This window comes from Escherichia sp. MOD1-EC5495 (assembly GCF_002965965.1).
Lineage (GTDB): Bacteria > Pseudomonadota > Gammaproteobacteria > Enterobacterales > Enterobacteriaceae > Escherichia > Escherichia ruysiae.
On the sequence record NZ_PTRI01000010.1, the window covers coordinates 57,029 to 154,811 of the forward strand.

The following is a 97,783-nucleotide window of genomic DNA, read 5'->3' on the forward strand; positions in this document are numbered from 1 at the left end:
CACGGTTATCTGCCGGATGCGCGCCCGGGTTTGCGTTATGGTTACCGCGTTCATGGCCCATGGCAACCCGCCATGGGGCATCGCTTTAACCCGGCGAAGTTGTTGATTGATCCTTGCGCGCGGCAAATTGTCGGGGAATTTAAAGATAACCCGCTGCTGCACGCCGGGCATAGTGATCCTGACTATCGCGACAACGCTGCTATTGCGCCGAAATGCGTAGTGGTCGTGGATCACTATGACTGGGAAGATGATGCCCCGCCGCGTACGTCGTGGGGCAGTACCATCATTTATGAAGCCCATGTCAAAGGCTTAACCTACTTGCACCCGGAGATCCCGGTCGAGATCCGTGGAACCTATAAAGCCCTGGGGCATCCGGTGATGATCAACTATTTAAAACAGTTGGGCATTACCGCACTGGAACTGCTGCCGATCGCGCAATTTGCCAGTGAGCCGCGCTTGCAACGAATGGGGTTGAGTAACTACTGGGGTTACAACCCGGTGGCGCTGTTTGCACTGCATCCGGCGTATGCATGCTCGCCCGACACGGCGTTGGATGAGTTCCGCGATGCAGTCAAAGCCCTGCACAAAGCGGGCATTGAGGTCATTCTCGACATCGTTCTCAACCACAGTGCGGAACTGGATCTCGACGGCCCGTTATTCTCCCTGCGCGGGATCGATAACCGTAGCTATTATTGGATAAGAGAAGACGGCGATTATCACAACTGGACCGGTTGCGGCAATACGCTCAATTTGAGCCATCCAGCTGTGGTGGAGTACGCCAGCGCCTGTCTACGCTATTGGGTGGAAACTTGTCATGTTGATGGCTTCCGCTTCGATCTCGCTACAGTCATGGGGCGAACGCCGGAGTTTCGTCAGGATGCGCCTCTGTTTACGGCTATTCAGAATTGCCCGGTACTTTCGCAAGTGAAGCTGATTGCCGAACCGTGGGATATCGCGCCCGGTGGCTATCAGGTGGGGAATTTCCCGCCGCTGTTTGCCGAGTGGAACGATCATTTCCGCGATGCTGCCCGGCGCTTCTGGCTGCACTATAACCTGTCGCTGGGGGAGTTTGCCGGACGCTTTGCCGCTTCCAGTGATGTTTTTAAACGTAATGGCCGTCTGCCGAGTGCTGCGATTAATCTGGTCACGGCGCATGACGGTTTTACGCTTCGCGACTGCGTTTGTTTTAACCATAAACACAATGAAGCAAACGGAGAAGAAAATCGCGACGGAACCAACAACAATTACAGTAACAATCATGGTAAAGAAGGGTTAGGCGGTACTCTTGATCTGGTTGAACGGCGGCGCGACAGCATTCACGCCCTGTTAACAACGTTGTTGCTCTCCCAGGGTACGCCGATGTTACTGGCCGGTGACGAACACGGTCACAGCCAGCATGGCAATAACAATGCTTACTGTCAGGATAACCAACTAACGTGGTTGGACTGGTCGCAAGCAAGCAGTGGCTTAACCGCGTTTACCGCCGCGTTAATCCATCTGCGCAAGCGCATTCCTGCTTTGGCAGAGGATCGCTGGTGGGAAGAAGGCGACGGCAATGTCCGTTGGCTGAATCGATATGCTCAATCTTTAAGCTCGGATGAGTGGCAGAACGGGCCAAAGCAGCTGCAAATTTTGCTTTCGGATCGTTTCTTGATCGCAATAAACGCCACGCTTGAGGTAACAGAGATTGTTTTACCTGCTGGGGAGTGGCGTGCCATTCCCCCATTCGCTGGAGAGGATAACCCAGTGATTACGGCTGTCTGGCCGGGACCTGCACACGGACTGTGTGTGTTCCAGAGATGATAAAAAAGGAGTTAGTCATGATTAGTTTAGAGAAGAACGATCACTTAATGTTGGCGCGCCAGCTGCCATTGAAGTCTGTTGCCCTGATTCTGGCGGGGGGACGCGGTACTCGCCTGAAGGATTTAACCAATAAACGAGCAAAGCCTGCCGTACACTTCGGCGGCAAGTTCCGTATTATCGACTTTGCACTGTCCAACTGTATCAACTCCGGGATCCGTCGTATGGGCGTGATCACCCAGTACCAGTCTCACACTCTGGTACAGCATATTCAGCGCGGCTGGTCGTTCTTCAATGAAGAAATGAACGAGTTTGTCGATCTGCTGCCAGCGCAGCAGAGAATGAAAGGGGAGAACTGGTATCGCGGTACGGCAGATGCCGTTACCCAAAACCTCGACATTATTCGCCGTTATAAAGCGGAGTACGTAGTGATCCTGGCGGGTGACCATATCTACAAGCAAGACTACTCGCGTATGCTTATCGACCACGTCGAAAAAGGCGCACGTTGCACCGTTGCTTGTATGCCTGTACCGATTGAAGAAGCCTCTGCATTTGGCGTTATGGCGGTTGATGGAAACGATAAAATTATCGAATTTGTTGAAAAACCGGCTAACCCGCCGTCAATGCCAAACGATCCGAGCAAATCTTTAGCGAGTATGGGGATCTACGTCTTTGATGCAGAGTACCTGTATGAATTGCTGGAAGAAGACGATCGTGATGAAAACTCCAGCCACGACTTTGGTAAGGATTTGATTCCAAAAATTACCGAAGCAGGCCTCGCCTATGCGCATCCATTCCCGCTCTCTTGTGTACAGTCCGACCCGGACGCCGAGCCGTACTGGCGTGATGTTGGGACACTGGAGGCTTACTGGAAAGCGAACCTGGATCTGGCTTCTGTCGTGCCGGAACTGGATATGTACGATCGCAACTGGCCGATTCGCACCTACAATGAATCATTGCCGCCAGCGAAATTCGTTCAGGATCGCTCCGGTAGCCATGGGATGACCCTTAACTCACTGGTTTCCGGCGGTTGTGTGATCTCTGGTTCGGTGGTGGTGCAGTCCGTTCTGTTCTCACGCGTTCGCGTGAATTCATTCTGCAACATTGATTCCGCCGTATTGCTGCCGGAAGTATGGGTAGGTCGCTCGTGCCGTCTGCGTCGCTGCGTCATTGACCGCGCTTGTGTCATTCCGGAAGGAATGGTGATTGGTGAGGATGCAGAAGAGGATGCACGTCGTTTCTATCGTTCAGAAGAAGGCATTGTGCTGGTTACGCGCGAAATGCTACGGAAGTTAGGGTATAAACAGGAGCGATAATGCAGGTTTTACATGTATGTTCAGAGATGTTCCCGCTGCTTAAAACCGGCGGTCTGGCTGATGTTATTGGGGCATTACCCGCAGCACAAATCGCAGACGGCGTTGACGCTCGCGTACTGTTGCCTGCATTTCCCGATATTCGCCGTGGCGTGACCGATGCGAAGGTGGTATCTCGCCGCGATACCTTCGCCGGACATTTCACGCTGCTGTTTGGGCATTACAACGGGGTTGGCATTTACCTGATTGATGCACCGCATCTCTACGATCGTCCCGGAAGCCCGTATCACGATACCAACTTATTTGCTTACACCGACAACGTATTGCGTTTTGCACTGCTCGGGTGGGTTGGAGCGGAGATGGCAAGCGGCCTTGACCCATTCTGGCGCCCCGATGTTGTGCACGCGCACGACTGGCATGCGGGTCTTGCGCCTGCGTATCTGGCGGCACACGGGCGTCCGGCGAAGTCGGTGTTTACTGTGCACAACCTGGCCTATCAAGGCATGTTTTATGCACATCACATGAATGACATCCAATTGCCATGGTCATTCTTTAATGTTCACGGGCTGGAATTCAACGGGCAAATCTCTTTCCTGAAGGCCGGATTGTATTACGCCGATCACATTACAGCGGTTAGTCCGACCTACGCTCGTGAGATTACTGAACCACAGTTTGCCTACGGTATGGAAGGTTTACTCCAGCAGCGTCATCGTGAAGGGCGACTTTCCGGCGTACTGAACGGCGTGGACGAGAAAATATGGAGTCCAGAGACGGACTTACTTTTAGCCTCGCGTTACACCCGCGATTCATTGGAGGATAAAGCGGAGAATAAGCGCCAGTTGCAAATCGCAATGGGGCTTAAGGTTGACGATAAAGTGCCGCTTTTTGCAGTGGTGAGCCGTCTGACCAGCCAGAAAGGACTGGATTTGGTGCTGGAAGCCTTACCGGGTCTTCTGGAACAGGGCGGACAACTGGCACTGCTCGGTGCGGGCGATCCGGTATTGCAGGAAGGTTTTCTTGCTGCAGCGGCGGAGCATCCCGGCAAGGTTGGTGTACAGATTGGTTATCACGAAGCATTTTCGCATCGCATTATGGGCGGCGCGGACGTCATTCTGGTTCCCAGTCGTTTTGAACCGTGCGGCTTAACGCAACTTTATGGATTGAAGTACGGCACGCTGCCGCTGGTGCGGCGTACCGGTGGGCTTGCTGATACGGTTTCTGACTGTTCTCTTGAGAACCTTGCAGATGGCGTCGCCAGTGGGTTTGTCTTTGAAGATAGTAATGCCTGGTCGCTGTTACGGGCTATTCGACGCGCTTTTGTTCTGTGGTCTCGCCCTTCACTGTGGCGGTTTGTGCAACGTCAGGCTATGGCAATGGATTTTAGCTGGCAGGTCGCGGCGAAGTCGTACCGTGAGCTTTACTATCGCTTGAAATAGTTTTCAGGAAACGCCTATATGAATGCTCCGTTTACATATTCATCGCCCACGCTAAGCGTAGAAGCTCTTAAGCACTCTATCGCTTACAAGCTGATGTTTACGATTGGAAAGGATCCGGTCGTCGCCAATAAACATGAATGGCTGAACGCAACGTTATTTGCTGTGCGCGATCGTCTCGTGGAGCGCTGGTTACGCTCGAATCGTGCTCAGCTGTCGCAAGAAACTCGCCAGGTTTACTACCTGTCGATGGAATTTTTGATTGGCCGTACTCTCTCCAACGCCATGCTGTCGTTAGGTATTTATGACGATGTCCAGGGTGCGCTGGAGTCGATGGGATTAAATCTCGAAGAGTTGATTGATGAAGAAAATGACCCAGGTCTCGGTAATGGTGGCCTGGGGCGTCTGGCGGCCTGCTTCCTGGATTCGCTGGCGACTTTAGGATTGCCAGGGCGTGGTTACGGCATCCGTTATGACTACGGTATGTTCAAACAGAACATCGTTAACGGCAGTCAGAAAGAGTCTCCGGACTACTGGCTGGAGTACGGCAATCCGTGGGAATTTAAACGCCACAATACGCGCTACAAAGTGCGTTTTGGCGGACGTATTCAGCAAGAAGGTAAGAAAACGCGCTGGATTGAAACCGAAGAAATTCTGGCCGTGGCTTACGACCAAATCATCCCAGGTTATGATACTGACGCGACCAACACTTTGCGTCTGTGGAGTGCACAAGCCAGTAGCGAAATTAATCTTGGTAAATTTAACCAGGGTGACTACTTCGCGGCAGTGGAAGATAAAAACCACTCTGAGAACGTATCCCGCGTGCTGTACCCGGATGACTCCACCTATTCCGGACGTGAACTGCGTTTGCGTCAGGAATACTTCCTGGTATCTTCGACCATTCAGGACATTTTAAGTCGCCATTATCAGTTGCATAAAACCTACGATAATCTGGCGGATAAAATCGCGATTCACCTCAACGACACCCATCCGGTGCTGTCGATTCCTGAGCTGATGCGTCTGCTGATCGATGAGCACAAATTTAGCTGGGACGACGCTTTTGAAGTGTGCTGCGAGGTCTTCTCCTACACCAACCACACGCTGATGAGCGAGGCGCTGGAAACCTGGCCGGTCGATATGCTGGGTAAAATTCTGCCGCGCCATTTGCAGATTATCTTTGAAATCAACGACTATTTCCTGAAAACCTTGCAGGAGCAGTATCCGAACGATACCGACCTGCTGGGACGGGCGTCGATCATTGATGAATCGAATGGGCGTCGTGTGCGCATGGCCTGGCTGGCTGTTGTGGTCAGCCACAAAGTTAACGGCGTATCGGAGTTGCACTCTAATCTGATGGTGCAATCGCTGTTTGCTGACTTTGCGAAGATCTTCCCTGGACGTTTCACCAACGTTACCAACGGTGTGACCCCGCGTCGCTGGCTGGCGGTGGCGAATCCGTCGCTTTCAGGCGTGCTGGATCAACACCTCGGTCGTAACTGGCGTACCGATCTGAGTCAATTAAACGAGTTGCAACAGCATTGTGATTTTCCGATGGTCAATCATGCTGTTCATCAGGCGAAACTGGAGAACAAAAAGCGTCTGGCGGAGTACATCGCCCAACAATTGAATGTGGTGGTGAATCCGAAGGCGCTGTTTGATGTGCAAATCAAACGTATTCACGAATACAAACGTCAATTGATGAATGTGTTGCACGTGATCACCCGCTATAACCGCATCAAGGCCGATCCAGATGCGAAGTGGGTTCCACGAGTGAATATCTTTGGCGGTAAGGCGGCTTCGGCCTATTACATGGCGAAGCACATTATCCATTTGATCAATGACGTAGCGAAAGTGATCAACAACGATCCACAGATTGGCGATAAGCTGAAAGTGGTGTTTATCCCGAACTACAGCGTCAGCCTGGCGCAGCTGATCATTCCGGCAGCCGATCTTTCCGAACAAATATCGCTGGCGGGTACGGAAGCCTCCGGCACCAGCAACATGAAGTTTGCACTTAACGGCGCACTGACTATCGGTACGCTGGACGGTGCGAATGTCGAGATGCTGGATCATGTCGGTGCGGACAATATCTTTATCTTTGGTAACACTGCGGAAGAAGTGGAAGAGCTGCGTCGTCAGGGCTACAAACCGCGTGAATACTACGAGAAAGATGAAGAGCTGCATCAGGTGCTGACGCAAATCGGCAGCGGTGTGTTTAGTCCGGAAGAGCCGGGTCGCTACCGCGATCTGGTTGATTCGCTGATCAACTTTGGCGATCACTACCAGGTGCTGGCGGATTATCGCAGCTATGTCGATTGTCAGGATAAAGTTGACGAACTGTACGAGCGTCCAGAAGAGTGGACAGCCAAAGCGATGCTGAACATCGCAAATATGGGCTATTTCTCTTCTGACCGGACTATCAAAGAGTACGCCGATCTTATCTGGCATATTGATCCGGTGAGATTGTAATTTCGCCAAAAATAGAACGGGGCCAAAAGGTCCCGTTTTTTTTCGCCTTTATTTCGGAAAAGTGTCCAGCGGGGGCGAGGATACTGGAGGAGTATAATTTCGCCATTCAGAAAGAATGGACAGAATGATGCAAAACAGAAAATGGATTTTGACCTCGCTGGTAATGACTTTTTTCGGTATTCCCATACTGGCGCAATTTTTGGCAGCGGTTATTGCCATGCTGGGTGCCGGGCGTCACTTTGATATACGCCCCCTTTGCCCGCGAAGCATTTGTTTTTATCGTCAATGCTGATAATCCAGTCAATTCCCTGACAGAGCAACAAGTGCGTGACATCTTTAGTGGCGCTATTACCAACTGGCTTACTGTTGGCGGTAACGATCAGGAGATCCAGACCTGGCAACGCCCGGAAGACTCAGGCAGTCAGACGGTGATGCAATTACAGGTCATGAAAAATGTCCGTATGATCTCGCCGCAGGAAACCGAAGTGGCAAGTGTGATGGAGGGAATGATTAAAGTCGTTGCCGAATACCGTAATACAAACAACGCAATAGGTTATACCTTCCGCTATTACGCAACACAAATGAATGCCGATACGAATATCAAATTGTTAGCGATTAACGGTATTGCACCGACTGCGGAAAACATTCGCAATGGCAAATATCCCTATATCGTCGATGCCTTTATGGTAACGCGGGAAAATATGACGTCAGAAACACAAAAACTGGTTGAATGGTTTTTAACGCCGCAGGGGCAGAGTTTGGTAGAAGACGTGGGTTATGTGCCGATGTATAAAACGTTGCATTAAGGCGGGTAATAAAAATGGAATTAGTTAATACATTATTTGCAAGCCTCGCTGGTACTGATCCTTTCACAGGCGTGGATATTACGATTGCCAACTGCAAATCGGCATACTGGGATGAAGGCATTGTCCAGCAACTCATTAATCAGGTCCTGGATGAAGGGGAAAAATTCGTCGGTGCTGACGGTCTTGAGGGATTGCTTCGATATAATGTCACATTAAATATTGGCTTAACCTCCAGCAATGTATGGCCGGGATTTTCCCTCGATACCGCCACGATCGGTCGTCTTTGTGCCTGTGGTGCTGATTTTGGATTTGACCCCTATATCAGTGATGTACCAGATGTTCAATGTGACCTGAATACGACAAATGACTTCACCGTTCATTTTACGGCAATGCTCAACCCGGATGAGCGGGTGATCATAGCAAAGCGCCCGCTTAAAAAATGTGACTACTGGATTGAGGATGTTTATATCTTTCAGGTGTTTAAAGAAGCATGGAAATTCCATACCGATAACAGCTTACGCGGTTTTCGGGATAAGCAGGCTGAACTGAAACTCTACGCGCGTCATTACTCAGTGGAAAATTGCACAGAGGAAAGCTGTCGGGATTGTAATTATTGCATTCGGCCCAGCTTTTCCCTCTCTCGTAGTTCCATTATTCGCCTGAATGCGGCGAATGCTCGTTTTGTTTATCAACCGTTTACACGCGACCAGCGGAAGAGGGGGTAATTATGCAACCCAGCCCCGCCATGCAGGCATTAATTGAGCAGGTTTATCATATTTTTCGTCGTTATCCGGTGCCGCAGCAATTTGTGGTTTGTTGTGAATATTGCCTGAGTCAGCAGGAACAAAAGGCATTACGGAATACATCGTTACGAGCGATCCCGTATTCCTTAATCAATGCCTGGAATAGTAGTCCAGGACCCGATCCGCAAAACAGCGATGAGGTTCGTTATTTTCTTCCTCGTTTACTGGAGTTTGTTGCGCAGAGGCAATTTGACAATATTCACGAAGTATTTTCTCTACGGCGTATCAACCTTGCCAGTAAAGAAAACTGGCGTGAGGATGAACGGGCAATATTGCAGCGATTTGCCTGCCAGTATATGGCTGATTGGGTATCTGGCGATGAGGCTGTCGAATTACAGTATATGCTGGAAATGTTTTCCCGTGCCGATATCGCTCTTTCGTCATTGCTTGATGCCGTCATCTCTGTACCCGGTTACCAACCCACAGTATCGATGGCATGTTTGCTGTGGCATAACAGGGAAGAGAATATTCAGAATAGTCGTTTTGAGCAGGATGATGACGATAAAGCCATTACTGCCCAAATCAATGCCTGGGCCTTCAACAATCAATCCATCCTGAAAGAACGCGCGCGGCAGGCGATTGAGAACCCGCTTAAGCAGCCCGAACAGGGCACACAGTATCAGATCTGGGAAGACGACTGGATGATTGATGAGTGTTTATGCGCGATGTATGACGCATCATCCGAATCACCAGGAAAATAAAAATGATTAAATTCCGGCTTTATATTCCCCCTGTAATTCTCGGTTTTGTTATCGTGCCAGTATTGGTATGGCCGACGGTTATTGTCTTAGCCGTACTTATATTCACGTTAACTTTTCTGGCAGGAATAACATTCTCCTTTCCGCTCCTGGTTGTGCGTATTTCTCTTCAGGAATTACAACTTGAGTTAATGGTTGAATATGCATTTTTTTTCAGTGTAATGTGGGGCATCGGTTGGCAATTCTCCCGCAGAACGCCTCCTGAATTAAAAAACAGACTGCATTGCTGGCTGGTCTTTTCTCCGGTCTATTTCTGGTTAATTCTCTCGAATTTCATTCTTTATATTTCTCCAGAGAAATCAGCGTTGCTGGAAAATATCCGAAATTTCTTTCTGACGTTTGTCTGGCTTCCCCTGAATTTTTCCCCTTTTTGGCCGCAGCCGTGGACTGATTTTGTCGGCCCGATTAGTGCACAGGTTGGTTTTGCATTGGGATATTATTGCCATTGGCGTAGCAAAAATAGAAGCCAGAGGCAGAAATGGGGTGAGTGGGTAACGTGCTTAAGTTTGGCGATTTTAGCTCAGGGGCCGTTATTCAATTATTTACAATAAATAGTCTAAGGAATCCAAATAGCCCGGTTGCACTTCAACCGGGCATCATCCTTACGACGCCAGCGACAACTTCTGCTGCGTATACTCCACCAGCCACTGACTCACACGAGATTGTTGATCCGCATTCAGCCACATTCCTTGTTTTGTGCGACGCCACAGGGCATCGTCGGCGCGGCGGACCCATTCGTGATCCACCAGGTATTTCAGCTCCGCTTCGTAGAACTCATGACCGAAATCTTCCCCGAGATCGCTTACCGTCCCCGCATTGCCGAGCAGCAGCTCGCTGTTGCTGCCGTAAGTGCGTGCGTAATGACGCGCCAGCGATTCGGTCAGGAACGGGTAACGGCGGCGCAGGCGGGCGGCATAATCGTCGCGGTCGCCTTCAATGGCACCACCCGGCAGCACGCTCTCTTTCGTCCACGCCGGGCCAATACCCTGATAATACGGCGTCAGTTTTTCCAGCGCATGTTCCGCCAGTTTGCGGTAGGTGGTCAGCTTACCGCCGAATACCGACAGCAGCGGTGCTTTGCCGTTTTCGTCATGGATATCAAGGGTGTAATCACGGGTAATAGCCTGCGGCGAGTCGGACTCATCATCACAAAGCGGGCGCACACCGGAGTAGGTCCAGACGATATCGTCACGGCTTAACTGCTTTTTAAAGTGCGTGTTATACACTTTCAGCAGGTAATTGATTTCACTCTCTTCAATCTTCACTGCTTTTGGATCGCCTTTGTATTCCACATCGGTGGTGCCGATGATGGAAAACTCATCCATCCACGGGATCACAAAGACAATACGTTTATCTTCGTTTTGCAGAATGTAGGCTTGCTTCTGGGTATGCACGCGCGGCACGACAATATGGCTGCCTTTGATCAGGCGAATGCCATAAGGCGAAGGCAGATGCATCCCGTTGTCGAAGAACTGTTTCACCCACGGGCCGGTAGCATTAACCAGGCCGCGCGTCTGCCAGGTATATTTTTTGCCGGTATCGATATCTTCCGCTTCCACAATCCACAGGCCGTTTTCGCGGCGAGCAGAAGTAGCACGAGTACGAGTAAGCACTTCGCCGCCTTTACGCACCACCATCTGGGCGTTGGCGAGTACCAGACGGGCGTCGTCTACCCAACAGTCGGAATATTCGAATCCGCGCTTAATTTCCGGTTTTAACACTGAGTTTGCGCCAAAACGCAAACCGGTAGATCCCGGCAGGCTGGTGCGTTTACCCAGATGATCGTACATAAACAGACCAATCCGAATCATCCACGCCGGGCGCAGATGCGGACGATGCGGCAGGCGAAAACGCATCGGGAAGGCGATATGCGGGGCCATTTTCAGTAGCACTTCACGTTCAGCCAGCGCCTCGCTGACCAGGCGGAATTCATAGTGCTCAAGGTAGCGCAGGCCACCGTGAATGAGTTTTGAACTGGCGGAAGAGGTCGCACAAGCGAGATCCTGCGCCTCCAGCATCAGCACGGATAAACCGCGTCCAGCGGCGTCTGCCGCGATACCAGCACCATTGATGCCGCCACCTATCACAATCAGATCTTTGGTTTCCATGCTGCCCTCATTCACTTTCGTTAAAGCTCATAAATGTTCGTTATCGAACATATTAGCAAAGAATCGCGCTTTGGGTAACATTGAAAAAACATTTTAGAGTGATATGTATAACATTATGGCGTTTATCTGCCGCTTCGACGTAAACTGTGCGGTAAATTTGCCCACTTGTTTGTAAAGAAAGAGAGACGCATGGATCAGTTCGAATGTATTAACGTTGCCGACGCGCACCAGAAGTTGCAGGAAAAAGAGGCGGTGCTGGTCGATATTCGCGATCCACAGAGTTTCGCAATGGGGCATGCGGTGCAGGCTTTCCATTTAACTAACGACACGCTTGGCGCGTTTATGCGTGATAACGACTTTGACACTCCGGTGATGGTGATGTGTTATCACGGCAATAGCAGCAAAGGCGCGGCGCAGTATCTGCTGCAACAGGGCTACGATGTGGTCTATAGCATTGACGGCGGCTTTGAAGCCTGGCAGCGTCAGTTTCCCGCAGAGGTGGCGTACGGCGCGTAACGCTTTATACTGTCCCCTTTTGTGTGGAATAAGCGACAGCAACGATGTTGATGATTACCTCTTTTGCTAACCCCCGCGTGGCGCAGGCGTTTGTTGATTACATGGCGACGCAGGGTGTTATCCTCACGATTCAACAACATAACCAAAGCGATGTCTGGCTGGCGGATGAGTCCCAGGCCGAGCGCGTGCGGGCGGAGCTGGCGCGTTTTCTCGAAAACCCGGCAGATCCGCGTTATCTGGCGGCCAGCTGGCAGGCGGGCCATACCGGCAGTGGCCTGCATTATCGCCGTTATCCTTTCTTTGCCGCCTTGCGTGAACGCGCAGGTCCGGTCACCTGGGTGATGATGATCGCCTGCGTGGTGGTGTTTATTGCCATGCAAATTCTCGGCGATCAGGAAGTGATGTTATGGCTGGCCTGGCCATTCGATCCAACACTGAAATTTGAGTTCTGGCGTTACTTCACCCACGCGTTAATGCACTTCTCGCTGATGCATATCCTCTTTAACCTGCTCTGGTGGTGGTATCTCGGCGGTGCGGTGGAAAAACGCCTCGGTAGCGGTAAGCTAATTGTCATTACTCTCATTAGCGCCCTGTTAAGCGGCTATGTGCAGCAAAAATTCAGCGGGCCGTGGTTTGGCGGGCTTTCTGGCGTGGTGTATGCGCTGATGGGCTACGTCTGGCTACGTGGCGAACGCGATCCGCAAAGTGGCATTTACCTGCAACGTGGGTTAATTATCTTTGCGCTGATCTGGATTGTCGCCGGATGGTTTGATTTGTTTGGGATGTCGATGGCGAACGGAGCACACATCGCCGGGTTAGCCGTGGGTTTAGCGATGGCTTTTGTTGATTCGCTCAATGCGCGAAAACGAAAATAATTCCAGGGATTTATAAATGAAACAAACACAACGTCACAACGGTATTATCGAACTGGTTAAACAGCAGGGTTATGTCAGTACCGAAGAGCTGGTAGAGCATTTCTCCGTCAGCCCGCAGACTATTCGCCGCGACCTCAATGAGCTGGCGGAGCAAAACCTGATCCTGCGCCATCACGGCGGCGCGGCGCTGCCTTCCAGTTCGGTTAACACGCCGTGGCACGATCGTAAAGCCACCCAGACCGAAGAAAAAGAGCGCATCGCCCGCAAAGTGGCGGAGCAAATCCCCAATGGCTCGACGCTGTTTATCGATATCGGCACCACGCCGGAAGCGGTGGCGCACGCGCTGCTTAATCACAGCAATTTGCGCATTGTCACCAACAATCTCAACGTTGCTAACACGCTGATGGTAAAAGAAGATTTTCGCATCATTCTCGCCGGTGGCGAATTACGCAGCCGCGATGGCGGGATCATTGGCGAAGCGACGCTCGATTTTATCTCCCAGTTCCGCCTCGACTTCGGCATTCTGGGGATCAGCGGCATTGACAGCGACGGCTCGCTGCTGGAGTTCGATTACCACGAAGTTCGCACTAAGCGCGCTATTATCGACAACTCTCGCTATGTCATGCTGGTGGTTGATCACTCGAAATTTGGCCGTAACGCGATGGTCAATATGGGCAGCATCAGCATGGTAGATGCCGTCTACACCGACGCCCCGCCGCCAGTAAGCGTGATGCAGGTGCTGACGGACCACCATATTCAACTGGAGCTGTGCTGATCCTGCACGGCTTCCCACGTCAGACCAAAACGCGCCAGGTATTTGCGTAGCCGATCCGCGTCATTGACGCTGGCTTTGCCCTGGCGCGAAACGTCAAAAAGCTGGCGTCCGGCTGCGGAAAGCGACTTTGCCTGGCGGCAGATAGCGATAACGTGTTCCAGTTGCATACGGTCGAAGAGATCGATGTTTTCTGCCTCTGCGCCCAGCAAAGTCGTAAGCGCGGAGGGGCGGCTCTCCTGCCAGTTATAGCGCAGACGGTTTATCTCATCTTCAACCACGTCCAGAGTGATGCGTCCGCTAGTGGCAAAGGTGGCCATCCGCGTGACGCTGGCAGAAAGTTCGCGAAAGTTACCGCGCCATGTCGCCTGGGGAGAGGTCGCAAAAGCCAACCAGGCACGCCGCGCTTCGGTGTTAAAACGCACGCTGTCACCAGTGAGTGTGGCGTGGCGCTCCACTTCATAATCCAGGTTCGGTTCAATATCTTCCTGGCGCTGGCGTAGACCCGGCAGGGTGAAGGTCCAGAGATTGATCCGCGCGTACAGATCTTCGCGAAATTTGCCTTCGGCAACCAGCTGGCGCAAATCGCGCACCGTTCCGGCGATAAGCTGAAAATCACTGTTCACCTGGCGATCGCTGCCAAATGGGTAAAAGGTTTTCTCTTCAATGGCTTTTAGCAGCATTGCCTGTTCGTCTGCGCCCAGTTCGCCAATCTCATCAAGAAACAACATTCCGCCGTTGGCGCTACGTAATAAACCTTCACGAGATTCCCGCGCCCCGGTAAACGCGCCTTTTACATGACCAAACAGCGTCGACATGGCGGTATCGCCACGCAAGGTGGCGCAGTTCACTTCCACAAACGCGCCGCTAAACTGATGCCGCGCCTGTTTTAATTCGAAAATGCGTCGTGCCAGAAACGACTTACCCGCGCCGGTCGGGCCGTTAAGCAGGATCGGTGCGCGGGATTTAATCGCCACTTTTTCAATCTGCTCAATCATGCGGTTGAAGTGGGGGTTACGCGTGGCAATGCCGGACTTAAGAAAATCAAGCGTTTGCTGGCGTTCCTCGGCAAAGCGGCTGGCGATGGCGTTATAACGGCTTAAATCGAGATCGATAATCGTCACTTCACCTGCGCCGCGCGGCTTTTCTTTTTTGCGCGGAGGTGAAGATTGTATTAACCGGGCGGGCAGGTAACGCGCTTCCGCCAGCAGAAACCAGCAAATCTGCGCGACGTGGGTGCCGGTGGTGATGTGAATTAAATAGTCTTCTTTTTCTGGCTGAAACTCGTAACCACGGGCGAAATCATGCAGGCAGGCGTAGACCTCTTCGAAATCCCACGGGTTATGCAGTTCAATCTCAACGCCCACGACTTCTGTTTCTGGCGAAACGCTGGCGATATCGCGTTTAAGCGTTTCAAACAGCGAGCGTGAGCGGGCGTCGTGCAACAATTCCAGGCGGTCGATGACCAACGATTCTTGCTGACATAAACAGAGCGTCGGGCGCCATTTTGACCAGCGTTGGCTGCCGCGTCCGGCATAATCCAGTACGGTTCCGACAAAGCCAAAAGCCACTGTTTTACGCATCTTAGATATCCTTATAAAAGACGATATTTCATTATCGGGTAAGTGACTTTATAGAAAATCTCCGTTTACGGACTTTGTGCCTTTAATTAAATAAAAACAATTAATTATAAGTTTAATTTGCTGATTTAATTTTTTGGCACGACGGTTGCAATTATCAGGACAGCAAACAACGAAAAGAGAAAAACAAAATGAATTACGAATTACTGACCACTGAAAATGCCCCGGTAAAAATGTGGACCAAAGGCGTGCCGGTAGAAGCCGATGCGCGTCAGCAACTTATTAATACGGCGAAGATGCCGTTTATTTTCAAACATATTGCGGTAATGCCTGACGTGCACCTGGGTAAAGGTTCCACCATTGGTAGCGTGATCCCGACCAAAGGGGCGATTATTCCTGCAGCGGTGGGCGTGGATATCGGTTGTGGAATGAACGCGCTGCGTACCGCGTTAACGGCGGCAGACCTGCCTGAAAACCTGGCGGAGCTGCGTCAGGCGATTGAAACTGCCGTACCGCACGGGCGTACCACAGGCCGTTGTAAACGTGATAAAGGCGCGTGGGAAAATCCGCCGACTAACGTCGATGATAAATGGGCCGAGCTTGAAGCAGGTTATCAGTGGTTAACGCAAAAATATCCGCGTTTCCTGAACACCAATAATTACAAACACCTGGGAACGCTGGGAACGCTGGGAACGCTGGGAACGGGTAACCACTTTATTGAAATCTGCCTTGATGAGTCGGATCAGGTGTGGATTATGTTGCACTCCGGTTCACGCGGAATCGGTAACGCCATCGGAACTTACTTTATCGATTTGGCGCAAAAAGAGATGCAGGAACAGCTTGAGATGTTGCCGTCGCGTGATCTGGCGTACTTTATGGAAGGTACGGAATACTTTGATGATTACCTGAAAGCCGTGGCCTGGGCGCAGCTTTTTGCCAGCCTTAACCGCGATGCGATGATGGAAAACGTGGTAACGGCGTTGCAGAGTATTACGCAGAAAACGGTAAGACTGCCGCAAACGCTGGCGATGGAAGAGATCAACTGCCACCACAACTATGTGCAAAAAGAACAGCACTTTGGCGAAGAGATCTATGTGACGCGTAAAGGCGCGGTGTCTGCGCGCGCTGGTCAATATGGAATTATTCCCGGGTCGATGGGGGCGAAAAGCTTTATCGTCCGTGGGCTGGGAAATGAAGAATCTTTCTGTTCATGCAGCCACGGTGCCGGGCGGGTAATGAGCCGTACAAAAGCAAAAAAACTGTTTAGCGTGGAAGATCAGATTCGTGCCACCGCGCATGTGGAATGCCGTAAAGATGCCGAAGTCATCGACGAAATCCCGATGGCGTATAAAGATATTGATGCGGTGATGGCGGCACAAAGCGATCTGGTGGAAGTGGTTTATACCCTGCGTCAGGTAGTGTGCGTAAAAGGATAAATAATGAAAAGGATGATTGCGCTGGATGGCGCACAGGGTGAAGGCGGCGGGCAGATCCTGCGTTCGGCGCTGAGCCTGTCGATGATAACCGGCCAGCCATTTACCATCATCGGCATTCGTGCCGGGCGTGCGAAACCTGGGCTGTTGCGCCAGCATTTGACGGCGGTAAAGGCAGCGACGGAAATTTGCGGAGCGACGGTGGAGGGCGCGGAGTTGGGGTCGCAGCGCCTGGTCTTCCGGCCTGGTATCGTGCGCGGCGGCGATTACCGCTTCGCCATCGGTAGCGCAGGTAGCTGCATGTTGGTGCTGCAAACGGTATTGCCCGCGCTGTGGTTTGCTGACGGGTCTTCGCGTGTTGAAGTCAGCGGTGGCACCGATAACCCGTCTGCACCGCCCGCTGATTTTATCTGCCGTGTGCTGGAACCGTTGCTGGCGCGGATGGGGATTCAGCAGCAAACAACGCTGTTGCGCCATGGTTTTTACCCTGCTGGCGGCGGTGTGGTGACAACAGAAGTCTCGCCTGTGGCATCACTTAACGCATTAGCGTTGAATGAGCGGGGCAACATTGTGCGACTGTGCGGTGAAGTGTTACTGGCTGGAGTGCCTCATCATGTTGGCGAAAGAGAGATGTCCGTACTGGCTGCCAGCTTTTCCCTGAATGAGCGGAATATTCAAAGTCTGCCGCGCGAGCAGGGGCCAGGAAATACCGCTTCGCTTGAAGTCGTCAGCGAACACATCACCGAGCGTTTTTTTGCTGTTGGTGAAAAGCGTGTCAGTGCCGAAGTGGTTGCTGCCCAACTGGTGAAAGAGGTTAAACGCTACCTGGCAAGTTCGGCTGCGGTAGGGGAATATCTCGCAGACCAGTTAGTGTTGCCGATGGCGCTGGCAGGCGCGGGGGAGTTTACGGTTGCTCATCCCTCATGCCATCTGCTGACCAATATCGCGGTGGTGGAGCGTTTCTTGCCAGTGCGGTTTATTCTGGCTGAAACAGATGGCGTAACGTGGGTTAGCGTTGAATGATGCAGAGAAGCAAGTCGGATCAGGTGTGTTACCCGACCAGACTCACACCCCATATCCCATCATTTTCAGCAGTTTCTGCGCGTGCTGTACCGCAGCCTGACGGTGGGCAACGCCGAGTTTTTGATACAGATTGCGGATATGCGTTTTGATGGTGGTCGCTGCTACTTCCAGTTCGCCCGCAATTTGTTCGTTACTGTAACCGGAGTAAATCAGCCCCAGCACCTGCCATTCGCGTTGGGTCAATGGGCTGGTGCGGATCAGTTCCGGCACTTCCGGGTGATTTAGCAGACGTTCGACAAAGCTCTCGTCAAAGTGAGCGAACTTGTGTCGGTGATGTTGATTGATTTCCCGCAGGATACGCTGCGCGCGGTGCTGTTCCAGTTCCGGCAGCGTATTGAGCTGAATCAGCTGGCGTAACTGCTGCGCCATCGCTTCGCCTTCGATGACAAAATGACTGATAAATCCGGTGCGATTCGCCAGTTTTAATGCGTCCAGCAGCACGCGCTGAGCGTCGCTTTTACGTCCGGCCTGCCAGTACAACTGATTGAGCAACAGCAGGTTGCGGTTCAGGTCGCTCATTAACCGCAGACTGCGGGCATTTTCGTTGAGTTCTTCGAGGACAATTTCCGCAGGTTCAAACTCGCCGAGTAAAATTTGTGCACGGGCAATGTTGCGCCATTGGCCTTGCAGGAAGTGGTTGTTCGCAAACTCCGGTTTGGCCGTGTGACGCAACCAGTTGGCAGCGGCGGCTTTGTCGCCGGTCATTTGCCAGTAAATCACCCGTACTTTGTTGGCGTTAGAGATCCAGTCGCTGTGATATTTGCCATTCCCCAGCAGGTTTTCCAGGCGGTTAAGTTGGCTGCGGGCGTTATCCAGATCGCCACGAGCCAGCGAGCATTGAATTAACATTGCCAGGCACTGAAGCTGTTGCTGAGGCTGATAAGAAGATAAAACTTCGATCCCGCTACGCGCCGAGGCTTCGGCTTCATCCAGCCGTGCCCATGCCCATAACAGTTGCGCACGGATGCGTACCAGAAACTCATGCATCGGCAACTGTTCCAGATGCTGTTCGTTAATCAACTGGAACGCTTTTTCCTGCGTTTCCCACGCAGTTTGCAGGAACCCCTGGGCAAACAGAATTTCGCTTTGCTGGATTAAACTCCACAAGGCGTAGTGCCAGACATCATGCTGGCGCGCCATTTGCTCGGTTTGCTGCATAAGTGCCAGCGAGCGGGTAAGTTCACCTTTACAGTGCAACACTTCGCCAAGTACAGAGGTCGCGACAATGCGACTGTAGAACCAGCCCAGAGGCAGTTCTTCCAGTGCCTGTTTTGCCAGTCGTTCGGCTTCTTCCGGATTACCGTCGTTAATGGCTACCTGGGCGCGCAGAGCGTTAAACTCTGCGTGCATGGTGCCTTCCCTGATACCCTGGATCTCGTGTTCGGCTCGTGCCAGCAGGGTATTTACTTCGCCGTAGCGATGCTGACTTTGCATCAACCAGGCCTGCAACAATACCAGTTGTGGATTTTCCAGCAGGCTGTCCCACGGCAGGGCTTTAAGCGACTCTTCCAGCAGCGACAGTTCGCTGTGGTTGAACAAACTCCAGGCGTGATTCAGCAGAATATCGCGCAGCATCAAAGCGTCGCCTGCCGCCAGCGCATGATGGATGGCTTCGCTGGGAAAACCTTGTTCCATCCAGCTTTCTGCGGCGGCACGGTGGATTTCCGGCAGTTCCGCCGCCAGTTCCCACTGGCAGCGTTGGCGCAGGAAGTTGCCAAACAGCGGGTGATAGCAGAACCACTCGCCAGTATCATCCATCCGTTGCAAAAACAGCCCCTGACGCTCAATCTCCTCAAGACGCATTTGCCCGTTTTCTTCGCCGGTCACGCGGGTGATTAGCGCATCATTCATCGAGCGCAAAATGGCGCTTTTTAGCAGGAAATGACGAGTGGTCAGATCAACGTTATCTAACACTTCATCGACCAGATAATCAGAAAGATGACTGGCATTGATGCCCGCCAGACGACGCGCTGATTTATGCGCCGAGTGGGTATTTTGCCTTGCTGAAAGCGCGATTAGCTGCAACGCCGTCGCCCAGCCGGACACGTCATCGCAAATCCGACTGCTTTCTGCGGCTTCAATCGGCGATGACAGACGGCAATCAAAAAACTGCTTCGCTTCCTGATGGGTAAATGTCAGTTGCTGGCTGCCAATTTCCAATAGTTGGTCACGCACGCGCAGATTGGCAATGCCCAACTGCGGAAGGTTGCGTGACAGCACCACCAGAGTGAGATTTTCTGGTTGATGGCGAATGAAGAAGCGCATTGATTCGTGGATCACCGGATTGGTGATCAAATGGTAATCGTCGATCACCAGGTAAAGTGGGCTATGCCATTCCGCCAGTTCGATGAAAAGCTGGGCAAACAGTGACGTCAGACTGGCATATTGCCGTTTTTGCGTCATTGTTTCACTGATGGCGCAGTGCCCGCTGGTTGCCTGTTGCACGGCGGCGATCAGATAGCTGGCGAAACGTTCTTGCTGGTTATCGCCTTCATCAAGCGAGTACCAGCCCAAATCGTTTTTTCCTGCCGCCCATTGGGATATGAGCGTTGTCTTCCCGTAACCCGCAGGACTTGTGATTAGCACCAGCCTGAAGTTGTTCGCGCCGGAAAGTTTAGCCAACAGGCGCTCACGAACCACAGTATGGTCGAGTCGAACCGGACGACTTAATTTTGACGGAATCAGCATAGTTAATCACTTCACTGTGGAAATTGAGGAAATATTATTTTTTTTGCGCTTCGTAATTAATAGTTATAAGTTCGGTCAGAAACCTGTGCAATGCAAGCGATGACGATTTTTTATGTGTCTGAATTTGCACTCTGTCACAATTCCAAATCTTTATTAATACTTCATCTTAAAACAAGGCAAATGCAGCGTGGATACTGGATTTTAGGGTGTTTTCTTTCAGTTCAAAAGCCTTATTAAAGCAACGATACCGCCTTAATTCCTGATGAAAGGTCTATCTAAAAAGTTGATCTTAATAAATCTATTAACAGTGAGATGACCCTCAATAGATATTTCATTACTGAAACTATTTCGCCGCTTTACTTAATTTATAGAGTTGCTTTCCGCTTTTTGATAATACGCAACGACCATTTCTTACTGTTAATAGCAGGTTTTCTGCGCTCTCTGGCATTGAGCTGATGCTTTTGCAGTTGATTGCACTACCTTTAAGTGGTCGTGATCACATTTTCTTGCTCATCCCCGTCACTCCTCCCCGCCTAATCCCCCGTAGGATGAGGAAGGTCAACATGGAGCCTGGCAAACTAACGATAACGTTGTGTTTAATATCTAAGAAAACTGGAACTCCTATGTCACAACCCATTTTTAATGAAAAGCAATTTCAGGAAGCCCTGTCACGCCAGTGGCAGCGTTATGGTTTAACTTCTGCGGCTGAGATGACTCCTCGCCAGTGGTGGTTGGCAGTAAGTGAAGCCCTGGCGGAAATGCTGCGAGCCCAGCCTTTCGTTAAACCGGCGGCGAATCAGCGCCATGTTAACTACATCTCAATGGAGTTTTTGATTGGGCGTCTGACGGGCAACAACCTGTTAAATCTCGGCTGGTATCAGGCTGTTCAGGATTCACTGAAGTCTTATGACATCAACCTGACTGACCTGTTGGAAGAAGAGATTGATCCGGCGCTGGGTAACGGTGGCCTGGGGCGTCTGGCTGCGTGTTTCCTCGACTCAATGGCGACTGTCGGGCAGTCTGCCACTGGCTATGGTCTTAACTATCAGTATGGTTTGTTCCGTCAATCCTTTGTCGATGGTAAACAGTCTGAAGCGCCAGACGACTGGCATCGCGGCAACTACCCGTGGTTTAGCCATAACGAAGCTCTGGATGTGCAGGTGGGCATCGGCGGCAAAGTGACGAAAGAGGGGCGCTGGGAACCGGAATTTACCATTACCGGGCAAGCGTGGGATCTTCCAGTGTTGGGTTACCACAACGGTGTGGCACAACCGCTGCGTTTATGGCAGGCGACTCATGCTCATCCGTTCAATCTCACCAAATTTAATGACGGTGACTTCCTGCGTGCCGAACAACAAGGCATCAATGCTGAAAAACTGACCAAAGTTCTCTATCCAAACGACAACCACACTGCGGGTAAAAAGCTGCGCCTGATGCAGCAATACTTCCAGTGTGCCTGTTCGGTGGCGGATATTCTGCGTCGCCATCATCTGGCGGGGCGTAAACTGCACGAACTGGCAGATTACGAAGTCATTCAACTGAACGATACCCACCCGACTATCGCTATTCCAGAACTGCTGCGCGTGCTGATCGATGAGCACCAGATGAGCTGGGATGACGCCTGGGCAATCACCAGCAAAACTTTCGCTTACACCAACCATACTTTGATGCCAGAAGCTCTGGAGTGCTGGGATGAGAAACTGGTAAAAGCCCTGCTGCCGCGCCATATGCAGATAATCAATGAAATCAACAACCGTTTTAAGAAACTGGTGGAAAAAACCTGGCCGGGTGATAAAGCGGTGTGGGCAAAGCTGGCGGTTGTGCATGACAAACAGGTTCGCATGGCCAATATGTGTGTGGTAAGCGGCTTTGCGGTGAACGGTGTGGCGGCGTTGCACTCGGATCTGGTGGTGAAAGACTTGTTCCCGGAATATCACCAGCTGTGGCCGAACAAATTCCATAACGTCACTAACGGCATTACCCCACGTCGCTGGATCAAACAGTGCAACCCGGCACTGGCGGCGCTGCTGGATAAATCACTGAAGAAAGAGTGGGTTAACGATCTGGATCAACTGATCCATCTGGAAAAATTTGCCGATGACGCGAAATTCCGTCAGCAATATCGCGAGATCAAACAGGCGAATAAAGTCCGTCTGGCAGAGTTTGTGAAAGCCCGTACCGGTATTGAGATCAATCCGCAGGCGATTTTCGATATTCAGATCAAACGTCTGCATGAGTACAAACGCCAGCACCTGAATCTGCTGCATATTCTGGCGCTGTATAAAGAAATTCGCGAGAACCCGCAGGCCGACCGAGTACCGCGCGTCTTCCTCTTCGGCGCGAAAGCGGCGCCTGGCTACTACCTGGCGAAGAATATTATCTTTGCGATCAATAAAGTGGCTGACGTGATCAACAACGATCCGCAAGTTGGCGACAAACTGAAGGTGGTGTTCCTGCCGGATTATTGCGTTTCGGCGGCGGAAAAACTGATCCCGGCGGCGGATATCTCCGAGCAGATCTCCACTGCAGGGAAAGAGGCTTCTGGTACTGGCAACATGAAACTGGCGCTCAACGGCGCGTTAACCGTGGGTACGCTGGATGGCGCGAACGTTGAAATTGCCGAAAAAGTCGGTGAAGAAAACATCTTTATTTTTGGTCATACCGTGGAACAAGTGAAGGCAATTCTGGCCAAAGGCTACGACCCGGTGAAATGGCGGAAGAAAGATAAGGTTCTGGACGCCGTGTTGAAAGAGCTGGAAAGCGGTAAATACAGCGATGGTGATAAACATGCCTTCGACCAGATGCTGCACAGTATAGGCAAACAAGGCGGCGATCCGTATCTGGTGATGGCGGATTTCGCAGCCTATGTAGAGGCACAAAAGCAGGTGGATGTGCTGTACCGCGACCAGGAGGCCTGGACTCGCGCGGCGATCCTCAATACCGCCCGCTGCGGTATGTTTAGCTCGGATCGCTCTATTCGCGATTATCAGGCTCGTATCTGGCAGGCAAAACGCTAAGGAAGCTCGATGGAAAGCAAACGTCTGGATAATGCCGCGCTGGCGGCGGGGATCAGCCCCAATTACATCAATGCCCACGGTAAACCGCAGTCGATTAGCGCCGAAACCAAACGGCGTTTGCTTGACGCGATGCATCAACGTACCGCCACGAAAGTGGCGGTAACGCCAGTCCCGAATGTCATGGTTTATACCAGCGGCAAAAAAATGCCGATGGCGGTAGAAGGCAGCGGCGAATATAGCTGGCTGCTGACCACCGAAGAAGGTACTCAGTACAAAGGGCACGTGAGCGGTGGTAAAGCGTTCAATCTACCGACGAAGCTGCCGGAAGGTTATCACACGCTGACGCTTACCCAGGACGAACAGCGCGTGCATTGCCGGGTGATTGTCGCCCCGAAACGTTGTTACGAACCGCAGGCGTTGCTGAATAAACAAAAGCTGTGGGGGGCCTGCGTTCAGCTTTATACGCTGCGCTCGGAAAAAAACTGGGGCATTGGTGATTTTGGCGATCTCAAAGCGATGCTGGTGGATGTGGCAAAACGAGGCGGGTCGTTCATCGGTTTGAACCCGATTCATGCGCTCTATCCGGCAAACCCGGAAAGCGCCAGCCCGTATAGCCCGTCTTCTCGCCGCTGGCTGAATGTGGTTTATATCGACGTTAACGCCGTCGAAGATTTCCATCTTAGCGAAGAGGCACAGGTCTGGTGGCAGATGCCGACCACACAACAGACGCTGCAACAGGCGCGGGATGCCGACTGGGTCGATTACTCCACGGTTACCGCCCTAAAAATGACAGCATTGCGGATGGCGTGGAAAGGTTTCGCGCAACGTGATGATGAACAGATGGCAGCGTTTCGCCAGTTTGTTGCAGAGCAGGGCGATAGCTTGTTCTGGCAGGCAGCGTTTGACGCGCTACATGCACAACAAGTGAAAGAGGACGAAATGCGCTGGGGTTGGCCAGCATGGCCGCAGGCGTACCAGAATGTGGATTCACCAGAAGTGCGTCAGTTCTGCGAAGAACATCGTGATGACGTCGATTTTTATCTCTGGTTGCAGTGGCTGGCTTACAGCCAGTTTGCCGCCTGCTGGGAGATAAGCCAGGGCTATGAAATGCCGATTGGTTTGTACCGTGACCTGGCAGTTGGCGTAGCGGAAGGCGGAGCGGAAACCTGGTGCGACCGCGAGTTATATTGCCTGAAAGCATCGGTTGGCGCGCCGCCGGATATCCTCGGCCCGTTAGGGCAGAACTGGGGATTGCCACCGATGGATCCGCATATCATCACTGCGCGCGCTTATGAACCGTTTATCGAGCTGTTGCGTGCCAATATGCAAAACTGCGGCGCGTTGCGAATTGACCATGTAATGTCGATGCTGCGTTTGTGGTGGATACCGTATGGCGAAACGGCGGATCAGGGGGCATATGTTCACTATCCGGTGGATGATCTGCTCGCTATTCTGGCGCTGGAAAGTAAACGCCATCGCTGCATGGTGATTGGCGAAGATCTTGGCACGGTGCCAGTAGAGATTGTCGGTAAGCTGCGCAGTAGTGGGGTTTACTCCTACAAAGTGCTCTATTTCGAAAGCGATCACGACAAGACGTTCCGCGCACCAAAAGCGTATCCGGAGCAGTCAATGGCGGTCGCGGCAACACACGATCTGCCTACGCTGCGTGGTTACTGGGAGAGCGGGGATTTAACGCTGGGCAAAACGCTGGGGCTGTACCCGGATGAAGTGGTGCTGCGCGGTTTGTATCAGGATCGCGAACTGGCGAAGCAAGGGCTGCTGGATGCGCTGCATAAATATGGCTGTCTGCCAAAACGTGCCGGGCATAAGGCATCACTGATGTCGATGACACCGACGCTTAATCGTGGCTTGCAACGCTATATTGCCGACAGTAATAGTGCCCTGTTAGGGCTACAGCCAGAAGACTGGCTGGATATGGCGGAACCTGTAAATATTCCTGGCACCAGTTACCAGTATAAAAACTGGCGACGTAAGCTTTCCGCAACACTTGAGTCGATGTTTGCTGATGATGAGGTGAACAAGTTGATTAAGGATCTGGACAGGCGGCGCAGAGCGGCAGCGAAGAAATAATTTAGGAAGTGCCTGGTACACGTTACCAGGCTTTTTTTCAAGGAAAAATGATATGGACATGTCAGTCAAGGCAGACCTTGAAGATAAGATAAAAGAAAAATATACGATTGGTGACTATGAATTTGATGAAGTAAATAAATGCTTTTGGGGTGATACAGAAATCGAATTGTATCTCTATGAAGTAGATACAGATATCTGGCGAAGCTGCGATGTATGGTACTTTGATGGCTATGAAAATGGATTATCCGATCATGAGACTGAAGACCTTGTTTTCTTTGGTGATAAGGCTTCTGTAAAGAGTAAAGCCATTAAAAAATTTAATGAAAATCCCCCGGAGTTTATGGGATACAAGATATTTTATAGAAATATAGCCATTGTCTTCGAAACGCGAAGGCATCTGTTATAAGCGGCACAGAGCGGCAGCGAAGAAGAAGTAGAGTGCGGTTGATGCCGGATGCGATGCATCCGGCCATCAGTATTATCAAATCACCATATTCAGCAGCAGGCAGCCTACCAGACCACACACTGAGATAATGGTTTCCAGCATCGACCAGGATTTGATGGTCTCGCCGATAGTCAGGTTAAAGTACTCTTTGAACAGCCAGAAGCCCGGATCGTTCACGTGAGAGAAAATCACACTACCGGAACCAACCGCAATAACCATCAGCTCCGGGCTAACACCTGTCGTTGCAATCAGCGGCGCAGCGATACCACCCGCAGTGATTGCCGCAACGGTTGCAGAACCCAGCGCGATACGCAGCACAGCGGCAATAGACCACGCCATCAGCAGCGGAGAAATGTTGGTTTCATGCATCATGGAAGCAATGTATTTGTCCACGCCGCTGTCTACCAGCACCTGCTTGAACGCACCGCCACCACCGATGATCAACAGCATCATCGCGATGATTTTGATGGAAGAAACCAGCGTGTCGTTAATCTGATCCATTGAACGACCACGGTTCAGACCAAAGGTGAACATCGCAATCAGCACGGCAATCAATGTCGCCATCACCGGGTCACCGAGGAACTCTGCTACCGGCAGGAAAGCGTGACCTTTCGGCAGGATCATTTCAGCGATGGCACGCATCGCCATCAGTACAACCGGCACCAGAGAAGTCCAGACGCTGACGCCAAAGCTCGGCATCTCTTCTTCGCTAAAGGTTTTCGCACTGTACAGACCTTCCGGGATCGGCTTATCAATGCCTTTCAGCACGCGAGCGTAAACCGGACCCGCGAGAATCACGGTCGGGATCGCCAGAATAGTACCGTACAGCAGGGTTTTACCCATATCGGCATTGAAAATGGTGGCAATCGCAGTCGGGCCCGGATGTGGCGGCAGGAAGCCGTGGGTCACAGACAGTGCAGCCGCCATTGGTACACCAACATACAGCAGCGGGATATTGGCAGCAGCAGCGATGGTGAATACCAGCGGCAGCATCAGTACGAAGCCTACTTCATAGAACAGGGCAAAACCGACGGTAAAACCGGTCAATACCACTGCCCACTGGATGTGTTTTTTACCAAATTTGGCAATCAGCGTGGTGGCGATACGTTGCGCGCCGCCACAGTCTGCCAGCATTTTGCCCAGCATTGCGCCAAAGCCCATGATCAGGGCAAGGCTACCGAGCGTCCCGCCGACACCGGCTTTGATAGAGCCAATAACTTTATCCAGCGGCATCCCTTGCATTAATCCAACAGCAAGCGCCACCAGGACGAGAGCGATGAAGCCGTTCATTTTGAAGCGGATCATCAGGAGTAATAACAAGATAACACCGATAGCAACAATGACTAATGGCATGATTTACCTGGCCTTTAATTTGTTATGGGTAACGTCAGGTTTCTGACGACAAATCCTGGTTGTCCCAACTGGGAACAGAGATATAACGGCACCACGGCTGATGACCCCTAAAACGTATTAGTGTAGTCAGATGTTATGAGTGTGTTTGGTGCCCATGAGAATGATACGGGTAACATAATGCGCTTGAGAATCACCAGAGCGGGGTAAATTTAAATTATGAGAGGTTGGTCATATTATCGTGGGGAAACGAAGGGGGACGGAGTAAAGCAGCGCCATAAGAACAACGAAAGCCCGATAAGACGCTTTAGCGTCGCATCGGGCAATCTACAAAAGAGGGGATAACTTAGTAGTAAGAGTGTTCGCCGCGCTGATGTTCGGTGAGATCGCGCACACCTTTCAGCTCCGGGAATTCGTTCAGCAGCTGCTTTTCGATCCCTTCTTTCAGCGTTACGTCGACCATGGAACAACCGTTACAGCCGCCACCAAATTGCAGAATGGCGTACCCGTCTTCGGTGATTTCCATCAGCGAAACGCGACCACCGTGACCGGCAAGCTGCGGGTTAATCTGCGATTGCAGCATATACTCGACGCGCTCCATTAGCGGCGCATCGTCAGCCACTTTACGCATTTTGGCGTTCGGTGCTTTCAGCGTTAGCTGGGAACCCAGCTGGTCGGTAACAAAGTCGATCTCTGCATCTTCCAGGTATGGTGCGCTTAACTCATCAACATACGCGGTCAGCAGGTCAAATTTCAGGGCGGTGTCGGTGGCTTCCACAGCGTCCGGCGGACAATAAGAAACGCCGCATTCAGCGTTAGGTGTACCAGGGTTAATCACAAATACGCGGATTTGTGTCCCTTCTTCCTGGTTTGCCAGCAGTTTGGCAAAGTGCGCTTGTGCAGCATCGGAAATACGGATCATAGTAATGGCCTAATAGTTGACTATTTTAGTTGGTTATAATACGCCCATCATCGAGGCTCTACAAGGTTCGACAAAGGCACCAGACCTGGACAGTCGCCGCACCATTGCGTAAAAGCAACTGCGCAATCTCTGCGACGGTACTTCCGGTGGTAACGACATCATCCACAATCACCATATGGAGACCTTGCACGGGCAATTCAAGGCGAAAGGCATTTTTCAGGTTGCGCTTGCGCAGACGGGCGTTGAGAAAATGCTGGGTTGCAGTGGCTCTTGTTCGTGTGACGGCTTCGCTATCCCATTGGCAGTGCAACCAGCGTGATAACGGCTGACACAGCAAATCGCTCTGATTAAATCCCCGACGCCAGTGGCGATGCCGCCATAACGGGACACTGACGATACGATCCGGCAGATGTAATTCGCTGGTGCGACGGGCGTGTAAGACTTCCAATAGTAACAAACGTGCTAGCGCACTGGCGATTTCACTGCGCCGGGAAAACTTAAGCTGGTGGATGAGCGGACTTAAGGGCGGCGCATAGTTGGCAACAGTGAGCAGTCTTTGCCACGGCGGCGGTTTTTGCAGACAGCGACCACAGGGAAGATGTGAGTGTGTAGAGGGTAATCCACATTGCGGGCATAGCATTTTATCTGTACGTGCGGCGCGGGAGCAGACCGAGCAAATCCCCCAATGACCTAGCGCCAGCGGCATTCGGCATAGCCAGCATAATCCCGGTACTGTTAGCATATGTTCATCCTTGTAAGTCAAAAGAGAACAATAGCGGATGAATAACATCTGGTGGCAGACCAAAGGTCAGGGGAATGTTCATCTTGTGCTGCTGCACGGATGGGGACTGAATGCCGAAGTGTGGCGTTGCATTGACGAGGAACTTAGCTCGCATTTTACGTTACATCTTGTTGATCTGCCTGGCTTCGGGCGCAGTCAGGGATTTGGTGCGATGTCGCTTGCTGACATGGCTGAAGTTGTGCTGCAACAGGCACCGGATAAAGCCATTTGGTTAGGCTGGAGCCTGGGCGGGTTGGTGGCAAGCCAGATTGCATTAGCCTATCCCGAGCGTGTTCAGGCGCTGGTCACCGTGGCGTCGTCACCTTGTTTTAGTGCTCGAGACGAGTGGCCGGGGATAAAACCGGACGTGCTGGCGGGATTTCAGCAGCAACTCAGTGATGATTTTCAGCGTACAGTGGAGCGGTTCCTTGCGTTACAAACCATGGGTACTGAAACGGCGCGCCAGGATGCGCGGGCGCTGAAAAAAACCGTTCTGGCATTACCGATGCCGGAGGTTGAGGTGCTCAATGGTGGGCTGGAAATCCTGAAAACGGTCGATCTTCGTCAGCCGCTGCAGAACGTACCAATGCCGTTTTTGCGATTGTATGGTTATCTCGACGGTCTGGTGCCGCGCAAAGTAGTGCCGATGCTGGATGAACTCTGGCCGCACAGCGAATCATATATCTTCGCCAAAGCGGCCCATGCGCCGTTTATTTCACATCCAGACGAGTTTTGTCAGCAGCTGGTAGCGTTGAAGCAGAGGGTGTAGCAGTATTTGAAATGGCGAGGCAGGTATTTACTGACTCGCCCCAACCAACTCTTCTTCTGAAAGCCCGGTAAAGAGCATGATGTCTGCAAGAGGGACTCCGGATTGCAGCATTCTTTTGGCGGTATCCAGGGCTTCCAGGCGTCGACCCAATAAACAACCAATCAGGTAACTAATAAGATATTCTCTTTCTGCATCTGTCATTAAAACCATCCTTTACGTTATTGATGATTTATTTCAGCAAGGTCTTCAACCGTCAGGCTGGTAAATCGCAGAACGTCCTCAAGAGAGACTCCGGCATCCAGCATGGTTTTGGCAATATTTAGGGCGTTGGTACGTATACCTTTCTGAAACCCTTCCTGCCGTAATCTTTCCGCAATAGTCATTAAACTCTCCTTGTGTTTCGGTGAACGTTCGGCAACGCCGTCGATAAAATCGTTAAAACGTACCGCGTCGCCTGTTTGCAGTATGTAATTAAACAGTCCTTTGATTTGTCTGTCATTAGCGTATCCACTACTTAATAAGCAGGCCATTTGCTCCACCAGCCCCATCAGGTCGCGTTGACGAATATGTTTTTGAATTAACTCCAGCAGCGCCATGCGTCGGTGCTGCATGATTTCATCATCAGGCATGACGGTGACATCAATCAGCGGAAATGCAGAGGCATAAAGCTGCCTTGCCAGTTTGGGATCGGCGAAACAATCCAGCCAACACAGCGAATAGGGATAGGGGCTTTCAATGCCGTGGTAAAACAACAACGGTACGACCATCGGCAACGTTTTGTATCCTGCATCAAGGTGGTTTTGCATTGCGGCAATGGCATAACGCATCATGCGAAATGCGATCAATTTGTTTGAGGTGCTTTGATGTTCAATCAGGCAATAGATGTATCCTGGCCCTTGCTCCGTTTTCACCGACCACAGCACGTCGGAATAGCTTTCACGCAGATCGTCATCGATAAAGCTGCTCGACTCCAGCTGGAGGGTTTTCATATCACAGAGCGCGTGGATTGGCGCCGGTAAATGGAACGCAAGGAAATCACGTGCCGTGTCCGGTTGGCGTAAAAAGAGTTTGAACAGCGCATCGTGTAGGGTGGAACTCTGCTTTTTGCTCATGGCGTTCCTTCACCTGTTTTTTTGAATGCCGTGACTTTACGCGCCACTCCACGGCTATGCATTAGCGAGTTTTCATCCCTGCGAGACACTTTCAGAGGAACTTACGCCACTCTGCAAGAGTTGCATTTTTATGGAAAGCCGCACGCAAAAAAGCCCGGTAGCTAATGCATACCGGGCTTTTCAAAACGAACAATGGAACAAGGTTAACGCAACATCCACCACTCACGCAGACAGGCTTTTCCTTCCGGGCAGCTTTTACAACTGCCAGAGAGGCAGCCATCAGGTTCTTCCTGAATCCGTACCGCTTTGCCCATATTTTCCAGCTGTTGCAGCATAGCGTTAATCATCGGCTGCGGGGTGTTCAGCGTCTGGCTGATCTGGGTCGCTTCCATACGACCCCGTAACGCCAGCAAATCACGCACCTGAATGAGCGAAGCCATTGCCGTGTCCTTAGTGGCAATCGCCAGTGGTGCTGGCTGCGCAGCAACTGCTTACCGTTTTGCGGCTTGCCAGTAGTTCGATATCGACCCGACTACGCGCGCGGCGCAGCAGACCGATAACCACGATGTTAAACAGGACAACCGCCAGAATGCACACCAGGCTGTAAGTTGGGTGCTGGCTGTAGCTGGCGACCTGATAGAACAATGTTGCCAGCGAGTAAGCGATATTTAGCCCCCACAGGATGGAGAAGCCCATCCAGCCACGGCTTGATTCACGGGCAATGGCACCCATCACCGAAATACACGGTACATACAGCAGGACGAATATCAGATAGCTGTAAGCTGCCGCCGCGCTACCGAATTTCTCATCCATCACGCCCATTGCCCCGGTACCCATTTCGCCGTCGCCTTTGCTGGCTTCAATGGGGTTCATCAGTACGCTAAGACTGAAGGTGTCTTTCAGGCTCTGCCAGGTTTCATCTACTGCGCTGAACAGCTCTTCACCAAGGTTAAATTCCGCCGGATTGAACTCTTCGTCCTGAATGTTTTCTGCGGTATAGAGAGTGTTGAGCGTACCGACCACCACTTCTTTCGCCATTGCGCCAGTAAACAGTCCAACCGTTGCCTGCCAGTTATCTTCATGCACGCCAATCGGCTTGAAGACTGGAGTGATCACACGGCTGACAGAGGCCAGCGCCGAGTCGTTGATGTTATCGACGATTTTCCCACTCAGCGAGAAGCTGTTGAAGGCACTCAGGAAAATGCTAACGATGATAATCACTTTACCGGCGCGCAGGACGAAGCCTTTCAAACGCTGCCAGGTCTGGATAATCAGGCTCTTAATGTGTGGTACGTGATAGACCGGCAGCTCCATGACAAACGGCGTCGCTTCACCGCGCATAATGGTGTATTTGAGCATCAGTCCCGTCAGTACCGCCATCACAATACCGATGACATACAGCGAGAACACAGCCAGTGCGCCATTCTGCCCGAAGAACGCGGCAGCAAATACTGCGAAGATTGCCAGACGAGCACCGCAGGACATAAACGGTGCCATCATGATGGTCATCAGGCGTTCACGTGGTGCATCAAGGGTTCGTGCGCCCATTACCGACGGTACGTTACAACCAAAACCGACGATCAACGGCACAAAGGATTTACCCGGCAAGCCTAACGCCTGCATCAGACGATCCATCACAAATGCCGCACGCGCCATATACCCGGAGTCCTCGAGGAAGGAGAGGAACAGGTACATCATGCCGATCTGCGGCACCAGTGGCAGAACGGTGTTAATACCGCCACCCAGGCCCTGGGCGAGGAAGATAGTTAGCCAGTCCGGGAAGTGGAGCGTGTAGCCAATCCACTGAATACCATGCACAAAGAGTGCCACGGAACCGACGTCAAACAGCGGCTGTAGCGCCCCGCCGATGTTGATAGCCAGCAGGAACATCAGATACATCACAAAGAGGAAAATCGGCAGACCAAGGAATCGGTTGAGCACGATTTTATCCACTGCCGTGGTGAAACGGCTGGGTTCTGCCGTCAGAGTATTGCTTACCACATCACAGATGGCAGCAATACACTGGTAACGTGCATCGGCAATGTGCAGCGCCGGATCGTCCATCTCATTACGCAGACGGGCGAGGGCAGCATCCAGATGCTGCGACGCTTCACCGGCGTAGGCGCGGCTGTAGATATCGCCTTCCAGCATTTGCAGACCCAGCCAGCGGCGATGTTTCAGCGGGATGTCCGACGGCATCACTTTCGCCAGTGCATCGGCTTCATTGATTAGCGGCTGCGCGTAATGCACTAGTTCTACATTCTCGTTGGCTTTATAGCGGTCAATCGCCAGTTTCAGAGCTTCAATACCGCGACCACGCGTGGAAACCAGCGGGATCACCGGGCAGCCAAGACGCGCCGACAGCGCATCAATTTCAATGCGAATATTTTGCTTCTCGGCAATGTCGAGCATGTTCAGCGCCACGATGCAGGGAATGCCGAGTTCCAGCAGTTGCAGCGTCAGGTACAGGTTACGCTCAAGGTTAGACGCATCCACCACGTTAATCAGCAGATCGGCGTCGCCACTCAGAATGTAGTGACAAGCGATTTGCTCATCCAGAGAAGTTTGCGATGAGATGGTCGTCAGAGAATAAGTACCAGGCAGGTCAACCAGAGTGACCTGATGATCGGTGGTGGAGAACTGACCCTCTTTACGTTCGACGGTAACGCCAGCCCAGTTCCCTACACGCTGGCGTGCACCGGTGAGCTGGTTAAATAAAGTTGTCTTGCCAGAATTTGGATTACCAATTAAGCCAATGGTTAATTTTTTCATTGTTATTCTCACCGTATTAACAGGAAACCGCTTCCACTTCTAATAAGGCCAGATCTTTTTTGCGTAATACCAGGCTCACACGACGGGTTTCGATATGAATGGGATCGCCGAGTGGAGCGACGCGCACCACATTAAAAGAGGAGCCAGGTAACATGCCTAGAGAAAGCAGTTTTTGGCGATATGCCGGGCTGATTTCACGGGAAAAGCCAGTGATTTTCCACGCAGTATCTGGAGTGTATTGCATAAGGGCCTACTTGTTTCTCATTAACTGGATAACTACCTCATGGGGCGTTTGACAGCGACATGAGACCAGATGATTTGCCAACGAAGGAGAGATTAAATAATCAACAATACAATGATAATGAGAATGGTTTCTATCAGCAATACTTAAAATGTGTGCGAATGTTGGTTTAGATAATAATCTGACTCAATGTTGATGTGGCTCAAGGTTATATCGGAGCAAAAATATAACTCGAATGGCGAATTATTAGGGCTGGTTAATGTTTAATTAAGGTTTTAATTGTTAATGCAGTGATAAATATTAGCAAAAATATATTGTGGATTTAGCTGTGGAATAAAAATGCCGGAGATAATTTCCGGCATTTTTATGTCAGGCAAGGCGCTCGTTGTGAGTTGCCAGATGCAGCGTGAACGCCTTATCTGGCCTACGATTTCGTGCAAATTCGAACCGTAGGCCAGTCGGGGGATTAACGTTTTTTCCCCATTGCCGCTGCCAGCGCATCCATCATCGCGCTATTACCGGCAGGCTGCGCTTCACGACCGCGCGGTTTGGCTGCCGGGCGGTTGTTTTGCGGGCGATCGTTACCGCCGCTGCGACGGGCGTTGGTTTCACCTGGCTGCTCATCCAGACGCATGGTCAGGGCGATACGTTTACGCTGAAGATCCACTTCCAGCACTTTCACCTTCACAATGTCACCCGCTTTCACCACGGTGTGCGGATCTTCCACAAACTTGTTCGACAAAGAAGAGATGTGAACCAGACCGTCCTGATGTACGCCGATATCGACAAACGCGCCAAAGTTGGTGACGTTGGTGACAGCACCTTCGAGGATCATACCCGGTTGCAGGTCGTTCATTGTCTCGACGCCATCGGCAAACTGAGCGGTTTTAAATTCCGGGCGCGGGTCGCGGCCTGGTTTTTCCAGCTCTTTGATAATGTCGGTTACCGTCGGCACACCGAATTTCTCATCGGTAAAGTCAGAGGCTTTCAGGTTACGCAGCTCGCTGCTGTTACCCATCAGATCTTTCAGCGCCTGCTGCGTTGCCGCCAGAATGCGTTCCACCACCGGATAGGCTTCCGGGTGGACGGTAGAAGCATCCAGCGGGTTATCACCATGGTTAATGCGCAAGAAGCCCGCGCACTGCTCGAAGGCTTTCGGCCCCAGACGGCTCACTTTCAGCAGTTGCTGACGGTTCTGGAACTGACCGTTCTCATCGCGCCAGGCCACGATGTTTTGCGCCATCATGCGCGTCAGGCCCGCCACGCGGGTTAACAGCGGAACAGAAGCAGTGTTGAGATCGACGCCAACGGCGTTTACGCAGTCTTCTACTACTGCGTCCAGTTTGCGGGCCAGTTGCGTCTGGCTGACGTCATGCTGATACTGACCCACGCCGATAGATTTCGGATCGATTTTCACCAGCTCTGCCAGCGGATCCTGCAAACGACGGGCAATAGATACCGCGCCACGCAGAGAAACATCCAGATCCGGGAATTCCTGCGCTGCCAGTTCGGAAGCGGAGTAAACGGATGCGCCTGCTTCGCTGACGATCACTTTCTGCGCAGTCACTTGCGGGAACTGCTTTTGCACGTCGAGATAGAAACGCTCGGTTTCGCGGGAAGCCGTGCCGTTACCAATTGCCACCAGCTCAACGTTATGTTTTTCACACAAAGCGGCAACGGTCATCGCCGCTTTTGCGGCTTGTCCGGTGTGCGGATAAATGGTGTCGGTCGCTACCAGTTTGCCGGTTGCATCGACCACCGCAACTTTTACCCCGGTACGCAGACCCGGATCGAGACCCATCGTCGCACGCAATCCGGCTGGGGCTGCCATCAACAGATCGTGCAGGTTACGGGCAAATACGTTGATTGCTTCATCTTCCGCACGTTCGCGCACGGTGCCCATCAGTTCTGTTTCCAGGTGCATCAGTACCTTGATGCGCCACGTCCAGCTCACCACGCCTTTGCGCCAGCTATCCGCCGGGGCATTGTTCAGGCGCAGATTGAGGTGATCCATAATGATTTGTTCGCAATAACTCTCTTTCGGCGGCTCATCGAACTGTGGATCGGCATTCAGCGAAAGCTGAAGTACGCCTTCGTTACGCCCACGGAACATCGCCAGCGCGCGGTGAGAAGGCACCGTGGACAGCGGTTCGTGATGATCGAAATAGTCGCGGAATTTTGCCCCTTCCTCTTCTTTACCGCTCACCACCGTAGAAACCAAATGCGCGTTCTTCCACAGATAATCACGCACTTTTGCCAACAGGGCGGCATCTTCGGCAAAACGTTCCATCAGGATATAGCGCGCGCCGTCCAGCGCGGCTTTGATATCTGCCACGCCTTTATCGGCATCAACATATTGTGCGGCGGCGACTTCCGGCGTATGTGACGGATCGTTCCACAGCAGGTCAGCCAACGGCTCAAGCCCTGCTTCAATGGCGATTTGCCCACGGGTGCGGCGTTTAGGTTTGTAGGGCAGGTAGAGGTCTTCGAGTTCGGTTTTGCTTAAGGTGGCGTTGATGGCATTCGCCAGCTCATCGGTGAGTTTACCTTGCTCAGAAATAGACTTGAGGATCGCCTGACGTCTCTCTTCCAGTTCACGCAGGTAGCTCAGACGCGTTTCCAGATTACGCAACTGCGTGTCATCCAGACCGCCGGTGATTTCCTTACGATAACGTGCGATAAACGGCACGGTATTCCCTTCGTCAAGCAGGCGAACGGCGGCTTCAACCTGTTCCGGGCGCGCCTGAATTTCACCCGCAATAATGCGGCAGAACGAATCATTCATCATGGTTTGAGTTCATCTTTTCGGATCAAAAATCAGGGGATAGTTATACGGACTGGCTGGCAAAAATGCCAGCCAAAGGCTGGAGGTTAAGACTCTTCCTTACGGTTTCACGTACTCGATGGCATTAACATACCAGCTCGCTTCCCCGGCAGGCGTATTCACTACTGCCAAATCGCCCACCTCTTTTTTCAGCAATGCGCGAGCCATCGGGGAATCGATAGAGATGTAATCTTTACGACCAAAAATTTCATCATAGCCGACAATTCGAAAACGGTGAGTCACGCCATCGTCGTTTTCAATCTCTACCCATGCGCCAAAGAAGACCTTGCCTTCCTGCTGCGGGGAATAATCGACGATTTTGAGATTTTCCATGCATTTAGTGAGATAGCGCACGCGACGGTCGATTTCACGCAGGCGCTTTTTATTATACTGATAGTCAGCATTTTCACTGCGGTCGCCCAGACTTGCGGCCCAGGTCACCTTTTTTGTGACCTCCGGGCGTTCTTCACGCCAGAGATAATTTAGCTCTTGTTTGAGTTTTTCATACCCTTCCCGGGTAACCAGGGGCGTTTTCATCTCGTTGATTCCCTTTGTCTGTTTGATAATGCGCACATTGGGTATAACGTGATCATATCAACAGAATCAATAATGTTTCGCCGAATAAATTGTATACTTAAGCTGCTGTTTAATATGCTTTGTAACAATTTAGGCTGAAATTCATACCAGATTTTGCTGGTGACGAACGTAAGCTTTTTTAAGAATACACGCTTACAAATTGTTGCGAACCTTTGGGAGTACAAAGAATGCAAGAGAACTACAAGATTCTGGTGGTCGATGACGACATGCGCCTGCGCGCGCTGCTGGAGCGTTATCTCACCGAACAAGGCTTCCAGGTTCGAAGCGTCGCTAATGCAGAACAGATGGATCGCCTGCTGACTCGTGAATCTTTCCATCTTATGGTACTGGATTTGATGTTACCTGGTGAAGATGGCTTGTCGATTTGCCGACGTCTTCGTAGCCAGAGTAACCCGATGCCGATCATTATGGTGACGGCGAAAGGGGAAGAAGTAGACCGTATCGTTGGCCTGGAGATTGGCGCTGACGACTATATTCCAAAACCGTTTAACCCGCGTGAACTGCTGGCTCGTATTCGTGCAGTGTTGCGCCGTCAGGCGAACGAACTGCCGGGCGCGCCGTCACAGGAAGAAGCAGTAATTGCTTTTGGTAAGTTCAAACTAAACCTCGGTACGCGCGAAATGTTCCGTGAAGATGAGCCGATGCCGCTCACCAGCGGTGAATTTGCGGTACTGAAGGCGCTGGTCAGCCATCCGCGTGAGCCGCTCTCTCGCGATAAGCTGATGAACCTTGCCCGTGGTCGTGAATATTCCGCAATGGAACGCTCCATCGACGTGCAGATCTCACGTCTGCGCCGCATGGTGGAAGAAGATCCGGCGCATCCGCGTTACATTCAGACCGTCTGGGGTCTGGGCTACGTTTTCGTGCCGGACGGTTCTAAAGCATGAGGCGATTGCGCTTCTCGCCACGAAGTTCATTTGCCCGCACGTTATTGCTCATCGTCACCTTGCTGTTCGTCAGCCTGGTGACGACTTATCTGGTGGTGCTGAACTTCGCGATTTTGCCGAGCCTCCAGCAGTTTAATAAAGTCCTCGCGTACGAAGTGCGTATGTTGATGACTGACAAACTGCAACTGGAGGACGGTACGCAGTTGGTTGTGCCTCCCGCTTTTCGTCGGGAGATCTACCGTGAGCTGGGGATCTCTCTCTACTCCAATGAAGCCGCCGAAGAGGCCGGGCTGCGTTGGGCGCAACACTATGAATTCTTAAGCCATCAGATGGCGCAGCAGCTCGGCGGCCCGACGGAAGTTCGCGTCGAGGTCAACAAAAGCTCGCCTGTCGTCTGGCTAAAAACCTGGCTGTCGCCCAATATTTGGGTGCGTGTGCCGCTAACCGAAATTCATCAGGGCGATTTTTCCCCGCTGTTCCGCTATACGCTGGCGATAATGCTGTTAGCGATAGGCGGTGCGTGGCTGTTTATTCGTATTCAGAACCGACCGTTGGTCGATCTCGAACATGCTGCTTTGCAGGTCGGTAAAGGGATTATTCCGCCGCCGCTGCGTGAATATGGCGCTTCGGAGGTGCGTTCGGTTACCCGCGCCTTTAACCACATGGCGGCAGGCGTTAAGCAACTGGCGGATGACCGCACATTACTGATGGCAGGGGTAAGCCATGACCTGCGCACGCCGCTGACGCGTATTCGCCTGGCGACCGAGATGATGAGCGAGCAGGATAGCTATCTGGCAGAATCGATCAATAAAGATATCGAAGAGTGCAACGCCATCATTGAGCAGTTTATCGACTACCTGCGCACCGGGCAGGAGATGCCGATGGAGTTGGCGGATCTTAACGCTGTGCTTGGTGAGGTGATTGCCGCCGAAAGTGGCTATGAGCGGGAAATTGATACCGCGCTTGAGCCGGGCAGCATTGAAGTGAAAATGCACCCGCTGTCAATCAAACGCGCGGTGGCGAATATGGTGGTCAACGCCGCCCGTTACGGCAATGGCTGGATCAAAGTCAGCAGCGGCACGGAGCCGAATCGCGCCTGGTTCCAGGTGGAAGATGACGGCCCAGGTATTGAACCGGAGCAGCGTAAGCACCTATTCCAGCCGTTTGTCCGTGGTGACAGCGCGCGCACTATCAGTGGCACTGGCTTAGGGCTGGCGATTGTGCAGCGGATTATCGATAACCATAACGGGATGCTGGAACTTGGCACCAGCGAGCGGGGCGGGCTTTCCATTCGCGCCTGGCTGCCATTGCCGGTAACGCGGGCGCAGGGTGCGACAAAAGAAGGGTAAATAAAACGGGAGGCGAAGGTGCCTCCCGTTTTGCTTTCTATAAGATACTGGATAGATATTCTCCAGCTTCAAACCATTACAGCTTCGGACCAGCCGCTACCAGCGCAGCACCCGCAGGGGTGTCGGTATATTTATCGAAGTTGTCGATAAACAGTTTCGCCAGCGTTTCAGCTTTTTCCTGCCACTGTTCCGGAGAAGCGTAGGTATTACGCGGATCGAGGATTTTCGTGTCAACGCCTGGCAGTTCGGTCGGGATCGCCAGGTTAAACATTGGCAGAGTGAAGGTTTCTGCGTTATCCAGCGAACCATTCAGAATAGCGTCGATAATGGCGCGGGTATCTTTAATCGAGATACGTTTGCCAGTGCCGTTCCAGCCGGTGTTAACCAGATACGCCTGCGCGCCCGCTGCCTGCATACGTTTCACCAGCACTTCTGCGTACTGCGTCGGGTGCAGCGACAGGAACGCCGCGCCGAAGCAGGCGGAGAAGGTTGGCGTCGGTTCGGTGATGCCGCGTTCAGTACCGGCCAGTTTGGCGGTGAAGCCAGAGAGGAAGTGGTACTGGGTTTGATCGGCAGTCAGACGAGAAACCGGCGGCAGCACACCAAAGGCGTCTGCGGTCAGGAAGATAACTTTAGTTGCGTGGCCTGCTTTGGAGACCGGCTTAACGATATTTTCGATGTGATAGATCGGATAAGAAACGCGAGTGTTCTCGGTTTTTGAACCATCATCAAAGTCGATAGTACCATCTTCACGCACGGTGACGTTTTCCAGCAGCGCATCGCGACGGATGGCGTTGTAGATTTCAGGTTCTGCTTCTTTTGACAGCTTGATGGTTTTCGCGTAGCAGCCGCCTTCGAAGTTAAACACGCCGTCATCATCCCAGCCGTGCTCGTCATCGCCAATCAGGCGACGTTTCGGGTCGGTGGAAAGGGTGGTTTTACCCGTGCCGGAAAGGCCGAAGAACACCGCAACATCACCTTTCTCGCCAACGTTGGCGGAGCAGTGCATGGAGGCAATGCCTTTCAGCGGCAGCAGGTAGTTCATCATCGAGAACATCCCTTTCTTCATTTCGCCGCCGTACCAGGTGCCGCCAATCAGCTGCATACGTTCAGTCAGGTTAAACGCGACGAAGTTTTCAGAGTTCAGGCCCTGTTCTTTCCACTGCGGGTTGGTGCACTTCGCGCCGTTCATGACGATAAAGTCTGGTTTGAAACCTGCCAGCTCTTCATCGCTTGGGCGAATAAACATGTTTTTGACGAAATGCGCCTGCCAGGCCACTTCGGTGATGAACCGGACGGAAAGACGCGTGTCCGGGTTAGCACCACAGAAAGCGTCAACGACAAACAGACGTTTGCCGGAAAGCTGTTTGGTCACCAGGCCTTTCAGATGCTGCCAGGTTTCAGGGGAGAGAGGTTTGTTGTCGTTCTTACCTTTGCCTTTGTCTGCCCACCAGAAGGTATCGCGAGTGGTATCGTCACGGACGATATACTTATCTTTTGGTGAACGACCGGTGAAGATTCCGGTATCGACGGCAACGGCGCCCAGATTAGTTAACACCCCGCGCTCATAACCAGTCAGGCTCGGATCGAGCTCTTCCTGATACAGCAGGTCGTAGCTTGGGTTGTAAACGATATCATGTACGTCACTGATACCATAAGCCTCGAGTTCTTGCGGGGTCAAACCATTGTTAACGCGCATTTCACTGCTCCTTAGCCAATATGTATTGCCTGAATAGTAAAGTCTTTTTGGGGGTGTTAACCGCGACAAGGCTCATAGATTTACGTATCTGGAGAAATTCATATTTGACAAAACTCCGTGATTCCTGTCACGAAACGGTTGGTATTATCGCAGAAATAGCATTTTAGGTGTGGAAAATGTTCCTAAAAGGTTAAAACTTAGTTTATATGGCGAGAATGTTGTGAGTGTAATCGCATTCCTGAGTGAAATTGATGCAAATTCAATGAGTAAAGTATCGATTCACCACGCTAACTTTTTTTGATTACTTTCTGAAAAAAGCAAATTAGTCCTGCCTGGATGCGATAATTACCTCTCCTTTTGATTCTGGATAACCAACATGGAAAACGTTGAGCTTTCACCCGCGACACGCAGGGGAATGGTTGCTACCGGATTACTCCAGGGATTAGTTTGCTACCTGCTGGTCTCCTGGCTTGCCAGTAAAAATAACAGTTGGATAGTTTATGGCGTACCTGCGACCGTGGCGCTTTCATCCGTTTTGTTATTTTCTGTAGTGTCCTTCAAACAGAAGCGACTTTGGGGATGGCTGGCGATAGTGTTGATTGCCACTCTCGGGATGAGCGGCTGGCTGAAGTGGCAAATTGATGGCATGAGTCCCTGGAGAGCGGAAAAGGCGCTTTGGGATTTTGGGTGTTATCTGCTGCTGATGGGAATGATGTTGCTGCCGTGGATACAACAGAGTCTGCGTGAGCGTAATGACAATACCCGCTATAGCTATTTTTACCAGTCGGTATGGCATAATGTACTTATATTATTGGTGATTTTTATCGCCAATGGCCTGACGTGGCTGGTGCTTTTACTGTGGAGTGAGTTATTTAAACTCGTTGGCATCACGTTTTTTAAAACGCTCTTTTTTACAACCGACTGGTTTATTTATCTTACGTCAGGTCTGGTTACCGCACTGGCGGTGATCCTTGCGCGGACACAGTCTCGTTTAATCGACTCCATTCAAAAGTTGTTCACGTTAATCGCCACGGGGTTGCTGCCGTTAGTATCATTGCTAACCCTGATGTTTATTATCACCCTGCCGTTTACGGGCCTGAGCGCGATTTCTCGCCACATCTCCGCTGCCGGGTTGCTTTTGACGCTGGCCTTTTTGCAATTGATCTTAATGGCTATTGTCCGTGATCCGCAAAAAGCGTCACTTCCCTGGACTGGTCCGTTGCGTTGCCTGATTAAAACCGCTCTGCTGGTCGCCCCATTGTATGTGTTAGTCGCCGCCTGGGCGTTATGGCTGCGGGTCGCTCAGTACGGCTGGACTACGGAACGCTTGCATGGTGTGTTGGTTGTGGTGGTGTTACTGGTTTGGTCGCTGGGATATTTTGTCAGTATTGTCTGGCGTAAAGGGCAAAATCCCCTTGTTCTTCAGGGCAAGGTGAATCTTGCGGTTTCGTTGCTGGTGCTGGCGATTCTGGTGCTTCTTAATTCGCCGATGCTGGACAGTATGCGTATTAGCGTGAACAGTCATATGGCGCGTTATCAGAGCGGCAAAAACACGCCAGACCAAGTAAGTATCTACATGCTCGAGCAGAGCGGTCGTTATGGACGTGCGGCGCTTGAGTCACTGAAAAGCGATGCCGAGTATATGAAAGACCCGAAACGCGCATGGAATCTGCTAATGGCGTTTGATGGGGAGCAACATCTTCAGCAGGTATCGGAAAAAGCATTAGCCGATAATGTGTTAATTGCCCCAGGTTCAGGTAAACCGGATGCGACATTCTGGTCGGCCTTAATCAAAGAACGCTATAACGTGATGACCTGTATTGAAAAAGACGCCTGCGTACTGGTCGAGCAAGATCTGAATAGTGATGGCAGGGCAGAGAGGATCCTTTTCGCTTTTAATGATGAAAGATATGTTGTTTATGGCTTTGATCCTGACAAGAAAGAATGGCAAGAGCTTGCGATGAGTTTACTTCCGCGTGAAATAACGAAAGAGAAATTACTCACTGCCGCGAAGGAAGGAAAACTGGGGACGAAGCCTAAAACGTGGCGCAATCTTACGGTGGATGGTGAAACGCTGGATTTGAATCTGAATGAATGACAACGCGTATCTGATTTTTGCCGGATGCGGCGCTTTAGCTGACCTACAATAACTTGCGATTTATACCGTCGGCCTGATAAGCGCAACGCATCAGGCAATTGCGTCATGAAATCCGGCAGAGTTATCTCCGCCGGAAAAACTAATTAATGAACCTGCGGATCTGCCGGCGATGCATTGTTGCGGATCTCGGCAATATCCATCGCATTGAACAGATAGTGGTTACCGCAGTAATCACAATGCATGTCAATTTCGCCATCTTCCGCCAGGATGCTATCCACTTCTTCATCCGGCAGCGTTTTCAGCGCATCGGCGCAACGTTCACGCGAGCAGGTGCATTTGAACTCAACATCCTGCGGATCGTAAACCGTCACCTCTTCTTCGTGATACAAACGCCACAACACTTCGTTTGCCGGTAAGGTCAGCAGTTCTTCGGTTTTGATGGTTTCGGTTAGCGTCGCCAGATGGTCGAAGTCGTCCTGCTGGGCATTTTGCGCAGGCATTACCTGCAACAACATACCGCCCGCAGCCGGTTTGCCATCTACGTCGCCGGTGCGAATAAACAGGCGCGTCGGCAGCTGTTCAGAACGCATAAAGTAATCTTCCAGGCAGGCCGCCAGGGTATCACCTTCCAGACCAACCACGCCCTGATAGCGTTCACCTTCGCTCGGGGTAATGGTGATCACCACGTAACCATTGCCAACCAGCGTTTTCAGGTCAGCATTTTCCGGAATTTCGCCCTGTACGCGCGCCACGCCACGCATCTGCTGGTTGTTGTTACCGTTAATAACCGCCAGATTCATCGGGCCGTCGCCTTGCAGCTGTACGGTGATATCACCATCAAACTTCAGCGTAGCGGTTAACAGGCTGGTCGCAACCAGCAGTTCTGCCAGCACGTTTTTAACGGGCTGCGGGTAATCGTGATTCTCAAGGATCTGTTGCAGGGTTTCCGAAACGGTTACCAGTTCGCCGCGAACGGCAAAGTTTTCAAACAGATAACGATGTAATTGGTCATGTTGCGGCATAATCATCTCTCTTGCAGGTGACAGTTATTCACTGTCGCCGTGTTTAAATCGTAACAGGTCGCGGCGCTCTTTTTTGTCCGGGCGTCGGTCCGGGTGCGGCATGGTTAAGGCATTAAGTTTACGTGCCAGCGCCATTTTTTCGCGTTTCTCTACACTTTGTGCAGTCTCTTCATACAGCAAGGCTGCCTCGCTGGCGGGGCGACGCTGTTCAGTAATCGCCTTCACGATTACCGTTCGCTCGTCATTTCCCTGGCGCAGAGTGAGCGTGGCATTCAGTTCGACGACTTTACTCGGCTTGCTGCGCTGCCCGTTGTAATGCACCTTACCGCCTTCGATCATTTCACGAGCCAGCGCGCGGGTTTTGTAAAAACGGGCGGCCCATAGCCATTTATCCAGTCGAACCTCAACAGCAGGTTTTTCTTTCATGGCGTCTCCTTCACATTAGCGAGGGGATCAGGCGGCGGTAGTCATTCAGTGACGGATGGCGCTGATACTGTTTTTCAGCAATCCCTGAGTCGGGATTAGTGACGCCGAGGCAGTAACGAATACCAAATTGCGCGGCAGCATCGAGAATCGCTTCGCTGTCATCGATAAACAGCGTTCTTTCAGCTTTCAGACCCGTAGCTTCGGCCACCGCATTCCATAACCGCTGATCCTCTTTCGGATAACCAAATGTGTGGGTGGAAAGTAATAAATCAAGGTGCGCGTCGAGACCGGTATGCTCAAGTTTTACCGCCAGGTTATGCGGATGCGCGTTGGTGAGCAAAATTCGCTGCTTACCGCTGGCTTTAAGTGCCTCAAGAAACGGAATGGTATCTTCACGCAGTACGGCGCGCGGTCCCATCTCGGTGGTCATCGCACAGATATCCAGACCCAGTTGCTCACTCCAGTAATCAAGACAGTACCAGTTTAGCGTATGCTGCACGTCGTGATATTGCTGGCGCATATATTCCATCGCTTCCTGTGGCGTGACCCCGTTTTTCGCGCCCCAGGTTTCAGGCACCAGCGTTTGCCAGAAATAGTTATCGAAGGCGAGGTCGAGCAACGTGCCGTCCATATCCAGCAGAACGGTATCTACGTCCTGCCAGGCAATGTTGATATGCATGAGGGAAATCTCCAGAGTGAAGCAATTTGCGCGACAGGGTAGCATAACCTGCCGCGCAAACGTGTTATTCGATAAGGCTTTCTGAAGGGGTGATCAGTTGTGGATTCAGGCAGCTTTCATAATAGGCCTGAATTTCCATCATGCGAGTACGATGACGGTGATAACGACGCCAGGCCTGTACGCCATTATAGATGGCACTGCCCAGCATCGTCAGCAACAGCAATGTCGTGCCCAGATAGCGCCACAGGTCGGAGCGATCCGGGATGGGGTGCAAGCCGATATGCTGCGTACCGTTGGCATCGGTAAAAATATTGGTGACGATACCTTCGGCGTTAAACGGCGTATGCATCAGCATTTGCGCCAGTTTCTGGAAAGCGTTCCACTGTTCTTGCGGCGGGTAGTCGTAAAGTGATGCCGAAGGCCAGGGCTGATCAACAAAATCGCTGCCTTCGTCGCTGACAATCAGGAATCCTCCCGGTGCCGGGCTATTCAGTGATTGCGCCGCTCGCGCCGTTTCATGAGTAATGAATGGTGCTGTGGAGGTTTCCACCAGGTTATCGAGTGATTCTGCGCTCACCGGGCGGAGTAACACATTCACGCCGTCGAGTTTTCCAGCGTTAGCGCGTTTTACCAGTGCGTCCCAGTCCTTACTGTTGCCGAGATTCACCAGCGCATTTTTCAACCGAACACAATCATCTTTGGCGGCACAGAGATCGGCGGTTTTCAGCACGATGTCGCCAAAGTCATCAAGCAGTACCATGCCGGATTTCTGAATTGCTGAACGCAATGTGGCGCTGACGCGAGATTCATCATCCGGTTTCGGGTGCAACTGGCGGTTTACTGCCTCGGTCAGTGCCGTGGTCTTGTTGACCAGCTCAGATTCTGGTAATGGCAATGAACGGGCGTCATTCCAGATGATCTGCGAGCAGTCAAATGGTAAAAACGGTGAATTGGTTTTCGCGCTCCAGGTGCCTGACGTGCGGATATTACACATCCCTGTACCGCTAAGACGTAAGGTATCGCCTACACGTACTCCGGCATCTGCCAGTTGTTTAACGCTGGTGGCTTCAATGGTCTGCGCACCTTTCATCCACGAGAGGGTGAATTTCAGCGGCATATCCAGTGGAACCCAGAACAGCAGCATAAACAGCACCAGCAGCGAACCCACTGCGATAATCGTACTGCGTAGCCAGTGTTGCAGCGGGAAGTTTTTAACTTCGTCATGCAGTGAAAGATAGCGTCCCTGACGTACCACGTGCCGATCAAGATAGATATCGATATCCGTTTGCTGCCCCAGATCCTGCGCAATATAAGGCTGCCAGTGTGCGGGATAGACCAGGTCGATAATACCGAGCGAAATATTGTTGATCTGTTCCTGATCGTTTTCGCCAAACAATCCCCAACGACGTGGCGTACCACGCAGACAGTGGATCTCCCGCAGGGATGATTTTGCTGGTGGCGCAAATAGCCCCCACAGACCAGCTCCCAGCAGCAGTAACGCGCCGCCAGCCAGCCACGGGACAAATACATCCGGGGTAATCAGGCAGAAAAAGAACATCAGGAAAGAGGCGACAATCAGCAACGCTTCGCGTAGCCCACGCGGGCGACTAAGCGCATACTCTTCATGCGTTTCTTTGCGAATATTGAGCAGTTCGATTTGCTCGCTTTCTTCACCGCGAATCGACGCCTGCGTTGACGGGACAGGCTGTAACGCATAGCCGCGAGTTTCCTGCATGTACTCTTGCAGCGTATGACCGTTGAGAGAAATAACCAGCGGCAGCGAATCGGTATGGATCAGTTCAACGCTATTTTCATCGTTGATGTACTGCTCCCAGAACGGGGGCAGGTGGACTTCCACCGAATCGAGATAATAACGCCATTTGTTAGGATCGTCGGTCGAAATGCCATAACGCGTGATGGCGTGTGTCAGCATCATGACGTTGTTGCTTTCAGCGTTCAGCGTCAGTGAAACGGGGGCTGCGCTGGCACCCGTCGGGCCAGGAACCTGCAAAACCTGCGTCAGGCTGTCGAGATAATTTTCAACGGCGCTACGTTCTTCAGGCATGAGTTTGCGCGTTTGCGCATCAGCGAAGGCGTTAGTCCAGGGCAGTTGACGCCGTCTGGAGCGCACCTTTATCAGCCATCCCGCAAGTAGTGAGCAGGCCAGCAAAGCAGCTAAAAAAATCACAATGGTGCTCATGCTTTCCCCATCTTACTTAATTTGTCAGGTGTGATTAGTCGCATCCTGGACACAATATAGGATTCTGCGGTTGGCTATCGGCAAGCGTGGAGTTGAACTTGAGCATCATTAAGCGCATCCCAGTGACCGGTGATCATAGCAAACCCTCTGAGGGCGGAATATCAGCAAATTCCTGGAGTTATTTCAACCTATTGACTTTTAATTTGATTTGAGAATGATTATTTATTAAGTTACGTAAATGTAAATAACATGCAATTCACATTGCCGAATGCGTGTCCGATATCGCACAATAACTGCTGATTTCACAGCATAGATTCCACGATGAGCAAATCATTACAAAAACCCACCATTCTGAATGTTGAAACTGTAGCCCGTTCCCGATTGTTTACCATCGAAAGCGTGGATCTGGAGTTCAGCAACGGCGTGCGGCGTGTTTATGAACGAATGCGTCCAACCAACCGGGAAGCCGTGATGATTGTGCCAATTGTGGACGATCACCTGATTTTGATCCGCGAATACGCAGTGGGAACCGAATCCTACGAGTTAGGATTTTCGAAAGGGTTAATTGACCCTGGTGAAAGTGTCTATGAAGCGGCAAACCGCGAACTCAAAGAAGAAGTGGGATTTGGCGCAAGGGATCTGACTTTTTTGAAGAAACTCAGCATGGCACCGTCTTACTTCTCCAGCAAAATGAATATCGTGGTGGCGCAGGATCTTTACCCTGAATCGCTGGAAGGCGACGAACCAGAGCCACTACCGCAGGTGCGCTGGCCGCTGACGCATATGATGGATTTGCTCGAAGATCCTGACTTCAATGAAGCACGTAATGTCAGCGCGTTGTTCCTGGTGCGCGAGTGGTTGAAGGGGCAGGGACGATTGTAAATACGTGGAGCTTGCCTGATGCGCTACGCTTATCAGGCCTACGTGGTTCCTGCAATGTATTGAGTTTCGACGATTTTGTTGGCTGGATAAGGCGTTCATGCCGCATCCAGCATGAACAACGCGCACTTTGTCTGCAAACTGAAAAGGCGCCGAAGCGCCTTTTTAATCAGAACAACTCCTGAGCCTCACCATTATCGATAATGGTTGTCCCTACCTCGCGCACCGCCTGCTGTGTAGGCTGCGTACCTTCGATGAAATACTCTTCGCGGCTGTTACCACCGTTGGCCAGTTGCCCGGTGCTGCGATCAATATTCACCGTCACAATACCTGGCGGCGGCGTCAGCGGTTGTTCCGGTACACCTTCCAGAACGGCTTTCATATAAGCGTCCCATGCTGGCTGGGCGCTCTTTGCACCGCCTTCGTAACCGGAGATCTGATCTTTAATCGCCCCGGAAGCCGTGGTGTGACCGAGATTACGACGGTGATCGTCAAAGCCAATCCATACCGAGGTCACAACGCCCGGACCGTAACCCGAAAACCACGCATCTTTCGAACTGTTGGTCGTCCCGGTTTTCCCGCCGATATCATGACGTTGCAAATCACGACCTGCGCGCCAGCCGGTGCCTTGCCAGCCAGGTTCACCAAAGATATTGGTGTTCAGGGCGCTCTTAATCAGGAATGCCAGCGGTGTGCTGATGACGTGTGGAGCGTATTCTGGCGCGCCAGTTTTTGCTACTAATGCCTGATTAGCCTGCTCCAGCTGCGGCATCGGAACAGAAACATTCTGCTGTTCGCGAGAGATAGCCACGTCTTCAACGTCGCTGTTTTCCAGCACGTTCGATTTTTGCGTATCACCGTAAATCACCGGAATATCACATTCCGGGCAGGCTACTTTCGGTTTCGCTTCGAAAATCACGCCGCCCTGGTCGTTTTCAATTTTGCTGATAAACCAGGGGTCGACCAGGAAGCCACCATTAGCCATCACTGCGTACCCGCGCGCCACCTGCAACGGCGTGAAGGAAGCGGAACCCAGTGCCAGTGACTCAGTGTGGACAATGTTTTGTGCCGGGAAGCCGAAGCGTTGCAAATACTCTGCGGCATAGTCCACGCCCATCGCTCGCATCGCACGTACCATTACCACGTTTTTCGACTGTCCCAGCCCTTGACGTAAACGGATTGGACCGGCGTACTGCGGCGGTGAGTTTTTCGGCTGCCAGTCAGAACCCGCGCCTGCATCCCAGCGGGAAATTGGCACATCGTTCAGCATACTTGCCAGCGTCAGCCCTTTATCCATCGCAGCGGTGTAGAGGAACGGCTTGATATTCGAACCAACCTGACGCAGTGCCTGGGTAGCGCGGTTAAATTTGCTTTGGTTGAAGTCAAAGCCACCGACTAACGCCATAACCGCACCGTTTTGTGGATTGATCGATACCAGCGCCGAGTTCACTTCCGGCACCTGTGCCAGCCACCAGTCATCGCCCACCTGGCGAACCCAGATTTGCTGGCCTGTTTGCACAACATCGGTCACTTTACGCGGCGTCGGTCCCTGCTGAGTATCGGAACGATAAGGCCGTGCCCAGCGAATCCCTTCCATACGCAGCGTCACAGATGTTCCGTCCGCCAACATTGCTGTCGCTTCCTGCGGGTTGGCGCGGGTAACAGCGGCAGGTAGCAGCGGACCATAGGTTGGCAGCGCCTTCAGCGTATCGGTAATCTTTTTGTCATCCCACGCTGATTCACCTACTTTCCACAGCACATTGGCCGGGCCGCGATAGCCGTGACGCATGTCGTAGTCCAGTACGTTATTACGCACGGCTTGCTGTGCGGCCTGCTGCACTTTGCGGGTAATGGTCGTGTAAATGCGATAGCCGTCTTCATAAGCGTTTTCGCCGTAACGGTTATACATCTCCTGACGTACCATTTCGGTGAGATACGGCGCTGAGAAGGCGATCTCCGGTGCGTGATAGTTGGCGTTAATCGCTTCGGTGCGTGTCTCATCAAGCTGCTGTTGGGTGATATACCCTTCGTCCAGCATTCGCGACAGCACGACGTTACGCCGCGCGACGGCTCGATCCATTGAATAGAGCGGGTTGAAGGTGGAAGGGGCTTTAGGCAGCCCGGCAATCACCGCCATTTCGTTCAACGTCAATTGGTCGACGGTTTTACCGAAATAGACTTGTGCCGCAGCACCGACACCATAGGCGCGGTAACCGAGATAAATCTTGTTCAGATAAAGCTCGAGGATCTCGTCTTTCGTCAGCAACTGTTCAATACGAATCGCGAGGAAGACTTCCTTAATTTTACGCATTAGCGTGCGTTCTGGACTCAGGAAGAAGTTTCTCGCCAGTTGTTGGGTAATGGTGCTCGCCCCTTGCGATGCGTGACCGGAGAACAGCGCCACGCTTGCCGCACGGAAGATCCCCACAGGGTCAACGCCGTGATGCTCGTAGAAGCGGCTATCTTCCGTCGCAATAAAGGCTTTCACCATTTCCGGCGGGATTTGATCCAACGTAACCGGAATACGACGTTTTTCACCGTATTGAGCAATTAGCTCGCCATCGGCGCTGTAAATCTGCATCGGAATTTGCAGGCGTACATCTTTTAATGTCGCCACATCCGGCAGTTGTGGCTCGATGTAGCGGTAGAGGCCATAAATCGAGCCTGCTCCCAGCAGAATGCAACAGACTGCAAGGATCAATAAATACTTTACGAACTTCACTGGAAATTTCCCATTTAGTTTCATTTGGGCAGTTTATAAACAAACGCGCGGTAGTATAAAGGCAAGCCAGACGCATTGATATACCCGTCAGAGTGACGGGGGATAAGGAGATCATCACAATGGCATTTAAGACCTGGCAAATTGGTTTGCATTTACAACAGCAAGAAGCGGTGGCGGTTGCTATCGTGCGTGGCGCGAAAGAATGCTTTTTGCAACGCTGGTGGCGTTTGCCGCTGGCGACCGACATTATCAAAGATGGGCGCATTATTGACGCGGAACGGCTGACTAAAACGTTGTTACCGTGGAGTCGTGAACTGCCACACCGTCATCACATTATGTTGGCATTTCCCGCTAGCCGAACGTTACAAAGGGCATTTCCGCGTCCGGCAATGTCCCTGGGCGAACGGGAGCAAATGGCCTGGTTGACAGGTACGATGGCTCGCGAGCTGGATATGGAACCGGACTCCCTGCGCTTTGATTACAGCGAAGATTCGCTAAGTCCCGCCTATAACGTGACCGCTGCGCAAAGCAAAGAGCTGGCAACGCTGCTTAGCCTGGCAGAAAGATTGCGTATTCACGTTAGTGCGATTACCCCAGACGCCTGCGCTTTGCAGCGATTCCTGCCTTTTTTACCTTCTCATCAGCAATGTCTGGCCTGGCGTGATAACGAACAGTGGCTATGGGCGACACGTTATAGCTGGGGGCGCAAACTGGCGGCAGGGATGACAAGCGCGAATGAACTGGCCGCGACGTTAGCCATTAATTCTGAAAGTCTCGCGATATGCGGTGAAGGCGGATTTGACCCCTGGAATGCGGTTTCTGTGCGTCAGCCGCCGCTACCGCCGCCAGGTGGAGATTTCGCTATCGCGCTGGGGCTGGCGCTTGGGGAGGGGTGCTGATGAATCCGCCAATCAATTTTTTGCCATGGCGAGAGCAACGCCGGACGGCCTTTCTTCGCTTCTGGTTGCTGATGTTCGTTGCTCCTCTGCTGCTGGTTGTCGGGATAACGCTAATGCTGCGTTTGACAACCAACGCTGAAGTACGCGTTGACGCTGTTTTGCTTCAGGCGGAACAACAACGCGCCAGCACCCTACAAACCAGTAAACCCCGTTTGCTGGAACGCCAACAATTACGCGAACAGCGTTTGCAACGTCAGCGCCAGCGACAATTTACCCGCGACTGGCAATCTGCGCTGGAGTCACTGGCGGCACTTTTTCCCGAACAGGCCTGGCTGACAACGATAAGCTGGCAGCAAGGAACGTTGGAGGTAAAGGGACTTGCGACGAACATTACTGCGCTAAACGCACTGGAAAAAGCACTCCGCCAGGATGCTTCTTTTCAGCTCAATCAGAGGGGGGCCACGCAGCAGGATGCTCAAGGTCGCTGGCAATTTGAGTATCAGTTAACAAGGACGGTTAGCGATGGACATGCTCTTTGACTGGTGGTTCGCTACATCACTCCGTATACGCCAGTTTTGCTGGGCAGTCTGGTTGCTGATGTTAGCTACGCTCATTTTTCTTTCATCGACACACCATGAAGAGAGTGACGCATTAATTCGACTGCGGGCAAGTAATCACCAGCAATGGACTGCACTTTATCGCCTGGTAGACACCACTCCCATCATTGAAGAAAAGACGTTGCCCTTTTCGCCACTGGATTTTCAGTTGCCCGGCGCGCAACTGCTTTACTGGCATCCATCCGCTCAGGGAGGCGAGTTGGCGTTGAAAACGTTCTGGGAAGCTGTGCCGTCGGCATTTACACGACTGGCAGAGCGCAACGTCAGCGTGAGCCGTTTTTTGTTAAGCGTGGAAGGTGGCGATCTTTTGTTCACGCTACAACTGGAGATGCCGCATGAGGGTTAAACGCGGGTTGTTGGTAGGCATTGCCTTGTGCCTTTTAACCGGTATGCGCGACCCTTTTAAGCCGCCGGAAGATCTATGCCGGGTAAGCGAACTCACCCAGTGGCGTTATCAGGGGATGGTAGGGCGAGGCGAGCGCGTTATTGGCGTAATAAAAGATGGGCAAAAAAAATGGCGACGGGTGGAGCAAAACGATGTGCTGGAGAATGGCTGGACAATTTTACAACTGACGCCAGAAACATTAACGCTGGGAACTGGAAAAAACTGCGAACCGCCACAGTGGTTGTGGCAACGGCAAGGAGATAAAAATGAAGCAATGGATAGCCGCACTACTGTTGATGATGATACCCAGCGTACAGGCGGCAAAGCCGCAAAAAGTGACGCTGATGGTGGATGACGTTCCGGTGGCTCAGGTATTGCAGGCGCTGGCTGAACAGGAGAAGTTAAACCTGGTGGTTTCGCCAGATGTCAGCGGTACGGTGTCGTTACATCTCACTGACGTTCCCTGGAAACAGGCACTACAAACCGTAGTGAAAAGCGCCGGGCTGATAACGCGCCAGGAAGGCAACATTCTTTCAGTGCATTCTGTTGCCTGGCAGAATGACAATATCGCCCGTCAGGAGGCTGAACAGGCGCGGGTGCAGGCAAATCTGCCGCTGGAAAATCGCAATATTACTCTGCAATACGCCGACGCCGGAGAGCTGGCGAAAGCAGGGGAGAAGCTACTTAGCGCCAAAGGCAGTATGACTGTCGATAAACGCACTAATCGCCTTTTGCTGCGTGATAACAAAACGGCGTTAAGTGCGCTGGAACAATGGGTAGCGCAAATGGATTTGCCGGTCGGGCAGGTTGAACTGTCGGCGCACATTGTCACCATTAATGAAAAAAGTTTGCGGGAATTGGGGGTGAAATGGACGCTGGCCGATGCGCAACAAACTGGCGGCGTTGGGCAAGTGACCACGCTCGGTAGCGATCTCTCCGTAGCGACGGCGACAACGCATATCGGTTTTAACATTGGGCGCATCAGCGGGCGTTTACTAGATCTGGAGCTTTCCGCGCTCGAACAAAAACAGCAACTGGATATTATCGCCAGCCCGCGTCTGCTGGCCTCACATCTCCAGCCTGCCAGCATTAAACAGGGGAGCGAGATCCCGTATCAGGTTTCCAGTGGTGAAAGCGGCGCGACGTCGGTGGAATTTAAAGAGGCCGTGCTGGGAATGGAGGTCACGCCCACGGTATTACAAAAAGGTCGCATCCGACTGAAATTACACATCAGCCAGAACGTTCCGGGGCAGGTGCTACAACAAGCTGATGGCGAAGTGCTGGCGATTGATAAGCAGGAGATCGAAACGCAAGTTGAGGTAAAAAGCGGAGAAACGCTGGCACTGGGTGGCATTTTTACCCGTAAAAATAAATCGGGTCAGGATAGCGTACCGCTGTTGGGCGACATCCCCTGGTTCGGGCAATTATTTCGTCATGACGGAAAAGAAGATGAACGACGCGAGTTAGTGGTATTTATCACGCCACGGTTGGTTTCCAGTGAGTAAACTACCGCGAAAACGGCGATGTTTTCATGCTGAACATGTTTCATCTATTTGACGCGCGCAGGTATTTAGCATACAAGGAGTACCGATTTGAGAGTCGGTGCTCTTTGTTACCTGCGTTTTATGATGGTGATTTATCTTTCACGCGGCATTTTGCTGTCTTTTTTAGGCTAATCTTACCCGGTGATTTATCGCCAGAGCGGTGATAGCAAGGCAGTGCACCTGCAGCGACCAGATATGCAGAGGGATGGGCAATTTATTCAGTTGCCAAACCCGCTGGAGTATTGAGATAATTTTCAGTCTGACTCTCGCAATATCTTATGAGGTTTCAGTTCATGTCCTGCGGCGCTCTCTGAGCGAAGCGGGTTTATCATTAACGAATAGTCTTAGTAGTACCGAAAAAATGGCAGAGAAACGCAATATCTTTCTGGTTGGGCCTATGGGTGCCGGAAAAAGCACTATTGGGCGCCAGTTAGCTCAACAACTCAATATGGAATTTTACGATTCCGATCAAGAGATTGAGAAACGAACCGGAGCTGATGTGGGCTGGGTTTTCGATTTAGAAGGCGAAGAAGGCTTCCGCGATCGCGAAGAAAAGGTCATCAATGAGTTGACCGAGAAACAGGGTATTGTGCTGGCTACTGGCGGCGGCTCTGTGAAATCCCGCGAAACGCGTAACCGTCTTTCCGCACGTGGCGTTGTCGTTTATCTTGAAACGACCATCGAAAAGCAACTTGCGCGCACGCAGCGTGATAAAAAACGCCCGTTGCTGCACGTTGAAACACCGCCGCGTGAAGTTCTGGAAGCATTGGCTAATGAACGCAATCCGCTGTATGAAGAGATTGCCGACGTGACCATTCGTACTGATGATCAAAGCGCCAAAGTGGTCGCAAACCAGATTATTCACATGCTGGAAAGCAACTAATTCTGGCTTTATATACACTCGTCTGCGGGTACAGTAATTAAGGTGGATGTCGCGTTATGGAGAGGATAGTCGTCACTCTCGGGGAACGTAGTTACCCAATTACCATCGCATCTGGTTTGTTTAACGAACCAGCTTCATTCTTACCGCTGAAATCGGGTGAGCAGGTGATGTTGGTCACCAACGAAACCCTGGCTCCTCTGTATCTCGATAAGGTTCGCGGCGTACTTGAACAGGCGGGTGTTAACGTCGATAGCGTTATCCTTCCTGACGGCGAGCAGTATAAAAGCCTGGCAGTACTCGACACCGTTTTTACGGCGTTGTTGCAAAAGCCGCACGGTCGCGATACGACGCTGGTGGCGCTTGGCGGCGGCGTAGTAGGCGATCTTACCGGTTTTGCAGCGGCGAGCTATCAGCGCGGCGTTCGCTTCATTCAAGTCCCGACGACATTGCTGTCACAGGTAGACTCTTCCGTTGGCGGCAAAACCGCAGTCAACCATCCCCTCGGTAAAAATATGATTGGCGCTTTTTATCAGCCAGCATCAGTGGTGGTGGATCTCGACTGTCTGAAAACGCTTCCCCCGAGAGAGTTAGCTTCGGGGCTGGCGGAAGTCATCAAATACGGCATTATTCTTGACGGTGAGTTTTTCAACTGGCTGGAAGATAATCTGGATGCGCTGCTCAGTCTGGATGGTACGGCAATGGCGTACTGTATTCGTCGTTGTTGTGAGCTGAAAGCAGAAGTTGTTGCCGCCGACGAGCGCGAATCCGGCTTACGTGCTTTACTGAATCTGGGGCATACCTTTGGTCATGCTATTGAAGCGGAAATGGGGTATGGCAATTGGTTGCACGGTGAAGCGGTCGCGGTGGGTATGGTGATGGCAGCGCGGACGTCGGAACGTCTCAGGCAGTTTAGTTCTGCCGAAACGCAGCGTATTATTACCCTGCTTACGCGGGCTGGATTACCGGTTAATGGGCCGCGCGAAATGTCCGCGCAGGCGTATTTACCGCATATGCTGCGTGACAAGAAAGTCCTTGCGGGAGAGATGCGCTTAATTCTTCCGCTGGCAATTGGTAAGAGTGAAGTTCGCGGCGGTGTATCGCACGAGCTTGTTCTTAACGCTATTGCCGATTGTCAATCAGCGTAACAACAAGAAAGGTCAGGCCGCTTATCAAGTGGTCTATTAGCTTCAGGTTAATTGCAACGTAGTAAGCATTAACCTTTTAGTGGGGTGTTAAATGGATGAATTCAAACCAGAAGACGAGCTGAAACCCGATCCCAGCGATCGTCGTACTGGTCGTTCTCGTCAACCTTCTGAGCGTTCAGAACGTACTGAACGTGGCGAACCGCAGATCAATTTTGATGATATCGAACTTGATGAAACTGACGATCGCCGTCCGACTCGTGCGCAAAAAGAGCGCAATGAGGAACCGGAAATCGAAGAAGAAATTGATGATTCCGAAGATGAAGCTGTGGATGACGAGCGCGTAGAGCGTCGTCCGCGTAAGCGCAAAAAAGCAGCCAGCAAACCGGCTTCTCGTCAGTATATGATGATGGGCGTCGGTATTCTGGTTCTGCTGCTGTTGATCATCGGTATCGGTTCTGCGCTAAAAGCCCCCTCGACCTCTTCCAGCGATCAAACCGCGTCTGGCGAGAAGAGTATTGATCTTGCTGGCAATGCGGCCGATCAGGCGAATGGTGTGCAACCAGCGCCGGGAACCACGTCTGCGGAAAATACCCAGCAGGATGTTTCTCTGCCGCCGATTTCTTCTACGCCGACTCAGGGGCAAACCCCGGCGGCAACGGATGGTCAACAACGTGTTGAAGTGCAGGGTGACCTGAATAACGCGCTGACCCAGCCGCAAAATCAGCAACAGCTGAACAATGTGGCGGTGAACTCTACGCTGCCGACTGAACCCGCGACTGTAGCGCCAGTTCGTAATGGCAACGCATCGCGTGATACGGCGAAAGCGCAAACCGCTGAACGTCCGACCACCACGCGTCCAGCACGTCAGCAGGCGGTGATTGAGCCGAAAAAACCACAAGCAACTGTGAAAACGGAACCGAAGCCGGTAGCACAGACGCCGAAACGTACTGAACCGGCTGCACCTGTGGCGAGCACGAAGGCACCGGCTGCGACTTCTACGCCAGCCGCAACGCCAGCACCAAAAGAGACGGCGACTACGGCTCCAGTACAGACGGCATCCCCGGCGCAAACCACGGCAACACCAGCCGCTGGAGCGAAGACCGCAGGTAATGTTGGTTCGTTGAAATCGGCACCGTCCAGCCATTACACTCTGCAGCTGAGCAGTTCTTCTAACTACGACAACCTGAACGGTTGGGCGAAGAAAGAGAATCTGAAAAACTACGTTGTCTATGAAACGACGCGTAATGGTCAGCCGTGGTATGTACTGGTTTCTGGCGTGTACGCTTCGAAAGAAGAAGCGAAAAAAGCGGTATCTACATTGCCAGCCGATGTTCAGGCCAAAAACCCGTGGGCGAAACCGCTGCGTCAGGTACAGGCCGATCTGAAGTAATCAAGGTTATCTCCCGCAATGGTTTATCGTTGCGGGAGTTGCCTGAAGCGCTGGATGCTGTCGGAGCTTTCTCCACAGCCGGAGAAGGTGTAATTAGTTAGTCAGCATGAAGAAAAATCGCGCTTTTTTGAAGTGGGCAGGGGGCAAATATCCCCTGCTTGATGATATTAAACGGCATTTGCCTAAGGGTGAATGTCTGGTTGAACCTTTTGTGGGTGCCGGGTCGGTGTTTCTCAACACCGACTTTTCTCGTTATATCCTTGCCGATATCAATAGCGACCTGATCAGTCTCTACAACATTGTGAAGATGCGTACTGATGAGTACGTGCAGGCTGCCCGCGAGCTGTTTGTTCCTGAGACAAATTGCGCCGAGGTTTACTATCAGTTCCGCGAAGAGTTCAATAAAAGCCAGGATCCGTTCCGCCGGGCGGTACTGTTTTTATATTTGAACCGCTACGGTTACAACGGTCTGTGTCGTTACAATCTGCGCGGCGAGTTTAACGTGCCGTTTGGTCGCTACAAAAAACCCTATTTCCCGGAAGCTGAGTTGTATCACTTTGCTGAAAAAGCGCAGAATGCCTTTTTCTATTGTGAGTCTTACGCCGATAGCATGGCGCGCGCAGATGATGCATCCGTCGTCTATTGCGATCCGCCTTATGCACCGCTATCTGCGACCGCCAACTTTACGGCGTATCACACAAACAGTTTTACGCTTGAACAACAAGCGCATCTGGCGGAGATCGCCGAAGGTCTGGTTAACCGTCAGATCCCGGTACTGATTTCTAACCATGATACGGCGCTAACGCGCGAGTGGTATCAGCGCGCAAAATTGCATGTCGTCAAAGTTCGACGCAGTATAAGCAGCAACGGCGGCACACGTAAAAAGGTGGACGAACTGCTGGCTTTGTACAAACCAGGAGTCGTTTCACCCGCAAAAAAATAATTCTCAAGGAGAAGCGGATGAAACAGTATTTGATTGCCCCCTCAATTCTGTCGGCTGATTTTGCCCGCCTGGGTGAAGATACCGCAAAGGCCCTGGCAGCTGGCGCTGATGTCGTGCATTTTGACGTCATGGATAACCACTATGTTCCCAACCTGACGATTGGACCAATGGTGCTGAAATCCTTGCGTAATTACGGCATTACCGCCCCTATCGACGTACATCTGATGGTGAAACCAGTTGATCGCATTGTGCCGGATTTCGCTGCCGCAGGTGCTAGCATCATTACCTTTCATCCTGAAGCCTCCGAGCATGTTGACCGCACGCTGCAACTGATTAAAGAAAATGGCTGTAAAGCGGGGCTGGTATTTAACCCGGCAACACCGCTGAGCTATCTGGATTACGTGATGGACAAACTGGATGTGATCCTGCTGATGTCCGTCAATCCTGGTTTCGGCGGTCAGTCTTTCATTCCTCAAACACTGGATAAACTGCGCGAAGTACGTCGTCGTATCGACGAGTCTGGCTTCGACATTCGACTGGAAGTGGACGGTGGCGTGAAGGTGAACAACATTGGCGAAATCGCTGCGGCGGGCGCGGATATGTTTGTCGCTGGCTCCGCTATTTTCGACCAGCCAGACTATAAAAAAGTCATTGATGAAATGCGCAGTGAACTGGCAAAGGTAAGTCATGAATAAGTTTGAAGATATTCGCGGCGTTGCCTTCGATCTCGACGGTACGTTGGTTGACAGTGCTCCCGGTCTGGCTGCTGCGGTAGATATGGCGCTGTATGCGCTGGAGTTGCCCGTTGCAGGCGAAGAACGTGTTATTACCTGGATTGGTAATGGCGCAGATGTGCTGATGGAGCGGGCATTGACCTGGGCGCGTCAGGAACGTGCGACACTGCGTAAAACGATGGGTAAACCGCCCGTTGATGACGACATTCCGGCAGAAGAGCAAGTACGTATTCTGCGTAAACTGTTCGATCGCTACTATGGCGAGGTTGCCGAAGAGGGGACGTTTTTGTTCCCACACGTTGCCGATACGTTGGGCGCGTTGCAGGCTAAAGGCCTGCCGCTAGGCCTGGTTACCAACAAACCGACGCCGTTCGTCGCGCCGCTGCTCGAAGCCTTAGATATTGCCAAATACTTTAGCGTGGTTATCGGCGGCGATGATGTGCAAAACAAAAAACCGCATCCGGACCCGCTGCTACTGGTGGCTGAACGGATGGGTATTTTCCCGCAACAGATGCTGTTTGTCGGCGACTCTCGCAATGATATTCAGGCAGCAAAAGCAGCCGGTTGCCCTTCAGTTGGCTTAACCTACGGATATAACTACGGCGAGGCTATCGATCTCAGCCAGCCTGATGTAATTTATCACTCTATAAATGACCTTCTGCCCGCATTAGGGCTTCCGCAAAGCGAAAATCAGGAATCGAAAAATGACTAAGCCCATCGTTTTTAGTGGCGCACAGCCTTCAGGTGAATTGACCATTGGTAACTACATGGGTGCGCTGCGTCAGTGGGTAAACATGCAGGATGATTACCATTGTATTTACTGCATCGTTGACCAACACGCTATCACCGTGCGCCAGGATGCGCAGAAGCTGCGTAAAGCGACGCTGGATACGCTGGCGTTGTACCTGGCTTGCGGTATCGATCCTGAGAAAAGCACTATTTTTGTTCAGTCCCACGTGCCGGAACATGCGCAGTTAGGCTGGGCACTGAACTGCTATACCTACTTCGGCGAACTGAGCCGCATGACGCAGTTTAAAGATAAATCTGCGCGTTATGCCGAGAACATTAACGCTGGTCTGTTTGACTATCCGGTGCTGATGGCTGCGGACATCCTGCTGTATCAAACCAATCTGGTGCCGGTCGGCGAAGACCAGAAACAGCACCTGGAACTGAGCCGCGATATCGCCCAGCGTTTCAACGCGCTGTATGGCGATATCTTTAAAGTACCGGAGCCGTTTATTCCGAAATCTGGCGCGCGCGTAATGTCGCTGCTGGAGCCGACCAAGAAGATGTCCAAGTCTGACGATAACCGCAATAACGTTATCGGTCTGCTGGAAGATCCGAAATCGGTAGTGAAGAAAATCAAACGTGCGGTCACTGACTCCGACGAGCCGCCGGTAGTTCGCTACGACGTGCAGAACAAGGCGGGCGTTTCTAACCTGCTGGATATCCTTTCTGCGGTAACGGGTCAAAGCATCCCGGAACTGGAAAAACAGTTCGAAGGCAAGATGTATGGTCACCTGAAAGGCGAAGTAGCTGAAGCGGTTTCCGGTATGCTGACTGAATTGCAGGAACGTTATCACCGTTTCCGCAACGATGAAGCCTTCCTGCAACAGGTGATGAAAGACGGCGCAGAAAAAGCCAGCGCACACGCTTCCCGTACACTGAAAGCGGTTTACGAAGCGATTGGTTTTGTGGCGAAGCCGTAATTCACTATTGATACCAAAAACCGGGGAAACCCGGTTTTTTTACGTCCTTATTTGCAATAACCCCAAAAAATGTGAAGCATCTCGCCGTTTCCACATCTCTTTGTTGCGCCTTATCTTCATTTTCATGAAGATATAAATATTCATTTTATTGAAAATTTATTATGCGTCGAACGTTTATCAAAAAAGAAGGCGTCGTCATCACGACGCTGGCTCGTTATTTGTTAGGTGAAAAGTGTGGTAATCGCCTGAAAACTATAGATGAACTGGCAACTGAATGCCGTTCGTCCGTCGGCCTGACGCAGGCCGCGTTAAAAAATCTGGAGTCAAGCGGCGCGATTCGGATTGAACGTCGCGGGCGCAATGGCAGTTATCTGGTAGAGATGGATAACAAAGCACTGTTGACCCATGTTGATATCAATAATGTGGTATGTGCGATGCCCTTGCCCTATACCCGCTTGTACGAAGGTTTAGCGAGCGGGTTAAAAGCTCAGTTTGATGGCATTCCTTTTTACTATGCGCATATGCGTGGTGCGGATATTCGCGTGGAGTGTTTGCTTAACGGTGTCTATGACATGGCCGTAGTTTCGCGACTGGCGGCGGAAAGTTATCTCACGCAAAAAGGCTTATGTCTTGCGCTGGAGTTGGGGCCGCATACCTACGTTGGCGAGCACCAGTTGATTTGCCGTAAAGGGGAGTCAGGTAACGTGAAGCGCGTGGGGCTGGATAACCGTTCGGCAGATCAGAAGATCATGACCGATGTCTTTTTTGGCAGTAGCGATGTGGAGCGAGTCGATCTCTCTTATCACGAGAGTTTACAACGCATTGTTAAAGGCGATGTCGATGCGGTTATCTGGAATGTGGTAGCGGAAAGCGAACTGGCCATGCAGGGATTAGAAGCGACGCCGCTAACAGACGATCCGCGATTTTTACAGGCTACTGAAGCCGTGGTTTTGACGCGAGCCGATGATTACCCGATGCAACAATTGCTGCGTGCGGTTGTTGATAAAAACGCCCTGCTTGCCCATCAACAGCGAGTGGTCAGTGGGGAACAGGAACCCAGTTATTAAACGAAAGGCATCTAAAATGGAAACCAGACTCAACCTGCTTTGCGATGCAGGGGTCATCGATAAGGACATCTGCAAAGGCATGATGCAGGTCGTCAAAGTACTGGAAACAGAATGCCATCTACCAGTGCGCAGTGAGCAAGGAACGATGGCAATGATACATATGGCGAGTGCGCTGATGCGCAGTCGTCGCGGCGAACAGATCCAGCCACTGGATGACGAATTGCTGGCTGAACTGGCGCAATGTAGCCACTGGCCAGCGATCATGCAGTTGCACCAGGTATTATTGCAGAGATTCGCGCTGGAAGTTAACCCGTGTGAAGAAGGCTATTTGCTGGCCAACCTTTATGGATTATGGATGGCCGCTAACGAAGAGGTCTGAAGCCCACAACAAATCCACGTCGCATAACTTAAATATTCAAAAAAATGAATATTTGATTCAAGGAACAGAAGTGAGGCAACAAGATGTTTGTAGAAGCATTGAAACGCCAGAACCCGGCACTGATTTCTGCCGCACTAAACCTGTGGCAGCAGGGCAAGATAGCCCCGGACAGTTGGGTTGTCGACGTGGATCAGGTACTGGAAAACGGTAAGCGGCTGATTGAGACGGCGCGGCTTTACGGTATTGAGCTGTATCTGATGACCAAACAGTTCGGTCGCAATCCGTGGCTGGCGGAAAAACTGCTGGCGCTGGGCTACAGCGGCATTGTGGCGGTGGATTACAAAGAGGCGCGAGTGATGCGCCGCGCAGGTTTGCCGGTGGCGCATCAGGGGCATCTGGTACAAATCCCTTGTCACGAGGTCGCTGATGCCGTTGAACAGGGCACCGACGTCATCACCGTGTTTACCCTTACCAAAGCGCAGGAGGTTTCTGCGGCAGCGGTGAAAGCGGGGCGGATTCAGTCTGTGCTGCTCAAAGTTTATAGCGACGATGATTTTCTCTATCCGGGGCAGGAGAGCGGTTTTGTACAGCATTCGCTGCACGAGGTGGTTGCTGAAATTAAGAAACTGCCGGGGCTGCATTTAGCCGGACTAACCCATTTCCCTTGCCTGCTTTGGGATGAGGCTGCCGGGAAAGTTTTGCCGACACCGAATCTTCACACGCTGATACAGGCACGGGATCAACTGGCGAAATCTGGTATTGCGATTGAGCAACTGAACGCGCCTTCAGCGACCAGCTGCACTTCGCTGCCATTACTGGCGGAATACGGTGTGACTCATGCCGAACCCGGTCATGCACTGACGGGGACGATTCCGGTAAACCAGCAGGGAGACCAGCCTGAACGTATCGCGATGCTTTGGCTGAGCGAAATTTCCCATCACTTCCGTGGCGACAGCTACTGCTACGGCGGCGGTTATTACCGTCGTGGTCATGCGCAACATGCGCTGGTGTTTACGCCAGAGAATCAAAGCGTGACTGAAACATATCTCAAAGCCGTGGATGACAGCAGTATCGACTACACCCTGCCGCTGGCAGGTGAGCATCCGGTAAGCAGTGCAGTGGTGCTCTGTTTTCGCACGCAGATTTTTGTCACCCGTAGCGATGTGGTGCTGGTGTCTGGTATTCAGCGTGGCGCGGCAGAGATTGTGGGTCGTTATGACAGCCTCGGCAACCCTCTGGAGGCGTAATGGCGCGATTTGTGGTGTTAGTGATTGATAGCTTTGGCGTAGGGGCAATGAAAGATGTCACGTTGGTGCGTCCGCAGGATGCCGGGGCAAATACCTGTGGTCACATCCTGAGCCAGTTGCCGCATTTGCAGCTACCAATGCTGGAGAAAATGGGGCTAATCAACGCATTAGGTTATGCGCCTGGAGATATGCAGCCGTCAGACTCCGCAACCTGGGGCGTGGCAGAGCTGCAACATGAAGGTGGCGATACCTTTATGGGGCATCAGGAAATTTTAGGCACGCGCCCGTTACCGCCGCTGCGGATGCCCTTTCGCGATGTGATTGACCGTGTTGAGCAGGCATTAGTTTCCGCAGGCTGGCAGGTGGAGCGCCGTGGCGATGATCTGCAATTTCTGTGGGTCAATCAGGCGGTTGCGATTGGCGATAATCTCGAGGCGGATTTAGGCCAGGTCTATAACATCACCGCCAACCTCTCTGTGATCTCTTTTGACGACGCAATCAAAATTGGTCGTATCGTGCGTGAGCAGGTACAGGTCGGTCGGGTCATTACATTTGGCGGCCTGTTAACCGACAGTCAACGCATTATCGATGCCGCAGAAAGCAAAGAAGGGCGCTTTATTGGTATCAATGCGCCGCGCTCTGGCGCTTATGACAACGGCTTCCAGGTCGTGCATATGGGCTACGGCGTCGATGAGAAAGTACAAGTGCCGCAAAAACTGTATGAAGCGGGCGTGCCAACCGTGCTGGTGGGTAAGGTGGCAGATATCGTCAGCAATCCTTATGGCGTGAGCTGGCAAAACCTGGTGGATAGCCAGCGGATTATGGATATCACCCTCGACGAATTTAACACGCATCCGACGGCGTTTATTTGCATCAATATCCAGGAAACCGACCTCGCTGGTCATGCAGAAGACGTCGCACGTTATGCCGAACGTTTGCAGGTCGTTGACCGTAACCTTGCCCGGCTTGTTGAGGCGATGCAGCCAGATGATTGCCTGGTCGTAATGGCGGATCACGGTAACGATCCGACCATTGGTCACAGCCACCATACCCGTGAAGTGGTGCCAGTGCTGGTTTATCAGCAAGGGCTGGTCCACACGCAACTCGGTGTGCGCACCACGCTTTCTGATGTGGGGGCTACCGTGTGTGAATTTTTCCGTGCGCCACCGCCACAAAATGGTCGCTCTTTTCTTTCCTCCCTCCAGTTTGCAGGAGACACCCTATGAGTTTTGATCCGACGGGTTACACCCTGGCCCATGAGCATCTGCATATTGATCTCTCCGGCTTTAAAAACAACCTGGATTGCCGCCTTGATCAGTATGGGTTCATTTGTCAGGAGATGAACGACCTGATGGCGCAAGGTGTGCGTAATGTGATTGAGATGACCAACCGTTACATGGGGCGCAATGCGCAATTTATGCTCGATGTAATGCGCGAGACGGGGATCAACGTGGTGGCCTGTACCGGTTATTACCAGGACGCGTTTTTCCCGCAACATGTGGCGACCCGCAGCGTGCAGGAACTGGCGCAGGAGATGGTCGATGAAATTGAGCAGGGTATCGATGGCACGGAGCTGAAAGCCGGGATCATCGCGGAGATTGGTTCCAGCGAAGGAAAGATTACGCTGCTGGAAGAGAAAGTGTTTATTGCTGCCGCGTTGGCACATAACCAGACCGGATGCCCGATCTCCACGCATACGTCATTTAGCACGATGGGGCTGGAACAACTGGCTCTGCTGCAAGCCCACGGAGTTGATCTTTCGCGCGTTACTGTCGGGCACTGCGATCTGAAAGACAACCTCGACAATATTTTGAAGATGATCGAACTCGGCGCGTATGTGCAGTTCGACACCATTGGCAAGAACAGTTACTACCCGGACGAAAAGCGCATTGCGATGCTTCATGCACTACGCGACCGTGGATTACTGAACCGCGTCATGCTGTCGATGGATATTACGCGTCGCTCCCATTTAAAAGCCAACGGTGGTTATGGCTATGACTATTTATTTACCACCTTTATTCCACAACTGCGCCAGTCAGGATTCAGCCAGGCCGATGTGGATGTGATGTTACGTGAAAATCCCTCTCAATTTTTCCAATAAGGACAGACTCATGAAAAAGATTGGCGTTGCAGGCTTACAGCGTGAGCAGATTAAAAAAACCATTGAAACGACGGCTCCAGGCTGTTTTGAAGTTTTCATTCACAACGACATGGAAGCGGCAATGAAAGTGAAATCCGGGCAACTGGATTACTACATTGGCGCGTGTAATACCGGTGCGGGTGCGGCATTGTCGATTGCCATTGCGGTGATTGGTTATAACAAAAGCTGCACTATTGCCAAGCCGGGCATCAAAGCGAAAGACGAGCATATCGCCAAAATGATCGCCGAAGGGAAAGTGGCGTTTGGGCTTTCCGTTGAGCACGTTGAACACGCGATTCCGATGCTGATTAACCATCTGAAATAAAAGGCACGACTATGGATCTGTATATTCAGATTATCGTGGTGGCGTGCCTGACCGGTATGACATCGCTTCTGGCGCATCGCTCGGCGGCCGTTTTTCATGACGGTATCCGCCCGATCCTGCCGCAACTGATTGAAGGTTATATGAACCGTCGCGAGGCGGGGAGTATCGCTTTCGGTCTGAGCATTGGTTTTGTGGCCTCGGTGGGGATCTCTTTTACCCTGAAAACCGGGCTGCTAAACGCATGGCTGCTTTTTCTTCCTACCGATATCCTCGGCGTACTGGCGATAAACAGCCTGATGGCGTTTGGTCTTGGCGCGATCTGGGGCGTACTGATCCTCACCTGCCTGTTGCCGGTAAACCAGCTGCTGACCGCACTGCCGGTGGATGTATTAGGCAGTCTGGGGGAATTAAGCTCGCCGGTGGTTTCAGCTTTTGCACTGTTCCCTCTGGTGGCGATTTTCTACCAGTTTGGCTGGAAGCAAAGCCTGATCGCCGCCGTGGTTGTGCTGATGACCCGTGTGGTGGTAGTGCGCTATTTCCCGCATCTCAATCCGGAATCCATCGAAATCTTTATTGGCATGGTGATGCTGCTGGGGATCGCGATAACTCACGACCTGCGTCATCGTGATGAAAATGACATCGATGCCAGCGGGCTTTCGGTGTTTGAAGAACGCACGTCGCGGATTATCAAAAACTTACCGTATATCGCCATCGTGGGAGCATTGATTGCTGCCGTTGCCAGCATGAAGATTTTTGCTGGTAGCGAAGTTTCGATCTTCACACTGGAGAAAGCATATTCCGCAGGCGTAACGCCGGAACAATCGCAAACGCTGATCAACCAGGCGGCTCTGGCAGAATTTATGCGCGGACTGGGGTTTGTGCCGTTGATTGCCACCACGGCGTTAGCCACTGGCGTGTATGCAGTTGCGGGCTTTACCTTTGTTTATGCGGTGGGCTATCTCTCGCCGAATCCGATGATTGCGGCGGTATTAGGCGCAGTGGTTATTTCGGCGGAAGTCCTGTTACTTCGTTCGATCGGCAAATGGCTGGGACGCTACCCGTCAGTGCGTAATGCGTCGGATAACATCCGTAACGCCATGAATATGCTGATGGAAGTGGCGCTGCTGGTCGGTTCGATTTTCGCAGCAATTAAGATGGCGGGTTATACCGGATTCTCTATCGCGGTTGCCATTTACTTCCTCAACGAATCCCTGGGCCGTCCGGTACAGAAAATGGCGGCACCGGTCGTGGCAGTAATGATCACCGGTATTCTGCTGAATGTTCTTTACTGGCTTGGTCTGTTCGTTCCGGCTTAAGGAAGGCACCTATGAAGACGTTTCCTCTGCAAAGCCTGACGCTTAATGAAGCGCAGCAAAAGCAGTTTGCGCTGGTGGATAGCATTTGTCGCCATTTCCCCGGCAGCGAGTTTCTTACTGGCGGTGATTTAGGGTTAACGCCGGGGCTGAATCAACCTCGCATTACCCAGCGTGTGGAACAGGTGCTGGCTGATGCGTTTCACGCACAGGCTGCGGCGCTGGTACAGGGCGCGGGGACTGGAGCGATCCGTGCGGCGTTGGCGGCTTTGCTCAAACCGGGGCAGCGTCTTCTGGTGCATGATGCGCCTGTTTACCCGACGACTCAGGTCATTATTGAGCAGATGGGGCTGACGCTTATTACAGCTGATTTCAATAACCTGTCGGCACTGAATCAGGTCGTCGAAGAGCAACAACCTGATGTGGCGCTGGTGCAGCATACGCGCCAGCAGCCGCAGGATCGCTACATTCTGGCGGATGTGCTGGCAACGTTGCGCTCGGCTGGCGTTCCTGCGTTAACCGATGATAACTATGCGGTAATGAAGGTAGCGCGAATCGGGTGCGAATGCGGGGCGAATGTCTCGACATTTTCCTGCTTCAAGCTGTTTGGGCCAGAGGGTGTTGGCGCGGTGGTAGGCGATGCCGACGTTATTAACCGTATTCGCGCCACGCTTTACTCCGGTGGCAGCCAGATTCAGGGCGCTCAGGCGCTGGAAGTCTTGCGTGGGCTGGTTTTCGCGCCGGTGATGCATGCGGTGCAGGCGGGGGTATCTGAACGGTTGCTGGCTTTACTTAACGGCGGCGCGGTGCCGGAAGTTAAAAGTGCCGTCATTGCCAATGCGCAGTCGAAAGTGTTGATTGTGGAGTTTCATCAGCCAATTGCCACCAGAGTGCTGGAAGAAGCGCAGAAACGCGGTGCGTTGCCTTACCCGGTGGGCGCGGAGTCGAAATATGAGATCCCGCCGCTCTTTTATCGCCTTTCCGGAACGTTTCGCCAGGCGAATCCGCAATTAGAACATTGTGCGATTCGCATTAATCCGAATCGTAGTGGTGAAGAGACGGTGCTGCGGATTTTGCGTGAGAGTATTGCCAGCGTTTAATGTTGTGAACGATATTTTCAAAGGCAAGGTAAAAACAAATACGCCCTCTGATGAAAACAGAGGGCGTCAGACAATTAAACCGGTATTAACCGATTTATGTTAAGAGATTACTGTGCAGTCGGACCGCAGCCACCAATGATTTTAGAAATAGAAATTGCCGGGTGCAGCAGGTAATCGTAAGAGCAGTTCTTGTCACGGTTTTCAATATGACCAGTACATGCAGTTAATGTAGCCAGTACTGCACCTACCAGTGTTACTTTAATAAATTTATTCATTTTCATTCCCTATGTAAAATATATCGAGTAATATTCATTAATTATGTGAATATAAGCAAGCTGCTCGTTAGAAACAATACAGGAATATCTATTACACGTCAGTGTGTGGACTATTAATATTTCGATTATATTTGTAAGCCACTGTAACTGTGGGTAGTTGTTAAAAAACAAATTGGTTAAAAAGTTGTTTTATGTCTGCTGAAGATAAAAATTAATATGATGATTATTGTGAATAAAAAAGGTCGGAAATATCCGACCTTGATTAAAATTTTATTTAATTAATGGTTTGAGAACCAGTTTAATTTGTCGCGCAGACCAACGACCCGGCCAATAATAATCAAAGACGGACTGTTCATTTGCTGCGCCAACTCGCCCAACTGTGCGAGCGTACCGTCAATCACGCGTTGCGTTACTGCCGTACCGTTTTCGACAATCGCCACTGGCATTTCGCCTGGCATTCCGTATTCAATCAATTTTTGCTGAATAGTCGCAGCCTGATTCAGCCCCATATAGAACACCAGCGTCTGTTTTTCTGCTGCCAGGTTTTCCCAGTCCAGCTCACCACCGGTTTTTAAGTGTCCGGTAATTAAGCGTACGCTCTGAGCATAATCGCGATGCGTAAGTGGAATACCCGAATAGGCAGAGCAACCGGAAGCTGCGGTAATACCCGGAACCACCGAGAACGGAATGCCCGCGTTGCACAGTGTTTCCAGCTCTTCGCCACCACGTCCGAAAATAAACGGATCGCCGCCTTTCAGACGCACCACGCGTTTGCCTTTTTGCGCTTCCCGCAACAGGATCTGGTTAATCTCTTCTTGCGGTACGCAGTGGTATCCCGCGCGTTTGCCGACAAAAACGCGATCAGCATCGCGGCGTACCAGATTCATAATATCGTCAGAAACCAGACGGTCGTAGACCACCACATCAGCCTGCTGAATTTGTTGCAGACCTTTCAGCGTCAGTAGCCCGGCATCGCCAGGACCGGCGCCAACCAGCACCACTTCACCGCGATGGTCGAGCGGCTCGTTGATTAACTGTTCGGTCGTTTCAGTAATGGCTTTCTGATCGTTATTTGCCAGCGACTGGGCCAGGCGGTCGTTAACGAACAATTTTTCCCAGAAACGGCGACGCTCGCCCATCGTGGCGAACTTTTGTTTTACCCGACCGCGTAACTGCCCGGCATATTTCGCTACCTGGCCCAGATGCAACGGCAGCAGTGATTCGAGTTTTTCACGCAGCAGGCGCGCCAGAACCGGAGATGTGCCGCCAGAGGAGACCGCTACCATTAGCGGTGAGCGGTCAATAATCGACGGCATAATGAAGCTGGCGGCTTTCGGCGCATCGACCACGTTACAGAAGATGCGGCGAGATTCAGCGGCTTCGCTGACGCGCTGGTTAAGCGCGTCATCATCCGTCGCGGCAATCGCCAGCCAGCAGGTGTCGAGAAGGCTTTCATCAAATGGCCCTTCGACGAGGGTTAACATGCCTGCATCTGCCCATGCGGTGAACTGTGGAATAAACGCCAATGCATTCACCGTTAAGCGAGCGCCTGCGTCTAACAGCAACCTTGCTTTGCGTTCCGCAACATCACCACCGCCGACAATCAGACAGTCGCGATCGCGTAATTGGCAAAATATAGGCAAATGATCCACGTAAAAACCCCTTACTGATTAACCTGCAGCCGTTTCAGTTTGATTAAATTTGTCCGCAACCGGACGATTCGCTTTCGGCGTAGCATACCAATAACCCAATCCCATGAATACGGCGCCCGATAAAGTATTACCCAGCGTCACCCACAGCAGGTTATGACCAATACCCGCCAGCGTGTAGGCTTCGCTGTGGTTGCCGAACCAGGAGAGCGCGAACAGCGTCATGTTAGCGATGGAGTGCTCATAGCCGGACGCGATAAATGCCAGCAGACACCACCAGATAGCGATAAATTTCGCCGCCCCTTCAGTGCGCAGCGCCATCCAGATTGCCAGGCAAACCAGCCAGTTACACAATGCACCTTTGAAGAACAGTACCATTGCCGGTGCAGTGGTTTTTGCCAGCGCGACGGAGTGAACGATGCTGGTATCTACCGGCAGCAGGCTACCGCCGCCCCAGCTATAAAGCATGGCAACGAAGACGGAACCGACCAGGTTACCCAGCCAGGTTTGCGGCAGGATTGCCCACATTTGCCCGTGGCTGATAGTGCCCGCTTTCACCCCAAAGGTGAGGAACATGGTGTGTCCGGTGAACAGTTCAGAACCGGCGATAATCACCAGCGTTAAGGCGATACCAAAGGTCGCGCCCATCACCAGAGGACGTATGGACGGATCGAGCAAATTACCGAGCGTGAAAATCAGGATGATCCCAAGACCCACATACGCGCCCGCCATTGCGGAGCTGACCCAGAAGCCGAGCGGGTTATTTGCCGACAGGCGTGCAATGCGCGCAGCGTTAGCCGCACACTTATTAATAGTGTCTGTAAACATTTGATTATCCTTTAAAAAATAAAAACAAAAAATAAAACAAAAAGTTTAAAAAATGTCCTGCAATATACCGAAGGTTATTACAGGACCATGCAAAAAGGGGAGGCATTGCGCCTCCCGTTAAAACATTAACCGCGCAGTTGTACCACGCCGTCTTTCACTCGCGCTTCGTAATGCTTGACGGAAAACTGTTCGTCTTCCATGCACAAACCGTCGCTTAAGCGAAAACGCTGTTTTTTCAGTGGACTGGCAACCCACAGCTCGCCCTGGTGTTCCGCAATCAGCCCGCGTGACAGCACGCTGGATTCGAAGAACGGATCGATGTTGCTGATCGCAAACACCTGGTCGCTGTGATACGGGCGGAAAATGGCTACCTGCTCGTCACCTAACAGCGCGCAGACGCCGGTTTCAGGCAGGATGTCATCGATTTTGCAGATGTCTTTCCACTGGCTCATGCGTTGTCCTCCACCAGAGTTACCGGGATACGTTCATACGGCGTTGCCGGACGGTGCTGTTCGCGCTCTGGCACCATCTGCACGTTCGGGTCACGCTTATCGCTGTTGATGAAGTGTTTGAAGCGAGTCTGCGCAGACGGCGTATTGACCGTTTCAGTCCACTCACACACTACCGCTTCACGCAGGCGCGCCATCTCTTCTTCCAGATGTGCATTCAGCCCCAGTTTGTCGTCAATGATCACCGCTTTCAGGTAATCAATACCGCCTTCGAGGTTTTCTAACCACGGCGCGGTACGCGTCAGTTTGTCGGCGGTGCGGATGTAGAACATCATGAAACGGTCGAGATATTTGATCAGCGTTTCGCGATCGATATCCGCCGCCAGCAGATCCGCATGACGCGGTTTCATGCCGCCGTTACCGCAAACATACAGGTTCCAGCCTTTTTCGGTGGCGATAATACCCACGTCTTTACCCTGAGCTTCTGAACATTCACGGGTACAGCCGGAGACACCGAACTTCATTTTGTGCGGCGTACGGATGCCTTTGTAGCGGTTTTCCAGTTCCACGCCGAGACCCACGCTGTCGCCAACGCCGTAGCGGCACCAGGTGCTACCCACGCAGGTTTTCGCCATACGCAGTGCTTTCGCATAGGCATGACCGGTTTCGAAGCCTGCTTCAATCAGCTGACGCCAGATCTCCGGCAGATCGTCTTTCTGTGCGCCAAACATTGCCAGACGCTGGGAGCCGGTGATTTTGGTGTAGAGATTAAATTCACGCGCGATACGACCCACTGCCATCAGTCCTTCCGGGGTGATTTCACCGCCCGGAGATCGCGGGATCACCGAGTAGGTGCCGTCTTTCTGGATGTTAGCGAGGAAATTGTCGTTAGAATCCTGCAGCGGAGTATGTTCCGGCTTCAGAATGTATTCGTTCCAGCAGGAGGCCAGCAGCGAGCCTACGGTCGGTTTACAAACTTCACAACCGTAGCCTTTGCCGTGTTTCGCCAGCAGTTCTTCGAAGGTTTTAATGCCTTCAACGCGGATCAAATGGAACAGTTCCTGACGCGAATAAGCAAAGTGTTCGCACAGGTTGTTGTTAACTTCGATACCCTGTTTCGCCAGTTCCGCATTCAGTACCTGAGTGACCAGTGGGATACAGCCGCCGCAGCCAGTACCGGCTTTGGTTTCGGCTTTCAGCGCCGCAACGGTGTGGCAGCCTTTGTTGATAGCAGCAATCAGGTCGCCTTTGGTGACGTCGAAGCAGGAGCAGATTTGTGCGCTGTCCGGCAGTTTATCTACACCGATAGATGGCTTACCGCTACCGGAGTGCGCTGGCAGGATCAGGGAATCCGGGTTTTCTGGCAGTTCGATAGCGTTCAGCACCAGTTGCAGCAGGTTGCCGTAATCGCTGGTATCGCCCACCAGTACCGCACCGAGCAGGGTTTTGTTGTCTTCGCTGACAACCAGGCGTTTGTAGATCTCTTTGCTTTCGTCGAGGTAAACATAGCTACGCGCGCCTGGTGTACGACCATGCGCATCGCCAATACCGCCAACGTCCACGCCCAGCAGTTTCAGCTTGGCGCTAAGGTCAGCGCCTTCAAAGGCGTTTTCGCTACCGAGAATGTGGTCAACGGCGACCTGCGCCATTTTGTAGCCTGGTGCTACCAGACCAAATACACGGTTGTTCCAGCTTGCGCATTCACCGATGGCGTATATATCCGGATCGGAAGTCTGGCAGGAATCATTGATTACGATACCCCCACGCGGAGCAACGTCCAGACCACACTGGGTTGCCAGCTTATCGCGCGGACGGATACCGGTAGAGAAGACGATAAAGTCAACTTCCAGCTCGCTACCGTCGGCAAAACGCATAGTTTTACGCGCTTCAACACCTTCCTGCACAATCTCAAGGGTATTTTTGCTGGTGTGAACGCGTACGCCCATGCTTTCGATTTTGCGACGTAGCTGCTCGCCGCCCATCTGATCAAGCTGTTCCGCCATTAGCATCGGGGCAAATTCGATAACGTGGGTTTCAATGCCTAAGTTTTTCAGTGCGCCAGCGGCTTCCAGACCTAACAGGCCTCCGCCAACAACGGCACCGCGCTTGCTGCGACGGGCGCAGGATTCAATGGCGTTGAGGTCTTCAATGGTGCGATAAACAAAGCAGTCCTGAGTATCAGAACCTTTGATCGGCGGGATCCACGGGTAGGAACCGGTCGCCATGATCAGCTTGTCATAATAAACGGTACGCCCGGCGCTGGAGTGGATCACCTTTTCCTGACGGTTGATGGTGATAGCGCGTTCGCCGACCAGAACTTTGATGCCGTGTTTCTCGTAAAAGCCTTCGCGCACCAGCGACAGCTCTTCGGCGGTGTGGTGAGAGAAGTAAGACGAGAGGTGTACGCGGTCATAAGCGATGCGCGGTTCTTCACAGAAAACGGTAATATCAAAGTTGGCCGCATCAGATTTATCAAGAAGATCTTCGATAAAGCGATGGCCGACCATACCGTTACCGATAATTGCGAGTCTGACTTTGCTCATTTTTGCCTCGATTTCTTTTCTATTACCGCCTACCTTAACGATTCAGCAACCCCACTTATTGATGCAAATCAAATTCATCTTTATATACTCCTTAAGAGGTATATTGCTGATTTGTATAAATATTCTTAAGTCACGGAATTGTCTGACATTTCATGTTTGTGCAAAAAACAGACAAAATAAAAGCATTTATAGAGATGAAGGCTCGTTGCGGGAGATGAGAGGAAAAAGCCGGACGGCAAAAGTGCCGCCCGGCATTGGCAATTAATGAGAGGTCAGGGTGTTGTGCTGACGGTGACGGCTGACAAAACCTAACAGGAAGCACATCACGAATACCACAGCGTACAGACCGTTTGCAGTGAGCAGCGCCGCCTGTGGACCGCTATGCTCTACGATCGGGCCAGTAACCACAAAGGTCAGCATGGTGCCGATGGTTCCACAGGTGAGTACGAAGTTAACCAGTTTTGGCGACGGCACTTTTGTCTGCTGGGAACCCAGAGTGATGATGGTGGTATAGATTGCGCTGGAGAAGAAGCCCAGAGCAAGAATAGACCACGCCATATGCGCTGGTGTTCCGGTGTTAAAGACATACATCAGAATCGCAGCCAGGCCTGCCAGCACGGTCAGAATACGTTGCAGGTCAAAGAAACGCAGAATAAAGCTGAACGCCCACATGCCGACCATGTACGACATCCAGAAGTTGCTCACCAGCGTACCCGCATCGTTCAGGCTCATGCCCAGACCTTTGGCGTACTCTGGCACCCAGGAGATAAAACCTAACTGACCGAGGATGTAGCACAGCGCAGCAATCGAGAGAAACAGCACGCCGATCCCCCACTTTTCTTTCGCTACCGGAGCGTCAGCTTTTGGCGCATGTTTGCCCAGCGCCGGGAACTCACAGCCGAAGGTCAGAATAAAAATAGCGACGTACACAAGCCCGATGCAGGCATAAACCCAGTACCACTCAATGCTGCGCGCCAGCAGAAATGCGGCGATCATCGGGAAAATCATCCCTGCCATACTGAAGAAGGAGTCGGTAAACAGCAGACGGGAACCGCGCTGGCGCCCTTCATACATTTGCGTTACCAGGAATGTACCAATCGACATGGTGATACCGCTGACCACCCCGAGGATGAACATCGCCGCCGAGAACAGCGCCAGGCTGTGGCTGAACATCAAACCGGCAACCGCCAGCACCATCAGGAGAAAGCCAAAACGTAACTGCGTTTTCAGCGGGACAATTTCCATCAGCCAGGCGTTGAGGAAGATAGAGATTAAAATGCCGGCATTGAGGAAGGTGAAGGTGTTACTCATACTGGAAACAGGCAGATTGAAATAATCGGCGATATTTCCCATCACCATCCCGGTGACAATAACCAACGCACCGGTCAGTGCGTAGGAAAGAAAGCTAATCCATGTGAGCTTGATGCGATTGCTGTTAGTCATGATTGGCCTGCGTTAAAAGATAAAATGGCATAGTGGATATGCTGCGAGCGGGGGATTTTAGGTGATTTTGTGATCTGATTAAATATTTAATTGCAAACGGTTGCTAATTTGCAATATTTAAAGTGATTCTGATCACAAAATAAAAGTGATCATCAGGTTACATATATTTCAAGTACGTAAAATTAGGTAAAGGAATGGCCTTGTCATTGAAGGCTATTTAGAATCTCTCCACTTGCTTTTTCTCTGCTCTGTTAAGGAAATCTCATGTTCAAATCGACCCTGGCAGCTTTCGTAGCTGTTTTCGCTCTTTCTGCTCTCTCACCCGTAGCAATGGCAGCGAAAGGGGATCCGCACGTATTGTTAACAACCTCTGCTGGTAATATCGAACTGGAGCTGGATAGCCAGAAAGCACCGGTATCAGTGCAAAACTTTGTCGATTATGTGAACAGTGGTTTTTATAACAACACCACCTTTCACCGCGTTATCCCTGGCTTTATGATTCAGGGCGGTGGATTTACCGAGCAGATGCAGCAGAAAAAACCAAATCCGCCAATCAAAAATGAAGCTGATAACGGTCTGCGCAATACGCGCGGCACTATTGCTATGGCGCGTACTGCGGACAAAGACAGCGCAACCAGTCAGTTCTTTATCAACGTGGCCGACAATGCCTTCCTCGACCACGGTCAGCGTGATTTCGGCTACGCCGTCTTTGGTAAAGTGGTGAAAGGTATGGACGTTGCCGATAAGATTTCCCAGGTGCCGACTCATGACGTTGGTCCATACCAGAATGTGCCGTCAAAGCCAGTAGTTATCCTTTCTGCTAAAGTCCTGCCGTAACGATTTCTCGCGCGGGCAATCTTGCCCGCGCTTCTGCTCTTCCGGCGTAACCCGGATTTGCCGCTTATACTTGTGGCAAACGGACACGTTCAGGGAGGCATTAAGTGAAGAAACTCACCGATAAGCAAAAGTCCCGCCTCTGGGAGCTTCAGCGTAATCGTAATTTTCAGGCCAGCCGTCGTCTCGAAGGTGTTGAGATCCCTTTGGTGACACTGACTGCCGCTGAGGCTTTGGTGCGCCTTGAAGAGCTAAGGAGGCACTATGAGCGATAAATTCGGCGAAGGGCGCGACCCGTATCTCTATCCTGGCCTCGATATCATGCGTAATCGGCTGGATATCCGCCAACAGCAGCGGCTGGAGCAGGCGGCTTACGAAATGACGGCGCTGCGTGCCGCGACCATTGAGCTTGGTCCATTGGTGCGTGGTTTACCGCATTTGCGTGCTATTCATCGCCAGCTGTATCAGGATATTTTCGACTGGGCGGGGCAACTGCGTGAAGTCGATATTTATCAGGGAGATACACCGTTCTGCCACTTTGCCTATATTGAAAAAGAGGGCAATGCCCTGATGCAGGATCTGGAGGAAGAAGGTTATCTGGTCGGTCTTGAGAAAGCGAAGTTCGTCGAGCGGCTGGCGCACTACTATTGTGAAATCAATGTCCTGCATCCATTCCGTGCAGGAAGTGGTCTGGCACAGCGGATCTTCTTCGAGCAACTGGCGATTCATGCGAGTTATCAACTGAGCTGGCAGGGTATCGAAAAAGAGACCTGGAATCAGGCTAATCAGAGTGGGGCTATGGGCGATCTCTCTGCGCTGCAGACGATATTTAGCAAAGTGGTAAGCGAAGCCGGGGAATCTGAGTAAAATAGCGCGGTTCTTTCGTACCGGAGCCGCCATGATCCTGCTTATTGATAACTACGATTCTTTCACCTGGAACCTCTACCAGTACTTTTGTGAACTGGGGGCGGATGTGCTGGTTAAGCGCAACGATGCGTTGACGCTGGCGGATATCGACGCCCTAAAGCCGCAGAAAATTGTCATCTCGCCAGGCCCCTGTACGCCCGATGAAGCCGGGATCTCCCTTGAGGTTATTCGCCACTACGTCGGGCGCTTGCCGATTCTTGGCGTCTGCCTCGGTCATCAGGCAATGGCACAGGCATTTGGCGGCAAAGTTGTGCGCGCCGCAAAGGTTATGCACGGCAAAACCTCGCCGATTACACATAACGGTGAGGGCGTATTTCGGGGGTTGGCAAATCCACTTACCGTGACACGCTACCATTCGCTGGTGGTGGAACCTGGCTCATTACCAGCGTGTTTTGAAGTGACTGCCTGGAGTGAAACCCGCGAGATTATGGGGATTCGCCATCGCCAGTGGGATCTGGAAGGGGTGCAGTTCCATCCGGAAAGTATTCTCAGCGAACAAGGGCATCAACTGCTGGCTAATTTCCTGCATCGCTGATTTCTGATTGCCATTTAGTGATTTTTTATGCATATTTTGTGATTATAATTTCACATTGGTTTATGCGTAACAGGGTGATCATGAGATGGCAACTGAACAAACAGCAATTACACGCGCGACTTTCGATGAAGTGATCCTGCCGATTTATGCACCGGCAGAGTTTATTCCGGTAAAAGGTCAGGGCAGCCGAGTCTGGGATCAACAGGGCAAGGAGTACGTCGATTTCGCGGGTGGCATTGCGGTTACGGCATTAGGCCATTGCCATCCGGCGCTGGTGGAAGCGTTAAAAACCCAGGGGGAAACGCTATGGCATATCAGCAATGTTTTCACCAATGAACCGGCGCTGCGTCTCGGGCGTAAGCTGATCGAGGCAACCTTTGCCGAACGCGTGGTGTTTATGAACTCCGGGACGGAAGCCAACGAAACCGCCTTTAAACTGGCACGTCATTACGCTTGCGTGCGCCATAGCCCGTTCAAAACCAAAATTATTGCCTTCCATAACGCCTTTCATGGACGCTCGCTGTTTACCGTCTCGGTAGGCGGGCAGCCGAAATATTCCGACGGCTTTGGGCCAAAGCCGGCAGACATCATCCACGTTCCCTTTAACGATCTCCACGCAGTGAAAGCAGTGATGGATGATCACACCTGCGCGGTAGTTGTTGAGCCGATTCAGGGCGAGGGCGGCGTGACGGCGGCGACGCCAGAGTTTTTGCGGGGCTTGCGTGAGCTGTGCGATCAGCATCAGGCATTATTGGTGTTTGATGAAGTGCAGTGCGGGATGGGGCGCACCGGTGATCTGTTTGCCTATATGCACTACGGCGTGACGCCGGATATTTTGACCTCAGCGAAAGCGTTAGGCGGCGGCTTCCCGATTAGCGCCATGCTGACCACGGCGGAGATTGCTTCTGCGTTTCATCCTGGTTCTCACGGTTCCACTTACGGCGGTAACCCGCTGGCCTGTGCGGTTGCGGGCGCGGCCTTTGATATCATCAATACCTCTGAAGTGCTGGAAGGCATTCAGGCGAAACGCCAGCGTTTTGTTGATCATTTGCAGAAGATAGATCAGCAGTACGATGTGTTTGGCGATCTTCGCGGTATGGGGTTGTTGATTGGCGCCGAGCTTAAGTCACAGTACAAAGGTCGGGCGCGCGATTTCCTTTATGCGGGCGCAGAGGCTGGCGTAATGGTGCTGAACGCCGGGACAGATGTGATGCGTTTTGCACCATCGCTGGTGGTGGAAAATGCGGATATCGATGAAGGGATGCAGCGTTTTGCCCGCGCGGTGGCGAAGGTGGTTGGGGCGTAATAAGACGTGTCATCGTCGCATCAGGCAAAGCATGTCGGATGCGGCGTAAACGCCTTATCCGACCTACGGTTTGCTTCTGGCAATGATGATATTACGCCTTCGAATCCCGCAACTTGCGACTCAGCCAAATCCCGTGATGCGGTCGCTGCCGCCATGCCATCGACGAAATGGTGTGCATTGTATTCAGATGGCCAATAACGCGTTGTAAATGCTGCTCCAGCGTGCCAGACGCGCCTTCGTGTGGCAGCATCTCTGGCGAGTCTATGATATTGGCGTCACCAGAACTACCCGGTTCATCATATTCCAGGCGCTGCTGACAGCGTTGAATAGCGATTTCACAAGACTGCAAATATTCCTGCGCCAGTTCCGGCGGTAATGTCCGGTGCTCCCGCGCCAGCGTGGTCATGGCATTAATATGCTCAACAATAAACTGACTATGCGTTACCCACAGTTTCATATCTGCCAGATAATGGCTGTTAAACGCCGGTTCCTGCATCGCCTGGTTCAATGAGTTATACAAGGTGTTATGCGCCTGATTAACCCGCATTCGTTGCCAGGCTAGTGGCGTAGGTTGCGGATCTTTACTGAGGATCAGACGAATGGCCTCCTGGTAAGTTTCTAAGGCATCATGGGCGTTCTTGCGCAATAAGCCGCTCTGCCATTGCGGCCACAGCCAAACTGTGCCGCCGAAGGCAATCAGACAGCCGATGATAGTATCGATAAGACGGGGGATGATGTACTGCTCACCATTCAGCCATAACAGTTGCAGGGTATATACAGCGGTAATGGTAAAACCGACCGTCGCCCAGCCGTAGTTTTTGCGCAATATCAGGTAACTGGCGAGCGTGGTGAAAAGCATCAGCGTCAGGGTGTAACCCTCAGGGATTTTAAAGTGCAGCGCAACGCCTGCAATAATTAATCCAACCACGGTTCCCACAGAACGATTCACAATCCGCAGGCGAGTAGCGCCATAACCATTTTGCGTCACCAGCAATACCGTCATTAGTATCCAATAGGATTTCGGCAGATGCAGCGCGGTGCCCATCAGACTGGCAATGCTTAACATCACACTCAGTCGTCCGGCATTACGCAGTGCTGGCGATTTCAGGGAAAGATAGCTTTTCAGCGCCGGGAGTAACGGCATTCGGCGCTGTTTATCTGCCAGTAAGTCACGGGCATAGAGTGGTTTTTGCGTTCGCAGCACGCGGGCGATGCGGCTGAAATGCCAGTAGCAGAATTGCCCCACAGGGTTATCCGGATGTTGGCGGGCGATTTTTTCCAGTGCGCCAATTTGCTTTTCCATCGTAAAACGCGTCGGCAGGCGATGATAAAGAATGTCATCAGCCAGCACGCGCAGGCGAGCGGCGACGGTTTGCGCATTCCAGCGGATAACTTCCTCCGCATGGCTACGCTCGACCAGCTTTTGCACCTCTTCCGGCTGATGCAAACTGACCGAAATGTGTTCCTGTAAATCCAGCGCCTCCTGGAAAATGCGCAGCATCCGCTTGTAATCGGTATTATTTTGCGCGGAAAGCATATGCATTTGCTGATAGCACTGGGTAATTAAATCGACCGCTTTTTGCTGGCGTTCCAGCAGCGGTGGCAACGCTTTTTCAGGATCGGTGTGCTGGGTAAGCAGGCTGTATTTGGCTTCGCAATAATCTGCCAGTTCACGGTACAGCAGGCTAAGGGACTCGCGTAGCGGTTGTTCGCGCCAGAGCCAGAACCAAAACCAGTTAAACAGCCCATACCAGAGTGTACCTAACGCATAGATGAGCAATGGTTCCCAGACGGGCATGTATCCCGCCAGACTTAAGGTAAAAATAGCTGCCAGCAGTGATGCGGGAAGTAATTTTGCGTGTAATGGCCCTAACTCGGCAGTAACGCCAAGTATCAACGTTAACCCCGTCAGCAGAAATGGCAGGGGGATATCTTTTTCCAGCAGTAGTTGTGTTAGCAAGCTGCAGGTGGCAAACAGCGACGCACCAATAATTAAACGTTTGAAAAAACGTTTATGGGGAGTATCAAGCCCCGCAATATTGCAACAGGCGGGGACGAGGGAAAAGAGCAGCCCGAGTCTTAATTCGCCAAGCAATAGACCAACGGCCACGGGCAAACATAGCACCAGCGTTTGTCGTAGTGCATAGTTGATATCGGGATGATAAATCAGTCTGCGCCACATCGGGTTAAACAAAATGGCGCGCTACTCAGTAACGCGCCACTCCGACGGGATTAACGAGTGCCGTAAACGACGATGGTTTTACCGTGTGCGGAGATCAGGTTCTGATCTTCCAGCATCTTCAGAATGCGCCCCACGGTTTCACGAGAACAGCCAACAATCTGACCGATTTCCTGACGGGTAATTTTGATTTGCATACCGTCAGGGTGAGTCATGGCATCCGGTTGTTTTGCCAGATTCAGCAGAGTCTGTGCAATGCGACCCGTTACATCGAGGAACGCCAGGTTACCCACTTTCTCTGAAGTGACTTGCAGACGACGCGCCATCTGTGCGGAGAGACGCATCAGAATATCCGGGTTTACCTGAATTAATTGGCGGAATTTTTTGTAGGAAATTTCAGCCACTTCACAGGCGGTTTTCGCACGTACCCATGCGCTACGTTCCTGGCCTTCTTCAAACAGGCCCAGTTCGCCAATGAAATCACCCTGATTCAGATAAGAGAGGATCATTTCTTTACCCTCCTCGTCTTTGATCAGCACTGCCACAGAGCCTTTAACGATGTAGTACAGCGTTTCCGCTTTTTCACCCTGGTGAATAAGCGTGCTCTTGGATGGGTACTTATGAATGTGGCAATGAGACAAGAACCATTCGAGAGTCGGGTCTGTTTGCGGTTTGCCAAGCACCATGCGCGGTTATCCTCTGTTATAAGCTTTCTCCAGAGCCAGAAAACGCCGCTGTCTCTGGATTGCCGAAATGTGCTTCCCGCTACCTGGGAAGGGGCTATCAACTGAACTGCACGGTAATGTGACGTCCTTTACATACATGCAGTACATCAATGTATTACTGTAGCATCCTGACTGTTTTAGCATAGCTTTCGCGTTGTGTCTCCTGGTGTCTCGCTTCAGCATGACCCAGGTCGCCTTCCGTTGCGCGATTTGGTCAGTACGCGTACTCTGTCAGGAAAATTGACGCAGTGGAGTAGCAAAAATGCAAGCGCGAGTGAAGTGGGTCGAAGGGTTAACCTTTCTGGGCGAGTCCGCCTCTGGTCACCAGATTTTAATGGATGGCAACTCTGGCGATAAAGCGCCAAGTCCGATGGAAATGGTGTTGATGGCGGCAGGTGGCTGTAGCGCAATTGATGTGGTTTCTATCCTGCAAAAAGGGCGTCAGGATGTGGTCGATTGTGAAGTAAAATTGACCTCTGAACGCCGCGAAGAGGCACCACGCCTGTTTACGCACATTAATCTGCATTTTATCGTCACCGGTCGTGACCTGAAAGACGCAGCGGTTGCGCGTGCGGTCGATCTCTCAGCCGAGAAGTATTGCTCAGTCGCGTTGATGCTGGAAAAAGCGGTGAATATTACTCACTCGTATGAAGTGGTTGCCGAGTGATTTAACTATCCCGTGGTGAAGCCGGAGAGTATTTTATCCGGCTTAATAGCAGAGTTACTCGATTTTTTTCCCTTCCATCAGTCGTTGCACCAGCGGCAGCATAATTAACTCCATTGCCAGACCCATTTTGCCGCCCGGCACCACTAATGTATTGATGTGGGAAATGAACGAGCCTTGCAGCATCGCCAGCAGCCAGGGGAAATCGATTCCCTCCAGATTACGAAAATGGATTACCACAAAGCTTTCATCCAGCGATGGGATGCCTTTTGCGGCGAAGGGGTTTGAGGTGTCAACGGTGGGGACGCGCTGGAAGTTAATATGGGTGCGAGAAAACTGCGGTGTGATGTAGTTGATATAGTCTTCCATTGAGCGAACTACCGAGTCCATCACCGCTTCTCGCGAGTGCCCGCGCTCGCCGGTATCGCGAATGAGTTTTTGAATCCACTCCAGGTTAACGATAGGCACTACACCAACCAGTAAATCCACATGCTGCGCGACGTTATGTTGTGGTGTGACCACGCCGCCGTGCAAACCTTCATAAAACAGCACATCGGTGGGTTCTGGCAGCGCCTGCCACGGGGTAAACGTACCAGGCACCTGATTCCACGGTACGGCTTCGTCGTAGGTATGCAGATATTTGCGAGATTTCCCTTTGCCGCTCTGGCCGTATTCAATGAAGGTTTGTTCCAGCAGGCCGAAGTCGTTAGCTTCGGGGCCGAAGTAGCTGATATGCCGTCCTGCATCGCGCGCCTTGCGGATCGCCATGTCCATTTCCGGGCGGGTGTAGCGGTGAAAGCTGTCGCCTTCTACCTCGGCTGAGCGCAGATTTAACTGCGCGAATATTTTACGAAACGCGAGGCTGGTGGTGGTGGTTCCCGCGCCGCTGGACCCTGTTACTGCAATGACCGGATGTTTGGCAGACATAGTAACTCCATGACTTAGCTATCATTATTATCTCGTCCGCCGACGGTTGCAGGCTATTCGCGAAACTGACTGCGCGGCATAATATTGACCGTTTCGTGCAGCTCCGACCATACCAGCACCGCTTCTCCGCACTGTAGCTGGCGTTTGACGTCGGCGACTTTCTGTTCAAGTGTACGCTCATGTTCACCATAATCGGTGCCTTCACGTAACACAAAGCTTTCAATTAAATTTTCCAGCGTTTCGGGGGAGAGGTCTTGCCACGGAATCAACATGATTTCGCCTCCAGATACGTTGTTAACCAGTCAGGAATGCGTGACTCCAGCCACATTTGCGGATGAAGTAATGTACCGCCAATAAAGCCAACATGACCGCCATGTTCCGTCAGTTGATACTCCACCTGCGGGGGGAGACTTTCTGGTTTCGGGATCACCTGATGATCCATAAACGGATCGTCTTTGGCGTGAATAATCAGCGTGGGTTTGGCGATCCGGTTCAGCATCGGCATGGCGCTACACTGACGATAATAGTCGATAGCGTCAGCGTAGCCGTGAATTCTGGCGGTGATTAGATCGTCAAATTCACGGATGCGACGTACCGATTTTAACTGCGCGAGATTAATCGGCAGTGTTCCGGGGTAGGCTGCCAGCTTACGCGCAGCATTGGCTTTTAACAGGTTCAGCAAGTAACGCTGATAAACGCGGGAAAAGCCCTTTTCCATATGATAGCTACAGGCTTCCAGCATAAACGGCGCAGAGACAATCACCGCCGCATCAACCGGGAGATCATTGCCTTCTTTTGCCAGCAAACAGGCCAGCATATTACCGCCGAGCGAATAGCCGACGGCAGCCGTTGGCGCGTGACCAAACTCGCGTTGCAGCCAGCGTAAAAACCAACTGGCGTCTTCGGTTTCGCCCGAATGGTAAATGCGGTGCATCCGGTTTGGTTCACCGCTGCAACCGCGAAAATGCATCACCACGCCCAGCCAGCCGCGCTTTTGCGCTGCCTCGATCAGACCATGCGCATAAGGGCTATTGAGGCTGCCTTCGAGACCGTGGAAGACCACCAGACGTGGTTTATGCTGCGCCTGTGCGGGATCTTCACTCCACGCGAGATCGACAAAATCACCGTCGGGCAACTCCAGTCGCTGCCAGTGCGGGGTGAATTTCACCTGACGACGAAACAGACGCGGCAGCATGGTTTGGAGATGGCAATTGCTGAAACCGCGCATAGGGGTGAATTCAGCACTGCTGCTGAATTCATTGGCATCGGTCGTCGTTATCTGCGCCATCAGTTGCTTTGGCCTTCCAGCAGCATCTGTTCTAGTTGCTCCTGGGCTTCCAGCCACGCCATTTCGCACTCTTCCAGCCCTGATTTGGCGCTGGCTTGTTGTTGCAGGCAGGCGGTCAGTTCTGCTTTACGGCTCTGGTCGTACAGTTCGCTATCGCCGAGTTTCTCTTCCGCCTGCGCCAGCTGTGCGTTCAACTTCTCCATCTCTTTTTCCAGACGGGCGATCTCTTTACGCAGTGGCTGGGTTTGCGCACGCAGCTCCGCTTCCCGACGCTTCTGATCTTTACGTGCCTGGGCGCTGTTAGCGTTATCTTTGGGTGTTTCGTCGGCCTGGTTTTCCTGCTTTTGTACGTTGCTTAACCACTGTTGATAATCTTCCAGGTCGCCGTCGAACGGTTCGACTTTACGATCGTGAACCAGATAGAGATCGTCAGTGGTGGAACGCAGTAAATGGCGGTCGTGCGAAACGACAACCAGCGCGCCTTCAAACTCGATTAACGCTTCGGTTAGTGCCTGGCGCATGTCGAGGTCAAGGTGGTTAGTCGGTTCGTCGAGTAGCAGCAGATTCGGACGCTGCCAGACGATTAAAGCCAGCACCAGGCGCGCTTTTTCCCCACCAGAGAAGCGGCGCGTTTCTTCCGTCACTTTATCGCCCTGGAAACCAAAGCCGCCGAGGTAGTCACGCAGTTTTTGTTCCAGTTCCTGCGGTGCTAAACGTGCCAGATGTTGAATAGGCGATTCGTCGGCGCGCAGGTATTCCAGTTGATGCTGGGCGAAGTAGCCGAGCTTGATCCCTTTAGCCAGACCAATTTCACCGCTGACAGGCGCAAGTTCACCGGCTAACAGTTTGATTAATGTTGATTTACCTGCGCCGTTGCGGCCTAGCAGACCAATGCGCGAGCCGGGGACCAGATTCAGTTTAATCGAGTCGAGAATAATGCGATCGCCATAGCCTGCGCTGACCTTTTCCATCTTCAGTAACGGATTTGGCAGGCTTTCCGGCGCGCGGAAGCTAAAGCGGAACGGATTGTCGACGTGCGCGGGGGCAATCAGCTCCATACGCTCCAGCATCTTAATGCGGCTCTGGGCCTGCTTCGCTTTGGTGGCTTTGGCACGGAAACGATCGATATAACTTTGCAGATGTGCCACGCGTTCCTGCTGGCTTTCATACATCGCTTGTTGCTGCGCCAGACGGGTGGCGCGCTGTACTTCAAACGAACTGTAGTTGCCGGTGTACTCGAACATGCTTTGTTGTTCGATATGAATAATTTTATCGACGATTGGATCGAGGAAGTCACGGTCGTGGGAGATCAGGATCAGCGTGCCCTGATAGCTCTTCAGCCATTTTTCCAGCCAGATAACGGCATCGAGATCGAGGTGGTTCGTCGGTTCGTCGAGCAGCAGCAAGTCTGAACGGCAAATCAGCGCCTGAGCGAGGTTAAGACGCATACGCCAGCCACCGGAGAAATCACTCACCGGGCGCTCCAGTTGTTCGTTGCTGAAACCGAGGCCGTGCAGCAGGCTGGCGGCGCGGGAACGAATACTCCACGCGTCGATAGCATCCAGCTTGCCATGAATGGTGGCGATGGCGTGCCCGTCGTTACGTTCGTTGGCGTCATGCAACTGTGCTTCCAGTTGGCGATATTCGCGGTCGCCATCAATGACATATTCCAGCGCAGGTTGCGGTAGCGCCGGTGTTTCCTGATTCACCCACGCCAGTTGCCAGTTACCAGGAAAGGTGTAGCTGCCGCCGTCGGCGCTGATTTCATGTTTCAGCAGTGCCAGCAGGGTAGATTTACCGCAGCCGTTTTTACCCACAAGACCCACTTTCTGGCCGGGGTTGATGGTGGCGGTGGCATTATCCAGCAGGACGCGCACGCCGCGACGAATTTGTAACGAGGAGAAAACAATCATAAGGCGCCGTATGTTCAGACTATGTTAACTTATCATTATGATAATGTAATGTATGGGCGAGCTGCCGCACCGGGCGCAATGGTAGCCCAAAACAGCGACTATACACAAAAACCATACCGGGAGGGGGATGATGTCTCAGCCAGCGAAAGTTTTGCTGCTGTATGCCCATCCGGAATCTCAGGACTCGGTGGCAAACCGGGTACTGCTTAAACCGGCCACGCAGCTCAGCAATGTTACCGTGCACGATCTTTACGCGCACTATCCCGACTTTTTTATTGATATCCCCCGTGAGCAGGCATTACTGCGCGGGCACGAGGTGATTGTTTTTCAGCATCCTCTTTATACCTATAGCTGCCCGGCGCTACTGAAAGAGTGGCTGGACCGGGTATTAAGCCGTGGTTTTGCCAGTGGGCCGGGAGGAAATCAATTGGCGGGAAAGTACTGGCGCAGCGTGATCACCACCGGTGAGCCGGAAAGTGCTTACCGTTATGACGCACTGAATCGCTACCCGATGAGCGATGTTCTACGCCCCTTTGAACTGGCGGCGGGCATGTGCCGAATGCATTGGTTAAGCCCCATCATTATTTACTGGGCGAGACGGCAAAGCGAGCAGGAGCTGGCGAGTCACGCCAGAGCCTACGGTGACTGGCTGGCAAATCCGCTGCCCCCAGGAGGCCGCTGATGGAAGGTTCCGATTTTTTACTCGCAGGAGTGCTGTTTCTCTTCGCGGCTGGGTATTGGCGCTGTGTTGGGATATTTGCTGGCAGGGATTGCGATTGGCCCGTGGGGGCTTGGGTTTATTAGCGACGTCGATGAGATCCTCCACTTTTCGGAACTCGGCGTGGTATTCCTGATGTTTATCATCGGGCTTGAGTTGAACCCCTCCAAGCTCTGGCAATTGCGGCGCTCGATTTTTGGCGTAGGCGCGGCGCAGGTGCTGTTAAGTGCGGCGTTGCTGGCGGGATTATTGATGCTGACGGATTTCGCCTGGCAGGCGGCGGTGGTCGGTGGCATTGGGCTTGCGATGTCATCAACTGCAATGGCGTTGCAATTGATGCGTGAAAAAGGGATGAATCGTAGTGAATCCGGGCAGCTCGGGTTTTCGGTTCTGCTGTTTCAGGATCTGGCGGTGATCCCTGCGCTGGCGTTAGTGCCGCTGCTGGCGGGATCGGCAGACGAACATTTCGACTGGATGAAGGTCGGCATGAAGGTGCTGGCATTTGTCGGCATGTTGATTGGTGGGCGCTATTTGCTGCGTCCGGTATTCCGCTTTATTGCGGCTTCTGGCGTTCGGGAAGTGTTCACCGCCGCGACGCTGCTGCTGGTGCTGGGTTCTGCGTTGTTTATGGATGCGCTGGGGCTGTCTATGGCGCTCGGTACGTTTATTGCGGGCGTGCTGCTGGCGGAAAGCGAATATCGCCATGAACTGGAAACGGCTATCGATCCGTTTAAGGGCTTGTTGCTCGGGCTATTTTTTATCTCCGTCGGGATGTCGCTTAACCTCGGGGTGCTTTATACCCATCTGCTGTGGGTAGTGATAAGCGTGGTCGTGCTGGTGGCGGTGAAAATTCTCGTGCTGTATCTGTTAGCGCGCCTGTATGGCGTGCGCAGTTCTGAGCGGATGCAGTTTGCTGGCGTTCTGAGTCAGGGCGGTGAGTTTGCCTTTGTGCTCTTTTCTACCGCTTCTTCACAACGCTTATTCCAGGGCGACCAGATGGCGCTGTTGCTGGTGACGGTAACGCTTTCCATGATGACCACGCCGCTGCTGATGAAGCTGGTGGATAAATGGCTATCCCGCCAGTTTAACGGAACGGAAGAAGAAGATGAAAAACCGTGGGTCAACGATGATAAACCGCAGGTCATTGTCGTGGGCTTTGGGCGTTTTGGTCAGGTGATTGGTCGTTTACTGATGGCGAATAAAATGCGCATTACCGTACTGGAGCGGGATATCAGCACCGTACTGGAGCGGGATATCAGCGCCGTTAACCTGATGCGCAAATATGGCTACAAAGTTTATTACGGCGACGCCACGCAGGTAGATCTTTTACGTTCTGCGGGTGCAGAGGCCGCAGAGTCTATCGTCATCACCTGTAACGAGCCGGAAGACACCATGAAGCTGGTGGAAATATGCCAGCAGCACTTCCCGCATTTGCATATTCTTGCGCGAGCGCGCGGACGTGTCGAAGCACATGAGTTATTACAAGCAGGGGTGACACAGTTTTCCCGTGAAACATTCTCCAGTGCGTTAGAGCTGGGGCGCAAGACGTTAGTGTCGCTAGGTATGCATCCACACCAGGCGCAGCGGGCACAACTGCATTTTCGTCGCCTGGATATGCGAATGCTGCGGGAACTCATCCCGATGCACGCTGATACCGTACAAATTTCTCGCGCCAGGGAAGCCCGACGCGAACTGGAAGAGATTTTCCAGCGTGAAATGCAACAAGAACGACGCCAAATGGATGGCTGGGATGAATTTGAGTAGAGGGTGAAGATGGCAATCCGAAAACGTTTTATTGCTGGCGCGAAATGTCCAGCCTGTCAGGCGCAAGACTCAATGGCGATGTGGCGCGAAAATAATATTGATATTGTTGAATGTGTTAAGTGTGGGCATCAGATGCGTGAAGCCGATAAAGAAGCCCGCGATCACGTTCGCAAAGATGAGCAAGTGATTGGGATTTTTCATCCGGACTAGCGATATGCGCCGAGTTTTTTTAAGCTAGTGAGTACACGGCAGCAGAATTCCGATACAATCTGCGCCACTATTCTTCCCATGCTCAGGAGATATCATGAAAGTAGCAAAAGACCTGGTGGTCAGCCTGGCCTATCAGGTACGTACAGAAGACGGTGTGTTGGTTGATGAGTCTCCGGTGAGTGCGCCGCTGGACTACCTGCATGGTCACGGTTCCCTGATCTCTGGCCTGGAAACGGCGCTGGAAGGTCATGAAGTTGGCGACAAATTTGATGTAGCTGTTGGCGCGAACGACGCTTACGGTCAATACGACGAAAACCTGGTGCAGCGCGTTCCTAAAGACGTATTTATGGGCGTTGATGAACTGCAGGTAGGTATGCGTTTCCTGGCTGAAACCGACCAGGGCCCGGTGCCGGTTGAGATCACTGCGGTTGAAGACGATCACGTCGTGGTTGATGGTAACCACATGCTGGCGGGGCAGAACCTGAAATTCAACGTTGAAGTTGTGGCGATTCGCGAAGCGACCGAAGAAGAACTGGCTCATGGTCACGTTCATGGCGCGCACGATCATCACCACGATCACGACCATGACGGTTGCTGCGGTGGTCATGGCCACGATCACGGTCATGAACACGGTGGCGAAGGCTGCTGTGGTGGTAAAGGTAACGGCGGTTGCGGTTGCCACTAATACCGTAAAGGTATCAAAAAAGCGGGACTTACCCGCTTTTTTTTCGCCTTAATAATGCGGCGGTGGCGTTTCTTCAGCCTGCGATGCGATGTTCGACGGCTGGCTGGCTTTTAACTTCTCGGTCAGCAGACGCAGATGATCGCGCAGTTTTGCCATCTCCATTTCATGAGCGGTCACCGTGACGTTCAGTTCTTCAATGGTGATTTCCTGAAAAGCCAGTCGGCTCTCCAGCTCTGCCAGGCGTGCTTCCATTGATAAATCCTGCATGGTTCACCTCTTTGGTCGAATGATCGCTGCGGATTCTACTTAACTTTGCTGCCAGAGACAGCACTCATTTCGCGACATCGAAACTAATTTAAACAAAAAGAGTCTGAAAATAGATGATAATAGGGCGTGTCTGTATGTAGATTTATCCGACAACGCTTTATAGTACCTTTCTGATAATAGTTAACCCTGGGGTGAGATGCCCCGATCCTGGAGATATGGATGAAATCACTGTTTAAAGTAACGCTGCTGGCGACCACAATGGCCGTTGCCCTGCATACACCAATTACTTTTGCTGCCGAAGCGGCGAAACCTGCTACAACTGCTGACAGCAAAGCAGCGTTCAAAAATGACGATCAGAAATCAGCTTACGCACTGGGTGCTTCGCTGGGTCGTTACATGGAAAATTCACTGCAAGAACAAGAAAAGTTGGGCATTAAGCTGGATAAAGATCAGCTGATCGCTGGTGTCCAGGATGCGTTTGCTGATAAGAGCAAACTTTCCGATCAAGAGATCGAACAGACTCTGCAAGCATTTGAAGCTCGTGTGAAGTCTTCTGCCCAGGCGAAGATGGAAAAAGACGCGGCTGATAACGAAGCTAAAGGTAAAGAGTACCGCGAGAAATTTGCCAAAGAGAAAGGTGTGAAAACCTCTTCGACTGGCCTGGTTTATCAGGTAGTAGAAGCCGGTAAAGGCGAAGCACCGAAAGACAGCGATACTGTTGTAGTGAACTACAAGGGTACGCTGATCGACGGTAAAGAGTTCGATAACTCTTACACCCGTGGTGAACCGCTCTCTTTCCGTCTGGACGGCGTGATCCCAGGCTGGACCGAAGGCCTGAAGAACATCAAGAAAGGTGGCAAGATCAAATTGGTTATTCCACCAGAGCTGGCTTACGGTAAAGCGGGCGTTCCGGGGATCCCACCAAACTCTACTCTGGTATTTGACGTAGAGTTGCTGGATGTGAAACCAGCGCCGAAGGCTGATGCGAAGCCAGAAGCCGATGCGAAAGCCGCAGATTCTGCTAAAAAATAAGCATTAAGAACCGCCGCCTGACCAGGCGGCGGTTTTTTTTATTACAGGCCGGATATAATTAGTGCTGGAAAGCGGAACCTCCGCTGTATTAATTTAGTTACCCGCATCATTAATGAGCCTGCCCTGAAAAGTTAACGACAGGCTCCTGAAAAGGAGTGTTTTTTTTCATGTCCAGGTCGCTTTTAACCAACGAAACCAGTGAGTTGGATTTACTGGATCAACGTCCTTTCGACCAGACCGATTTTGATATTCTGAAATCCTACGAAGCTGTGGTGGACGGGTTAGCGATGCTCATTGGCTCCCACTGTGAAATCGTTTTGCACTCTTTGCAGGATTTAAAATGTTCAGCCATTCGTATTGCCAACGGTGAACATACAGGCCGGAAGATTGGTTCGCCGATTACCGATCTGGCGCTGCGTATGCTGCACGATATGACGGGGGCGGATAGCAGCGTTTCTAAATGCTATTTTACTCGCGCCAAAAGCGGTGTCTTAATGAAGTCCCTGACTATCGCCATTCGTAACCGCGAACAGCGTGTAATTGGTCTGCTGTGCATCAATATGAATCTTGATGTTCCCTTCTCGCAGATCATGAGTACCTTTGTGCCGCCAGAAACCCCGGACGTCGGTTCAAGCGTCAACTTTGCGTCTTCTGTTGAAGATCTGGTCACCCAAACGCTGGAGTTCACCATTGAAGAAGTGAATGCCGATCGCAATGTTGCCAATAACGCTAAAAATCGCCAGATCGTGCTGAATCTTTACGAGAAAGGGATCTTCGATATTAAAGACGCGATCAACCAGGTGGCTGACCGTCTGAACATCTCCAAACACACTGTCTATCTCTACATCCGCCAGTTCAAGAGCGGTGATTTCCAGGGGCAAGATAAGTAATGCGTTTTGCCATCGTGGTGACCGGGCCAGCATACGGTACGCAACAGGCGAGTAGTGCCTTTCAGTTTGCGCAGGCGCTGATAGCAGAAGGCCATGAGTTAAACAGCGTCTTTTTCTATCGGGAAGGGGTCTATAACGCTAACCAATTGACCTCTCCGGCAAGTGATGAATTTGACCTTGTGCGCGGCTGGCAACAACTGAATACACAACATGGCGTGGCGCTGAATATTTGCGTGGCGGCAGCATTGCGTCGCGGTATCGTCGATGAAACTGAAGCTGGAAGACTCGGTCTGGCATCTGCAAATCTCCAGCCGGGCTTTACCTTAAGTGGCCTTGGCGCTCTGGCTGAAGCCTCGCTGACCTGTGACAGGGTGGTACAGTTCTGATGAAACGAATTGCGTTTGTTTTTTCTACTGCACCTCATGGTACAGCTGCTGGTCGTGAAGGATTGGATGCTTTATTGGCGACTTCCGCATTAACTGACGAACTCGCCGTCTTCTTTATTGCCGATGGCGTTTTTCAGCTTCTGCCAGGGCAAAAGCCCGATGTGGTGTTGGCGCGTGATTATATCGCAACCTTTAAACTGCTGGGGCTGTATGACATTGAACAGTGCTGGGTTTGTGCGGCTTCACTGCGTGAACGTGGGTTAGATCCCCAGACACCCTTTGTTGTAGAAGTCACTCCGCTCGAAGCAGAAGCATTGCGTCGGGAACTCGGCAACTACGATGTTATTTTGAGATTTTGAGGCGTACATGCTGCATACATTACATCGCTCACCCTGGCTGACGGATTTTCCTGCGCTGCTGCGTCTGCTCAGTGATGGGGATGAACTGCTGTTATTGCAGGATGGCGTCACTGCCGCAGCTGATGGTAACCGCTACCTTGAAAGTTTGCGTAATGCCCCCATTAAGGTCTATGCCCTGAACGAAGACCTCATCGCTCGTGGTTTGGTTGGTCGAATTTCGAACGATATCACTCCCATTGACTATACTGATTTCGTCAGACTTACGGTTAAGCACACCAGCCAGGTCGCCTGGTAACGGTGGGATCGTTGTATATTTCTTGACACCTTTTCGGCATCGCCCTAAAATTCGGCGTCCTCATATTGTGTGAGGACGTTTTATTACGTGTTTACGAAGCAAAAGCTAAAACCAGGAGCTATTTAATGGCAACAGTTAACCAGCTGGTACGCAAACCACGTGCTCGCAAAGTTGCGAAAAGCAACGTGCCTGCGCTGGAAGCATGCCCGCAAAAACGTGGCGTATGTACTCGTGTATATACTACCACTCCAAAAAAACCGAACTCCGCACTGCGTAAAGTATGCCGTGTTCGTCTGACTAACGGTTTCGAAGTGACTTCCTACATCGGTGGTGAAGGTCACAACCTGCAGGAACACTCCGTGATCCTGATCCGTGGCGGTCGTGTTAAAGACCTCCCGGGTGTTCGTTACCACACCGTACGTGGTGCGCTTGACTGCTCCGGCGTTAAAGACCGTAAGCAGGCTCGTTCCAAGTATGGCGTGAAGCGTCCTAAGGCTTAATGGTTCTCCGTTAAGTAAGGCCAAACGTTTTAACTTAAATGTCAAACTAAACTCGTAGAGTTTTGGACAATCCTGAATTAACAACGGAGTATTTCCATGCCACGTCGTCGCGTCATTGGTCAGCGTAAAATTCTGCCGGATCCGAAGTTCGGATCAGAACTGCTGGCTAAATTTGTAAATATCCTGATGGTAGATGGTAAAAAATCTACTGCCGAATCTATCGTATACAGCGCGCTGGAGACCCTGGCTCAGCGTTCTGGTAAATCTGAACTGGAAGCATTCGAAGTAGCTCTCGAAAACGTGCGCCCGACTGTCGAAGTTAAGTCTCGCCGCGTTGGTGGTTCTACTTATCAGGTACCAGTTGAAGTCCGTCCGGTTCGTCGTAATGCTCTGGCAATGCGTTGGATCGTTGAAGCTGCTCGTAAACGCGGTGATAAATCCATGGCTCTGCGCCTGGCGAACGAACTTTCCGATGCTGCAGAAAACAAAGGTACTGCAGTTAAGAAACGTGAAGACGTTCACCGTATGGCCGAAGCCAACAAGGCGTTCGCACACTACCGTTGGTAATCCCTTCGGAGTTTTAGTCACCAGGCGGGCGCTTCCAGTAAGCAGCCCGCTTTGGGCTACTTAAATTGAACGCCTAAAAGATAAACGAGGAAACAAATGGCTCGTACAACACCCATCGCACGCTACCGTAACATCGGTATCAGTGCGCACATCGACGCCGGTAAAACCACTACTACCGAACGTATTCTGTTCTACACCGGTGTAAACCATAAAATCGGTGAAGTTCATGACGGCGCTGCAACCATGGACTGGATGGAGCAGGAGCAGGAACGTGGTATTACTATCACTTCCGCTGCGACTACTGCATTCTGGTCTGGTATGGCTAAGCAGTATGAGCCGCATCGCATCAACATCATCGACACCCCGGGGCACGTTGACTTCACAATCGAAGTAGAACGTTCCATGCGTGTTCTCGATGGTGCGGTAATGGTTTACTGCGCAGTTGGTGGTGTTCAGCCGCAGTCTGAAACCGTATGGCGTCAGGCAAACAAATATAAAGTTCCGCGCATTGCGTTCGTTAACAAAATGGACCGCATGGGTGCGAACTTCCTGAAAGTTGTTAACCAGATCAAAACCCGTCTGGGCGCGAACCCGGTTCCGCTGCAGCTGGCGATTGGTGCTGAAGAACATTTCACCGGTGTTGTTGACCTGGTGAAAATGAAAGCTATCAACTGGAACGACGCTGACCAGGGCGTAACCTTCGAATACGAAGATATCCCGGCAGACATGGTTGAACTGGCTAACGAATGGCACCAGAACCTGATCGAATCCGCAGCTGAAGCTTCTGAAGAGCTGATGGAGAAATACCTGGGTGGTGAAGAACTGACTGAAGCAGAAATCAAAGGTGCTCTGCGTCAGCGCGTTCTGAACAACGAAATCATCCTGGTAACCTGTGGTTCTGCGTTTAAGAACAAAGGTGTTCAGGCGATGCTGGATGCGGTAATTGATTACCTGCCATCCCCGGTTGACGTACCTGCGATCAACGGTATCCTGGACGACGGTAAAGACACTCCGGCTGAGCGTCACGCAAGTGATGACGAGCCGTTCTCTGCACTGGCGTTCAAAATCGCTACCGACCCGTTTGTTGGTAACCTGACCTTCTTCCGTGTGTACTCCGGTGTGGTTAACTCTGGTGATACCGTACTGAACTCCGTGAAAGCTGCACGTGAGCGTTTCGGTCGTATCGTTCAGATGCACGCTAACAAACGTGAAGAGATCAAAGAAGTTCGCGCGGGCGACATCGCTGCTGCAATCGGTCTGAAAGACGTAACCACTGGTGACACCCTGTGTGACCCGGATGCGCCGATCATTCTGGAACGTATGGAATTCCCTGAGCCGGTAATCTCCATCGCAGTTGAACCGAAAACCAAAGCTGACCAGGAAAAAATGGGTCTGGCTCTGGGCCGTCTGGCTAAAGAAGACCCGTCTTTCCGTGTATGGACTGACGAAGAATCTAACCAGACCATTATCGCGGGTATGGGCGAGCTGCACCTCGACATCATCGTTGACCGTATGAAGCGTGAATTCAACGTTGAAGCGAACGTAGGTAAACCGCAGGTTGCTTACCGTGAAACTATCCGCCAGAAAGTTACCGATGTTGAAGGTAAACACGCGAAACAGTCTGGTGGTCGTGGTCAGTATGGTCATGTTGTTATCGACATGTACCCGCTGGAGCCGGGTTCTAACCCGAAAGGCTACGAGTTCATCAACGACATTAAAGGTGGTGTAATCCCTGGCGAATACATCCCGGCCGTTGATAAAGGTATCCAGGAACAGCTGAAAGCAGGCCCGCTGGCAGGCTACCCGGTAGTAGACATGGGTATTCGTCTGCACTTCGGTTCTTACCATGACGTTGACTCCTCTGAACTGGCGTTTAAACTGGCTGCTTCTATCGCCTTTAAAGAAGGCTTTAAGAAAGCGAAACCAGTTCTGCTTGAGCCGATCATGAAGGTTGAAGTAGAAACTCCGGAAGAGAACACCGGTGACGTTATCGGTGACTTGAGCCGTCGTCGTGGTATGCTCAAAGGTCAGGAATCTGAAGTTACTGGCGTTAAGATCCACGCTGAAGTACCGCTGTCTGAAATGTTCGGATATGCAACTCAGCTGCGTTCTCTGACCAAAGGTCGCGCATCATACACTATGGAATTCCTGAAGTATGATGAAGCGCCGAGTAACGTTGCTCAGGCCGTAATTGAAGCCCGTGGTAAATAAGCCTAAGGGTTAATACCAAAGTCCCGTGCTCTCTCCTGAAGGGGAGAGCACTATAGTAAGGAATATAGCCGTGTCTAAAGAAAAATTTGAACGTACAAAACCGCACGTTAACGTTGGTACTATCGGCCACGTTGACCACGGTAAAACTACTCTGACCGCTGCAATCACCACCGTACTGGCTAAAACCTACGGCGGTGCTGCTCGTGCATTCGACCAGATTGATAACGCGCCGGAAGAAAAAGCTCGTGGTATCACCATCAACACTTCTCACGTTG

General features: G+C 51.9%; 90 protein-coding genes and 2 pseudogenes (1 of these 92 only partly in view). 60 read left to right on the top strand and 32 right to left on the bottom strand.

Annotated features, from left to right (window positions below; all coding sequences use genetic code 11):
• From glgX to BEG40_RS10000, 8 genes and pseudogenes are all read left to right on the top strand, one after another.
• Positions 1 to 1,803, top strand: partial view of a glycogen debranching protein GlgX gene (glgX, locus tag BEG40_RS09965; protein ID WP_000192584.1) — the 3' portion only. It extends 171 nt beyond the left edge of the window; 1,803 of the gene's 1,974 nt are visible here — the last part of the coding sequence; its start codon lies off the left edge, out of view; its stop codon occupies positions 1,801 to 1,803.
• Between the two features lie 17 nt (positions 1,804 to 1,820).
• The gene (gene glgC, locus BEG40_RS09970) at positions 1,821 to 3,116 is read left to right on the top strand and encodes a glucose-1-phosphate adenylyltransferase (protein ID WP_000624234.1); all 1,296 of its coding nucleotides are present in this window, start codon (positions 1,821 to 1,823) and stop codon (positions 3,114 to 3,116) included.
• Positions 3,116 to 4,549 carry a glycogen synthase GlgA gene (glgA, locus tag BEG40_RS09975; RefSeq protein ID WP_001197629.1) on the top strand — a complete coding sequence of 478 codons (1,434 nt, stop codon included), beginning with the start codon at positions 3,116 to 3,118 and terminating at the stop codon, positions 4,547 to 4,549. Before glgC ends, glgA begins: the two co-directional genes overlap by 1 nt.
• A gap of 18 nt (positions 4,550 to 4,567) precedes the next feature.
• Positions 4,568 to 7,015 carry a glycogen phosphorylase gene (glgP, locus tag BEG40_RS09980; protein ID WP_000993436.1) on the top strand — a complete coding sequence of 816 codons (2,448 nt, stop codon included), beginning with the start codon at positions 4,568 to 4,570 and terminating at the stop codon, positions 7,013 to 7,015.
• A gap of 230 nt (positions 7,016 to 7,245) precedes the next feature.
• Positions 7,246 to 7,821 (top strand): annotated as a pseudogene (locus BEG40_RS09985) (PstS family phosphate ABC transporter substrate-binding protein); the annotation flags it as partial.
• A 14-nt stretch (positions 7,822 to 7,835) separates the two neighbouring features.
• A complete protein-coding gene (locus tag BEG40_RS09990) occupies positions 7,836 to 8,546 on the top strand; it encodes a YbbD family protein (protein ID WP_105285336.1) in 711 nt (236 codons plus the stop codon).
• Positions 8,547 to 8,548: 2 nt separating this feature from the next.
• A complete protein-coding gene (locus BEG40_RS09995) occupies positions 8,549 to 9,325 on the top strand; it encodes a hypothetical protein (protein ID WP_105285337.1) in 777 nt (258 codons plus the stop codon).
• Between the two features lie 2 nt (positions 9,326 to 9,327).
• Positions 9,328 to 9,933, top strand: coding sequence for a hypothetical protein (locus BEG40_RS10000; protein ID WP_105285338.1), 606 nt, complete (start codon positions 9,328 to 9,330; stop codon positions 9,931 to 9,933).
• A 51-nt stretch (positions 9,934 to 9,984) separates the two neighbouring features.
• Here the strand turns inward: BEG40_RS10000 and glpD are convergent, their stop codons facing one another.
• The gene (gene glpD / locus BEG40_RS10005) at positions 9,985 to 11,490 is read right to left on the bottom strand and encodes a glycerol-3-phosphate dehydrogenase (protein WP_105285339.1); all 1,506 of its coding nucleotides are present in this window, start codon (positions 11,488 to 11,490) and stop codon (positions 9,985 to 9,987) included.
• A gap of 189 nt (positions 11,491 to 11,679) precedes the next feature.
• On the opposite strand from glpD, the gene glpE reads away from it, so the two are divergent.
• The 3 genes from glpE to BEG40_RS10020 are packed head-to-tail and all read left to right on the top strand — an operon-like array spanning position 11,680 to position 13,656.
• On the top strand, positions 11,680 to 12,006 hold the full coding sequence (gene glpE / locus BEG40_RS10010) for a thiosulfate sulfurtransferase GlpE (protein WP_000371928.1): 327 nt from the start codon (positions 11,680 to 11,682) through the stop codon (positions 12,004 to 12,006).
• 44 nt (positions 12,007 to 12,050) lie between these two features.
• The gene (glpG, locus tag BEG40_RS10015) at positions 12,051 to 12,881 is read left to right on the top strand and encodes a rhomboid family intramembrane serine protease GlpG (protein WP_000928723.1); all 831 of its coding nucleotides are present in this window, start codon (positions 12,051 to 12,053) and stop codon (positions 12,879 to 12,881) included.
• Positions 12,882 to 12,897: 16 nt separating this feature from the next.
• Positions 12,898 to 13,656 (top strand): DeoR/GlpR family transcriptional regulator, encoded by a 759-nt coding sequence (locus tag BEG40_RS10020; protein WP_105285340.1) that lies wholly within the window; start codon positions 12,898 to 12,900, stop codon positions 13,654 to 13,656.
• Here the strand turns inward: BEG40_RS10020 and rtcR are convergent.
• Positions 13,638 to 15,236 (bottom strand): DNA-binding transcriptional regulator RtcR, encoded by a 1,599-nt coding sequence (rtcR, locus tag BEG40_RS10025; protein WP_105285341.1) that lies wholly within the window; start codon positions 15,234 to 15,236, stop codon positions 13,638 to 13,640. The two genes, BEG40_RS10020 and rtcR, sit on opposite strands and share 19 nt — an antisense overlap.
• 188 nt (positions 15,237 to 15,424) lie before the next feature.
• Here rtcR and rtcB point away from each other — a divergent pair, with 188 nt between their 5' ends.
• Together rtcB and rtcA are read left to right on the top strand one after the other, a co-directional pair.
• Complete coding sequence (gene rtcB / locus BEG40_RS10030) at positions 15,425 to 16,669, top strand: RNA-splicing ligase RtcB (protein WP_105285342.1); 1,245 nt, start codon at positions 15,425 to 15,427, stop codon at positions 16,667 to 16,669.
• Positions 16,670 to 16,672: 3 nt separating this feature from the next.
• Positions 16,673 to 17,689 carry an RNA 3'-terminal phosphate cyclase gene (gene rtcA, locus BEG40_RS10035; protein WP_105285343.1) on the top strand — a complete coding sequence of 339 codons (1,017 nt, stop codon included), beginning with the start codon at positions 16,673 to 16,675 and terminating at the stop codon, positions 17,687 to 17,689.
• 42 nt (positions 17,690 to 17,731) lie between these two features.
• Here the strand turns inward: rtcA and malT are convergent, their stop codons facing one another.
• Positions 17,732 to 20,437 (bottom strand): HTH-type transcriptional regulator MalT, encoded by a 2,706-nt coding sequence (malT, locus tag BEG40_RS10040; RefSeq protein ID WP_105285344.1) that lies wholly within the window; start codon positions 20,435 to 20,437, stop codon positions 17,732 to 17,734.
• A 623-nt stretch (positions 20,438 to 21,060) separates the two neighbouring features.
• On the opposite strand from malT, the gene malP reads away from it, so the two are divergent.
• The 3 genes from malP to BEG40_RS10055 are packed head-to-tail and all read left to right on the top strand — an operon-like array spanning position 21,061 to position 25,951.
• On the top strand, positions 21,061 to 23,454 hold the full coding sequence (gene malP / locus BEG40_RS10045) for a maltodextrin phosphorylase (RefSeq protein WP_000081937.1): 2,394 nt from the start codon (positions 21,061 to 21,063) through the stop codon (positions 23,452 to 23,454).
• A gap of 9 nt (positions 23,455 to 23,463) precedes the next feature.
• The gene (gene malQ / locus BEG40_RS10050) at positions 23,464 to 25,545 is read left to right on the top strand and encodes a 4-alpha-glucanotransferase (RefSeq protein ID WP_105285345.1); all 2,082 of its coding nucleotides are present in this window, start codon (positions 23,464 to 23,466) and stop codon (positions 25,543 to 25,545) included.
• Positions 25,546 to 25,597: 52 nt separating this feature from the next.
• A complete protein-coding gene (locus tag BEG40_RS10055; RefSeq protein WP_105285346.1) occupies positions 25,598 to 25,951 on the top strand; it encodes a hypothetical protein in 354 nt (117 codons plus the stop codon).
• Positions 25,952 to 26,026: 75 nt separating this feature from the next.
• Here the strand turns inward: BEG40_RS10055 and gntT are convergent, their stop codons facing one another.
• The 3 genes from gntT to gntX form a co-directional block, all read right to left on the bottom strand.
• The gene (gene gntT / locus BEG40_RS10060) at positions 26,027 to 27,343 is read right to left on the bottom strand and encodes a gluconate transporter (RefSeq protein WP_001131743.1); all 1,317 of its coding nucleotides are present in this window, start codon (positions 27,341 to 27,343) and stop codon (positions 26,027 to 26,029) included.
• A 343-nt stretch (positions 27,344 to 27,686) separates the two neighbouring features.
• Positions 27,687 to 28,262, bottom strand: a complete 576-nt coding sequence (gene nfuA / locus BEG40_RS10065; protein WP_000619389.1) for a Fe-S biogenesis protein NfuA — start codon at positions 28,260 to 28,262, stop codon at positions 27,687 to 27,689.
• A gap of 58 nt (positions 28,263 to 28,320) precedes the next feature.
• Positions 28,321 to 29,004, bottom strand: coding sequence for a DNA utilization protein GntX (gene gntX / locus BEG40_RS10070; protein WP_010352788.1), 684 nt, complete (start codon positions 29,002 to 29,004; stop codon positions 28,321 to 28,323).
• A gap of 37 nt (positions 29,005 to 29,041) precedes the next feature.
• On the opposite strand from gntX, the gene bioH reads away from it, so the two are divergent.
• Positions 29,042 to 29,812: a pimeloyl-ACP methyl ester esterase BioH gene (gene bioH / locus BEG40_RS10075; protein WP_105285347.1), complete on the top strand. Its 771-nt coding sequence runs from the start codon at positions 29,042 to 29,044 to the stop codon at positions 29,810 to 29,812.
• Between the two features lie 27 nt (positions 29,813 to 29,839).
• Here bioH and BEG40_RS21915 read toward each other — a convergent pair whose 3' ends face one another.
• From BEG40_RS21915 to greB, 7 genes are all read right to left on the bottom strand, one after another.
• On the bottom strand, positions 29,840 to 30,013 hold the full coding sequence (locus BEG40_RS21915) for an Rpn/YhgA-type helix-turn-helix domain-containing protein (protein WP_198600206.1): 174 nt from the start codon (positions 30,011 to 30,013) through the stop codon (positions 29,840 to 29,842).
• A 17-nt stretch (positions 30,014 to 30,030) separates the two neighbouring features.
• Positions 30,031 to 30,924 carry a recombination-promoting nuclease RpnA gene (gene rpnA / locus BEG40_RS10080; RefSeq protein ID WP_105285348.1) on the bottom strand — a complete coding sequence of 298 codons (894 nt, stop codon included), beginning with the start codon at positions 30,922 to 30,924 and terminating at the stop codon, positions 30,031 to 30,033.
• Positions 30,925 to 31,127: 203 nt separating this feature from the next.
• Positions 31,128 to 31,364, bottom strand: coding sequence for a [Fe-S]-dependent transcriptional repressor FeoC (feoC, locus tag BEG40_RS10085; RefSeq protein ID WP_000157593.1), 237 nt, complete (start codon positions 31,362 to 31,364; stop codon positions 31,128 to 31,130).
• Positions 31,365 to 31,374: 10 nt separating this feature from the next.
• Positions 31,375 to 33,696, bottom strand: coding sequence for a Fe(2+) transporter permease subunit FeoB (gene feoB / locus BEG40_RS10090; protein ID WP_000737001.1), 2,322 nt, complete (start codon positions 33,694 to 33,696; stop codon positions 31,375 to 31,377).
• Between the two features lie 16 nt (positions 33,697 to 33,712).
• Positions 33,713 to 33,940, bottom strand: a complete 228-nt coding sequence (feoA, locus tag BEG40_RS10095; protein ID WP_001200455.1) for a ferrous iron transporter A — start codon at positions 33,938 to 33,940, stop codon at positions 33,713 to 33,715.
• A 463-nt stretch (positions 33,941 to 34,403) separates the two neighbouring features.
• A complete protein-coding gene (locus tag BEG40_RS10105; protein ID WP_105285349.1) occupies positions 34,404 to 36,725 on the bottom strand; it encodes a Tex family protein in 2,322 nt (773 codons plus the stop codon).
• Positions 36,726 to 36,821: 96 nt separating this feature from the next.
• Positions 36,822 to 37,298 carry a transcription elongation factor GreB gene (greB, locus tag BEG40_RS10110; protein WP_000856744.1) on the bottom strand — a complete coding sequence of 159 codons (477 nt, stop codon included), beginning with the start codon at positions 37,296 to 37,298 and terminating at the stop codon, positions 36,822 to 36,824.
• 227 nt (positions 37,299 to 37,525) lie between these two features.
• On the opposite strand from greB, the gene ompR reads away from it, so the two are divergent.
• Together ompR and envZ are read left to right on the top strand one after the other, a co-directional pair.
• Entirely contained in the window at positions 37,526 to 38,245 is a 720-nt protein-coding gene (ompR, locus tag BEG40_RS10120; RefSeq protein ID WP_001157751.1) for an osmolarity response regulator transcription factor OmpR, read from the top strand.
• Complete coding sequence (gene envZ, locus BEG40_RS10125) at positions 38,242 to 39,594, top strand: two-component system sensor histidine kinase EnvZ (protein WP_001253710.1); 1,353 nt, start codon at positions 38,242 to 38,244, stop codon at positions 39,592 to 39,594. The genes ompR and envZ overlap by 4 nt, the downstream gene beginning before the upstream one ends.
• Before the next feature lie 76 nt (positions 39,595 to 39,670).
• On the opposite strand, the gene pckA is transcribed toward envZ, so the two are convergent.
• Entirely contained in the window at positions 39,671 to 41,293 is a 1,623-nt protein-coding gene (pckA, locus tag BEG40_RS10130) for a phosphoenolpyruvate carboxykinase (ATP) (protein ID WP_001309803.1), read from the bottom strand.
• A 376-nt stretch (positions 41,294 to 41,669) separates the two neighbouring features.
• Between pckA and BEG40_RS10140 the strand changes: the two genes are divergently transcribed.
• Positions 41,670 to 43,391 carry a DUF4153 domain-containing protein gene (locus BEG40_RS10140; protein ID WP_105285350.1) on the top strand — a complete coding sequence of 574 codons (1,722 nt, stop codon included), beginning with the start codon at positions 41,670 to 41,672 and terminating at the stop codon, positions 43,389 to 43,391.
• 143 nt (positions 43,392 to 43,534) lie between these two features.
• Here the strand turns inward: BEG40_RS10140 and hslO are convergent, their stop codons facing one another.
• From hslO to igaA, 4 genes are all read right to left on the bottom strand, one after another.
• Positions 43,535 to 44,413, bottom strand: coding sequence for an Hsp33 family molecular chaperone HslO (gene hslO, locus BEG40_RS10145; RefSeq protein WP_001135574.1), 879 nt, complete (start codon positions 44,411 to 44,413; stop codon positions 43,535 to 43,537).
• 24 nt (positions 44,414 to 44,437) lie between these two features.
• Positions 44,438 to 44,839 carry a ribosome-associated heat shock protein Hsp15 gene (gene hslR, locus BEG40_RS10150; protein ID WP_000660491.1) on the bottom strand — a complete coding sequence of 134 codons (402 nt, stop codon included), beginning with the start codon at positions 44,837 to 44,839 and terminating at the stop codon, positions 44,438 to 44,440.
• 10 nt (positions 44,840 to 44,849) lie between these two features.
• On the bottom strand, positions 44,850 to 45,518 hold the full coding sequence (yrfG, locus tag BEG40_RS10155) for a GMP/IMP nucleotidase (RefSeq protein ID WP_010351080.1): 669 nt from the start codon (positions 45,516 to 45,518) through the stop codon (positions 44,850 to 44,852).
• A gap of 64 nt (positions 45,519 to 45,582) precedes the next feature.
• Complete coding sequence (gene igaA, locus BEG40_RS10160; RefSeq protein ID WP_105285351.1) at positions 45,583 to 47,718, bottom strand: intracellular growth attenuator protein IgaA; 2,136 nt, start codon at positions 47,716 to 47,718, stop codon at positions 45,583 to 45,585.
• 321 nt (positions 47,719 to 48,039) lie between these two features.
• Between igaA and nudE the strand changes: the two genes are divergently transcribed.
• Complete coding sequence (gene nudE / locus BEG40_RS10165) at positions 48,040 to 48,600, top strand: ADP compounds hydrolase NudE (RefSeq protein WP_000045734.1); 561 nt, start codon at positions 48,040 to 48,042, stop codon at positions 48,598 to 48,600.
• 166 nt (positions 48,601 to 48,766) lie between these two features.
• Here the strand turns inward: nudE and mrcA are convergent, their stop codons facing one another.
• Positions 48,767 to 51,319: a peptidoglycan glycosyltransferase/peptidoglycan DD-transpeptidase MrcA gene (gene mrcA, locus BEG40_RS10170; RefSeq protein WP_010353804.1), complete on the bottom strand. Its 2,553-nt coding sequence runs from the start codon at positions 51,317 to 51,319 to the stop codon at positions 48,767 to 48,769.
• A gap of 119 nt (positions 51,320 to 51,438) precedes the next feature.
• Here mrcA and hofM point away from each other — a divergent pair, with 119 nt between their 5' ends.
• The 20 genes from hofM to BEG40_RS10270 all read left to right on the top strand — a co-directional run bounded on the left by hofM (position 51,439) and on the right by BEG40_RS10270 (position 69,139).
• Positions 51,439 to 52,218, top strand: coding sequence for a DNA utilization protein HofM (gene hofM, locus BEG40_RS10175; protein ID WP_105285352.1), 780 nt, complete (start codon positions 51,439 to 51,441; stop codon positions 52,216 to 52,218).
• Entirely contained in the window at positions 52,218 to 52,757 is a 540-nt protein-coding gene (locus BEG40_RS10180) for a PilN domain-containing protein (protein WP_105285353.1), read from the top strand. Before hofM ends, BEG40_RS10180 begins: the two co-directional genes overlap by 1 nt.
• Positions 52,741 to 53,181 (top strand): DNA utilization protein HofO, encoded by a 441-nt coding sequence (gene hofO / locus BEG40_RS10185; protein WP_105285354.1) that lies wholly within the window; start codon positions 52,741 to 52,743, stop codon positions 53,179 to 53,181. Before BEG40_RS10180 ends, hofO begins: the two co-directional genes overlap by 17 nt.
• Positions 53,171 to 53,575 carry a DUF2531 family protein gene (locus BEG40_RS10190; protein ID WP_105285355.1) on the top strand — a complete coding sequence of 135 codons (405 nt, stop codon included), beginning with the start codon at positions 53,171 to 53,173 and terminating at the stop codon, positions 53,573 to 53,575. The genes hofO and BEG40_RS10190 overlap by 11 nt, the downstream gene beginning before the upstream one ends.
• Positions 53,487 to 54,725, top strand: a complete 1,239-nt coding sequence (hofQ, locus tag BEG40_RS10195; RefSeq protein ID WP_105285356.1) for a DNA uptake porin HofQ — start codon at positions 53,487 to 53,489, stop codon at positions 54,723 to 54,725. The genes BEG40_RS10190 and hofQ overlap by 89 nt, the downstream gene beginning before the upstream one ends.
• A 400-nt stretch (positions 54,726 to 55,125) precedes the next feature.
• A complete protein-coding gene (gene aroK / locus BEG40_RS10200; RefSeq protein WP_000818618.1) occupies positions 55,126 to 55,647 on the top strand; it encodes a shikimate kinase AroK in 522 nt (173 codons plus the stop codon).
• Positions 55,648 to 55,703: 56 nt separating this feature from the next.
• Positions 55,704 to 56,792, top strand: coding sequence for a 3-dehydroquinate synthase (gene aroB / locus BEG40_RS10205; protein ID WP_105285357.1), 1,089 nt, complete (start codon positions 55,704 to 55,706; stop codon positions 56,790 to 56,792).
• Positions 56,793 to 56,883: 91 nt separating this feature from the next.
• Complete coding sequence (gene damX / locus BEG40_RS10210; RefSeq protein WP_000343127.1) at positions 56,884 to 58,182, top strand: cell division protein DamX; 1,299 nt, start codon at positions 56,884 to 56,886, stop codon at positions 58,180 to 58,182.
• A 106-nt stretch (positions 58,183 to 58,288) separates the two neighbouring features.
• The gene (gene dam / locus BEG40_RS10215) at positions 58,289 to 59,125 is read left to right on the top strand and encodes an adenine-specific DNA-methyltransferase (protein ID WP_000742146.1); all 837 of its coding nucleotides are present in this window, start codon (positions 58,289 to 58,291) and stop codon (positions 59,123 to 59,125) included.
• A gap of 17 nt (positions 59,126 to 59,142) precedes the next feature.
• Positions 59,143 to 59,820, top strand: a complete 678-nt coding sequence (rpe, locus tag BEG40_RS10220) for a ribulose-phosphate 3-epimerase (RefSeq protein WP_000816280.1) — start codon at positions 59,143 to 59,145, stop codon at positions 59,818 to 59,820.
• A complete protein-coding gene (gph, locus tag BEG40_RS10225; RefSeq protein ID WP_105285358.1) occupies positions 59,813 to 60,571 on the top strand; it encodes a phosphoglycolate phosphatase in 759 nt (252 codons plus the stop codon). Before rpe ends, gph begins: the two co-directional genes overlap by 8 nt.
• Positions 60,564 to 61,568 carry a tryptophan--tRNA ligase gene (trpS, locus tag BEG40_RS10230; protein WP_000165546.1) on the top strand — a complete coding sequence of 335 codons (1,005 nt, stop codon included), beginning with the start codon at positions 60,564 to 60,566 and terminating at the stop codon, positions 61,566 to 61,568. Before gph ends, trpS begins: the two co-directional genes overlap by 8 nt.
• Positions 61,569 to 61,729: 161 nt before the next feature.
• Positions 61,730 to 62,635, top strand: a complete 906-nt coding sequence (gene yhfZ, locus BEG40_RS10235) for a GntR family transcriptional regulator YhfZ (protein ID WP_001254801.1) — start codon at positions 61,730 to 61,732, stop codon at positions 62,633 to 62,635.
• A 16-nt stretch (positions 62,636 to 62,651) separates the two neighbouring features.
• A complete protein-coding gene (locus tag BEG40_RS10240) occupies positions 62,652 to 63,014 on the top strand; it encodes a hypothetical protein (protein ID WP_016159525.1) in 363 nt (120 codons plus the stop codon).
• 83 nt (positions 63,015 to 63,097) lie between these two features.
• Positions 63,098 to 64,261 (top strand): YhfX family PLP-dependent enzyme, encoded by a 1,164-nt coding sequence (locus BEG40_RS10245; RefSeq protein WP_105285359.1) that lies wholly within the window; start codon positions 63,098 to 63,100, stop codon positions 64,259 to 64,261.
• Positions 64,261 to 65,487, top strand: a complete 1,227-nt coding sequence (locus BEG40_RS10250) for a phosphopentomutase (RefSeq protein ID WP_105285360.1) — start codon at positions 64,261 to 64,263, stop codon at positions 65,485 to 65,487. Before BEG40_RS10245 ends, BEG40_RS10250 begins: the two co-directional genes overlap by 1 nt.
• Complete coding sequence (locus tag BEG40_RS10255; RefSeq protein WP_000006975.1) at positions 65,484 to 66,362, top strand: phosphotriesterase-related protein; 879 nt, start codon at positions 65,484 to 65,486, stop codon at positions 66,360 to 66,362. Before BEG40_RS10250 ends, BEG40_RS10255 begins: the two co-directional genes overlap by 4 nt.
• 10 nt (positions 66,363 to 66,372) lie before the next feature.
• Positions 66,373 to 66,726: a DUF2620 domain-containing protein gene (locus BEG40_RS10260; RefSeq protein ID WP_010349555.1), complete on the top strand. Its 354-nt coding sequence runs from the start codon at positions 66,373 to 66,375 to the stop codon at positions 66,724 to 66,726.
• A gap of 11 nt (positions 66,727 to 66,737) precedes the next feature.
• Positions 66,738 to 68,042: a YhfT family protein gene (locus tag BEG40_RS10265; RefSeq protein WP_000366859.1), complete on the top strand. Its 1,305-nt coding sequence runs from the start codon at positions 66,738 to 66,740 to the stop codon at positions 68,040 to 68,042.
• 11 nt (positions 68,043 to 68,053) lie between these two features.
• A complete protein-coding gene (locus tag BEG40_RS10270) occupies positions 68,054 to 69,139 on the top strand; it encodes an aminotransferase class I/II-fold pyridoxal phosphate-dependent enzyme (RefSeq protein ID WP_105285361.1) in 1,086 nt (361 codons plus the stop codon).
• A 107-nt stretch (positions 69,140 to 69,246) separates the two neighbouring features.
• On the opposite strand, the gene BEG40_RS10275 is transcribed toward BEG40_RS10270, so the two are convergent.
• The 6 genes from BEG40_RS10275 to tsgA all read right to left on the bottom strand — a co-directional run bounded on the left by BEG40_RS10275 (position 69,247) and on the right by tsgA (position 76,326).
• Positions 69,247 to 69,414, bottom strand: a complete 168-nt coding sequence (locus BEG40_RS10275; protein WP_001031838.1) for a YhfL family protein — start codon at positions 69,412 to 69,414, stop codon at positions 69,247 to 69,249.
• A 278-nt stretch (positions 69,415 to 69,692) separates the two neighbouring features.
• Positions 69,693 to 71,066 (bottom strand): siroheme synthase CysG, encoded by a 1,374-nt coding sequence (gene cysG, locus BEG40_RS10280; RefSeq protein WP_105285362.1) that lies wholly within the window; start codon positions 71,064 to 71,066, stop codon positions 69,693 to 69,695.
• Between the two features lie 18 nt (positions 71,067 to 71,084).
• Complete coding sequence (nirC, locus tag BEG40_RS10285) at positions 71,085 to 71,891, bottom strand: nitrite transporter NirC (protein ID WP_000493550.1); 807 nt, start codon at positions 71,889 to 71,891, stop codon at positions 71,085 to 71,087.
• Positions 71,892 to 72,016: 125 nt separating this feature from the next.
• Positions 72,017 to 72,343 carry a nitrite reductase small subunit NirD gene (gene nirD / locus BEG40_RS10290; protein WP_000084764.1) on the bottom strand — a complete coding sequence of 109 codons (327 nt, stop codon included), beginning with the start codon at positions 72,341 to 72,343 and terminating at the stop codon, positions 72,017 to 72,019.
• Entirely contained in the window at positions 72,340 to 74,883 is a 2,544-nt protein-coding gene (gene nirB / locus BEG40_RS10295) for an NADPH-nitrite reductase large subunit (protein ID WP_000049233.1), read from the bottom strand. Before nirB ends, nirD begins: the two co-directional genes overlap by 4 nt.
• A gap of 261 nt (positions 74,884 to 75,144) precedes the next feature.
• Positions 75,145 to 76,326 carry an MFS transporter TsgA gene (gene tsgA, locus BEG40_RS10305; protein ID WP_000185241.1) on the bottom strand — a complete coding sequence of 394 codons (1,182 nt, stop codon included), beginning with the start codon at positions 76,324 to 76,326 and terminating at the stop codon, positions 75,145 to 75,147.
• Between the two features lie 264 nt (positions 76,327 to 76,590).
• Between tsgA and ppiA the strand changes: the two genes are divergently transcribed.
• The 5 genes from ppiA to argD all read left to right on the top strand — a co-directional run bounded on the left by ppiA (position 76,591) and on the right by argD (position 79,928).
• Positions 76,591 to 77,163 (top strand): peptidylprolyl isomerase A, encoded by a 573-nt coding sequence (gene ppiA / locus BEG40_RS10310; protein WP_000477213.1) that lies wholly within the window; start codon positions 76,591 to 76,593, stop codon positions 77,161 to 77,163.
• A 104-nt stretch (positions 77,164 to 77,267) separates the two neighbouring features.
• Positions 77,268 to 77,435 (top strand): FicA/YhfG family antitoxin, encoded by a 168-nt coding sequence (ficA, locus tag BEG40_RS10315; protein WP_000736855.1) that lies wholly within the window; start codon positions 77,268 to 77,270, stop codon positions 77,433 to 77,435.
• Positions 77,425 to 78,027, top strand: a complete 603-nt coding sequence (locus BEG40_RS10320) for a putative adenosine monophosphate-protein transferase Fic (RefSeq protein WP_105285364.1) — start codon at positions 77,425 to 77,427, stop codon at positions 78,025 to 78,027. Before ficA ends, BEG40_RS10320 begins: the two co-directional genes overlap by 11 nt.
• A gap of 31 nt (positions 78,028 to 78,058) precedes the next feature.
• Positions 78,059 to 78,622, top strand: coding sequence for an aminodeoxychorismate synthase component 2 (gene pabA, locus BEG40_RS10325; protein WP_105285365.1), 564 nt, complete (start codon positions 78,059 to 78,061; stop codon positions 78,620 to 78,622).
• Between the two features lie 85 nt (positions 78,623 to 78,707).
• Positions 78,708 to 79,928, top strand: coding sequence for a bifunctional acetylornithine/succinyldiaminopimelate transaminase (gene argD / locus BEG40_RS10330; RefSeq protein WP_105285366.1), 1,221 nt, complete (start codon positions 78,708 to 78,710; stop codon positions 79,926 to 79,928).
• Between the two features lie 91 nt (positions 79,929 to 80,019).
• Here the strand turns inward: argD and BEG40_RS10335 are convergent, their stop codons facing one another.
• Both BEG40_RS10335 and crp read right to left on the bottom strand, forming a co-directional pair.
• On the bottom strand, positions 80,020 to 82,110 hold the full coding sequence (locus BEG40_RS10335) for a YccS/YhfK family putative transporter (protein WP_123058464.1): 2,091 nt from the start codon (positions 82,108 to 82,110) through the stop codon (positions 80,020 to 80,022).
• Between the two features lie 50 nt (positions 82,111 to 82,160).
• On the bottom strand, positions 82,161 to 82,793 hold the full coding sequence (gene crp / locus BEG40_RS10340; RefSeq protein WP_000242755.1) for a cAMP-activated global transcriptional regulator CRP: 633 nt from the start codon (positions 82,791 to 82,793) through the stop codon (positions 82,161 to 82,163).
• Between the two features lie 301 nt (positions 82,794 to 83,094).
• Between crp and BEG40_RS10350 the strand changes: the two genes are divergently transcribed.
• Positions 83,095 to 83,499 carry an OsmC family protein gene (locus tag BEG40_RS10350; protein WP_060773156.1) on the top strand — a complete coding sequence of 135 codons (405 nt, stop codon included), beginning with the start codon at positions 83,095 to 83,097 and terminating at the stop codon, positions 83,497 to 83,499.
• A 54-nt stretch (positions 83,500 to 83,553) separates the two neighbouring features.
• Here the strand turns inward: BEG40_RS10350 and BEG40_RS10355 are convergent, their stop codons facing one another.
• From BEG40_RS10355 to BEG40_RS10370, 4 genes are read right to left on the bottom strand one after another with little or no spacing between them, the layout of a single operon-like run.
• Positions 83,554 to 84,423: a phosphoribulokinase gene (locus tag BEG40_RS10355; RefSeq protein WP_001274700.1), complete on the bottom strand. Its 870-nt coding sequence runs from the start codon at positions 84,421 to 84,423 to the stop codon at positions 83,554 to 83,556.
• Positions 84,424 to 84,476: 53 nt separating this feature from the next.
• Positions 84,477 to 84,695 carry a YheU family protein gene (locus BEG40_RS10360; protein WP_000907085.1) on the bottom strand — a complete coding sequence of 73 codons (219 nt, stop codon included), beginning with the start codon at positions 84,693 to 84,695 and terminating at the stop codon, positions 84,477 to 84,479.
• On the bottom strand, positions 84,689 to 85,711 hold the full coding sequence (locus BEG40_RS10365; protein WP_105285368.1) for a hydrolase: 1,023 nt from the start codon (positions 85,709 to 85,711) through the stop codon (positions 84,689 to 84,691). The genes BEG40_RS10360 and BEG40_RS10365 overlap by 7 nt, the downstream gene beginning before the upstream one ends.
• Positions 85,711 to 87,624 carry an ABC transporter ATP-binding protein gene (locus tag BEG40_RS10370; RefSeq protein WP_105285369.1) on the bottom strand — a complete coding sequence of 638 codons (1,914 nt, stop codon included), beginning with the start codon at positions 87,622 to 87,624 and terminating at the stop codon, positions 85,711 to 85,713. Before BEG40_RS10370 ends, BEG40_RS10365 begins: the two co-directional genes overlap by 1 nt.
• Before the next feature lie 130 nt (positions 87,625 to 87,754).
• Between BEG40_RS10370 and kefG the strand changes: the two genes are divergently transcribed.
• The 4 genes and pseudogenes from kefG (at position 87,755) to slyD (ending at position 91,001) form a co-directional block, all read left to right on the top strand.
• Positions 87,755 to 88,306, top strand: a complete 552-nt coding sequence (gene kefG / locus BEG40_RS10380) for a glutathione-regulated potassium-efflux system ancillary protein KefG (protein WP_010349567.1) — start codon at positions 87,755 to 87,757, stop codon at positions 88,304 to 88,306.
• A pseudogene (kefB, locus tag BEG40_RS10385) lies at positions 88,306 to 90,106 on the top strand (glutathione-regulated potassium-efflux system protein KefB). The gene kefG and the pseudogene kefB overlap by 1 nt, the downstream one beginning before the upstream one ends.
• Positions 90,107 to 90,115: 9 nt before the next feature.
• A complete protein-coding gene (locus tag BEG40_RS10390) occupies positions 90,116 to 90,316 on the top strand; it encodes a YheV family putative zinc ribbon protein (protein ID WP_001007730.1) in 201 nt (66 codons plus the stop codon).
• Between the two features lie 94 nt (positions 90,317 to 90,410).
• The gene (gene slyD / locus BEG40_RS10395; protein ID WP_000861334.1) at positions 90,411 to 91,001 is read left to right on the top strand and encodes a peptidylprolyl isomerase; all 591 of its coding nucleotides are present in this window, start codon (positions 90,411 to 90,413) and stop codon (positions 90,999 to 91,001) included.
• Between the two features lie 48 nt (positions 91,002 to 91,049).
• Here the strand turns inward: slyD and BEG40_RS10400 are convergent, their stop codons facing one another.
• Complete coding sequence (locus BEG40_RS10400) at positions 91,050 to 91,268, bottom strand: protein SlyX (protein WP_001153620.1); 219 nt, start codon at positions 91,266 to 91,268, stop codon at positions 91,050 to 91,052.
• Between the two features lie 219 nt (positions 91,269 to 91,487).
• Between BEG40_RS10400 and fkpA the strand changes: the two genes are divergently transcribed.
• From fkpA to BEG40_RS10445, 9 genes are all read left to right on the top strand, one after another.
• Positions 91,488 to 92,300: an FKBP-type peptidyl-prolyl cis-trans isomerase gene (gene fkpA, locus BEG40_RS10405; protein ID WP_000838278.1), complete on the top strand. Its 813-nt coding sequence runs from the start codon at positions 91,488 to 91,490 to the stop codon at positions 92,298 to 92,300.
• Between the two features lie 167 nt (positions 92,301 to 92,467).
• Positions 92,468 to 93,190 carry a helix-turn-helix transcriptional regulator gene (locus BEG40_RS10410; RefSeq protein WP_010357572.1) on the top strand — a complete coding sequence of 241 codons (723 nt, stop codon included), beginning with the start codon at positions 92,468 to 92,470 and terminating at the stop codon, positions 93,188 to 93,190.
• Positions 93,190 to 93,576 (top strand): sulfurtransferase complex subunit TusD, encoded by a 387-nt coding sequence (tusD, locus tag BEG40_RS10415; protein WP_001209682.1) that lies wholly within the window; start codon positions 93,190 to 93,192, stop codon positions 93,574 to 93,576. Before BEG40_RS10410 ends, tusD begins: the two co-directional genes overlap by 1 nt.
• A complete protein-coding gene (tusC, locus tag BEG40_RS10420) occupies positions 93,576 to 93,935 on the top strand; it encodes a sulfurtransferase complex subunit TusC (RefSeq protein WP_000820726.1) in 360 nt (119 codons plus the stop codon). The genes tusD and tusC overlap by 1 nt, the downstream gene beginning before the upstream one ends.
• A gap of 7 nt (positions 93,936 to 93,942) precedes the next feature.
• Complete coding sequence (gene tusB / locus BEG40_RS10425) at positions 93,943 to 94,230, top strand: sulfurtransferase complex subunit TusB (RefSeq protein ID WP_000903389.1); 288 nt, start codon at positions 93,943 to 93,945, stop codon at positions 94,228 to 94,230.
• A 125-nt stretch (positions 94,231 to 94,355) separates the two neighbouring features.
• Positions 94,356 to 94,730, top strand: a complete 375-nt coding sequence (gene rpsL / locus BEG40_RS10430) for a 30S ribosomal protein S12 (protein WP_000246815.1) — start codon at positions 94,356 to 94,358, stop codon at positions 94,728 to 94,730.
• A 96-nt stretch (positions 94,731 to 94,826) separates the two neighbouring features.
• Positions 94,827 to 95,297 (top strand): 30S ribosomal protein S7, encoded by a 471-nt coding sequence (rpsG, locus tag BEG40_RS10435; RefSeq protein ID WP_001138043.1) that lies wholly within the window; start codon positions 94,827 to 94,829, stop codon positions 95,295 to 95,297.
• A gap of 96 nt (positions 95,298 to 95,393) precedes the next feature.
• Positions 95,394 to 97,508, top strand: coding sequence for an elongation factor G (fusA, locus tag BEG40_RS10440; RefSeq protein WP_000124700.1), 2,115 nt, complete (start codon positions 95,394 to 95,396; stop codon positions 97,506 to 97,508).
• Between the two features lie 70 nt (positions 97,509 to 97,578).
• Positions 97,579 to 97,783, top strand: a 205-nt coding sequence (locus BEG40_RS10445; protein WP_000031659.1) for a GTP-binding protein, incomplete at its 3' end; no start/stop codon positions are given.

Coding starts and splice junctions, on each gene's coding strand:
- damX (WP_000343127.1), top strand. CDS start 56,884: ATGGATGAATTCAAACCAGAAGACGAGCTGAAACCCGATCCCAGCGAT.
- hofO (WP_105285354.1), top strand. CDS start 52,741: ATGGACATGCTCTTTGACTGGTGGTTCGCTACATCACTCCGTATACGC.
- feoA (WP_001200455.1), bottom strand. CDS start 33,940: ATGCAATACACTCCAGATACTGCGTGGAAAATCACTGGCTTTTCCCGT.
- yrfG (WP_010351080.1), bottom strand. CDS start 45,518: ATGCATATCAACATTGCCTGGCAGGACGTAGATACCGTTCTGCTGGAT.
- rtcR (WP_105285341.1), bottom strand. CDS start 15,236: ATGCGTAAAACAGTGGCTTTTGGCTTTGTCGGAACCGTACTGGATTAT.
- gntX (WP_010352788.1), bottom strand. CDS start 29,004: ATGCTAACAGTACCGGGATTATGCTGGCTATGCCGAATGCCGCTGGCG.
- hslO (WP_001135574.1), bottom strand. CDS start 44,413: ATGCCGCAACATGACCAATTACATCGTTATCTGTTTGAAAACTTTGCC.
- nudE (WP_000045734.1), top strand. CDS start 48,040: ATGAGCAAATCATTACAAAAACCCACCATTCTGAATGTTGAAACTGTA.
- tusD (WP_001209682.1), top strand. CDS start 93,190: ATGCGTTTTGCCATCGTGGTGACCGGGCCAGCATACGGTACGCAACAG.
- rpnA (WP_105285348.1), bottom strand. CDS start 30,924: ATGAGCAAAAAGCAGAGTTCCACCCTACACGATGCGCTGTTCAAACTC.
- BEG40_RS10370 (WP_105285369.1), bottom strand. CDS start 87,624: ATGATTGTTTTCTCCTCGTTACAAATTCGTCGCGGCGTGCGCGTCCTG.
- glgP (WP_000993436.1), top strand. CDS start 4,568: ATGAATGCTCCGTTTACATATTCATCGCCCACGCTAAGCGTAGAAGCT.
- nfuA (WP_000619389.1), bottom strand. CDS start 28,262: ATGATCCGTATTTCCGATGCTGCACAAGCGCACTTTGCCAAACTGCTG.
- bioH (WP_105285347.1), top strand. CDS start 29,042: ATGAATAACATCTGGTGGCAGACCAAAGGTCAGGGGAATGTTCATCTT.
- glgA (WP_001197629.1), top strand. CDS start 3,116: ATGCAGGTTTTACATGTATGTTCAGAGATGTTCCCGCTGCTTAAAACC.
- BEG40_RS10245 (WP_105285359.1), top strand. CDS start 63,098: ATGTTTGTAGAAGCATTGAAACGCCAGAACCCGGCACTGATTTCTGCC.
- nirB (WP_000049233.1), bottom strand. CDS start 74,883: ATGAGCAAAGTCAGACTCGCAATTATCGGTAACGGTATGGTCGGCCAT.
- BEG40_RS21915 (WP_198600206.1), bottom strand. CDS start 30,013: ATGACAGATGCAGAAAGAGAATATCTTATTAGTTACCTGATTGGTTGT.
- BEG40_RS10265 (WP_000366859.1), top strand. CDS start 66,738: ATGGATCTGTATATTCAGATTATCGTGGTGGCGTGCCTGACCGGTATG.
- hofM (WP_105285352.1), top strand. CDS start 51,439: ATGGCATTTAAGACCTGGCAAATTGGTTTGCATTTACAACAGCAAGAA.
- BEG40_RS10255 (WP_000006975.1), top strand. CDS start 65,484: ATGAGTTTTGATCCGACGGGTTACACCCTGGCCCATGAGCATCTGCAT.
- nirC (WP_000493550.1), bottom strand. CDS start 71,891: ATGTTTACAGACACTATTAATAAGTGTGCGGCTAACGCTGCGCGCATT.
- BEG40_RS10190 (WP_105285355.1), top strand. CDS start 53,171: ATGAGGGTTAAACGCGGGTTGTTGGTAGGCATTGCCTTGTGCCTTTTA.
- BEG40_RS10105 (WP_105285349.1), bottom strand. CDS start 36,725: ATGATGAATGATTCGTTCTGCCGCATTATTGCGGGTGAAATTCAGGCG.
- kefG (WP_010349567.1), top strand. CDS start 87,755: ATGTCTCAGCCAGCGAAAGTTTTGCTGCTGTATGCCCATCCGGAATCT.
- BEG40_RS10180 (WP_105285353.1), top strand. CDS start 52,218: ATGAATCCGCCAATCAATTTTTTGCCATGGCGAGAGCAACGCCGGACG.
- malP (WP_000081937.1), top strand. CDS start 21,061: ATGTCACAACCCATTTTTAATGAAAAGCAATTTCAGGAAGCCCTGTCA.
- crp (WP_000242755.1), bottom strand. CDS start 82,793: ATGGTGCTTGGCAAACCGCAAACAGACCCGACTCTCGAATGGTTCTTG.
- feoB (WP_000737001.1), bottom strand. CDS start 33,696: ATGAAAAAATTAACCATTGGCTTAATTGGTAATCCAAATTCTGGCAAG.
- pckA (WP_001309803.1), bottom strand. CDS start 41,293: ATGCGCGTTAACAATGGTTTGACCCCGCAAGAACTCGAGGCTTATGGT.
- tusC (WP_000820726.1), top strand. CDS start 93,576: ATGAAACGAATTGCGTTTGTTTTTTCTACTGCACCTCATGGTACAGCT.
- rtcB (WP_105285342.1), top strand. CDS start 15,425: ATGAATTACGAATTACTGACCACTGAAAATGCCCCGGTAAAAATGTGG.
- rpe (WP_000816280.1), top strand. CDS start 59,143: ATGAAACAGTATTTGATTGCCCCCTCAATTCTGTCGGCTGATTTTGCC.
- BEG40_RS10400 (WP_001153620.1), bottom strand. CDS start 91,268: ATGCAGGATTTATCAATGGAAGCACGCCTGGCAGAGCTGGAGAGCCGA.
- BEG40_RS10365 (WP_105285368.1), bottom strand. CDS start 85,711: ATGGCGCAGATAACGACGACCGATGCCAATGAATTCAGCAGCAGTGCT.
- hslR (WP_000660491.1), bottom strand. CDS start 44,839: ATGAAAGAAAAACCTGCTGTTGAGGTTCGACTGGATAAATGGCTATGG.
- trpS (WP_000165546.1), top strand. CDS start 60,564: ATGACTAAGCCCATCGTTTTTAGTGGCGCACAGCCTTCAGGTGAATTG.
- BEG40_RS10320 (WP_105285364.1), top strand. CDS start 77,425: ATGAGCGATAAATTCGGCGAAGGGCGCGACCCGTATCTCTATCCTGGC.
- BEG40_RS10360 (WP_000907085.1), bottom strand. CDS start 84,695: ATGTTGATTCCGTGGCAAGACCTCTCCCCCGAAACGCTGGAAAATTTA.
- aroK (WP_000818618.1), top strand. CDS start 55,126: ATGGCAGAGAAACGCAATATCTTTCTGGTTGGGCCTATGGGTGCCGGA.
- tusB (WP_000903389.1), top strand. CDS start 93,943: ATGCTGCATACATTACATCGCTCACCCTGGCTGACGGATTTTCCTGCG.
- BEG40_RS10020 (WP_105285340.1), top strand. CDS start 12,898: ATGAAACAAACACAACGTCACAACGGTATTATCGAACTGGTTAAACAG.
- BEG40_RS09995 (WP_105285337.1), top strand. CDS start 8,549: ATGCAACCCAGCCCCGCCATGCAGGCATTAATTGAGCAGGTTTATCAT.
- yhfZ (WP_001254801.1), top strand. CDS start 61,730: ATGCGTCGAACGTTTATCAAAAAAGAAGGCGTCGTCATCACGACGCTG.
- BEG40_RS10335 (WP_123058464.1), bottom strand. CDS start 82,110: ATGTGGCGCAGACTGATTTATCATCCCGATATCAACTATGCACTACGA.
- rpsL (WP_000246815.1), top strand. CDS start 94,356: ATGGCAACAGTTAACCAGCTGGTACGCAAACCACGTGCTCGCAAAGTT.
- BEG40_RS10410 (WP_010357572.1), top strand. CDS start 92,468: ATGTCCAGGTCGCTTTTAACCAACGAAACCAGTGAGTTGGATTTACTG.
- BEG40_RS10275 (WP_001031838.1), bottom strand. CDS start 69,414: ATGAATAAATTTATTAAAGTAACACTGGTAGGTGCAGTACTGGCTACA.
- BEG40_RS10270 (WP_105285361.1), top strand. CDS start 68,054: ATGAAGACGTTTCCTCTGCAAAGCCTGACGCTTAATGAAGCGCAGCAA.
- greB (WP_000856744.1), bottom strand. CDS start 37,298: ATGAAAACGCCCCTGGTTACCCGGGAAGGGTATGAAAAACTCAAACAA.
- ppiA (WP_000477213.1), top strand. CDS start 76,591: ATGTTCAAATCGACCCTGGCAGCTTTCGTAGCTGTTTTCGCTCTTTCT.
- slyD (WP_000861334.1), top strand. CDS start 90,411: ATGAAAGTAGCAAAAGACCTGGTGGTCAGCCTGGCCTATCAGGTACGT.
- dam (WP_000742146.1), top strand. CDS start 58,289: ATGAAGAAAAATCGCGCTTTTTTGAAGTGGGCAGGGGGCAAATATCCC.
- glpD (WP_105285339.1), bottom strand. CDS start 11,490: ATGGAAACCAAAGATCTGATTGTGATAGGTGGCGGCATCAATGGTGCT.
- hofQ (WP_105285356.1), top strand. CDS start 53,487: ATGAAGCAATGGATAGCCGCACTACTGTTGATGATGATACCCAGCGTA.
- glpE (WP_000371928.1), top strand. CDS start 11,680: ATGGATCAGTTCGAATGTATTAACGTTGCCGACGCGCACCAGAAGTTG.
- BEG40_RS10055 (WP_105285346.1), top strand. CDS start 25,598: ATGGACATGTCAGTCAAGGCAGACCTTGAAGATAAGATAAAAGAAAAA.
- feoC (WP_000157593.1), bottom strand. CDS start 31,364: ATGGCTTCGCTCATTCAGGTGCGTGATTTGCTGGCGTTACGGGGTCGT.
- ompR (WP_001157751.1), top strand. CDS start 37,526: ATGCAAGAGAACTACAAGATTCTGGTGGTCGATGACGACATGCGCCTG.
- nirD (WP_000084764.1), bottom strand. CDS start 72,343: ATGAGCCAGTGGAAAGACATCTGCAAAATCGATGACATCCTGCCTGAA.
- BEG40_RS10355 (WP_001274700.1), bottom strand. CDS start 84,423: ATGTCTGCCAAACATCCGGTCATTGCAGTAACAGGGTCCAGCGGCGCG.
- BEG40_RS10000 (WP_105285338.1), top strand. CDS start 9,328: ATGATTAAATTCCGGCTTTATATTCCCCCTGTAATTCTCGGTTTTGTT.
- BEG40_RS10260 (WP_010349555.1), top strand. CDS start 66,373: ATGAAAAAGATTGGCGTTGCAGGCTTACAGCGTGAGCAGATTAAAAAA.
- rpsG (WP_001138043.1), top strand. CDS start 94,827: ATGCCACGTCGTCGCGTCATTGGTCAGCGTAAAATTCTGCCGGATCCG.
- fusA (WP_000124700.1), top strand. CDS start 95,394: ATGGCTCGTACAACACCCATCGCACGCTACCGTAACATCGGTATCAGT.
- BEG40_RS10390 (WP_001007730.1), top strand. CDS start 90,116: ATGGCAATCCGAAAACGTTTTATTGCTGGCGCGAAATGTCCAGCCTGT.
- BEG40_RS10140 (WP_105285350.1), top strand. CDS start 41,670: ATGGAAAACGTTGAGCTTTCACCCGCGACACGCAGGGGAATGGTTGCT.
- gph (WP_105285358.1), top strand. CDS start 59,813: ATGAATAAGTTTGAAGATATTCGCGGCGTTGCCTTCGATCTCGACGGT.
- tsgA (WP_000185241.1), bottom strand. CDS start 76,326: ATGACTAACAGCAATCGCATCAAGCTCACATGGATTAGCTTTCTTTCC.
- BEG40_RS10250 (WP_105285360.1), top strand. CDS start 64,261: ATGGCGCGATTTGTGGTGTTAGTGATTGATAGCTTTGGCGTAGGGGCA.
- aroB (WP_105285357.1), top strand. CDS start 55,704: ATGGAGAGGATAGTCGTCACTCTCGGGGAACGTAGTTACCCAATTACC.
- glpG (WP_000928723.1), top strand. CDS start 12,051: ATGTTGATGATTACCTCTTTTGCTAACCCCCGCGTGGCGCAGGCGTTT.
- rtcA (WP_105285343.1), top strand. CDS start 16,673: ATGAAAAGGATGATTGCGCTGGATGGCGCACAGGGTGAAGGCGGCGGG.
- pabA (WP_105285365.1), top strand. CDS start 78,059: ATGATCCTGCTTATTGATAACTACGATTCTTTCACCTGGAACCTCTAC.
- BEG40_RS09990 (WP_105285336.1), top strand. CDS start 7,836: ATGGAATTAGTTAATACATTATTTGCAAGCCTCGCTGGTACTGATCCT.
- glgC (WP_000624234.1), top strand. CDS start 1,821: ATGATTAGTTTAGAGAAGAACGATCACTTAATGTTGGCGCGCCAGCTG.
- fkpA (WP_000838278.1), top strand. CDS start 91,488: ATGAAATCACTGTTTAAAGTAACGCTGCTGGCGACCACAATGGCCGTT.
- gntT (WP_001131743.1), bottom strand. CDS start 27,343: ATGCCATTAGTCATTGTTGCTATCGGTGTTATCTTGTTATTACTCCTG.
- argD (WP_105285366.1), top strand. CDS start 78,708: ATGGCAACTGAACAAACAGCAATTACACGCGCGACTTTCGATGAAGTG.
- malT (WP_105285344.1), bottom strand. CDS start 20,437: ATGCTGATTCCGTCAAAATTAAGTCGTCCGGTTCGACTCGACCATACT.
- envZ (WP_001253710.1), top strand. CDS start 38,242: ATGAGGCGATTGCGCTTCTCGCCACGAAGTTCATTTGCCCGCACGTTA.
- BEG40_RS10240 (WP_016159525.1), top strand. CDS start 62,652: ATGGAAACCAGACTCAACCTGCTTTGCGATGCAGGGGTCATCGATAAG.
- malQ (WP_105285345.1), top strand. CDS start 23,464: ATGGAAAGCAAACGTCTGGATAATGCCGCGCTGGCGGCGGGGATCAGC.
- BEG40_RS10350 (WP_060773156.1), top strand. CDS start 83,095: ATGCAAGCGCGAGTGAAGTGGGTCGAAGGGTTAACCTTTCTGGGCGAG.
- igaA (WP_105285351.1), bottom strand. CDS start 47,718: ATGAGCACCATTGTGATTTTTTTAGCTGCTTTGCTGGCCTGCTCACTA.